Raw genomic sequence first — 114,598 nt, 5'->3', positions numbered from 1 at the left:
GTCCGTCCGGTAAGAAGGTTCTTTACACCCCTCATCCGGGGCTCAGGGCGCGTGTGCGGCGCGCCCGTCGCGTATGGCCTCGCACGTATCAGCAATCAGGCCGTACGCGGTGCCCGCCCACCCCTCACCAGGAGTGGTCGACCCTCAAACCATGCATACCTAAGGGGTAAGACAAAGTGGCAGCGGAGATCGTCAATCCTCGCAGCGACAGCAAAACGGACCAGGACGGCGGGGCCGAGCCCCTCGATTCCTTCGATCCGGTGTTCGCGCTGCACCGCGGCGGCAAGATGGCCGTGCAGGCCACCGTGCCGGTCCGCGACAAGGACGACCTTTCCCTCGCGTACACGCCCGGTGTGGCGCGCGTGTGCACCGCGATCGCGGAACAGCCGGAACTGGTCAACGACTACACGTGGAAGTCGTCCGTGGTCGCCGTCGTGACCGACGGTACGGCCGTGCTCGGGCTCGGGGACATCGGTCCCCAGGCCTCCCTCCCCGTGATGGAGGGCAAGGCGATCCTGTTCAAGCAGTTCGGCGGCGTCGACGCGGTGCCGATCGCGCTCGACTGCACGGACGTCGACGACATCGTCGAGACCGTGGTCCGGCTCGCTCCCTCGTTCGGCGGAGTGAACCTGGAGGACATCTCGGCGCCCCGGTGCTTCGAGATCGAGCGCCGGCTCCAGGAGCGCCTGGACATCCCGGTCTTCCACGACGACCAGCACGGTACGGCCGTCGTGACGCTCGCCGCGCTGCGCAATGCGGCCCGGCTGAGCGGACGCGAGATCGGGCAGCTGCGGGCCGTCATCTCGGGTGCCGGCGCGGCCGGTGTCGCCATCGCCAAGATGCTGGTCGAGGCCGGCATCGGGGACGTCGCGGTGGCCGACCGCAAGGGCGTCGTGTCGGCCGACCGGGACGACCTCACCCCGGTCAAGCGCGAGCTGGCCGGATTCACCAACAAGGCCGGCCTCACCGGCTCGCTGGAGGACGCCCTCGCGGGCGCGGACGTCTTCATCGGCGTCTCCGGCGGTACGGTCGCGGAGGAGGCCGTGGCCACCATGGCCGAGGGCGCCTTCGTGTTCGCCATGGCCAACCCGAACCCCGAGGTGCACCCGGACGTCGCGCACAAGTACGCGGCGGTCGTCGCCACCGGGCGCTCGGACTTCCCGAACCAGATCAACAACGTGCTGGCCTTCCCCGGGATCTTCGCGGGCGCGCTCCAGGTGCGGGCCTCGCGGATCACGGAGGGGATGAAGATCGCGGCGGCGGAGGCGCTGGCCGCGGTGGTCGGGGACGACCTCGCCGCCGACTACGTCATTCCCTCGCCCTTCGACGAGCGGGTCGCCCCGGCCGTGACCGCGGCGGTGGCCGCCGCCGCTCGTGCCGAGGGTGTCGCTCGTCGCTGACGCTGCACCGAATGGCCCCGCCCCTCCGGGCGGGGCCATTTTCTCTACCCGGCCACGCGGTCACGCGGTCACGCGGTCACCCCGGCTCCCCGGTCACCCCCGGCTCGTTCGGGCGGGTGCCGCGGAGGTGCCGGCCGGGTTCGTCGGTGCCGGGCTGCGCTGCACGGGTGCCGTCACGCAAGAGGGCATGTGTCACAGCCCCGTGTAGTTCCGCCGGCTGCACGGCGCACCTATCGTCGGCAGCATGTTCGCTGTCTACGCCGCCCGAATCGACCGCGACCAGCCGCTCACCGGCCTCGAGTTGGGGGAGCGTCCGGCTCCCGAGGCCCGTCCCGGCTGGAGCACCGTCACGGTACGGGCCGCTTCCCTCAACCACCACGACCTCTGGTCCCTGCGGGGCGTCGGCCTGCCGGAGGACCGGCTGCCGATGATCCTCGGCTGCGACGCCGCCGGCATCGACGTGGACGGCAACGAGGTCGTCCTGCATTCCGTCATCGGGCAGACCGGCCACGGCGTCGGCCCCGGCGAGCCGCGCTCGATCCTCACCGAGCGCTATCAGGGCACCTTCGCCGAGCAGGTCGCCGTGCCGACCTGGAACGTCCTGCCCAAGCCGAAGGAACTGTCCTTCGCCGAGGCGGCCTGTCTGCCGACGGCCTGGCTGACGGCGTACCGGATGCTGTTCACCAACGCGGGGGTACGACCCGGCGACTCGGTCCTCGTGCAGGGCGCGGGCGGCGGTGTCGCCACGGCCGCGATCATCCTCGGCAAGGCGGCCGGGCTGCGTGTATTCGCCACCAGCCGGGACGAGGCGAAGCGGAAGCGGGCCCTGGAGCTGGGGGCGGTGGAGGCCGTGGAGCCCGGCGCGCGGCTGCCGCAGCGGGTGGACGCCGTCATCGAGACCGTGGGGGCCGCCACCTGGTCGCACTCGGTGAAGTCCCTGCGGCCCGGCGGCACGCTCGTCATCTCCGGCGCCACCAGCGGGGACCGGCCCTCGCACGCCGAGCTGACGAGGATCTTCTTCCTCGAGCTGAAGGTGGTCGGCTCCACGATGGGCACCAAGGACGAGCTGGAGGACCTGCTGTCCTTCTGCGCCGCGACCGGCGTGCGGCCCGTCATCGACGAGGAGCTGCCGCTGGACCGGGCCCGTGAGGGCTTCGAACGGCTGGCGTCCGGCGAACAGTTCGGGAAGATCGTACTGACCAACTCCTGACGGCTGCGCGCGAGCTGAGTTGTCTACAGGCGGGTCCGGGGTGCCGGACCCGCCTTTCGCGCATCCCGCGCGTCAACCTCGGTTGACAACGGAGGGGCTGTCAACCTAGATTGACAGTATGAGTGAGGCAACCGATCTCGCCGAGCGTGCCGGTGACCGCGATCCGCGCATCGGGCTGCGGGCCGTGGCCGCGCTGCGCCGGCTGCTGGAACAGCTGGAGGCTGTGCAGGTGCGCAGTGCGCGCAATCAGGGCTGGTCGTGGCAGGAGATCGCCGCGGAGCTGGGCGTCAGCAGGCAGGCCGTGCACAAGAAGTACGGGAGGCATTGATGTTCGAGCGGTTCACGAAGGACGCCCGGGCGGTGGTCGAAGGGGCGTGGGGGTACGCGGAGCAGGGCGGGGCGGGGACCGTCGACGCCGAGCATCTGCTGCTCGCGCTCCTCGACCGTGAGGGGAGCCGGGGGTCCTTCGCACTGGCCGTGTTGGGGCTCGCGGAGCGCCGGGAGGTGGTGCGGGACGCCCTGCGGGAGGCGAGGCGGCGCGCCGGCATCACCCGGGCCGAGGCGGACGCGCTGGCGGGGCTGGGTATCGATGTCGCGCAGATCGTGGCACGGGTGGAGGAGGTGCACGGCGTCGGGGCGATGTCCGGCGACCGTGGGGACAGGCGTTGGTGGGGCGGGCGGCGGCCCAACTTCGGCCGGGCTGCGAAGGATGTGCTGGAGCGGGCCCTGCGGGTCGCTCTCGCTCGGCGTGACCGGCACATCGGGGATGAGCACCTGTTGCTGGCGTTTACGGTGCTGCCGGGGGTGGCGGGGGAGGTGCTGGCCGACCATGGGGTGACGTTCGAGGCGGTGACGAGGGTTTGCCCGCCCGTCCGCCCGGCTCGGGGGTGAGTTACCCGGGGCTGCCCCCGGGCCCTGGGAGTTTCCTCCGGGCCCCGGGGGTCTGCCCGCCCACCCGGATCGATTGTCTGGAGGGCTGGAGGGCTGGTCTGGGGGGTTTCGGGCCGGGGCGCGTGGTCGCTTTGGTTTCCTTCAGTCGGGTTGGTTCCTTCAGTCCGGTCAGTCCGGTCAGTCCGTCAGTCCGGTCACTCCGGCCAGTCCAGTCAGTCCGGCCGGTCCGTCAGCCCGGTCAGCCCGGGGGCGGTCGAGTGGGGGTCAGCGGGGCGGGGTGTGGAGCAGGGCCGCGATGCGGGACGCTGCTGTGGACAGGTGGTGGCGGGCCTCGCTGAGCTGGGTGGGGGTGACGCCGTGGTCGCGGGCCGCGTCGCGGATGTCGTCGCGGAAGCGGTCCAGGAGGCGGTCGAGGTCACGGGCCGGGTCGCCGGTGGAGTCCTCGTGCGCCCAGGAGGGCTCGTACTCGGCGGGGAAGTCCTCCTTGGCGGAGGTGTAGTGCGGTTCCGCGGCGGGCGCGGACTTCGCCGCTCCTTCGGCGGGGCGGCCGAAGCCCCAGTCCCAGCCGAATTCCTTGCCGTGGTCCTTCCCGAACTCGCCGAACTCCTTGGCCAGCTCGGTCAGGCCCTCGCGGACGCCGGTCGGCCAGTCGCCGCGGCTGAAGTGGTCCTGGACCCGGTCCTGGACCCGGCGGGCGATGCGCTGCACCTCTTCCTGGGCCTGGGCCCGCGCCCGCGCCTGCGCCTCCTGCGCCTGGCGCCTGGCCCGCTGGGCCTCCTCGCGGGCCCGGCGGCTCTCGTCCTTGGCGCGCCGCGCCTGCTCCTTCCACTCCTGCTTGACGCGGCGCATCTCCTCCTTGGCGGCCTTCCACGCCTCCTTGTCGTTCATCTCGCCGTACTCCCCGTAGGGCGTCTCGCCCCCGGGTGCCTTGGTGCCACGGCGGGCCTCGGAGGCGGCGGCGCGCATCTCGCGGCGCAGGTCGCCGGCCGCGCCGCGCACGTCGGCCCTTATCTCGGCGGCCAGTTCCGCGACCGACTCGCGGATCTCCAGCTCCAGGTCGGCCAGCTCGCCGCTGCGGTCGGCCAGTTCGGCTCGGCCCGCGTCCGTGATGGCGTACACCTTGCGGCCGCCCTCGGTGGTGTGCCGGACCAGGCCCTCCGCCTCCAGCTTGGCCAGGCGGGGGTAGACCGTGCCCGCCGAGGGGGCGTACAGCCCCTGGAAGCGTTCCTCCAGGAGCCTGATCACCTCGTAGCCGTGGCGCGGGGCCTCGTCGAGCAGCTTGAGCAGGTAGAGGCGGAGGCGGCCGTGGGCGAAGACGGGGGCCATGTCAGAGCACCTTCTTGTCGGTCGTGCCGTCGGCCGGGGCGCCGGTGGCGCCGGCGTCCTGGCCGGAGACGGAATTGTCTCCCGGGGCGGCCGGGGAACGGTCGGCCGGGTGGGGTGCGGTGCGTGTGCCGGTCGTGTCGGTGCCGGCTGTGCCAGTGCCGCTCGTGTCGGTGCCGCTCGTGCCGCTCGTGTCGGTGTCGTCGGGGGTTCGTGGGGGCTCGGTGACCCAGGGGGTCCTGTCCTCGTCGTCTCGGGGCGGGCGGCGCAGCAGGGCGATCGAGCCGGAGACCGTGGTGGCCCGGAGTCGGCCCGTGCCCGCGCCCAGGCGGCCGGTGATCTTGTGAGCGCCCCACTGGCCGTGCACCCGCAGTCCGTCGAAGGCGTTGGAGATCGTGCCGCTCGCGGTGTTCGCCTCCACCTCGGCGTCCGCCGGGTGCGGCAGACGGATGGCGATCTCGCCGGAGACGCTGGTGAGGCCGATGTCCGTGGGACCGTCCGGGTCCAGGTCGACGATCATGGAGCCGCTGACGGTGTCGGCGCGCACGGAGGGCCCGGAGCCCTCGACGACCGTCAGGTCCCCCGAGACCGAGTGGAACCTCAGGTCACCGGTGACCGCCTGCGCCTCCAGGTTCCCGGAGACGGTGTCCGCGCGGACCGGGCCCGAGAGGCCGACCAGCGTGGTGTCGCCGGTCACGCCCTTGATCACCGCGGGGCCGCGGATGCCCGAGACGACCGCGCCCGCGCCGACCACGCCCACCTCCACGCGGGTGCCGGCCGGGACCGCAAGGGAGACGACCGCGCTGCGCCGCCAGCCCTTGCGGTCGAGCCACTTGAGGAAGCCCTTCCAGGGCAGGTCGTCGTAGGCCACGGTGAGGGTGGTGCCGCTACGGGTCACCACCAGGGGCGGGCCGTCCAGCTCCGAGACCTCCAGCCGTGCGGGACCCTCGTCCGTGCCCACGACGTTCACCGTGCCGTTGACGATGCGGACCTGGAGGTCGCGCACGGGGGTGTCGAACGTCAGTTTCCGGGGTTCGGTGACGGACCACTCGGACATGGGACCTCCTCGGCCGGGGCACGGTCTCGCGACACGCCATATCGCGTCCTCTGGGTAAACACGATATATCGCGGTCACGGGAAGTCAAGGCGGTCGTGTCCGCGGACCTCCAGCGCGCGGAGCGCCGGGGGTGGTGTGAGGGGGGAAGCGCCGGCGCGGGGGAGGCGTGCGCGGGAGCGGTGGCCCGAACCGCGCGGGGTCTCCCGGGCCGGCGACCCGGCCGGGGCGCATAGGCTGGTGGGAGACATTTCCAGGCTGGACGTGAACGCAGGAGACGTAACCCCTATGTACTTCACCGACCGCGGTATCGAGGAGTTGGAGAAGCGGCGCGGCGAGGAGGAGGTCACCTTCGAGTGGCTTGCCGAGCAGTTGCGCACGTTCGTGGATCTGAACCCCGACTTCGAGGTACCCGTGGAGCGGCTCGCCACCTGGCTCGCGCGGCTCGACGACGAGGACGACGAGTAGGGGCGGGACGGCGAGAGCCGCGCGCGTCGCGGGACGCGCGAAAGCGATGGGACGCGCCCGAACGCCACGAGATGCACGCACACCGCGGGGCGCACGACCGCCACGAGAGTCGCGAGTGCCGCGTACGCCGTGAGCGCAGAAGTGCCGCGAGTGCCGCGTAGGCCATGAGCGCAGGAGTGCCGCGAGGGCCACGAGCGCCACGGGTGGGTGGGTGGGTGCGGGAGTGCGGAAGTGCGGGAGGACCGTGGTGACACGGCCACGTCCGCGGCTTCGGGGGCGATCATCGGCCGTATCGTTCACCGGCTCTCGACTTCCCCTCCCCCTCTTCCTTCCCGGGGGTTAGCCTTCTCCTCCCATCGACGAACGGGGGCGTCATGGCCGGAGGAGTCGAACGTGTGCGCCTGGACGACGGAACCGTCGTCTGGGCCAGGATCGGCGCGGCCGACGAGGAGGCGCTGGACGACGGCGGCTACTGGGACACCGGACTCGGCGGCCGCGTCATCGACATGGCGGAGGGACTGGCCGGCACCGTCGGCGGTGTCGTGCGCTCCCTGCGCGCCGGTCTGGACACACCGGCCCCCGTCGAGGTCTCCGTCAGCTTCGGCATCGAACTGACGGCGCAGTCGGGCAAGATCGTGAGCGCCATCGCGGAGGGCGGCGGCAGGTCCTCCCTCACCGTGTCCCTGACCTGGACCGAGCCGGCCACCGTGGCGGACGGCGCGGATCCCGCGGCGTCGGGTGGCGGAGTCGTGGCGCCGCGGTCCCCGGCACCCGGCGCCGCATGAGCGCCTTCGACGAGATGGTGCGCCCCTCCCTCGCACGCATCGGCGCACCGGGTGACGGGTATGCAACGGACCGTGACGCGTACTGGGGGTCGGGGTTCTTCATAGCCCCGGGCTGGCTGTTGACCTGCGCCCACGTCGTGGGGAAGGGGGGAGCCGCGGTGTGCCGAGGGGAGAACGCCCTGAGCGTGACCTGGCAGGAGCGCACCGCCGTCGGCGCCTGGGAGCCGCGCAGCGGCACCGGGACGGCCGCCGTCGTCGTGCCCCGGCCCGAGGGTGCGGGCCCGGCGCGCGATCCCTGGCCGTTCCCCGACCTCGCGCTCGTCCGGGTGGCCGGCGCCGACGAGGTCCGCTGCCTGTGGCTCGGCGACCGGGAAGCGGGCCCGCGGGCCTCCCTCGGGCTGTACGGCTGGTCGGTGCAGACCGGCGAGCTGGGTATAAGGCACGGAACCGGTGAACTCGCCGGTTCCGACGCGCGAGCCCTGCTGCTCGCCGGGAGCCTGCCGATCGGCGGACTGTCCGGCGGGCCGGTGCTCGACCTGCGGCACGGCTCCGTCATCGGCGTGATCAAGGGGCGCCGGCGGGAGGAGGGCGTCGCCGTTCCGGTCACCGCGCTGTACGAACTGCTGGACTCGCGCGAGTCGGGGCGCGTGGTGCGTGAGGTGCTGCGCGCGCACGACCTGCATCACGCGAGCCTCCTCGACACCCCGTCGCCGTACCCGCACTGGACCGCGGTCCAGGCCGCGCTGTCCGGTCACGCGCCCACCGTCTCCGGGATCACCGCCGAGTTGCGCACCCGTCTGTACGGCCATCTCGCACAGCTGCCGCCCCCGGCCGGGGCCGGCGAGGTCGTCCACCTCGTGGAGGACGTCAAGGAGCAGGTCCGCGGCGAACGTCTGCCCTCGCTGGTGCTGCGGAACGTGCGGACCTGGCGCGAGGGCGCCGGACTGCTCCACGGCCTGCGCACGCTGGAGCCGGGCGGCGGCGGAACGCTGGTCGACCTCGACGCCGTACTGCTGTACGCGGCCCGGGTCGCCCGCAGGGCCCTCCGGGAACACGCCGGAGCGGTGGACCCGGCGCGGGTGCGGGCGTTCACCGACTGGATCGCCGGGCAGGCCGCAGGCCACCGGCACTGGGCGGTCGGCGAAGCCATCCGCGCACTGCTGGAGGGGACCGGCGGGGCGGAGGGTGCCGACGGCCCGCCCACCCCGCCCGGCGCCCCTTCCGCCGCACCGTCCGGCGTCCCTTCCGCCGCACCGTCCGGCGCCCCTTCCGCTGTACCGTCCGGCAGCCCCTCCGCTGCACCGCCTGGCGGCCCTTCCGCTGCACCGTCCGGCGGCCGGTCCGACGCGGCACCGGCGCCGAACGGGGCGGTCGACGTCCTGTCGCCGGCAGGGCCGGCCGGAGCACCGCCGCCGACGGGGTCCCCCGACGTGCTGTCCGCGGTCGGAGCCGCCGAGGCGCCGTCGCCGACGGATACCCCCGACGCGCCGGCCGAGATGGACCGCCTGGACAGCGTCTTCGCGGTCGGCTCCGTCGAAGCGCATCCCCCGGCCCAGCACACCGGTACACCCTTGCCCGCCGCTCCCGCCGCTCCCGCCGCTCCCGCCGCTTCGGCCGTTCCCGCCGCAGTGCCGCTCCCGGCAGGGTCCCCGCCGGCCCCCCTTGCGCCCGCGGTCGCCGACGCCCCCGACGCCCCCGGCGTCGCCGCCCCGCAAGCGTCGCCCGCGCCAGCCCCGCATGCGTCGCCCGCGCCGACCCCGGAACCGGCGCCCGCGTCCGCCCCGGAAGGGAGCCGCGCGGCATGGCCCGTCCCCGCCCCCTCCTCCGGCACCCGTACCGACGTCCTCGTGAGGGTCGGCCCCGCCACCTACGGCCGGCATCCATGGAGCGTCCAGCTGATCTACGACGGTCAGGACGTCACCCCGGTCGACGCGGACGACCGGGGTGCGCGGGCCGAGGAGCTGGCGGAAGTGCTGCGGGAGCCGCTGGCCCGGGCGCTGAGCCAGGCCGACCACGGGGAGCACCTCGCCGCGGTCGAGGTCTTCCTGCCCCGCAAGCTGTTCGATCTCCCGGTGGACGACTGGCAGTTGCTGCCCGACGTGCCGGACGACGCCTGGGCCGGTGCGGACGACGAGGACGACGACTTCGTGGACGAGCGGGCCATGCCGCTCGGGATGCGGCGCACCGTCGTCCTCCGGGAGATCCGGCGCAACGGCCTGCCGCCCTCCCCGGAGTGGCGCCGGCGCTGGAAGGGCGTCCTGCGCGGTCCGCTGACGCACGCGCCCCTCCACGGGCGGCCCCCCGGCGAGGGGCATCCGCCGGGGGCCCCGGCCGGGGGCAAGTACCCCTACTACGGCCCCCTGACGGCGCTGAGCGACGCGTCCGTGCCCGTCTACTGCGGCCCCGTCGGCAGCGGCGAGGGCTACGCGGCGATGCGCGACGCGCTGCGCTCCGGGCACTCGGTGGTGGTGTGGCGCCGCGACCGGCATGATCACGACGAGTGCGGGGACTTCCACCGGCAGGCCGCCGTGCTGCTCGGGCTCGGCGGACACGCCGAGGGGCTGCACGGCCCGGTGCGTGACCTGCGCATCCGGCTGGCCGACCCGGACACCGCCCGGGCGCACGGCCTGCGCGGGAAGATCGCCGTGCTGTTCGACCCGCCGGACCGGCCGCCGTACGGGACGGAGAGCATGCGGCCGCCGCCCCTGGCCGCGCCCGGCGGCTGACCCGCCGGTGCGCCGCCGCTTCCGGTGGACGCTCCGTCAACTTCGCGGAGTCGTACGGATGTTCACGGGAAGACGGGCGGGGCACCGGGCGCCGCGAACGTCGGCGGGCACGGGCGGCGGGCGGTAGCCTCGTACGTCGGACGGCCGTGGCCCGCTGAATGATCACCAGAGCCGGGAGGAGCCCAAGGTGAACGACTGGCGGATCTACCGCGGAGTGGGTCAGCCGCACGACGGCATGCGGCGGTTGCCGGCGCCACCGCCCTGGCGCGACTTCGCCGCCTCCCGGGACGGCGCGGACAGCGGCCCCGAGGACCCCAGCAGCGCCCGCCGGCTCGGCGTGCGCCGCCGCATGGTCGAGAACTACGCCCCTCGCCCCGCGGAGGTGGACGCGGTCAACGCCGCCCTCTATCTGCGCCGGCCCCTGCTGGTGACCGGCAATCCGGGGACGGGCAAGTCGACCCTGGCGTACGCCATCGCCCACGAACTCGGTCTGGGCAAGGTGCTGCGCTGGCCCATCGTCAGCCGCACCACCCTCCAGGACGGGCTGTACCGGTACGACGCCATAGCCCGGCTCCAGGACGTCCAGCTGGAACGCGCCCGCGGGGACGACGGCGCCGCCGCTGCCTCCGGCATCGGCTCCTACATCCGGCTCGGGCCGCTCGGCACCGCGCTCCTGCCCGCCGGGCAGCCCCGCGTGCTGCTTATCGACGAGCTGGACAAGAGCGACCTCGACCTGCCCAACGACCTGCTGAACACCCTGGAGGAGGGCGAGTTCTCGATCCCCGAGCTGGAACGGCTGGCGGACCGGGAGCCCGTCGTCGAGGTGCTCACGCACGACGGCGACCGGGTGGCCGTGCAGGGCGGCCGTATCGCGTGCACCGCGTTCCCGGTGATCGTGCTGACCTCCAACGGCGAACGCGACTTCCCCGCCCCGCTGTTGCGCCGCTGCGTCCAGCTGGAACTGGACCCGCCCGGCGAGGAGCAGCTCACGGCCATGGTCGAGGCGCACCTCGGCACGGACGGCGCCGGTGCCGGCGCGGACCTGATCCGCAGGTTCCTGGAGCGCGACCCCGGCGAGGTGCTCGCCGCCGACCAGCTCCTCAACGCCCTGTTCCTCACCCAGCACGATCCGCACGCCCAGGGCCTCACCCGGGAGCGGATCGCCGAGATGCTGATGCAACCGCTCGACCGTACGAGGTGAGAGGCGGATGCCGGGGATGCGTCTGGACGAGCTGATCGGCAAGCTGCGCCAGGGCGGGCTCCAGCCGACCGCCGAGGACGTGGCGGACGCGCTGTGGCTGGCCCGGCGGCTCGGCACGGCACCGCCCCGCGACGACCCCGGCCCACCCGGCACCGGCACGCCCGCGGCGGCACCGGACGGCGCGCCCGGCACGCCCGCGGCGGCATCGGACGGTGCGCCCGGCCCCCAGCCGGAGTCCGCACCGCCCGGCGCCTCCCCGGCAGCCGGCCCCGGCGCCCCGCCCACGGCCCCCACGGACGCCCTCGCCCCCGCCGTCCCGCTGCACACCCCGGGCCGTGTCCCGGGCGGGCGGGCCGAGGGCGACGCCCCCGCGGCCTTCCCGGTCCGTGCTCCCGCCGCCGGCGCCCTGCCCGGACTGCTCGGCCTGCAAAAGGCACTGCGCGCCCTCGGCCGCTACCGCACCGCCTCCCCGCGCGGCCGGGACGAGCGGATCGACGAGGCGGCCACCGCCGACCGGGCCGCCGCCAGCGGCATCCTGCTCCCCGTCACCCGGCCCGGCCGCCGCCGGCGCTGCGACGTCCAGCTGCTCATGGACACCGGCCCCGCCATGGCCGTCTGGGGCGAGATGGTCGAGGAACTGCGCCAGGCCTGCCAGCAGTCCGGCGCGTTCGCCTCCGTCCGCGTCCACCACCTGTACGCCGACGACTCCGGCACCCCCCTGGTCGGCACGACCGCCGGCCCCGGCCGGCGCACCCGGCTGCGCCCCGTCGACGAACTGCACGACCCCAGCGGGCGCCGGCTCACCTTCGTCATCAGCGACTGCGTCGGTCCGCTGTGGCAGAACGGCATCGCGCAGCGCCTGCTGCACCGCTGGCCGCGCACCGCCCCGCTGGCCGTGGTCCAGCCGCTGCCGCCCCGCCTGTGGGGCCGTACCGCGCTGCCCGCCGAGCCCGGGCTGCTGGTCCGGGCCGGAGAGACCGGCGGGCACCTGGACTTCCTGCCCGAGGACGAGCCGTGGGAGGAGGTGCCGTCCGATGCCCGGCCCGTGCCCGTGCTCCAGCCCACCCCGGAGGCGTTCGAGGCGTTCGCCCGGCTGCTCGGCGGCACCGGACCGACCCGTGAGCACGCCTGGGCCGGCATCGCCCACGCCGGTACGGCAGCCGCGGAACCGGCCGCCGCCCCGCCGCCGCGCAGCGACGACGACCTGCTGCGCGCCTTCCGGGCCGGCGCCTCGCCCGGCGCCCTCCGGCTGGCCGTCTACCTCGCCGCCGCGCCCCTCACCCTGCCCGTGATGCAGCTGGTCCAGCGGGCCATGCTGCCCGACACCGGCCCCATGGAACTGGCCGAGGTACTGCTCGGCGGACTGCTGCGGCAACTGCCCGGCACCGAGGACCAGCCCTGCTTCGCCTACTCGCCCCGGATGCAGGACCTGCTGCTGTCCTCCCTCGACCAGGACACCGCCGGCCTCGTCCTCAAGCACTGCTCGGCCTATGTGGAACGGCACTTCGGCAAGGGGACCCGCAACTTCGCCGCCTTGGCCGCGGTCCGGCTCGCCGACCACGACCCGGCCGCCGGCACCGGGCGGCTCGCCGAGGACGGCGGGCCGCGGGACGGCGGCAGCGTGGAGGCCGAGCTGTTCGCCCGCATCCCCGCGCGCGTGCTCCGCTTCTATCTGCCGGACCTGGTCACGCCCGACCCGCTGACCGAGGCCGAGCGGCTGCTCGACCGGTGGCGGCAGCTGGCCGACCCGGAGATGCTGCGCCGGGCCCGGGAGCAGGCCCGCGTCGCCACGGCCGGCACCGGCGGCGTCCACGATCCCGGGCCCGCGGCCCGGGCCCGCCTGGTCCTCGGCCGTGTGCTGCGCGCGGAGGCCGGCACGGCGGGCCCGCGTACGCAGGGGCGGCGGGCCGGGCTGCTGCGGGAGGCCGCGACCGAACTCGCCGCCGCGTACGCCACGGCCCCCGCCGACAGCCGGGAGCGGGCCGACGCTGCCCTGGAGCTGGCCGCCTGTCGACGCGAGTTGTGGCGCCTGACGGCGGAGCCGGACCAGCTGACGGAGGCGCTGCGCCCCCTGGACGCCGGCACACCGCCGTGGCCCCGGATCACCGCCGCGGCCCGCGCCCGGCCGAACGACGCGGCGCGGGACGGGGACGGCGACGGGGAAGGAGCCGGGGAGGAAGCCGGGGACGAGAACGAGCCGACCGCCACCGCACCGGCCGGCGGGACGCCCGTGGACGGCGTGTCGGGGCGCACGCTCCCTGCCGTGCCGGGTGGCGATCCGTACCCGGACCACGCGTCCGTGCCGTCCGCGGGTCCCGGCGGGGCGGCCGTGGGCGGGGTGCCAGGGGGCACGGTCCCTGCCGTGCCGGGTGGCGATCCGTACCCGGACCACGCGTCCGTGCCGTCCGCGGGTCCCGGCGGGGCGGCCGGCCGGGGAGCCGGGGCGGCGCCGGGTGTGCCGTGGGAGGTGGCCGCCCATCGGGACCGGCTCCTGCTGCGTGGGCGGATCCTGCTCGATCTGCGGCACCCCGGTGCCGCAGTACCCGAACTGCGCGAAGCATGCACGCTGTTGGCACGGCAGCGGGCCTCCGACGCCGTGCGCGGGCCCGCGCTGCTCGATCTCGCGCGAGCGCTGCGCGGGGCCGGCGCCGAGGACGCCGAGACACGGCAGGCGCTGCACGAGGCCCGGCGGGCCGCGGGCGACGACCCGGCCCTGCTGCTGCCGTCCCTGGCCGCGCTCGCCGCGTTCCACGACGCCGCCGGGGAGCCCGCGGAGGCCGACGCGGCCTACGAGCGGGCCGCGCTGCTCGCCCCCGCCGACGGCCCCCTGCGCGTCCAGCTCCTCACCGCCTGGGGCGAGTCGCTGCTCCGGAGGGCCTCCACGGGCGCCGGCGCCGGCGTGGTGGACCGGGCCGAGTACGTGCTGCGCGAGGCACTGAAGTCGCTGCCCGCCCGGTCCGCCCACCGCGGCCGGCTCCAGGGCCTGGTCGGCAGCGCCCTCGCCCAGCGCTTCCGCCACCTCGGCTTCCTGCCCGACCTGTTCGAGAGCCGGCACCTGCTCGGCCAGGCGGTGCGCGCGGCGACCGACGCCGCCGTACGGGCCGAGGTGTGGCTCCAGCTGGGCCGGGTGCGGCTGGAGGGCTGGTACCACGCGGGCGCGCCGGTGCTGATGGAGGCGCTTCAGGCGTACGAGAACGCCGAACGGGAGGCGGAGTCGGCCCACGGCGGCGACCCCGGCTCCGTGACGGCCGCCCGCGCCCGGCACGGCTGCGGGGCGGTGCTGGCGCTGATGGGGCGGCCCGGTGCGGCGGGCGGCGCGTTCCGGGCGGCCCTGGACCAGTGGCAGCGGCTCGTCGGGGCGCTGCGCCAGGTCGACTGGACCGACGTCGAGCTGACCCGGCGGGCCGAGCGGGAACCGCCGCCCGCGGACGCCCGGTCGCTGCCCGAGCAGGCCTGGCGGGACACGGCCCCGCCCTGGTGGCCGTGGTCCCAGGACTGGGCCGACGCCGGCGAACTTGACCGGAGTTGAACCACCCGGGGTTTCTGCTTCCGGCCTGTCGGGAAGAAGTGGGCAGCCACTGCGGCTGCGCGGGGCGGGCGTAGGGCAGGGAGGAGCCGAGGGTGGGGGAGCCAATGACACGGGGGGCCGGCTTCGGCGAGAACGCCGCAGAGGCCGTGTTCCCGCCCGGCCTCACCGACGTCGACCTGCGGACACTGCGTGCCATGGACGATCCGGAGGTGCTCGCCGCGGTCGCCGGCGTGCTCGCCGACCCGGACGGGCTGCGCCGGGTCTGGTACACCACCGGCGGCGACGACGGGATCGCGCCCGGCCGGTCCGGGCATGCGTTTTCGGCCGGTCCCGTGCGCCGGTCCTTACCCGGCGAGGACACCGTGGCATGACCCCGCCAGCCGTCGGACCCGCGGGAGACATACGGCCGCCCGCCCCGGCCGCCCCCGCTTCCGGCCCGGTCCCGCCCGCGATCCTCACCGCCCTGGCCCGCACCCGGCCGCTGCCCGCGGCCACCACGGCCCTCGGCGCCGCCCTGCACGCCCGGCGGATGCTGCTGCTGAAGTCCCTGCTGGTCCGGGTCGACACCGCGCGCGGCACCCTGCCCGCGGCGACCCGGCGACGCTTCGAGGACGACTGGGCGCTGCTGGAGCGGGCCGAGCTGACCGACGCCCCGGCCGTACGCGCCGTACTCGACTACCCGACGACCGGCGCCTGGCTGGCCACGGCGCTCGCCGCGCCCGACGGCCCGGACTTCCGGGAGGCCCTCGCCGGCCTGGGCGCGGTGGCCGTGGCCGCCGCACTGCGCGCCGGCTGCCGGTTCACCACCACCCGCCCGCTGCCGGCCGGCAGCCTGCCGCTGCCCGGCATCGGGCTGCTGCGCTCCGCCCGCGGCCGGGTCCGGCTGTCCGTCCGGGCCGGAGCCGTACGCGTCACCGACGGCGCGGGCCAGACCCTGCTGTTGCCCGGCTCCGCCCCGGCCGGGCCCGGCACCCGCTGGACCGCCGACGGCGCCCTCGCCTGGTCGGCGCTGCACACGCTGCCCGGCGGCACCGCCGTACTCGACGACGTGGACCCCCACCGGGTGCCCGCGGGCGGCATCGGACCGGCGGCGCTGCCCGCGGCCGAGCGCCCCTACTCCGACCATGCCGCGTGGGCCGCCCGGTGGCGGGACGCGCACGCCCTGCTGGCCGCGACCCACCCCGCCCGCGCCGCCGAGACCGGCGCGCTCGTCCGCGCCGTCGTCCCGCTCGCACCGCCCGCGGCCACCGGACCGCCGCTCAGCGCCACCGTACGCACCGCGCCCGGCGCCGTCCTGGCCCAGCTGCCGGCGGACCGGCGGGAGCTGGCCGAGCTGCTGGTGCACGAGACGCACCACACCAAGCTGGCCGTCCTGGACGAAATGGTCCCGCTGTGGCGGCCCGGCGGCAGCCTGCACCGGGTGGGCTGGCGGCGGGACCCGCGCCCGGTCCCCGGCGTACTCCAGGGCGCCTATGCGCACCTGGCGCTGCTGGACCTGTGGTGGCGGGCCCGCACCGGACCCGCCTGGGTGTGGCGGCGGCGCGCCGCCGAACGGTTCGAGACGTGCCGGGAGCAGGTCGCCGAGGCCTTGTCCCTCCTGACCGATTCGGATGAACTGACCCCGTACGGGCGGGAGTTCGTCCGGCAGATGGGGTACCACCACGCGTACCTCGGGGTGGCCGTCCGGCCGCCCGGATGACGCTCCGTAGAGGCATTATTGCGTTACGTTGTGCATGCGACTGCCCAGGAGGCCGGCAGCCGCGGCGGGAGCAGGGAGCGGCGATGGCGGAACAGCGGCGGCCGGGCGCGAACGGCGCGGTGGCACCCGAGCATGTCCTCGTGGTCTTCCCGGGGTACCACCGCTCGTGGGCGGCGTGGATCGCGCAGTGCCTGGAGCGGCACGGACACCGGGCCACACTCCAGCGCTGGGACCCGCCGCGCGAGGTGGCGCTGGAGGACTCGCTCGGCGATCTGCTGCTGGCCAGCGGCAAGGTGCTGCTGGTCCTCAACGACTGGTTCTTCGAGCTGGGCCCGCGCCCGCCGGGCGAGTGGAACGACGCGCTGCGCGGCTTCGTCGCCGCGCACGCCGACCGGTTCGCCGCGGTCAACCTCACCAACCGGCCGCTGCTGCCCGCGACGGCCGTACTGGAACCGGCCAGCCTGTGGGCGCTGAGCGAGGAGGCCGCCGAGGAGCGCCTGCTGCGCCGGCTCGGCCTGGAGCCGCTCACCCGCCCGCGCGCGACCCCGGGCCGGATCCGCTTCCCGGACGAGCGGTGCGAGATCTGGGGCGAGGTGCCGCGCCGCAACCCGCGCTTCACCGGCCGCGACGACCTGCTGGGCGAACTCCACCAGCGGCTCGCCGACGCCGAGCGCGGTGCCGCCGCCTGCACGCTGGTCGGCATGTCCGGCATCGGCAAGACACAGCTGGCCGCCGAGTACGCGCACCGCTTCAGCACCGACTACGACCTGGTGTGGTGGGTCAACAGCGACGACCGCACCATCCAGCGCGACCGCCTCGGCGAACTCGCCGTCGAACTCGGCCTGCGCATCGGCAGCGAGCCCGGCGAACGCATCCGCGCGGTCCGCAACGCCCTGCGCCGCGGCGAGCCGTACGCGAACTGGCTGCTCGTCTTCGACGGCTGGGACGACATCGAGGCCGTGACGGCGCTGCTCCCGCAGGGCACCGGGCACGTCCTGATCACCTCCCGCAACCGCGGCTGGAGCGAGCACACCGACGTGCTGGAGATCCCCGCGTTCCTGCGGCCCGAGTCCACCGGCTACCTCATGCGCCGCGCCCCGCACATCAGCGCGCAGGAGGCCGACGAGGTGGCCGCCGAGTTCGGCGACGTGCCGCTGCCGCTGGTGCAGGCCGCCTCCTGGCTCGGCGAGTCCGGCATGGAGGTGGACGAGTACCTGCGGATGGTCCGCGAACGGCGGCTGTCCACCGTCGACGAGCCCGTCACCGGCGAGGGCTTCCCGCAGTCCTCCCTCACCTCCTGGGCCATACTGCTCAACCGGCTGCGCCGCTCCCAGCCCCAGGCCATCGACGTGCTCGGCCTGTGCACCTCCTTCGCCCCCGGCCGCATCCCGCTCGGCCTCATCCGCGCCTACCCGCGCGCCGAGCTGCCCGAGGAACTGCGCTGGATGTCCGCCGACCTGCCTGCCTGGACCCGGGCCCTGGACACCCTGGTCAACTACTCGGTGCTCACCCGGGAGACCCGCGGGCCGCTCGCCGCCGAGGCCGGCCCCCACCAGGAGTCGGTGCACATGCACCGCCTGGTCCACGACATCGTCTCCAAGCTGACCGGCGACACGGGCGGCGACCTGCACCGGCGGGCGGTGCGCACCCTGCTCGCCGAGGCCGACCCGGGCAACCCCGCCGACAGCCGCAACTGGCCGCGCTACGCCGAACTGCTGCCCCACCTCCAGCCCTCCGGCGCCCTGGAGAGCCGCCAGCCACGCGTGCAGGAGCTGGTCCTGAACTGCCTGCGGTACTGCACCCGCAGCGGCGAGTACAGCGGCGGTCTGGAACTGGCCCAGCAGGTGCGCGAGCAGTGGACCCGCTTCATGGACCCGATCGACCAGCCGATGCTCGACCTGGCCACCCAGGAGGGCAACATGCTGCGCAACAGCGGCCGGTTCCGCGAGCTGTACGAGCTGCACCGTGGCGTGCTGAAACAGCTGCGGGCCGCCCCCCGGCGCAACGAGATCGGCGAACTGCTCAGCAAGAGCGCCATCGCGTCCGGCCTGCGCTCCCTGGGCCGCTACCAGGAGGCGTACGACCTCCAGCGCGAGGTCCTCGACGGCAACGAGCGGCTTCTCGGCCAGGACGAGCCCCCCACCCTGGTCGCCCGGCACAACCTCGCCGTCACCCTGCGCATGCTGGGCCGGTACGCCGAGGCGCTGGACCTCGACCTGGAGACCCTGGCGCGCGGCGAGAGCGTGCTGCGGGCCCGGCACATCAACACCCTGCACTCCGGCAACGCGGTCACCCACAGCCTCCGGCTGCTCGGCCGCTACCGGGAGGCGCTGGCCCGGCAGGAACCGGTCGTGCGGCTCCATGTGCAGGTGCTCGGCCCGCAGCACCCGCAGACCCTGGAAGCCCGCTCCCAGCTGGCCATGTGCCGGCGCCGCGAGGGCGGGCACGCGCCGGACGTCGGACCGTCCATGGCCAGCCTGCTGGACCAGCTGATCCAGCTGCACGGCCGCGAGCACTACCGCACCCTCGCGTTCCTCACCAACTACGGCAACTTCCTGCGCGAACACGGCGACCTCAGCCAGGCCCGCGACCTCATCGACGAGGCGGAGTCGGGCTACCGGACACTGCTCGGCCCCGCACACCCCGTGGCCACCGGCATGCTCTCCAACACGGGGCTGGTGATGCAGTCCGCGGGCGAGCGGGCCGAGGCGCTGTCGATGTTCGAGTCGGCGCTCGCCGGTCTCACCGCGACGCTCGGCGCGGACCACCCCTGGGTCCTGGGCTGCGCCCTCAACGCGGCCGGCGCGCGCAACTTCAACGGCCGGATCGACGACGCGGTGGAGCTGAGCCGGGAGACCCTGCGCCGGTCCCGGCACATGCTGGGGCACGAGCATCCGCTCACGCTGTCCGGTCAGGTGGCGCTCGCCGCGGATCTGCGGGCGGCCCACGAGCAGGAGGAGGCCGGCAAGCTGGAGGAGGACGCCCTGCTGGCCCTCACCCGCACGCTGGGCGCCCAGCACCCGCACACCCTCTCGGCCCGCCAACGGGTCCGCCCGTACTGGGACTTCGAGGCATACCTGGGCTGAAGCGCCCCGCAAGGGACTGCCCTCAGGGGCGCGGGGAACCGCGCGACCAGCCGCCACGCACCCGCACTCGCGCACGGCACCGGGCCGCTCCCGGGTAGGCGAAGGGCCCGGCACCGAGTCGGAACTCGGCACCGGGCCCTGGTGTTCGGCCAAACCGCCGGAGGCCTACGCCTCGAAGACCTCACGCACCAGCTGCTCCTGCTCGGCCTGGTGACGCTTCGCGGAGCCCACCGCCGGGGACGAGCCGTGCGGACGCGAGATGCGCCGCAGCCGCTCGCCGGCCGGGATGTCCGCGCCGACCGCCAGGTCCAGGTGGTCGATCAGGTTGAGCGCGATGAACGGCCAGGCACCCTGGTTCGCCGGCTCCTCCTGCGTCCACAGGTACTTCTCGGCGTTCGGGTACTTGTTGACCTCCGCCTGGAGCTCGTCACCCGGCAGCGGGTACAGGCGCTCGATGCGGATGATCGCCGTGTCCGTGGCGCCGCGCTTCTGCCGCTCGGCCTCCAGGTCGTAGTAGACCTTGCCGGCGCAGAAGACGACCTTGCGGACCGCGGCCGGGTCGACCGTGCTGTCACCGATGACCGGGCGGAACTCGCCGCTCGTGAACTCCTCCGCCTTCGAAGCGGCGGCCTTCAGGCGCAGCATCGACTTCGGCGTGAAGACGACCAGCGGCTTGTGGTGCGGGTTGTGCACCTGCCACCGCAGGAGGTGGAAGTAGTTCGACGGCGAGGTCGGCATCGCGACCGTCATGTTGTTCTGCGCGCACAGCTGGAGGAACCGCTCCGGGCGGGCCGAGGAGTGGTCCGGGCCCTGGCCCTCGTAGCCGTGCGGCAGCAGCAGGGTGACGCCGGAGGTCTGGCCCCACTTCTGCTCGGCCGAGGAGATGAACTCGTCCACGACCGTCTGGGCACCGTTGACGAAGTCGCCGAACTGCGCCTCCCACATCACGAGCGCGTCGGGGCGGGCCAGCGAGTAGCCGTACTCGAAGCCCATCGCCGCGTACTCGGACAGCAGGGAGTTGTAGACGGTCAGCCGCGCCTGGTCCTCGGAGAGGTACTGGAGCGGGGTGTACTCCTCGCCGGTCTCCCGGTCGATCAGCACCGCATGGCGCTGGCCGAAGGTGCCGCGCTGGGAGTCCTGGCCCGCCAGGCGGACCGGGGTGCCCTCGAGCAGCAGGGAGCCGACGGCGAGGGTCTCGCCCATGCCCCAGTCGATCGTGCCGTCCTCGACCATCGCCGCACGGCGCTGGAGCTGCGGCTGGAGACGCGGGTGGACGGTGATGTGGTCGGGCACGGTGACCTGGGACTCGGCGATCCGCTTGACGACCTCCGCGGAGATCGCGGTCGGGACCGCGACCGGGAAGCCGTCCTGCGGGGCCTGGGCGTCACCGGCGGCCGGCTGCGAGGTGGCCTCGCGGACCTCGGTAAAGACCTTCTCCAGCTGGCCCTGGTAGTCCTGGAGGGCCTGCTCGGCCTCTTCCAGGGTGATGTCGCCGCGACCGATCAGGGACTCGGTGTAGAGCTTGCGCACCGAGCGCTTCTTGTCGATCAGGTCGTACATCAGCGGCTGGGTGAAGGCCGGGTTGTCCGACTCGTTGTGACCGCGGCGGCGGTAGCAGATGAGGTCGATCACCACGTCCTTGTTGAACGCCTGGCGGAACTCGAAGGCCAGACGGGCGACGCGCACGACGGCCTCGGGGTCGTCGCCGTTCACGTGGAAGATCGGGGCCTCGATCATGCGGGCCACGTCCGTCGCGTACATGGAGGAACGCGAGGACTCGGGGGCCGCGGTGAAGCCGACCTGGTTGTTGATGACGATGTGGACCGTGCCGCCGGTGCGGTAGCCGCGCAGCTGCGACATGTTCAGGGTCTCGGCCACCACGCCCTGGCCCGCGAAGGCCGCGTCGCCGTGGATCGCCACCGGCAGGACCGTGAAGTCCGTGCCGCCCTTGTTGATGATGTCCTGCTTGGCGCGGGCGACGCCCTCCAGGACCGGGTCGACCGCCTCCAGGTGCGACGGGTTGGCGACCAGCGAGACCTTGATCTGCTCGCCGTCCAGGCCGGTGAAGGTGCCCTCGGCGCCCAGGTGGTACTTCACGTCGCCGGAGCCGTGCATCGACTTCGGGTCGAGGTTGCCCTCGAACTCGCGGAAGATCTGCGCGTACGACTTGCCGACGATGTTCGCCAGCACGTTCAGGCGGCCGCGGTGGGCCATGCCGATGACGACCTCGTCCAGGCGGGACTCGGCCGCGGAGTCGATCACCGCGTCGAGCAGCGGGATGACGGACTCGCCGCCCTCCAGCGAGAAGCGCTTCTGGCCGACGTACTTGGTCTGGAGGAAGGTCTCGAAGGCCTCCGCCGCGTTCAGCCGGCGCAGGATGCGCAGCTGCTCCTCACGCTCCGGCTTGGAGTGCGGGCGCTCCACGCGGTCCTGGATCCACTTGCGCTGCTTGGGATCCTGGATGTGCATGAACTCGATGCCGGTGGTGCGGCAGTACGAGTCGCGGAGCACGCCGAGGATGTCGCGCAGCTTCATCATCGACTTGCCGGCGAAGCCGCCGACGGCGAACTCGCGCTCCAGGTCCCACAGGGTGAGGCCGTGCTCGACGATGTCCAGGTCGGGGTGCTTGCGCTGGCGGTACTCCAGCGGGTCGGTGTCGGCCATGACGTGGCCGCGGACCCGGTAGGAGTGGATCAGCTCGAAGACGCGGGCGGCCTTGGTGACGTCGTCGTCGTGGGAGGCGTCGATGTCCTTGAGCCAGCGGACCGGCTCGTAGGGGATGCGCAGCGCCTCGAAGATCTCGTCGTAGAAGCCGTTCTCGCCGAGCAGCAGGTTCGCGACCTGGCGCAGGAACTCGCCGGAGGCGGCGCCCTGGATCACCCGGTGGTCGTAGGTCGACGTGAGCGTCATGACCTTCGAGATGCCGAGCTTGTTCAGGGTGTCCTGGCTGGTGCCCTGGAACTCCGCCGGGTAGTCCATGGAGCCGACGCCCATGATCACGGACTGGCCGGGCATCAGGCGCGGCACGGAGTGCACGGTGCCGAGGCCGCCGGGGTTGGTCAGGGAGACCGTGACACCGGTGAAGTCGTCCATCGTCAGCTTGCCCTCGCGGGCGCGGCGGACGATGTCCTCGTAGGCCTGCCAGAACTCGAAGAAGTTCAGCGTCTCGGCCTTCTTGATGGCGGCCACGACGAGCTGGCGGTCACCGTTCGGCTTGACCAGGTCGATGGCCAGGCCGAGGTTGACGTGCGGCGGCTTGACGAGGGTCGGCTTGCCGTCCTTCTCGCCGAACGCGTAATTCATCGCCGGCATGGCCTTGATGGCCTGCACCATCGCGAAGCCGATCAGGTGCGTGAAGGAGATCTTCCCGCCCCGGGCGCGCTTCAGGTGGTTGTTGATGACGATCCGGTTGTCGAACAGCAGCTTCACCGGGACCGCGCGGACCGAGGTGGCGGTCGGCAGCTCCAGCGAGGCGTTCATGTTCTTCGCGACGGCCGCGGACGGACCACGCAGCGTCACGTACTCGGGACCGTCGGGGGCCTCCGTGGCGGGAGCGGCCTTCGCCTTGGGCTGAGCGGGCGCCTGTGCGGGCTGCGCCGGCTTGGCCGGGGCGGGGGCGGCCTTCGCCGCGGGAGCGGGAGCCGGAGCCGGAGCCGGTGCCTGAGCGGCGGCGGGCTTCGGGGCCGCGGGAGCCGGGGCGGCGGCCTGGGGGGCCGGGGCCGCGGGCTTGGCCTGCGGGGCCGTGGGAGTGGTCTCTGCGGCCCCCGCGGCCGCAGTACCCGCCGGAGCCGGGGTGGCAGGAGCACCCGGCTTGTAATCGGCGAAGAAGTCCCACCAGGCACGGTCTACCGAATTCGGGTCCTGGAGGTACTGCTGATAGATCTCGTCGACGAGCCACTCGTTCGGACCGAACGCGGCAGCGGGGTTCTTCCCGGCTTGGTCGTCGGTGGAGATGCTCGAGTTACTGGGGGACTGTGGCGACACGGCGGCAACCGCCCTCTTCCGCTTCACAAGGTGATGGACAGCGGGAATAAAGGCTACGCCTCCAAGACCGCGAAGGTCAGGTCGGGCCCGTTCATCGTCGCGTAAGTCACATCAAAAATCTTGTTTCAGGGCTTGATATGGCGGGAAACAAGCGTGGTTCCGCATGTGGGAGGGTGCACCGGCCCGGACCCGGCGCGTCCTCGTCCGACGCATGGCGCGGGCCTTCCCCTGATCACACGTGTCCAGCTGCACGGAACGGCAGCGACCCTCGTGGATCTTGTGCTTCCGGTTCGGACCCTACGTCAACTCGGGACGGAAGTCAGTCCCGGAAGAGTGACGATGATCCGGCAGCCCCGCTCGGATTCGGCCACACCGATCCGGCCGCCGTGCAGATCCACCGCCCACCGGGCGATGGCCAGCCCCAGCCCCGTGCCGCCGTCGCTGCCCGGCCCGTGCGGCCGGGTCGCCGCCCCGCGGTTGAACCGCTCGAACACCCGGTGCCACTCCGACCGGGGAATGCCGGGCCCCTCGTCCAGGACCTCCAGCGCCAGCGACTCCGGCTGCGGGCCGCGCCGCGCCTTCACCGTCACCCGGCCGTGCGGCGGGCTGTGCTTGACCGCGTTGTCGATCAGGTTGGCGACGACCTGGTGGATGCGCTCGGGGTCCGCGTGCGCGGTCAGCTCCGGCGGCGAGACGTCGAGGTGCAGATGGACGTCCGTACGGGTGTGGCTGCCGGAGCCGGAGGCGATGCCGGCGCGCGCGGAGGCGACCATGTTGGCCTCCTTCAGCACGCCCGACAGGTACGGCCACACCTCGAACCGGCGCATCTTCAGGGGTACGACGCCGTTGTCCAGCCGGGACAGGTCCAGCAGGGTCTCGACCAGGCGGCCCAGCCGCTCGGTCTGCTTCAGGGCCGTCCGCATGGTCTCCGGGTCGGCCTCGGTGACCCCGTCGACGATGTTCTCCAGCACCGCGCGCAGGCCCGCGATCGGGGTGCGCAGCTCGTGCGAGACGTTCGCCACCAGCTCCTTGCGCTGGTTGTCCTGGGCCTCCAGCTCGTCGGCCATGACGTTGATCGTCTGGGCCAGGTCGCCGAGTTCGTCCCGGCGGTTCTCCTTCACCCGGCGCGTGTAGTCGCCCTGGGAGATGGAGCGGGCCACCGTGTTCATCTCGTCCAGCGGCATGGTGAGCGAATGGGCCACGAACTGCGTGATCAGCAGTGTGGCGATCATCGAGAAGACCGTGATGAAGCGCAGCTCCGTCTTGGTGTGCACCGCGACGATGGACAGTCCGGTCGTGATCAGCACCGCGATGACGACCAGAGCGCCCAGCTTGGTCTTGATCGAGAACGGGCGTACGCCGCCCCAGGGTTCCTCGCCGAGGGTCCCGGGGCTCCTCCGTGCGGCCTGGCGCCCGCCGCCGCTCACGGTGTCGGTGTCTCCAGCGCGTAACCCACACCGTGCACGGTGCGGATCCGCTCGGCGCCGATCTTCCGGCGCAGCGCCTTGATGTGGCTGTCGACCGTGCGGGTGCCGGAGGCGTCCGCCCAGTCCCACACCTCGGCCAGCAGCTGCTCCCGGGAGAGCACCGCGCGCGGGGTGTTCGCCAGGCACACCAGCAGGTCGAACTCGGTGGGCGTCAGGTGGACGTCCTCGGCCTTCACCCGCACCCGGCGCTGAGCGTGGTCGATCTCCAGCTCACCGAGGCGCAGGATCCCGGAGCGGGGCGTGGAGGCGGCGATGGCCGCCCGCTCCACGCGGCGCAGCAGCACGTGCACCCGTGCCGCCAGCTCCCGCATCGAGAACGGCTTGGTCATGTAGTCGTCGGCGCCGACCCCGAGCCCGACCAGCATGTCGGTCTCGTCGTCGCGCGCGGTGAGCATCAGCACCGGCACCGGGCGCTGGGCCTGCACGCGGCGGCAGACCTCCAGGCCGTCGAAGCCGGGCAGCATGATGTCGAGGATCAGCAGGTCGGGCTGCCATGCCTCGGCCGTGTCGACCGCGGCCGGACCGTCGCCCGCGGTTTGCACGAGAAATCCCTCGGCGCGGAGCCGGGCCGCGATGGCGTCGACGATCGTCGGGTCGTCCTCGACGACCAGCACCCGGCGCTGCGCGCCCGGGGTGGTCGTCGCCGCGCCGCTCTGGGAGGTGTGTGTCTGCTCCATCGCCCGCCCCTGTTGTTGCTTTCCGGAATCCGTGGGGTGATCCCATGTCTGCGTTTGACGCTTGAATGATCCGCGTCAGGGCAGCACATTACGGGGACTCACCGCGCTGTCGCTATCCAGGTCGGACGGCGAGGTGGACGACGTCGGGAACGCCCCGGGCAACGGGGACCTCTTCGGTACGCACCTGCTGGAATCCGGCATTCCGCAAGGTTCCTTCGAAATCCGCAGAGGGTTGCGCCGACCACACCGCGAGCACCCCGCCGGGTCTCAACACCCGCGCGCACGCGGCGAGTCCGGCCGGTGCGTAGAGGCCGTCGTTGTCCGCCGTGACGGTCCAGCCGGGCCCGTTGTCGATGTCGAGGCACAGGGCGTCGAACGTGTCCGATGTCTCATTGACGTACGTCACGAGATCCGCTTCCACGATCGTGGTGCGCGGGTCGGCGAGCGCGTCGGCGGACACCCCGGCCAGCGGTCCGTCCCGGTGCCAGCCGATGACGGCAGGCTCCCGTTCCACCACGGTGATCCGCCCCCACCGGGGGTCGGCCGCGGCGTGCGCCAGCGAGAACCCCACGCCCAGCCCGCCGATCAGCACCTCTGGCGCCGGGCGCCCGTCCAGCGCGTTCCGGGCGGCGTCGACCAGCAGTCTTTCCGAGCGGCCGTCGGAGGTGTCCATCAGGAAACAGCCGTTGGCGATGATCTGCAACAGCGCGCCGTGCCTGCGCAGCACCACCTCGCCGTAGGGGCCGTCGTGCCGGTCCAGGACCACGGGGGTGTCGTGCGCGGCAGTCATGAACCCATCCTGCTCGAACGCGGCTTGGCATTCACGGGAATTGTGCATGACACCCACGGACGAGTGGCTCCGGACCCGGAAGCCGGACGCGGGTGAGGAGCAAGAGGTTGCTGTGAATCCGCTCTCGGGTGGCGTCGGTCATAGACACGGGCACGCCGAACACGAAGGGTGGGGCGCGACGGAAGGAGCGCCTCACCGTGGAACGGATCACGCCGGGCCCTGCGACGGACGCGTCCACGCCCCCGCCGGGCACGCCTCTTCCGGACGGCACGGCAGCCGTTCCGCCTCCGGCGATCGCCGGTCTGCTGGACGGCGTGCCCCGCCAGCGCGGCGCCGCCGCACCCGCCCCCGCGCCGGCCGGGGCGAGTCCGTCAGCGCCGGCCGGGGCGAGTCCGCCCGTGCCGGTCGAGGTGCGTCCGTCCGTACCGGCCGGGGTGAGTCCGTCCGCGGCGGAGGTGGCGGCGGAGGCAGACCCTTCCGTGGCGGCGGAGGCAGGCCTTTCGGTGCCGACGGTGGCAGGCCCTTCCGTGCCGGCGGTGGTCGGCCCTTGCGTGCCGGCGATGGCAGGTCCTTCCACGCCGGCCGCGGCGCGTCCGCTCGCGCGGGGCCTGCGGCCGTGGCGTCTGCTGCCCACTCCGGCCGGCACCCCGTTCACCTTCGCCTATGCGGCCGTCCTCGCCCTCACCTCCCTGTTCGCGTCCCTGGCCGACCCCGGCCTGGTGCACGACCTCTACCAGGGCTCCAGCACGGACGTGGCCCACCTGGTGCGCACCCCCGTGGTGGTGCTGCCGGCGAGCGCGCTGTGGATCGCGGGCGGGGTCGTATCGCCGTACGCCGTGACGTTCCTGCTGGTGCTCACGGCGCTGGAACGGCGGATGGGCGGGGCGCGGGCCGCCTGCGTCTTCCTGGCCGGCCATGTCCTCGCGACCCTCGCCACCGAGGTACCGGTCGGCCTCGCCGTCCTGTTCGGCCATCTGCCCCAGACCTCCCTGCACCGCCTCGACTACGGCATCAGCTTCGGCGTCGCCACCAGCGTCGGCGCACTGGCGGGCCTGCTCCGCCCCTGGCTGGGCCTGTCCGTGCTGGCGCTGATGGGCGGGGTGCTGCTGAACGACCTGTTCGCCTTCCAGGACCCGATGACCAACTGGGGCCACATCATCGCCCTCGGTCTGGGCGTCGCCGGCTGGCCGCTGGCACGCCGCTGGCAGCGCACGTACGCGTCGGCCTCCCCGGCCGCCCGGTGAACGCGCACCCCACGTCGTAGGGGCGACGCGCTCCGGAACCCGCCCCCCGTCCTGCGCTGCCCCTCCCTTCACCTGCGCGGATCTGATGATCGCTCACAGCGAACACGCCCCTGGGAACAATCGGCCCGGCAGACACATTGAGTCGGCATAGCTCAAGTTGACTGCCTAAGGGGAGATCATGGCTGCTGAGTCCACGGCGTTCACGCTCGTCCTGCCCGTGCTGCCGCTCGACGACGAGGTCGTGCTGCCCGGCATGGTGGTTCCGCTGGACCTGAGCGATGCCGAGGTACGGGCCGCGGTGGAGGCCGCACAGGCCGCCGCCCGGTCGGCGCCCGGCAAGCCCAAGGTGCTGCTGGTGCCGCGCATCGACGGCACGTACGCCAAGACCGGCGTCCTCGGCACGGTCGAGCAGGTCGGCCGGCTGGCCGACGGTGACCCCGGGGCTCTGGTCCGCGGCCGCAGCCGGGTGCGCATCGGCGCCGGCACCACCGGACCGGGCGCCGCGCTCTGGGTCGAGGGTGCCCGTGTCGGGGAGGACGTGCCGGAGCCGCTGCCGGGCCAGGTGGCGGAGCTGGTCAAGGAGTACAAGGCGCTTGCCACCGCCTGGCTGAAGAAGCGCGGCGCCTGGCAGGTCGTGGACCGGGTCCAGGCCATCGACGACGTCTCGGCGCTGGCCGACAACTCCGGCTACTCACCCTTCCTGACCACCGAGCAGAAGGTCGAACTGCTGGAGACCGCCGACCCGGTGGCCCGCCTCCGGCTCGCCACCCAGCAGCTGCGCGACCACCTCGCCGAGCAGGACGTGGCCGAGACCATCGCCAAGGACGTCCAGGAGGGCGTCGACAAGCAGCAGCGCGAGTTCCTGCTGCGCCGTCAGCTGGAGGCGGTCCGCAAGGAGCTGCGCGAGCTGAACGGCGAGCAGGACGGTGAGGAGTCCGACGACTACCGCGCCCGCGTCGAGGCCGCCGACCTGCCGGAGAAGGTCCGCGAGGCCGCCCTGAAGGAGGTCGACAAGCTGGAGCGCGCCTCCGACCAGTCGCCCGAGGGCTCCTGGATCCGCACCTGGCTGGACACGGTCCTGGAGATGCCGTGGAACGAGCGCACCGATGACAGCGCTTCCGCGTACGACATCCAGGGCGCCAGGGCGGTCCTCGACGCCGAGCACGCGGGCCTGGAGGACGTCAAGGAGCGCATCACCGAGTACCTGGCCGTGCGCAAGCGGCGCTCCGAGCGGGGCCTGGGCGTCATCGGCGGACGGCGCGGCGGTGCCGTGCTCGCGCTCGTCGGTCCGCCCGGCGTCGGAAAGACCAGCCTCGGCGAGTCCGTGGCCCACGCCATGGGCCGGAAGTTCGTCCGGGTCGCCCTCGGCGGCGTCCGCGACGAGGCGGAGATCCGCGGTCACCGCCGCACGTACGTCGGTGCGCTGCCCGGCCGGATCGTACGGGCCGTCAAGGAGGCCGGGTCGATGAACCCGGTGGTCCTGCTGGACGAGATCGACAAGGTGGGCTCCGACTTCCGCGGCGACCCGGCCGCCGCCCTGCTCGAAGTCCTGGACCCGGCGCAGAACCACACCTTCCGGGACCACTACCTGGAGGTCGAGCTGGACCTGTCCGACGTGGTCTTCCTCGCCACCGCCAACGTCCTGGAGGCCATCCCGGAGGCACTCGCCGACCGGATGGAGATCGTCCGCCTGGACGGCTACACCGAGGACGAGAAGGTCGTCATCGCCCGGGACCACCTGCTCCCGCGCCAGCTGGAGCGGGCCGGCCTGGACGGGGACGAGGTCACTATCGACGAGGGCGCGCTGCGCAAGCTCGCCGGCGAGTACACCCGCGAAGCGGGCGTACGGACCCTGGAGCGGTCCATCGCACGGCTGCTGCGCAAGGTCGCCGCGCAGCACGAACTCGGCCGCAGGGAGCTGCCGTTCACCGTCCGGGAAGCGGACCTGCGCGGGCTGATCGGCCGCCCGCACCACGTGCCCGAGTCCGCCCAGGACCCGGCCGAGCGCCGTACGGCCGTGCCCGGTGTGGCGACCGGACTCGCGGTCACCGGGGCCGGCGGCGACGTGCTCTTCGTGGAGGCGTCCCTGGCCGACCCGGAGACGGGCGCGGCGGGGCTGACCCTCACCGGCCAGCTCGGCGACGTGATGAAGGAGTCGGCGCAGATCGCGCTGAGCTTCCTGCGCAGCCACGGCGCCGAACTGGAGCTGCCGGTGGCCGACCTGAAGGACCGGGGCGTGCACATCCACTTCCCCGCGGGCGCGGTCCCGAAGGACGGCCCGAGCGCCGGCATCACGATGACCACGGCCCTCGCCTCGCTGCTCTCCGGCCGCCTGGTCCGCACGGACGTCGCCATGACCGGCGAGGTCTCGCTGACCGGACGGGTGCTGCCCATCGGCGGCGTGAAGCAGAAGCTGCTCGCCGCGCACCGCGCCGGGGTGACCACCGTGATCATCCCCAAGCGCAACGAGGCCGACCTGGACGACGTCCCGGCCGAGGTGCTGGACAAGCTCGACGTCCACGCCGTGACCGACGTCCGCCAGGTCCTGGAGCTGGCGCTCGCGCCCGCCACGAACGGCGCGGCGCCGGAGGTCCCCGTGGCGGCGTGACGGACGTCGCGGGATGAGTGAAGGCCCGGGTCCCGTGAGGGAGGCCCGGGTCTTCGCCATGCCGGGTCCCGCTGCCCGGCCGGGCGCGCCCGGGGGGCAACTCGGTAGAATTCGGACGTGAGTGGGCAGGACGGCCGGCCCTCCGGTCTGATCGGGACGGAGATCGCGGGCTACCGGGTCGAGCGCGAACTCGGCCGCGGTGGCATGGCCGTCGTCTACTGCGCCAAGGACCTGCGCCTCGGCCGGACGGTCGCCCTCAAGCTGCTCGCCCCCGAGTACACGCGCAACGACGCCTTCCGCCGCCGGTTCGCCCAGGAGTCCCGGGTGGCCGCCGCCATCGACCACCCCAACATCGTGCCCGTCTTCGAGGCCGGCGAGGCCGACGGGATCCTGTACATCGCCATGTGCTTCGTCGCCGGGTTCGACCTGCGCGCCCTGCTCGACCGCGAGGGCCCCCTCCCGGTGCCGGCCGCGCTGCGCATCGCCTCCCAGCTCGCCTCCGCGCTCGACGCCGCCCACGCGCGCGACCTGGTGCACCGGGACGTCAAACCCGGCAACGTGCTGGTCGGCAAGGGCGTCGACAGCGATCACCCCGAGCACGTCTACCTCACCGACTTCGGGCTGGCGAAGAAGTCCCTGTCGCTCACCGGGTTCACCTCGGCGGGCGAGTTCGTCGGCACGCTGGACTACGTGGCGCCCGAGCGGATCGCGGGACGCCCGGTGGACGGCAGGTCCGACCAGTACAGCCTCGCCTGTGTGGTCCACGAGACCCTCGCGGGCGCCCCGCCCTTCCGGCGGGCGGACCACCTGGAGCTGCTCTGGGCCCACCAGTACGATCCGCCGCCCGCGCTGAGCAAGGACCGGCCGGACATCCCGGGTGAGGTCGACGAGGTCCTGCGCCGGGCGCTGGCGAAGATTCCCGACGACCGCTACGACACCTGTCTGGAGTTCGTGGCGGCGTTGCGCGGTGCCGTCGGCGAGGCCGGGCCGCGCGGGCGTACGCCGACGCTGGTGGATCCCCGGGTGCGCGCCGCCTGCGCGGAGCCGGACGGGGACCGCGTCGAGGTCCCGGATCCGCCGCCCTGGGCCGACCCCGTCCTCCGGACGGACCGTTAGCCCGGCAGGGGCAGGGGCAGGGGCAGGGGCAGGGGCAGGGGCAGGGGCAGGGGCAGGGGCAGGGGCAGGGGTAGCGGCCGGGGGCGGGCAGGGCACTCTCCCCCCTGCGCGGCGCTTTTAACCCGTCCTTACGGAACCGTCAAGTCCCGATTTCTCGGAACGTGCCCCTTGGGGTGCCGATTGGGCTTACTGGATGTGCGGCCCCCACCGAACAGGAAATGAGGTCGCGAGGTACGGCGGAAACAATTCCGCCACCCAGTGCCCCGTATTCCGGGAGCACATTCAATGGGATCCGATCCAGGAAACAGGAGAAATGTCATGTTCCGTAGCTCCAAGACGTCCGAGTCCCGCCCCAAGCGCCGGGGTCTGCTCCTCGCCACGGCGGTTGCGTCCGCCGCGATCGCCGGGGGAGTCATCGTTCCGGCAGCCTCCGCGGTAGCGGCCCCCGCCTCGGTCGCCAGTGCCCCGGCACACCACCACAAGCACAAGTGCCATCACCACTGCAACCACGGCGGCAATACCCAGGGTGGTACTCAGGGTGGCGGTAACGGCAACACTCAGGGTGGTACTCAGGGTGGCGGTAACGGCAATACCCAGGGTGGTACTCAGGGTGGCGGTAACGGCAACACTCAGGGTGGTACTCAGGGTGGTGGCAATGGCAACACCCAGGGTGGTACTCAGGGTGGTGGCAATGGCAATACCCAGGGTGGTACTCAGGGTGGCGGTAACGGCAATACCCAGGGTGGTACTCAGGGTGGCGGTAACGGCAACACTCAGGGTGGTACTCAGGGTGGCGGTAACGGCAATACCCAGGGTGGTACTCAGGGTGGTGGCAATGGCAACACTCAGGGTGGTACTCAGGGTGGCGGTAACGGCAACACCCAGGGTGGGACCCAGGGTGGCGGCAATGGCAACACCCAGGGTGGTACTCAGGGTTGATCAGTGAGTTCAGCACCCCGCGGAGTGAATCTCCGCGGGGTGCTGAACCGTTCTGGCCCCGCGCTTCCACGACGTGGACCGTGCGGCTCCATGTCGAACTCCGAGGAGTGCGGCTGACCCGGGACGGTGGGACTCGGACGAGTCCCGCACGTCGACAGGGAAGCCGCACTCCTCCGTGGCGTCGGCCGAAATTGACGGGCGCCGGTCCGGCGCGTTTCCGGTCGCCTTGTCAAGCCCCGAATCCCCGTCACTTTCTCCCCGGCGTCCGAAAAATGCACCATTGATGGCAGATAAGGAGTTCGGCCGTCAAGCGGAACCGAGACGGCGGGCAAGTCGAGACCCCGACTCGCAGCCGATTTCGGAATCCTGGCCGATTGTTCAAGGGAGATTTTCATGGCACGGAAGAGCATTGCGCACATCACCGGTCTGTCCTGCGCCGCCGCGATACTCGCCGGAACGGCGGGGGTGGCGGCTGCCCAGACCTCCCAGGCCGCTCCGGCCGCGGCCCAGGCTGCGACATGCAGCCTGAAGGACGGGACGATTCGCGGCAAGGGCTTCGCTCACCACCGGGCATATGACGTCAAACGTGCCGGTAAAACCATTTCCCGTGTCTCCGCCGGGCCGAAGGGTGACGTCAGGACCGTCGTCAAGGGCGGCGGTCCGGTCTCAGTGGGCAAGGTCCTGTGCAAGTCGTCCGGACAGGGCTCGGGCTCCACGGCATCCGACGCTGCGGCGGCAACAGCGAAGGGAGCCGAAGCGGCACGGCGGGCGGTCAGCAAGGGCGCTTCCCAGAAGCAGGCGGCCGCGGTGGGGCGGCGGGAGGCGAAAGCGGAAGCGCGAAAGCTCGGATTGCCGCCCGCCGCTGTCACCCACGTGACGAACAACGTGACGAACATCGTCAACAACACCATCAACGGGGGCGAGGGCAACACCATCGGCGGCACGCAGATCGGCGGCCAGGGCAACACCCAGGGTGGGACGCAGGGCAGCGGCAACGACAACACCCAGGGCGGGACGCAGGGCGGCGACAGCGGTAAGACGCAGGGTGGCACCCAGGGCGGCGACAGCGGCAAGCCGCAGGGCGGGACGCAGGACGGGGACAATGGCAAGCCGCAGGGTGGCGACCAGGGCGGCGACAGCGGCAAGCCGCAAGGCGGCGGCACCCAGGATGGCGACAATGGCAAGCCGCAGGGTGGCGGCGCCCAGGATGGCGACAATGGCAAGCCGCAGGGTGGCGACAGCGGCAAGCCGCAGGGCGGCCCCCAGGGCGGCGACAGTGGCAAGCCGCAGGGTGGCACCCAGGGCACCGGCGCCCCCGCCGGGAGCACGCGGGGCGGTACCGAAGCCTGACCGAAGGTGACCGACCGGCACTGCCCCGCCCCTCCCGGCGGGCCAGTGCCGCGTCAGCCCGCGGGGAGGGTCTGATCCGCCCACACGGTCTTGCCGATCCGGTCGTGCCGGGTGCCCCAGCGCTCGGCGAGCTGTGCGACCAGCAGCAGTCCGCGGCCGCCCTCGTCGAAGATCCGGGCCCGGCGCATGTGCGGGGTCGTGCCGCTGGAGTCGTAGACCTCGCAGGTCAGGGTGGAGCCCTGATGGATCAGCCGGAGCCGGATGGGCGGGCGGCCGTAGCGGATGGCGTTGGTGACCAGCTCGCTGACCATCAGCTCGGTGGTGAACGCCGCCTCGTCCAGGCCCCAGGCGGCCAGCTGCTCGTCGGCGTACCGGCGGGCCAGGGCGACGACGGTGGGTTCGTTGTCCAGCTCCCAGGAGGCGACCCGGTCCTCGTGCAGGACCCGCGTACGCGCCACCAGCAGGGCGATGTCGTCGTCGGGCCGGTGGCTGAGCAGCTCGGTGAGAACCCGGTCGCACACCGAGTCCAGCGTCTTCGCGGGACGGCCGAGCGCGGCGAACATCTTGTCCAGCGCCTCGTCGATGTCGTGTTCGCGGGCCTCGAACAACCCGTCCGTGTAGAGCGCGAGCAAAGTGCCCTCGGGCAGTTCCGCCTCGACGGCCTCGAAGGGCAGCCCGCCGAGCCCCAGCGGCGGCCCCGCGGGCACGTCCAGGAAGCGGACGAGGCCGTCCGGGGTCACCACGGCGGGCGGCGGATGCCCGGCCCGGGCCACCGTGCACCGGCGCGAGACCGGGTCGTAGACGGCGTAGAGGCAGGTGGTGCCGATGCCGCCGGCGGTCTCGGCGGCCGGGTCCGCGCTGCCCTCGTCGGCGGCCAGCCGCAGCACCAGGTCGTCCAGGTGGGTGAGGAGCTCGTCGGCGGGCAGGTCGACGTCGGCCAGGGTGCGCACCGCCGTGCGCAGCCGGCCCATGGTGGCGGAGGCGCGGATGCCGTGCCCCACCACGTCGCCCACGACGAGCGCCACCCGCGCCCCCGACAGCGGGATCACGTCGAACCAGTCGCCGCCCACTCCGGCCCGGCTCGCGGCCGGCAGATAGCGGGTCGCGATCTCCAGGGCCGCCTGGTCGGGCAGCGTGTGCGGGAGCAGGCTGCGCTGAAGGGCCATGGTGGTGGTGCGGGCCAGGGCGTGCGCGCGGGCCTGCTCGATACCGGCGGCCGCCTTGGCGGTGAACTCCTCGGCCAGCCGCAGGTCCTCCGGCCCGAAGGGCTCCCGCTCCGGTCGCCGGCCGAACAGGGCGACGCCGAGTGTGCTGCCCTCGGCGAGCAGCGGCACCGTCAGCAGCGAACGCACCCCGGACGCGCGCAGCCACGCGGCGCCCGGGTCCAGCGCCGCCCACTCGGCGACGGCCGGGTCCGCCGTGTCGAACAGCAGGGGGCGCCCCACCGCCAGGCACCGGGCGGGCGGCGAGTCGGCCGGACACACGACCGCCTCGCCGACGCCGGTGCCGGGTCCGGTACGGTCCGGGACCGCGCGCAGGGTGGCCCGGCGCAGCACGGTCTGGCCCGCCGGCGGGCCGGCGGCCTCGGCGCCCGTGCGCGGGGAGTCCACCAGGTCGACCGCCATGACGTCGGCCAGCCGGGGCACCGTGACCTGGCCGAGTTCCTGCGCGGCGCGGGCCTGGTCCGCCGCCGTCCCGACGCGCGAACCGCTCTCCGGGGAGGAACGCTGCCGGCCGGCGGAGTCCTGGCCCGGCTGCTGCACGGACAGGCAGACGGCCCGCACCCGGCCGTCGGCGTCCTTCAGCGGGGTGAGGACGGTGGGCCGGCCGAACGCCGGGCTCAGTTGGCCTGCCTCCTGGGCCCGGCCGGACTCCAGCGCCAGCCGCATCGAACGGGTGACGTCCTCGCTCACGGGCCCCGGCACGATGTGGGCGAGGCGCAGTCCGCGCATCGCCGCCTCGGGCAGGGCGAGGGCGTGTTCCAGCCTGCGGTTGGCCCGCACCAGGCGCAGGTCCGCGTCGAAGATGGCCAGCGGAAAGGGGGACTGGAGAAAGGTCCACTCCTCCAGGGGTTCGCCCCGCGGCGGCTGTGTCCGGGCCGTCACGGCGCTCACCACGAGCCAGTCGGCGGCCCCGGTGTCCGAGGTCCGGCGGTGGGCCAGCACGCCCAGCTCCACGCACCGGCCGTCCCGGTGGCGCAGGGGGACGGCGCCGTTCCAGCGGTTCCGGCCGGTCAGCGCCCGCCGGACCGCGGTGGCGTCGGCGGCGAGCAGCGCGGACGCGGGCCGGCCGACGACGGCCGGGGAGTCGTAGCCGAGAAGTCGCCGCGCGCCGTCGCTCCAGCCGGTCAGGATGCCCCGCTCATCGATGGTGGCCGTGGCCGTGTACGTCGACTGTCGCTCCATCGCCGCTCATCTCGCCCTTGCTCGGCAGGCTCTCCTGACCAGCATGATCCCGGGCGGCGCGGAGCACCAACGCAGGGACGGCCCGGCGAAACCGGGCCGTCGCGGCCGTCGGCCCGGCAACCGGCCGCCCCCGGCTGTCGGCCCCGGCCTGCGCCTCATCCGTGGGCCGCGACCGGCGTCTCGGCCCGTGGGCAGGAGCCGGCACCCCGGTCGTCGGCCCCGGCCCGGACCTCAGCCGTTGGCCAGGGCCTGCACCCGGTCCAGGGCTCCGTTGAACTTGTCGTGGTCCCCGACGGTCGGGCCGGAGGAGGTGTACTGCCACATCGTGTAGTACGACCACCCGGCCGGCAGCGTCCCCGGATCGGAGGCGTAGCGGGCGATCCACAGCGGGTTGTTCACCGCGAAGCCGCCGTAGTTCCCGGTGCACTGGGTCCACCAGCTGGTGGCCGTGTAGATCACGGGGTACCGGCTGGTGCGCGCCTTGTAGGTGTTGACGAAGTCGGCGATCCAGCCGACCATCTGGCTCGCGCTCTTGCCGTAGCAGGCGGCGCCGTACGGGTTCCACTCGATGTCGAGGGCGCCCGGCAGGGTCTTGCCGTCCCGGGACCAGCCGCCGCCGTGGTCGACGAAGTAGTTGGCCTGGGTGGCGCCGCTGGTGGTGTCCGGGGTGGCGAAGTGGTACGACCCGCGGATCATGCCCACGTTGTAGGAGCCGTTGTACTGCTGGGCGAAGTACGGGTTGGTGTAGTACGTGCCCTCCGTGGCCTTCGTGTACGCCCAGCGCACCCCGCTGCCCCACAGGGTCGACCAGGCGACGTTGCCCTGGTGGCCGGAGACGTCCACCCCCTCGGTCTGGGTGACGTCGCCCGTGGTCGGGGTGCCGTTCCGGCCGTCGTGGGCGACGACGCCCATGCCCATGTAGGCGGAGCCGCGGCCGGGAGTGGTCGCGGCCCGGGCGGAGGTGAGGGGGAGCGTGAGGGAGAGCGCCGCGAGCAGGGCCGTGACGAGGACGGCGCGGTGACGCGGGCGCGCGGAGCGGGGGGAACCGGGTCTGAGCACGGTCATGGCGTGCCTCCGGGGAGTGGGGTGGGGGAGTGGTGTGGGGGGATCGTGGCGCTGACCGCCGGCCCACTGGCGTGGGCATGCCACGAGTGGCGTGGTAAAGAAGCTACGCACGTAGATGACGGCGTGGAAGGGGGTCCGGGCGACGCCGTTGGTCTACGCCTGCGAAATACTTACGGAGCTGCGGCAATGACGTTGTTTGACAGAAACTTTCAGTACAGCGAAACCGATCAGGGGTGCTGACGTGCACGAGGACGGAATCCGGGGCGCACACCACGCTGCCGGCCAGGTGACGCCCAGTGGTGCAGACCAGGAGTTCCTGGCACTGGAGCGGGAGTTGACCGTGCTGCTCCGGCGTGCCCGGGCCAACCAGGGCGAGATGGCCCGGGAGGTCCACCCCGACCTGGAGTCCTCCGCCTACGGTCTGCTCATCCGGCTGGACGAGCAGGGCGGCCAGCGGGCCACGGAACTCGCCGGCTACATCGGCGTCGGCAAGGCCACCATGTCCCGCCAGCTGCGCGCCCTGGAGGAGCTGGGCCTGATCGCCCGCGAGCCCGACCCGGCCGACGGCCGCGCCTGGCTCGTCACCCTCACCGAGGAGGGCAGCCGCCGCGTCGGCACCGTCCGCGAGGCCCGCCGCGCCCGCTACGTCCGCCAGCTGGCCCACTGGGACCGCCGCGAGGTCTCCGAACTGGCCCGGCTGCTCCACGAGCTGAACGGCGTCATGGCGAAGTAGGCGGAAGGGCGGTCACAGCTCCGCGTAGACCACCGTCGCGTCGTCGTGGGTCTTGCTCCGCCCCAGGAACGCCCGCTGCTCCCGGTCCGCCGTCTCCAGCTCCCGTACCCGCTCGACCAGTGACCGGGCGCCCTCCTTGGCGACCACGTCGAACAGGGCGGTCCAGTCGCCCTCGCGGAACTTCTCCGTCCACCGGGTCGCCCCGTCGGTCAGCGCGGCCAGCGCCCGCACCTCGTGCCGGGGCAGGGAGCCGGTGACCGCCCGGACGGCCACGCCGGGGTCGGCGGCGGCCGTGAAGAAGCCGCCCTCCTTGTTGCGCAGGTTCGCGTCGACGAGGGTGTCGGTGGCGAGCGCGGAGCGGGGGAGCCGGGCGAGCCGGTCGTCCAGCACGGGGGTGACGGTCCCGTCGGGCCCCCGCACCAGCAGCGCGGAGTCGGACAGCACCAGGTAGTCGAGCGTGGACGCGTCCCAGCGGGTCAGGACCACGGTGGCCTGCGGAGTTCGCGGGTGAGAAAGGTCACAGGTGTCCGCGTGGGCGTCCGCGGTGCGCCGGATCGCCCGCGAGAGAATCTCCGGGAGCGTCAGATCTCCGCCGGAAAGGGTCAGTTCGGTCAGTGCGCCGCCGAGCCGGGCGGTGAACCAGGGGACGGAATGCAGACAGCCCGTCCCGCCGTCGGGCGGCGTCACCCCGTCCAGGACGATCACGCAACCTCCCTGTCCGGAGGCGGGTAGTCCGACACCGGCGAAGTCCTCGTTGGGACGGGTCGCGTTGCCGGGTTCCGAGACGAGATCAGTGCGCATCCGGCCAGTCTGCACGAGGCCTCCACACCCTGCGCCAAAGGCTGGCAAGCGCACGGTGAATTCTCACGACCCCGCAGGTCAGGCGCCTGATTTGGGGGAGAATGGGGCACTCCGGGAAGGCGTGGTGGCGAATACTGTCAAAGCCTGCCGCGTGCGTCCAACCGGCCCGCCGCGCAAGGGCCGCGCACACGCCGGAGGAACTTGCCCGTCAACTCTCCGACGATGTTCACTCCTTCGGGTGGCGGGTCAGGTGATGCGCGACCACTGCCCACCGGCGCTGGGAGGGTCGGGAACCATACGAACCGGGTGCACGCACCACTTGGCACCGAGATGACGGGGTGCCACCCGGGCCCCTGAGTAGACGAGTTCAGGATTGCGAGCACCGGTGCAGAAGAAGCGGCCTCGGCGCACAGGCAGGCAGACGGCCCCCGAGGGGACCGTCCCCCAGACCCCCGTGGGCACCGGCCGTCCCACCCATGTGCGCACCCGGCTGATCGTCGCCGTCGCCGTGGTGGCCGCCGCCGTCGCCGGAGCCGGCGCGCCCGCGCTGCTCACCGCCTCCCAGGACGTCGGTGACTCCCAGGACCTGGTGACGCTCGCCGCCCTCACCCAGGACGCGCTCACGCTCGCCCACTCCCTGGCCGACGAACGCGACGAGGTCACCTCCTACATCGCGGCCGGCCGCCCCAAGTCCAAGGCACCCTCGGAGGACCGCAGCGCCCGCGTGGACCGGCAGGTCGAGGAACTGCGCGCCGACACCGACACCCCGGCGGGTCTGCGGGCCGACCTCGACGGCGTCGACACCGTCCGCAGGGCCGCCCTCACCGGCAAGACCACGGCCCTCCAGGCCCACCAGGCGTACTCCGAGACGATCACCGAACTGCACCGGCTCGCCGAGCGGCTGGCCGAGCAGATGCCCCCGCGGGCCGGCTCCGGCGCCTACGCCCTCGCCGAACTGGATTCCGCCGTCCAGCAGTCCGCCGCCGCCCGCGGCCTGCTGCTGGCCGCGCTGAACGTGCCGACCCGCACCCAGACGGTGATCGACCCCACCACCGGCCTGCCCACCACGGCCGCCGTCACCAGCGACGCGGACCGCAAACAGCGCGACGCGCTCGCCGCCGCCGCCCAGCAGGCCCGCCTGCGCGCCGACGCGGCCCTCGCCGACTTCCGCGAGACCGCGCCCGAGAAGGCGGCGGACTCCTACGACTCCACGGTCACCGGCTCCGAGGTCAACGACGCGGAGAAGTACCTGGCCACGCTCACCGACCAGCCGACGCTCGCCGACAGCGAGCTGACCACCAGCACCAAGAAGCTGGACGCGGCCCTGTCCGCCCGCGTCGACCTGATGCGCGGCGCCGAGTCCGCGCTCTACGACCACCGCACCAAGGACCTCGGAAAGCTCCGGGACGACGACGTCACCGCCCTGGAGATCCGGATCGCCGTCCTGGGCGCGCTGCTGCTGGTCGCGATCGGCATCGCCACGGCCATGGCCCGCACCCTCACCCGGCCGCTGTCGGTCCTGCGCCGCGGCTCGGGCCGCCTCGCGGAGGGCGAGGACCCGGCGGCCCAGGAACCGATCGCGTTCACCGGCCGCAACGACGAGTTCGCCCAGGTGGTCCGCTCCGTCAACGCCCTCCACGCGCACGCGGTCGCCCTGCACGAGCGTGTGGGCACGCTGGAGACCGACCGCAAGCACCTGGTCGGCCAGCGCCAGAAGATGGCCGACGCCCGCGAGGAACTCCGCGCCGAACTCACCGAGTCCGCCGCCCAGCTGGAGCGGCTGCGCGCCAGCATCGGCTCCACCTTCGTCAACCTGGCCCTGCGCACCCTGGGCCTGGTCGAGCGCCAGCTGGCGGTCATCGAGGGCCTGGAGGAGCGCGAGCAGGACCCCGAGCGCCTCGCCACGCTCTTCAAGCTGGACCACTTCGCCACGGTGATGCGCCGGCACAGCGAGAACCTCCTGGTGCTCGCCGGCACCGAGCACGTCCAGCAGCACCCCGGCCCCGTGCCGCTGGTCGACGTGGTCCGGGCGGCGGTCAGCGAGATCGAACGCTACGAGCGCGTCCGGATCGCGGCCCTGCCCCCGCACGCCCACATCGCTGGCTTCGCCGCCGACGACCTCTCCCACCTGCTGGCCGAACTCATGGAGAACGCCACCTCGTTCTCCCCGCCGGACCTGCCGGTGGAGGTCTCCGGCTGGCTCCTGGAGTCGGGCGAGGTCATGCTGTCGGTCCAGGACGAGGGCATCGGCGTCGCGGAGGACCGCCTGGCCCGCCTCAACGCCCGCCTCACCGACTTCGACCCCGGCTCGCTCTACGACCAGGAGGGCGAGGAGGGCCTCGGCCTCGGCCTGTACGTCGTCGCGCGCCTCGCCCACCGCCACGGTGTCCGTGTCCGGCTGCGCGAGCAGAAGCAGGGCGGCACCGCGGCGGTGGTGGTCCTGCCGGCGTCACTCCTCACCGAGGCCCCCGCGACGGTACTCCCGCCGCGGACGGCACCCGGCACCACGGGCACCTTCACCCTCCCCGGCGCCGACGCGGAGGCCAACTCCAACGTCCTCCACGCCCGCAAGAAGTCGCCGGACCCCCTGATCACCCTGGCAGAACAGGCCACCCACACCGCCACGAAGACCCCGGCGGCGGAGGCCCCGGCTATGGAGGCCCCGGCTACGGAGGTTCCGGCGGCGGAGGCCCCGGAGGCGAAGGCCCGGGCTACGAAGGCTCCGGCGGCGGAGGCTCCGGCTGCGGAAGGCCTGGTGGCGGAGGCTCCGGCTGCGGAAGCCTCGGCGACGGCGGCCTCGCCCGCGGGGACGCGGGTTGCGGATGCCCCGGCGGCTGATGCCCCGACGGCGGAAGGCCCGACGGCGGAAGGCCTGGCGGCGGAAGGCTTGGCGGCGGATGTCCCGGTCGCCCCCGGTGCCTCCTCCCAGCAGACCCCGCCCACCGCCTCGTCCGAGCAGACGGCACAGGCCCCCTTCGCCGACGGCCCGGCCGACTCGTCCGCCGACACGACCGAGCCGGCTGCGCAGGACGTCTTCGGTGGCCGTCAGGCCGATCCGTCCGCCGACACGACCGAGCCACCCGCGCAGGATGTCTTCGGTGACCGTCCGGCTCATGAGCAGGCCGACACCACCGAGCCGGCCGCGCAGGATGACTTCGGTGGCCGTCCGGCCCATGAGCAGGCCGACGGCCCCGGCGAGCACGCGGAGACGCGTCCGAAGGCCCCGCTGGAGACCTACGCCGAGACGACGATGGAGCTGCTGCTGCCGGAGGTGGCGGCGGAGCCGGCACGGCCGACCGAGCCGACGGATCCCGCCCGCCCGGCGGCCGCCGACGGCGAGGACACCCCACAGGGGCCACCCGCAGCCGACCACGAAACCCGCACGGGTGGTGCGGGTGGGCGCCCGGACGCCGAAGGCGCAGCCGAGGTGGAGGTGCCGGTGGGTGCGCCGCAGGCACTTGGTGGGCACCCGGACGCCGATGGCGCAGCCGAGGCGAAGGCGTCGGCCGGCACCCCACAGGCACCGGCCGAACCCGAGGAACGGCTCACCAGCAAGGGCCTCCCCAAACGCACGCCCAAGATCACCGCACCCACCGCCCCGCCCCGCCAGCGCGCCGGCGGCGTCGACGCCGAAGCCCTGCGCCGCAGACTCGGCGGCTTCCGCAGCGGCGCCCAGGCCGGCTACCGCGACGTGGAGGCGGAGATCGCCGAACAGACGGCCGGCCACCAGCGGCCGGCCCGCTACGCACACGCCGAAGAAACCACGGGGGGCACAGCCGAGGAGGCAAGCAGTTGACCGCGCCCACTACCTACGGACTGAGCAGTGAAGCCCGCAACCTGCACTGGCTGCTGACCAACCTGGTCGAGGAAGTACCCGGCATCCAGTCCGTCGCCGTGGTGTCCTCGGACGGTCTGCTCCTGCTCTCGTCTGACCCCGGGCACACCGAACAGTCCCGCCGGGCCCGCCCGGCGAAGGGCCCGCGCGGGTCCTCCGCCGACCTCGCCACCATCGTCTCCGGCATCGGCAGCCTCACCGTGGGCGCCGCCCGGCTGATGGAGTTCGGCGGGGTCAAACACACGATGGTCGCGATGGACGAGGGCAGCCTGTTCGTCATGTCGATCAGCGACGGCTCGCTGCTCGGCGTGCACGGCTCCGCCGAGTGCGACATGAGCGTCGTGGCGTACCACATGGCGCTGTTCGTGGGCCGCGCCGGCCACGTCCTGACGCCCGAACTCCGCAGTGAGCTGAGGAAATCCCTGGAGGCCGAGTCCACCGGGAGCGCCCGATGAGCGGCGCCGCCGGGAAACGGCACCTCCCCGTCCGCGGCGGCGACCGCAAGCCCGCCCGCGTGCGCCCCTACTCGCTCACCGGCGGCCGTACCCGCTTCGGCCACGTCCTCCTCGTGGAGACGTTCGTGGCGGCGCTGGAGGCCCCGCAGGAGCGCAAGGAACTGACCGGGAGCACCGCCCACGCCATCGGCGGTGGGGGAGGCCCGCTCACCACCCGGGTGATGCCGGAGATACGGGCCATCGTCGAACTGTGCCGCCGTATGCGCACGGTGGCCGAGATCGCCGCGCTGCTGAAGATGCCGCTCGGCGTGGTCCGCGTTCTCCTGAGCGACCTCGCGGACCAGGGAAAGATCCGTGTGTACGGCACCGGAACCGGTCACGGCACCGGCCGACCGGACCGCGCTCTGCTGGAAAGGGTGCTGAGTGGACTCCGCCGTCTCTGACGCCACCGGCGTCGCCCCCCTCGTCGCCGGCTTCGCCGAGCCCGACGAGGACCTGAAATCCTGGCAGACGGACCGGACGCGCGCCCCCATCGCGACGAAGATCGTGGTGGCCGGCGGCTTCGGCGTTGGCAAGACCACCCTGGTCACCTCCGTCTCGGAGATCACGCCCCTGCAGACCGAGGCGCTGATGACCGAGGCCAGCGAGGGCACCGACGACCTGTCCGCCACGCCGGGCAAGCTCACCACCACCGTGGCCATGGACTTCGGCCGCATCACGCTCGACGACGACCTGGTGCTCTACCTGTTCGGCACGCCGGGCCAGCAGCGGTTCTGGTTCATGTGGGACGACCTGGTGCGCGGCGCGATAGGCGCCGTCGTCATGGCCGACACCCGCCGCCTGAAGGACTGTTTCCCGGCCCTGGACTACTTCGAGAGCTGCGGACTGCCGTACGTCGTCGCGGTCAACCACTTCGACGGCAGCGAGCGGTTCGATTCCGAGGACGTACGGGAGGCGCTGACGATACCCGCGCACATCCCTGTCATGATCATGGACGCGCGGCGGCGGATCTCGGCCATCGAGACCCTCCTCGCCCTGGTGGCGCACGCGCTGGACGAAACCCCCGAGTAGTCCTGCCTCCCCCGCAGTCCTCACCTCGTAGGAGACACCACCCGCATGCGGAAGATACTCGTCGTCGGAGCCGGCCAGTCCGGCCTCCAGCTCGCCCTCGGCCTCCAGTCGCACGGCTACGAGGTCACCCTGATGTCGAACCGGACCGCGGACGAGATCCGCTCCGGCCGGGTCATGTCGACGCAGTGCATGTTCGACACGGCACTCCAGCACGAGCGCGATCTCCAGCTGAACTTCTGGGAGTCCCAGGCCCCGAAGATCGAGGGGCTCGGCGTCTCGGTCGCCGCCCCCGGCTCGCACGACCCGGGCCCCACCCAGCGGGCGATCGACTGGGTGGGCAGGCTCGACGGGTACGCGCAGTCGGTCGACCAGCGGGTGAAGATGGCCGGCTGGATGGAGACCTTCGCGCAGCGCGGCGGCCAGCTGGTCATCCACGGTGTGGCGGTCGGCGACCTGGACTACTTCTCCCGCACCTACGACCTCGTCCTGGTCGCGGCCGGCAAGGGCGAGCTGGTGTCGATGTTCACCCGCGACCCGGAGCGCTCCCCGTACGGCGAGCCGCAGCGGGCGCTCGCGGTGTCGTACGTCCACGGCCTCGGCCCGCGCCCCGAGCACCCGGAGTTCGACGCGGTCCGCTGCAACGTGGTCCCCGGAGTCGGCGAGCTGTTCGTGATGCCGACCCTGACCACCTCCGGCCGCGCCGACATCCTGTTCTGGGAGGGCATACCCGGCGGCCCGCTCGACGCCTTCAAGGGCGTCAAGGACCCGGCGGAGCACCTCTCCCTGACCCTGGAACTCATGGAGCGGTTCACGCCCTGGGAGTACGCGCGGGCCACGAAGGTGGAACTCACCGACGCCGGCGGCACCCTGGCCGGCCGTTACGCCCCGACCGTCCGCAACCCCGTCGGCCGGCTGCCCGGCGGCGGGCTGGTGCTGGGCGTGGCCGACGTGGTCGTCGCCAACGACCCGATCACCGGGCAGGGCTCCAACTCGGCGTCCAAGTGCGCGGCGGCGTACCTCGCGTCCATCCTGGAGCGGGGGGACGAGCCGTTCGACGAGGAGTGGATGCGGCAGGCGTTCGACCGCTACTGGGCCACCGCCCGGCACGTCACCAAGTGGACGAACGCCATGCTGGCGCCCCCGCCGGAGCACGTGCTGAACCTCCTCGGCGCGGCGGGCCAGCTGCCGCCCGTGGCGGATCGTTTCGCCAACGCGTTCGACGACCCGGCCGACTTCGAGAACTTCTTCTACGAGCCCGAGAAGACGGCCGCCTACCTGGCCTCGGTGGCGGGGGCCTGACGAGCCTCTGCCCTGGAGCGCGGCCGACGTCGGCCACCCTCGCACGGCCCACTGACGGCCCCGGCTGCAACCGGGGCCGTCTTTGCTGATGCCGGCAGGTATGCTGAGGCCGCCTTACTCCTTACCGATCGCAGCGCCTCGACGCGATGGCGATCGAGGCCCCCGGTTCGCCGGGGTGAACTCCACAGGTAAGGAGTAGGGATGAAAGAGCGAGAGCCCGATGAGCAGGAAGAGAAGCGCGATCCAGGTCCGGTCCCGCGGTGGTACAGGATCCTGATTGCTGCTCTGCCCGCCGTGGCGGCTCGCGGCCTGTGTGGAACAGCGCGCTAGCGCAGTGATGCCGAAGTGGTGCCCGGCGATGGCGGACCGCAATGACGCGGGTCCGACCGTCTTGTACTCGGCCGGACCCGCTTCAGTACTCCACGCACGAGCCCGGTCCTGGTCTGGCCACCGGGGCCGGGCCTCCGTGCTGGAGGCGTGAGCGCAATCCGAGTTCTCGGGCAATCCCGTGTAGCTACACGGTCAAGTTACACGCGTCCCCGGATGCGCTGTCACTATAGCCGTCTCAATACTGGTTGCTCCATTAAGCCTTGGCGGTATCCGGTGGCAGCCGGCGGTTGTGAGGGAACCGTCACCGCTCGGCGGATCGGCGCCCGAGGGGAACTGCCGCACGGTCGGGCAGACGGAGCGGAAGAACACGGGGCGGCAGTACCGCGAGGGGTACCGGGACGGCTTCGCCCACCCGCGGAAGGGCTGCGAGGAGAACGCGCCGCGGCAGTTCACCGCCCCGACCGTGGACGCGGACCGCAAGTCGGGGTACGACGACGGCGCGGCCGATGCCGCGAAGCGGTTCCGCGAGGACTAGACCCGCCCGTCCGCGTCCGGACGTACGGCGCCCAGGATCGGGTAACTGGCGATCGGGGAGATCGTGACCTTTCGGCCCGGCCGCGGGGCCTGGACGACCTTCCCGTCACCCACGTACATCGCCACGTGGGTCGCCTCGGGGAAGTACACCACCAGGTCGCCGGGGCGCAGTTTGCCCAGCGGCACCTTCTTCAGCCGCCGCCACTGCTCCTGGCTGGTGCGCGGGATGGGGGTGCCCGCCTGGGACCAGGCGCGTGACGTCAGGCCCGAGCAGTCGTAGGCGTCGGGTCCCTGCGTGCCCCACTGGTACGGCTTGCCGAGCTGGTCCATGGCGTAGCCGACGGCGCGGGCGCCCCGCGGGGTGGCCGCGCGGTCGGCGGGGAGGGCGCCCGCGGTGGCCAGGCGCTGCTGGGCCGCGCCGACCCCCTGCTGTTCCAGCCGGGCCACGGCCGCGATCTGCTCCGGGGTGAGGCCGGCCAGCAGGCGTTCGACACCGGCGAGTCCGGTCCGGACGTCGTCGCGCTGCCGCTTCTGCCGGCCGGCGAGGGCGAGCTGGGTGTCGAGGGCCTTGCGGGCCGCTCGGGCCAGGACGTCCGTGCGCTTCTCCGTGGCGGTCAGCCTGGCCACCGTACGGGCCCGCTGCCGGGCCAGTTCGCCGATCACATGGCCCTCGTCGAGCGCGTGCTGCGGGTCGGGCGCGAGGAGGAGGCGGACGTAGGGGCCGAGGCCGTCGCTGTTCTGGTACTGCTGCCGGGCCAGGCGCCCGGCGTCGAACCGGCTGCCCAGCAGGGCGAGCCGGGCGCGGGCCAGTTCGCCGTCCAGGCGGTCCACCTCGGCGCGCTGGCGCTCCAGCTTCTCCGTGGTCGCGTTGTAGCTCTCGGTGGCCTGCTCGGTCTGCCGGTACAGCCGCTGAAGATCCGTCAGCAGCCCGGCCACGGAACGCTGCGGTGCCGGCTCCGCCGCGGCGGGTACGGGCGTGAGGGCCGCCTGTGCCGCCACCGCGGCCGCACAGGTCAGGCGCAGAAATCTTCCTGACACGTCATCACCTTCGTTGCCGTAAAAGCGGAATATCCGCCTCCATCACAACGTGATAATCAGACGTGTCAGGTCGGCCGGGTGCCGGGCGTGCGCGGTTCGGCGCAGCGCTTTCACCCGTTCGCGTCACCCGGCTTGCCGGACGGCGCGGCATCCGGCTTCGACCAGGGCCAGCGGAGCTTTCCCGCGGACCTGTCGTCCGGGTCGTACTGGTACTTCCATCCCTGGAGCAGCCCGAGCCGCTTGCTGTGCCCGCGCGGCACGCGCCGGTAGACCAGCACGGTGGGCGGGCCGCCGTCGGGGTCCGGGACGGGGATGCGGTACGTCTTCGGGGGGTGCCCGGTGGGGCCGACCAGGACGGGCAGCACGCGCCCGTCCATGGGGCCGCCCTCGAAGGGGGTGTCCTGACTCTTCACGGTGTCAGTCTCGGCCATCCTCGCCGAGCGTGCCGACGAGCGCGGCGGTCTGCGGGTCGCGGCCCGCGGTGACCGCGAGCACGGCCACGAACTGCTCGACCAGCCAGTCGCGCAGCTCCTCCACCGGGGGCTGCTTGTCCTCGTCCAGCCAGATCAGCGAGGCCGCCTCCACGGCCGTGATCCACATCCGCACGGTCATGCGCAGCCGGGGGCCGGGGCCGGTGATGCCGAGGTGCTGGTAGATGTGCTCGGCGGCGGACCGGCGCACCCCGTCCACGATGGCGGTGGTGCGGGAGGTCTCCACCACGCTGCCGCCCTGGAGCAGCGCGCTGAAGCCGGTGCCGTGCTCGTCGACGAAGCTCAGATAGCGGTCCAGGGCACGGGCCAGCCGGGGAAGCAGCGGGCCCTCGCGCGGCTCGGCGAAGCACTGCCGGAGTTCCTCGGCGGCCGACCGCAGCGCGGCCTCGTACAGCTGCTGCTTGCCGCCCGGGAAGTACCGGTACACCAGCGGTCGTGACACTCCGGCCGCCTCCGCCACGTCGTCCAGCGACACGTCCTCGGGGGCGCGGTGTGCGAAGAGGGACAGGGCGGCCTCGAGGAGCTGGCTTCGTCTCTCCTCGACGCTGAGCCGACGGTAGGCGGGGGTGGCCGACGGGGTCATGGACCGCAGCCTAATCGCCGTGGCGGTGCGGGGCGTCGGCGGCCGCGGGCGCACCTGGGGCGCCCGCGCGCATCCCCGCGCCCCGGAGGCCGGCCGTGCGTACCCGCCGAAGGAGCGCGGGGATGCGCGCGACCGGCCACGACGGACCGCCGGCCCGCGTCAGGCCAGCAGCCCCGACGACCTCCACAGCCGCCTGCCGACACCCCGCAGCACCCCGATGTCGTCCAGGAAGTCCGTCAGCCGCTTGGCGCCGCTCTGCATGACCTCCCGGCGGTGCCCGCTCGCCTTCACCTGCGCCATCGCCTGCCGCTTGTCCAGGCCGACATTGGTGTAGACCTCGGGGTTGATGAAGGCGATCGAGAACACGCGGGCGAACTCGCCCGAGGTGACCCGGGTGAACTCCTGGGACCATTTCGGCGCGGTCACCATCTGCCGGCGCAGCTCCTCGCGGGCGTACCGGACATGCCGCGCCTCCTCCACCACGTGGATCCGCGTGACGCCCCGGACGAGCGGCTGGACCCGCTCGTCCGGGAACGTCAGCCGCTGCATCCAGTCCAGGACCTCCTCGCCGAGCAGCGTGGCGGTGAAGGAGCCGGGGGTCGTGGAGATCGTCTTGAACAGGCGGCCCAGGTTCTGGTGGGCGCGGCTCACCGGGTACCAGGGCGTGCCGCCCCGCGAGATGAGCCGGGCGAACATCTTCGAGTGCCGGCACTCGTCCTCGATCTCGGTGAGCGCGTACCGCACGTGCGCGCTCGTCGCCGCCTTGTCGTAGATGTGCCGGACGAGCAGCTGCATCAGGATGATCTCGAACCAGATGCCGAGCGAGGCCAGGGCCGCGGCCTCGTGCTGGGAGAGCAGGATGCGCTGTTCCTCGCTCATCCGCTTCCACATCGGCGTGCCGTACAGCGAGACCAGCTCCGGCGGCCAGAACCACTTGCCCTCCTCGAAGGGCGCGTCCCAGTCCAGCTCCTTGTCCGGGTCGAAGGAGTGCTTGGCGGAAGAGACGAGCAGCCGTTCGGCCACCTGTTCCCGGTCCTTGAGCAGGCCGAGCGCGTCGCGCAATCCGTCCAGCGCGTCCGCTTCCGTCAGGGTCGTCATGGCTCCCTCACCTCGTTACCCGGGGGTAGTCGTCCTGACTCTTATGAGACTGCTTGTCAGCAAGGCCGTCAATCCCTTGTGCGTGACTTGTTGACCGGGCGTCTACGTGTGAGCCTGCGAGGTATGCCGAGCCACGACCTCTACGCCAACGACCCCGCAGGCCCCCTCTGGCAGGTGCCCGCCGCCGGCGCGGCCCGCTTCAGCTGGGAGTACGACGACGGACGCGACCGCCTGCTCGCCCTGTACCAGAAGGGCAAGGACAAGCAGTGGGACGGGCGGACCCGCATCGACTGGGACCTGGAGGTCGACCCGTACGACGCGCTCGGCACCCCCGACGAGGTGATGTCCCTGTACGGCACCCCGTACTGGAACAAGCTCACCGACAAGGACAAGGGCGAGCTGCGCAGGCACTACGCCTCCTGGCAGTTCAGCCAGTTCCTGCACGGCGAGCAGGGCGCCATGATCTGCGCGGCGCGCATCGTGGAGTCGGTGCCCGACCTGGACGCCAAGTTCTACTCCGCGACCCAGACCATGGACGAGGCCCGGCACGCCGAGATCTACGGCCGGTTCCTGCACGAGAAGATCGGGATGCTCTACCCGATCAACGACAACCTCCAGTCGCTGCTCGGCGACACCCTGCGCGACAGCCGCTGGGACATGCCCTACCTCGGCATGCAGGTGCTGATCGAGGGCCTGGCCCTGGCCGCCTTCGGCATGATCCGGGACACCACGGACAAGCCCCTGCCCAAGCAGATCCTCACGTACGTCATGCAGGACGAGGCCCGGCACGTGGCCTTCGGCCGGATGGCGCTGCGCGACTACTACAAGCAGCTCACCGAGGCCGAACTGCGCGAGCGCGAGGAGTTCGTCATCGAGGGCTGCTACCTCATGCGCGACCGGCTGCGCGGGGTGGAGGTGCTGGAGAACTTCGGCATCCCGAAGGCCGAGGCGGAGGCGCTCAGCGAGCGGTCCGAGTTCCTCCAGCTGTTCCGGAAGCTGCTGTTCAGCCGCATCGTCCCGTGCGTCAAGGACATCGGCCTGTGGGGCAAGCGCCTCCAGCAGGCCTACGCGGACATGGGCGTCTTCGAGATGGGCGACTCCAACCTGGACCTGCTGATGGCGCAGGACGAGGAACTGGCCGAGCGGCTGGACGCCGAGCGCTTCGCCGCCGAGGAGCGGGAACGGGTGGCCGAGGTGGAGGCGGCGATCGAATCCGGGACGGCGGACACCTGACCGGCCCGGGACGCGGTGCCCGGTCCGTCCGTTCACCCGGGGACCGGCTCCGGAGGCGGTGCCGGTCCGTTTGCCGGAAGCCCGGCCCGGGACGCGGTGCGGGTCCGTTCACCCGGGTGCAGTAGCGTGCTGGCGTGTCCATGCCTCCGTCGCCGTACCCGAACCAGCCGCAGCCTCCCTACGGTCAGCAGCCGCCGCAGGCCCCGGGGCCGTACGGCTCGCCGTACCCCCAGCAGCCGCACCCCGCGCAGCCGTACCCCCCGCAGACCCCCTACCCGCCCCAGCCGTACCCCGGTTGGGGCGTGCCGCCCATGGCACCGCCGCCGAAGAAGCGGCGGGTCGGTCTGATCCTCGGCATCGTGGGCGGTGTCGTCGCGGCCGTCGTCGTGCTGCTCATCGTGCTCGGGCTGGTGGTGGAGAGCGGCTTCCCCGAGGCCGAGAACAAGCTCACCCTTCCGCAGAAGCTCGTCGACGGCCGCTTCGAACTCGCCCAGGACATGTCTTCGGCACAGGGCCGGAAGATCCAGGACGAGGCCGAGGGCGCCTGGGACGCCAAGGACGTCGTGGGTGTCGTCGGGCAGTACGCCGTCGGGGGTGACAACACCAAGGGCGTGCTGGTGCTCTCGGGCATGTACGGCCGGTTCAAGAACACCGACGAGGCCCGGCGCAACATGCTCAAGGGTGCCGCCGAGGCGGACGGCGTCACGGTGGCCGTCGCGCGGAAGGACTTCCCCGAGGACGGCGAGCCCACGGTCAGCTGCGAGGTGCTCACCCAGAAGAGCGCGGGCGCCACGATGACCTATCCCGTGTGCGCCTGGACCGACGGCAACACGGGTGCCGCGATCGCGTCGATGACGTCCGAGACGGCCAAGCAGGACCCGTCCGAGGTGGATCTGCGCTTCTACGCGAAGCTCACCCGCCAGATCCGCTCGGAAGCGGTCAAGCCGATCTCCTGAGCCCTGCCGGCCCGTTCTCACCCGCGGGAGCGGCCGAGCCGGTCGAGCGACCGCCGCAGTGGGCTCGTTCCCGCTTGCGGCGGTGTCACCGTGGGCTCGTTCCCGCTTGCTGTGGTGTCACCGTGGGTCCGTTCCGCTTGCGGTGGTGGTCGAGCCGGCCGGCCGCCGCCGTGGGCCCGGTCTCACCTGCCGAGCACCGCCCGCATCACCTGCCTGGCGATCGGTGCCGCGTCCCCGCCGCCGCTGATCTCGCCCCGGTCCGCCGAGGCGTCCTCCACCACGACGGCGACCGCCACCTGCGGCTCCGGCGCGTCCGCGGACTGCGCCCAGGAGACGAACCAGGCGTACGGCACACCGGAGTTGCCGAGGCCGTGCTGGGCCGTGCCGGTCTTGCCGCCGACCAGCGCGCCCGGGATGGCCGCGTTGGTGCCGGTGCCGTCCTCGACCACGCCGGCCATCAGCTCCATCAGCCGGGCCGCGGTGGCCGGCCGCATCACCTGCCGACCCGGCCGGGCCCCGCTGCCGGAGACCGTTTCGCCCCCGTGCCGGGTGCTCCGCTCCACCAGGTACGGCGGGCGCAGCCGGCCGCCGTCCGCGACCGCCGCCGCCACCATCGCCATCTGCAACGGGGTGGCCCGCGTGTTGTACTGCCCGATCGAGGACAGCGCCAGCTGCGCCTTGTCCACGTGCGTGTCGAAGGTGCTGGGCGACACCGAGAAGGGGATGCGCACACCCGTGTCGTTGAACCCGAACGCCTGGGCCGTGCCGGCCATGTCCCGCACCCCCACGTCCACGCCCAGCTTGGCGAAGACCGTGTTGCAGGACCACTCGAAGGCGTCCCGCACCGAGGCGTCCGTGCAGCCGTCGCCCTCGTTGGTCAGCCGGGTGGTGGTACCGGGCAGCCGGTAGGGATCCGGCGAGTCGGTCCGCGCGTCCAGATCGGTGACCACGCCCGCGTCCAGCGCCGCCGCCGCGGTGACCACCTTGAACGTCGACCCCGGCGGATAGGTCTGCCGTACCGCCCGGTTGAGCATCGGCTTCTCCGGGTCGTGGTTGAGCCGGGCCCACGCCGACGCCACCGCCTCGTTGTTGCCGGACAGCTCCGCCGGGTCGTACGACGGGCTGGTCACCAGCGCCAGGATCCGGCCCGTGGCCGGCTCGATCGCGGCCACCCCGCCCTTGCGTCCGGCGAGCCCCCGGTACGCGGCCTCCTGCGCCCGCCCGTTCAAGGTCGTCACGATGTCACCGCCCCGGCTCCGCCCGCGCGTCACGTCGTTCCACAGCGGCAGCGGAGCGAGCACCGGATCGGTGCCGGAGAGCACCCCGTCCTCGGCGTGCTCCAGGAACGCGGTGCCGTACGTCTGCGAGGAGAAACCGGTGACCGGCGCGTACAACGGGCCGTTCAGGTAGGAGCGTTCGTAGCGCAGCTGCTCCCCGGTGTCCACGGACCCGGTGACCGGCCTGCCGTCCACCAGGATGTTCCCGCGCGGCTGCTGGTAACGCGCGATGGTGGCCCGGCGGTTGGCCGGGTTGCCGTCGTACTCGTGGGACTGCACGACCTGCACACGGGCGGCGTTCGCGAGCAGCGCCGCCAGCAGCAGGGCGCAGAAGCCGCAGGCGTGCCGGATGTACTTCCCCATCGGCCGCCCGCCGTCGGGGAGCCCGCCGTACTCGGTCATGGTGCCTCCCGGCCGTCGTACTGGCTGCGCGCGGAGTCGCTCACCCGGACCAGCAGCGCCACGATCGCCCAGTTGGTGACGACCGAGGAACCGCCCTGGGCGAGGAACGGCATCGCCATGCCGGTCAGCGGGATCAGCCCGGTGACCCCGCCCGCGATCACGAACACCTGCAGCGCCACGATCGAGGCGAGCCCGACCGCGAGGAGCCGGCCGAACGGCTCGCGCAGCGCGAGCCCCGCCCGGTAGCCGCGCTCCACCAGCAGCGCGTACAGCAGCACGATCGCCGCCAGACCCGCGAGGCCCAGCTCCTCCCCGGCCGTCGCCAGGATGAAGTCCGACTTGGTGGCGAAACCGATCAGGATGGAGTGGCCGAGCCCGAGCCCGGTGCCGAGCACCCCGCCGGCCGCGAACGCGAACAGGGACTGCGAGAGCTGGTTGGGGCCCTGCCCGGCCTCGATGGTGGCGAACGGGTGCAGCCAGTCCTCGATCCGCGCGCCCACGTGCGGCTCGAGACGCCCGACGGCGACGGCGCCGAGCACGGCGAGCAGCAGCCCGACCGCGATCCAGCCGGTGCGCCCGGTGGCCACGTACAGCAGCACCACGAACAGCCCGAAAAACAGCAGCGAGGTCCCGAGGTCCCGCTCCAGCACGAGCACGCCCACGCTCACCAGCCAGATCGTCAGGATCGGCCCGAGCACCCGCCCGGTCGGGAACTGGAGCCGCCACAGCCGGCGGCCGGTGTACGCGAGCGCGCTGCGGTTGGCGGCCAGATAGGCGGCGAAGAACACCGCGAGCAGCACCTTCGCGAACTCGCCGGGCTGGATGGAGAACCCGGCGATCCGGATCCAGATCCGGGCACCGTTGACCGCCGGGAACAGGATCGGCAGCACCAGCAGGACGAGGGCCGCCACCACGCAGACGTACGAGTACCGCTGGAGCACCCGGTGGTCGCGCAGCACCAGTACGACGCCGATGAACAGGCCCACCCCGAGCGTGGACCACACCAGTTGGGTGGGGGCCGCCCGGTCGCCCGGTGTCTCCAGGTCCAGCCGGTAGATCAGGACCAGCCCGAGCCCGTTGAGCAGCACACCGATGGGCAGCGGCAGCGGATCGGCGTACGGCGCCCGGATGCGCACCGCCACATGGGCGAACAGGGCGAGCGCGGCCAGGCCGGCACCGTAACCGGCGGCGCCGGGCGGCACGGACCCGGTCCGCGCCAGCCCCACCGCGCAGTAGCCGTACACGGACAGCAGGACGGCCAGTACGAGCAGGGCCAGCTCGACGCCCCGGCGCCGGGGGAGGCGCGCGGGGCGTGCGGGAGCGGGGGCCGCCGCCACGGTGGTTCCGGCCTTCGTCATGCCCGGAACCTACCCAAACAGGGAGACTTGTGGCCGTTTTAACTCGGTTGCGCCAGTGCCAGCGTGGCGCGGGGCGGGCGCGTGAGCGTCGCCGCCGTGCCTCCCGTGGCCCCCGGCACCCGCGCGGCCCTACTCGGCAACCGGCAGTGTCAGCGTCGCCACCGCGCCCCCGTCCGCCGCGTTGGCGAACGACAGCCGCGCCCCCAGCACCTCCGCCTGGCCCAGCGCGATGGTCAGCCCGAGCCCGTGCCCCTTGGCGCCGCCCTCGGTACGGAACCGCTGCGGCCCGTGCGCGACGAGGTACTCCGGATATCCGCCGCCGTGATCCCGCACCGTCACCACGGCGCCGTCCACCGTCAGCACCACCGGAGGCGCACCGTGCTTGTGCGCGTTGGCCACCAGGTTCCCCAGCACCCGCTCCAGCCGCCGCCGGTCGGTCTCCACCCGCGCGTCCCGCAGGATCCGCACCTCCGTCTCCGTGCCCGACGCCCGTACCACCCGCCCGGCCAGAGCGCCCAGCTCCTCCGTGTCGACCTCCAGCCGCTCCCGCCCGGTGTCCAGCCGGGAGATCTCCAGCAGGTCCTCGGTGAGCGTGCGCAGCGCCGCCACCCGGTCCCGCACCAGCTCCGTCGGCCGGCCCGGCGGCAGCAGCTCGGCCGCCGCGTGCAGTCCGGTGAGCGGGGTGCGCAGCTCGTGCGCCACGTCCGCGGTGAACCGCTGCTCGCTCAGCAGCTTGCCCTGGAGCGAGGAGGCCATCGAGTCCAGCGCGGCGGCCACCGCGGCGACCTCGTCCTGCGGGCGGGTCGGATCCTTCGTCCGGGGGTCGTTCACCCGGGCGTCCAGGTCACCGGCGCTGATCCTGCGCGCCACACGCGCCGTGCCGTGCAGCCGCCGGGTCACCCGAGTGACCGCGAACACGCCGACCAGCACGGTCGCCCCGATCGCCAGCCCCGACGACCACAGGATCGACTGGTCGAGTCCGGCGATGGTGCGGGACTGCTGCGAGTAGTCGACCTCCACGGCGAGCGCCCGGCGCCCGGCCACCGGTCCCGCAGCCCACATGGTCGGACGCCCGCGGTAGGTGGCGACCATCGTGCCGCGCCGGCCGTTCGCCGCCAGGGCCCGCAGCGGCGCGGGCAGCCCTCCGGGGTCCACTCCGGCACCCGGCAGCAGCGTGTCCCCGGCCTCGTACGCCTGCGTGGCGTCCGCGAGCCGGGACAGCGCCTGGTCGCGGGCCTGGCCAACGGTCTGGTTGGTCACCGAGACGTGCACCAGGACACCGAGCAGCGCGGCCAGCGCACAGCACATCACCGTGATGAACGCGGCGGCCTTGACGGCGAGGGCCCCGGCCCAGGGGGGCAGCGCGAGCCTCATCGCGCGCTCGGCGACGGGGATGCGGAGGCGGACGGGGAGGCCGAGGCCGACGGGGTGGCGGGGGAGGAGGCGGGCGGGGCGGCGGAGGGGGAGGCCGACGGGGACGGTGTCCTGCTCGGGCGGCCGTCGCCGACGTGCAGGTACTCGTCGCGGGAGAACACCATCGCGCGCTGCTGCGGGTCCCACAGCCAGGTGGTGCGGTACTCGTACCCGGAGATGTCGGCGGGCGAGCGTTCGATCAGTGCCCGGCCGGCCAGCTCCACCCCGATGATCGCGTCGTTGTCGGCCAGCACCTGCACCAGCCGGTGCCGCTCGACGGTGTAGACCCGTACCGCCAGCTGGTTGGTCGGGTACAGCCGGAAGCCGAGCGTCAGATCCGCCCGCCCGTCCCCGGTGAGATCACGGTAGTACGGCTTCAGCAGCGGACACCGGGCCCGGTCCCCGCCCGGCCGGCACTCCCTCATCCGCGCCTCGGTCGCGTGGTACGCCCCCTTGGACGAGTAGTCGTCGGGGTGGGCCTTCAGCTCCGCCTCGACGACGTCCACCGGATCCACCTTCCGGATGTCGTCACCGGGGACCGTGATGCCCTTGACGGTCTCCCGGGTCGACACGTCGTACGGGAAGGCCGGGCTGGACGCCGGCCGGAGGTCCGGCCAGAGCTTCGCCGGGCTGACGGCGGTCGGGGTCGTCCCGGCACCGCGCAGCCCGCCCGTGTCCCCGCAGGCCGTCGCCGTCGCCGACAGCAGGGCGACGGCGGCCATGGCGAGGGCGGTGCGCGCGGGACGACGGGCTGGCACGGTGCTCCTGGGCGTCGGTGTCGGTGGGGCCCCGTACACCTTAATTCGTGGGTTCGTACGGAAGTGTTCTTGGATTCGGGAAAAGTCCGTTATGCAGGCCTCACGCACCGCTTATACGTTAAGTGCACAGGGTGCGGTGCTGGGAGAGAGGCTACTCGGCCAGCTCCTCCAGCAGCCGCACGGTCGTCAGACCCGCCCGCAGATACTCCACGAACAGCTTGTTGTGCAGCGCCCACGCCGAGCGCCGGGCCCGGATCAGCTGGATCGCCTGGTCGGCCGTGTCACCCCGCTGGACCAGGGCGTGCGCGATGACCAGCCCCGAACGGTTGTACCCGTGGAAACAGCGCACGAGCACCCGGCGGCCGGCGTCCAGCGCCTCGTTCACCGCGCGCGCCAACCGGATCACCCCGGCCAGCTGCGTCCCGTCCAGCGGTCCGTCCGGGATCGGCCACACATGGTGCTCCACCCCCGGACCGGGCCCGTACCCCGGCAGCCGCAGCAGGGACTGCACCACATCGAATTCGTCACGTACGACGGCGAGCTCCAGCCGTCCGGAACGGCCCCGGAACTCGTGTCCGCCCATCCACAGACCGGGCAGGATCTCGTTCCACGGGCTCTCCGGAGCCGGCACGTCGGGCTGCTTTCCGCGGGTCCGCAACGCCGCCTCCCCAACTCCCCCTCACCGGGCCGCCATCCACGGTAACCGGTCTTGCCCCGGGAGCACCCTGCCTGTTCCCATGGTCGAGGGGTGATGGCTCATGAGCGGACTGCGCGTGGTGCCGGCCTTCCGGCTCGGCCGGGAGCGGCTGTACGTCTGCCGCGAGGACGGCAGCAACGTCGCCTGGTACGACCGTGAGACAGGCCGGGTCAACCTGCTCGGCGAGGACCGCAGGGACGATGTGCTGCACGCCCTGAAACCCTTCCTCACCGGCCCGGTGACCGTGGGCCCGCCCCCCGTCCCGACCCCGGCGGAACTGGCCCGGCTGACCCTGCACCCGGACGACGACCTGGCCCCCAACCGTCCCGGCGAGGCCCTGCTGATCGCCCTCGACCGCGACCCCGGCCCCGCCCGCCGGCTGCGCCCCGACCCGCGCCGGCGCGCCCTGAGCGCCGAGCAGGCGGCAGGCCAGGCCCTGGACCGGCTGGAGGGCGCCGGCTGGCACACCCTGCACTCCGTCCCGCTGCCCGGTGGCGACCGCATCCACCACCTGGTGATCGGCCCCGGCGGCCTGTTCGCCGTCCACGCGCTGTACGCCCGCAGGGCCCGGGTCCTGGTCGCCGACCCGATGGTCGCCCTGGGCCGCCGCGAGGCCGAGCCGCTGCTGCGCCGGCTGCGCGCCGACGCCGACCGCGCCTCCTACGCCCTGACCGCCGAGGTCCGCCCGCTGCTGGCGCTGGTGGAGCCGGCCGAGGTGACGATCACGGCGCCGCCGCGAGGAGTGCGTGTCCTGAGGGACGCCGAGCTGCCGGGCCTGGCCCGGCTGGGCGGGGTGCTCAAGCCGGCGGACGTGGAGGCCCTGCACGGGATGGCACGGGACCGGAGGACGTGGGGGAGGGTGTGACGAGGGGGGCGAAGAGGGGGTGACGGGGGGCGAAGAGGGGGTGACGGGGGGCGACGGGGTGCGAAGGGGGGGCGACGGGAGGGCGTGACGGCGTCCGGCGCGCCCGGCGAGGTCCGGTCATGAGGGCCGGCGCGCCCGTCGGCTCTGACGCTACGGCAGCGGAGCGGCCGATCCCGGGTCCAGCAACGGGGCCAGCAGATCCCCGCGGTCCTGCAAGCGCGGCGCGATGTCGTCGGCCCGGAACTCCAGCTGCGCCGGGCTCCGGCACTCGGCGACCTCTTCCCACGTCACCGGCGCGGACACCAGCGGGGCGCGGCGGGCACGCAGCGTGTACGGGGTGGCCGTGGTCTTGCGGGCCGCGTTCTGGCTCCAGTCGACGAACACCTTCCCCGGCCTGAGACTCCTGGTCATCCGGTGCACCACCAGCCGGGGCATCGCCCGCTCGGCCTCCACCGCCAGCGCCTTCGCGTACTCGGACGTCCGTTCGGAGGAACTCCCGCGCACCGCCGCCAGCAGATGCAGCCCCTTCGACCCTGCGGTCTTCGGATACGCCTCGATGCCGTCCGCCGCGAGCCGTTCACGCAGCCACAGGGCGACCTCGCAGCAGTGCACGACGTTCGCGGGCGGCCCTGGATCCAGGTCGAAGACCAGCCGGTCCGCCTCCTCGGGGCTCCGCACCAGCCACTGGTGGGTGTGGAACTCGGTGACCAGGTTCGCCGCCCAGACCAGGCTCGGCAGGTCCTGCACCACCACCATCCGGGCCGGACTGTCCGCCGACGACCGCGGCACCTCGGCGGTCGTGACCCAGTCGGGCGTACCCGGCGGGACGTTCTTGGTGAAGAACTGCTGCCCGTCCGGGCCGTCCGGATAGCGCAGGAGGGACACCGCCCGGTCGCGCAGATGCGGCAGCAGGACCGTGGCGGTGGTCGCGTAGTAGTGCAGCAGCTCCCCTTTGGTGAAGCCGGTCTCCGGATACAGCACCTTCTCCAGGTTGCTGAGCGCGACCCGGCGCCCCTCCACCTCTGTGATAGGCGTCATAGGATGACAATCCCAGACGAACCGGACAAATCGGGAAAGGAAGGGTGCGGCACGTGCGATCGATATGGAACGGCGCCATCTCCTTCGGCCTCGTCAGCATCCCGATCAAGCTGGTGAACGCCACCGAGAGCCACGCGATCTCCTTCCGCCAGATCCACACCGAGGACAACGGCCGCATCCGCTACCGCAAGGTGTGCGAACTGGAGGAGCGCGAGGTCAGCCAGGGCGAGATCGGCAAGGGGTACGAGGACGCCGACGGCACGATCATCCCGATCACCGACGAGGACCTCTCCCACCTGCCCATCCCGACCGCCCGCACCATCGAGATCGTGGCCTTCGTGCCGGCCGACCGGATCGACCCCCTTCAGATGGGCGCGGCGTACTACCTCGGGGCCGGCGGAGCGCCCGCCGCCAAGCCGTACACCCTGCTGCGCGAGGCCCTCAAGCGCAGCAACAAGGTCGCCATCGCCAAGTACGCGCTGCGCGGCCGCGAGCGCCTCGGCATGCTGCGCGTGGTCGGCGAGGCCATCGCCATGCACGGCCTGCTGTGGCCGGACGAGGTGCGGGCCCCCGAGGGCATGGCCCCCGACACCCACGTCACCATCCGCGACAAGGAACTCGACCTCGCCGACGCCCTGATGGACACGCTCGGCGAGGTCGACCTGGAGGACCTGCACGACGAGTACCGGGAGGCACTGGAGGAGGTCATCGCGGCGAAGGCGTCCGGCGAGGCCCCGCCCGAGACCCCGGCCCCCGCCGCCGGCGGCAAGGTGCTCGACCTGATGGCCGCGCTGGAGAGCAGCGTGCGGGCGGCCCGGGAGTCGCGCGCGGCCTCCGGTGAAGAGGCCGAGGTCAGACAGTTGCCCCAGGGGCGTTCCGCGCCGAAGGAGACGGGCGGCAAGAAGTCCACGTCCGCGTCCGCCAAGAAGGCGGCCGCGGAGAAGAGGGCCGCGCCCGCACGCAAGTCGACGTCCAGGACGGGGGAGGGGGCCAAGAAGTCGACGGCCACGAAGTCGACGGCGACGGCGAAGTCCGGGGCGGCGAAGAGCACGGGGGCGAAGAGTACGGCGGCGAAGAGTACGGCGGCGAGGAGTACGGGGGCGAAGGCCGCGGAGACGAAGAAGGCGGCGGCGAAGAAGACGGCGGCGCGCAAGCGGTCGGCGTGAGAACGCGGTTCGAGCACGGGGCGCCGTGGGTGATGGGTCGGCCCTGGGGTGATGTGGCGGGCTGTGGGGTGGTGTGTCGGGCCGTGGGATGGTGTGTCAGGTAGTGGGGTGGTGTGTCAGGCCCTGGGGTGATGTGTCGGGCCGTGGGGGTGTGTGGGGAGGTGGGGCGCTGTGGGGCGGGGCCGCCGCGGCGGCGCCGGATGAGCGACATCAGCTTCGACCCCGCCTCCGGACTGCCCGCCGCTGCCCGGCGCCGCGGACCCGGCCAGTCACCCGAGAGGGTCCGCCGGCTCCCGCCAGTCACCCGAGAGGCTCCGCCGGCTCCCGCCACCCCCGCAGCACCAGCCCACCCCCGGCCGCAGCCAGCGCAGCCAACGCCGTGCCGAAGACCGTCGCCCCCGCCGTCAGCCCCACCGCGTCACTCAGATAGCCCGCCGTGACCGGAAGGACCCCGGCGGGAAGGTAACCCCCCACGTTCAACGCGGCGTTGGCCTCGGCCAGCCGCCCCGCCGGCACCGTCGAGTTCAGCAGCGACAGGCCGCCCAGCTGACCCATGCCCTGCCCGGCCCCGGCCAGCAGCGCGGCACCGGCCAGGGCGGAGACCGACCCGGTGTGCACGGCGGTGACGAGCGCGAGCATGCCGAGGACGGTGGCGGCGGCGCCGGCGAGCAGGATCGTGCGGCGGCCCAGTCCCCGTACCGCGAACTGCACACCCGTCGCACTGAGGAACATCACGAACGCCAGCGCCCCGGAGACGATCCGGCTGCCCGTTCCCAGCAGGCCGGAGAGCAGGGAGGGCCCGAGCGACAGCACGAAGGACGTGGCGGTGATGCCGGGGGCGAACACGGCGATGCCCAGGGCGAGCTGCCGTCCGGCACCGCGCGGCACGCCCGGCACCCGTACCCAGGCGCCGCCCCCGGCACCGGCCCCGGCCCTGTTCCCGACACCGCTCCCGGTCCCACCGTTCCTGGTCTCACCGTTTCGGGTCTCACCGTTTCCGGTTCCACCGTTCCCGGTCCCGGCACCGCTCCCGGGCCCGCCGCTCCCGCTCCCGGCACCGCTCCTGGTATCGGCCCGGGTGGGACGCCGAACCGGCATCCGGAGCACCACCGCGACCGCCGTGACCAGCAGAACCGCCTCCACGGCGAACACGGTGACCGTGGGCCCGGGCAGCGTCTCGGACAGCACGCCCGCGAGGAGGGGCCCCGAGCCCGCGCCGAACACCATCGCGCAGGAGGCGAGCAGCGCCGCGAGCGGGCGTCGGGCGGGTCCCGCCACGTCCGTCACCGCGGCCATGCCCGCCGAGACCACGGCCCCGACCGCGATACCGGTGCAGAGCCGGGCGACGATCAGCGCGGCCACACCGCCTGCGGTCGCGAAGACCAGGCAGGACACGAGGGCGAGCCCCAGCGCGGGCAGCAGTACAGGCTTGCGGCCGAGCCGGTCCGAGACGACGCCGGACACCAGCAGGGAGCCGAGCAGCCCCGCGATGTAGCAGGCGAAGACCACGGTCAGCGTGCCCCTGCTGAACCCCATCTCGCGCTGCCACAGGACGTAGAGCGGGGTCGCGGCGTTGGACAGCACGAACACCGCCGTCACGGGCCAGGCGGCGAGCCAGACCCAGCGGAGGGGAACGTCACCGCCGGGCACGCCGGGCACGCCGGGTGCGCCGTGCGCCGCCCCTGGGGCGCGCACATCAGTCGTCGTCTCCGTCATGGGCACAGTCCTCCCCGAATCGTTAGTACGACTTAAGCCGTACTTGTACGAGCGGAGTCGAACCTAGCACGTAGTACGATCGGAGTCGTACAAGAAGTCGGGGAGAGGGAGCCGCAGTTGTCAGGCCGGAAGACCGAAAAGACACAGCGGACCGCAGGAACGGCCACGGAAGCCACGGCGGAAGCAACCGCGAGAACCGGCACGGAAGCCACGGCGGAAGCCACTGAAGGAACCGTCACGGGAACCACCACTGAAGCCAGGGTGGAAGCCACCGAAGGAACCGCCACGGGAGCCACCGCGGGAGTCACCGCGCAAGGCACCGCGGGCCTCAGCGCGCAGGCCGCGGGACTCGGCGCGCAGGCCGGCGGGGGACTCGGCGCGCAGGCCGGCGGTGGACTCACCGCGGAGGCCATCGCGGGAACGACGACCGGACTCGTGACCGGATTCGTGACCGGACCCGCGACGGGACCCGCAGTCGGGCTTGCCGCCGGACTCGTCGCCGGATTCAAGGTGCTCCCGGAACCACCCGACCTGCCCGCCCCGCTGCCCGAGCCGCCCCTCGCCGAGCTGCGTCTGGAGACGGTGCTGGGCGCGCTCAGCGACCCGCTGAGGCTGCGGATCGTCCGCAAACTGCTGCTGGAGGCGGAGGAGTTCGACCACACCTGCGGCTGGTTCGGCCTGGACCGCCCCAAGTCCTCACTGACCCATCACTTCCGGGCGCTGCGCGAGGCGGGCATCACCCGGCAGCGCCAGTACGGCCTGGAGCGCCGCAGCCACGTCCGGGTGGCCGACCTGAACGCCCGCTTCCCCGGCCTGCTGGCCTTGGTGGCCGCATGGACACCACCGGAAGGCGACTGACCCGGCAGCCCCGACACATGAGCCGGCAGCCCCGGCACACGACCCGGCAGCCCTGACGCACGACCCGGCAACCCCGACACATGACCCGGCAGCCCCGACACACGACGCGCCCCAGGCGCCATGGAACGCGCCGAAACCGACACACGACCCGCTTCGGAGCCCACCAGCCGATATGCCGGTCGACCGCGCTCGTCCGCACATATTCCACGCGCCCCGCCCTTGCCTCGATGGCCAGCGAGCCTTGGCGTCGCTACAAGAGGTCGCCGCAACCGGACGCTGCCAGCGAGCCGACGGGAATCAGGTTTCGCGGTACGGCAGGTCTCTGACCTCGGCGACGAAGGTCAGCCTGACAGGCACTCGATAGGGGACCAGGGCGTCCTGGCCGCGCCGGCCGGTGCCCAGACGGATATCGCCCCGCGCGCACACCGTTTTCCACTCGACGACGAGTTCGACGGCAGTCCGGGGGGCCACTTCCACGCTGACGGATTCGCGGACGGTGAGGCTGCTACGGGAGGTGAGCGCGTACCGCTGGCTGATCTCCTGCTGCAGCTGCCCCATGACAGAACCGAGGCCCAGCACCGACAGAGTGGCACCGCCGCCGTGCCTGCTGACGCTGCTCGAGTCGATCTGGGCCGTCCGCTCGATGGAGTTCGAGATCTCGAGCTGCCTCGTCGCGGGTGCGGTACGGCTGCTGTTGGTGAACGGGTGTCGCTCGATCTCGATGACCTGCTCTTCCAGTTCCCCACTCTCCTCGATGCCGAGAATCCTGGAACCGGACACATCGACGCTCCCCGTACGCCTCTCGCGCCTTCGGCGTGCCATCCCGTTGCCGAGGAAGGGCTGCCGGACGGGCCAGTGCTCTCCACAGATCTGGCAGGTCATCCGTGCCCGGAACCGGCTCAGCGAGACCGGTGCCCCGTACGGCGCCAGTGAATCGGGGAGGAACTGGTCATAGCGGAGAGCGTCGATCACCGTACCGGGAAGGGGCGAGTCCAGAACCTTTCGGCCGCAATGCGGGCAGAGTCCCGTGGCCGCGTAGGCCTTCATGTCGATGGAAGCCCCGGGGTACCTGGGCCGCGGCATGTACCTCACTCCCCTGAGGAAGTGGACGTTTCCCTTCTGACGATACGCCTGGCTTCCTGCGGCTTCACGACGAACTCGGGCAGGTCGGTGAACGGCGAGAGGTGGTACCTGTGAAAACCACCCGTGCATTAATGGCGGTGGACGGGGGCGGCGGATGGAGCCGACCAGCAGGTCCCTTGTCGGTGTGTACCGGAAGCGTAGGGCCCACGCACACCACGGCCGACGGTGCCCACTCCGACATCGGGTGACGAAAGCGAAGGGGCCGACAGCGCCGACCCCGACATCTCCGAGCACGCGGCCGCTGTGAGCCTCGACATACAGGGCTGTCCGCTTTATGCAGCGGCAGCCGACGTCGCCCAGATCGCCGGGGCCGGACGGAAGGAAAAGTCCCAGTTCGCCCACAACCGGCGTCCCGAGGGGCATGGTGCGGAGGTAGACCAAGTCGTCGCGAAGCTCGACGAACTGAGCCAGACGGACGGCGAGTTCTCAACGCTCCTGCTGCAGCTCACCAATGGTGAGGAGGTGTTCGCGGCAGAACAGGCGTGGCTGAAGAAACGCGAAAAGGTGGCGGCCCCCATCAGAGAGTTGGATACACGGCTCGGCGCCACGCAGTGCTTCCGAAAAGGCGAGTGACTTCGAGCCGTAGCCGGCCACGATGCCGCGACCGCCCTCTGAACCGTCCCCGGTCGAACGGAAACTCCGGAGCACCCCGTTACGCTGCACGGCGGCGCCCCCACCGCCGCGGCCCGCCACCGGAGCTCGTAGCAGCAAGCAGTACGCAGTGCCTTGCAGAAGGCCCCTGAACGGCGCCCAGGCAGCGCACAACTGCCCGACCTCCTACGGGGCCACCTCACTGCGCCTACACGCAGCGCCAGCGCCAGCCCTCCCACCGGCCCGACGGCACGGCCGCGACGGACGCTCCTGTTCACGGGAATTCCGTCTGCGGCGGAAGCTCAGTGAGCGGGGAAGGCGAGCCGCAGCACGATCTCCCCGTCGTCGATGTCCCCGGTGGGCTCGAACCCGAACTTCTGGTAGAAGGGCCACGGTTCGCCGTCGCCGGGATCGTAGCTGGTCAGCAGCTCGGTGGCGCCGTCCGCGCGGACCAGGGCGGCGACCTGGGTGAGCGTCTCCCGGCCGATACCTCGCCTCTGGTGCCGCTTGTCGACGAGGAGGCGCCAGATGAAGTGACGCCCTTGGTAGGGACCAGCCGGCGGCTTCCACGACAGCATCACGAAGCCGACCGGCTCGTCGCCCAGGTACACGGCGCGATACCAGGGATTGGCCTCCGGCTTCCTTGCCGCCTCCTTGAGCGACTTGGACACGGAGGCGACGAACCGCTTCTGGTCACGTCGGACACGGAGGGCACGAACGGCATCCCGGTTGCCGTCGGTGATCTCCCGCAGCTGCACGCCTGGGGACCGCATGCCACACCCCTTCCTGCATCCGCCGGCTGCCCCCTACGGACCGACGGAAGAGCCGCCGCCCTGCGCCGGTATCAGGGACGTCAGGCTGGCCGTGTCGGCAGCGTATTCGACGCAGCCGATCCGGAGCGGAACTGGCACGCCGGGCGGTGTCCGCTGACAAAACAGCCACTTCGACCAGGGCAGACAACCCAAGACCCCGCCCGCGAATAACCCGCGGCCCCCGCCCTGGGACCGCCCAGCACCACACATGCCCGCACAAAAGCAAAGCCCCCGACCTCAGCGTCTCCGCGGGACGGGGTCCAAGCCTTCTGATCCGCAGCTCTGTGTGGATCGGTCGGTGAGGGTCAGACCGATCGCCCGACGGCCATACGAGGTCGCCGTCGGACGGGGCGAAGAGGGTCGTGGTTTCGGCGTGGCGAGTGGCCAGGACACGCCACTACTTGAGCTTGGAGCCGACTCCCGACTTCCGGCGGGCCGCTGCTACCGAACTGACAGCTCCCCGTATGCCGCCGCGCCGCGGTCGCGGGGCGCGTCCGCCGAACAGCGCAACTTCCTCCCCGCGCGCGAGCGGATTCCATGGCCTGGAGCGGGACGAACATTAGCGTGTGGGACGGCGGGCGGTCGTGTCCCGTTCATGGGTGGCACGCGGCCGGCCCCTGGTCCAGCTACGTATGTCGAGCGGGTTTCCCGAGGAGGAAAGATGCCGAGCTTGCCGCCAATCTGCGAGCACGCCAAGGCCGGCCTTGCAAAGGCCAAACGGGAGACAGCCTTCAGGCTGAACGAGCTGAACGACGCCCAGAACAAGCTCCACGAGTTGGAAGCCGCACAGCCCCCGGACGAGACGGCGATCGAGGCCCAGAAGGCCGAGGTCGACCAGGCCCGGGATAACTGGCTGGAGGCAAGGAAGAAGCAGAAGGAATGGCAGGAAGCGGTGGACGAACTCTGCAATCCCTAGCACGGACGGGTGGGGCCGTTCGCGGTCAGGGCAGCCCTGGGGTCACGCGGAGCGTGTCGCACCTATCACAGATCGTGCGCGAACACCGAGAAACAACGAGAGAGGGCGGGAGTCAGTGAGGGCGCATGGTGGTGTGGCGGTCAGCCAGTACGCCGCCGGCACCGTGCCGGACTGCTGAGTGCCGCCGGCATCCGCCATCGTTGCCGTCAGTATTGCCGTCACTGCCGTCTGCGGCGACGGTCTCTGACCACCGCATTCGGAGTTCGATCCGGTCTCCGATCTTGGGCTCCCGCGCCACCTGGTGTTAGGTGCTGGTGGACAGTGCTGCCCGTGGGTGTCTGCTGCCGTTGATGTCAAGCGCGGATGTCAGCGAGTCCGACTCGGAGCGGGCGGTCGAGCAGACCTTCCGTGAATCACCCCACCTGGCAGTGCTCTGCAGGCACAATCACCGCCATGGACACGGGGGTTGTCGCGGTCATCGGCTCTGCTGCCGGTCTGCTAGGAGCGACAATTGGCGCCGGCGGGGCGATCGTTGCAGCGATGGTGACTGGTCGCAGTCAAGATCGTTCGCAGTACGCTCACCGGCGCCGTCAGGTTCGGCGGGAGGCGTACGGCAATCCCATCAACGCGGCATACGAGCTGTACCAGGAGCTAGAACCGCTCTCTGTGGCGATAGTTCACCACAGCACCATGTATGCCACACAAGTGCCGGACGAACTGATGGCCGCGTTAGTCAAGGCCTGTCACACGGTGCAGTTGGAAGGACCGGCCGACGTTGCAGCTCAGGCTGAGGTAGTCCGTGATCTCTTCGCCGACTGGAGTGGTGCAGTCCATCTCTGGGAGGTTCAGAACGGGGACCGGCCATTCAGACTCCCCGAGCTCGAAAGGTTGGCGGGTGCGGATCTCCTGCAGATGAAGACCAGCATGGACGCCGGCCGGGACAGGTTCCTCACACTGGCTCGGAATGCCCTCGATGCAACGGCGGACGGCCCAGGTACGGTCTAGTGACCCGCAACGCCCGTTCCTCATCACCAACGTGCTGGTAGGACGCCTGTGGAGGCCGGATAAATACGAGCCATCCGGGTTTAGGCATGGCATCACCAGTGTTCGCAGATCAATCGCGTGACTGTCACTCACCTAGGATCGCGCGTCCGCACGTTGAATCTGTTCTGAAACGGCACCGATCCGACCCTCCACCGCATTCCACCAGCTTTGCGAATTTTAGTCACCCTGCCGCCGTTTCGCCACTCCTCCTTGCGTTGCGCTGGAGTTGACAAGTCGGAGACATCAGCCTGGAATTGATATGTGCAGACGCGGGAGGGGCGAGGGCTTCTGGACTTGGCTGTATTTCCTTCGCAGATGCGGGAGACACTGTCGTGGCAGCCGACGATAGAACACTAGACCAAGATCTGGATGTAGCGGGATACTCAAGGTCATCTTTTTGGCAGCGCACTTCCGCGCACATCGCTGAACTTCAATCACAGCTCAATAGAATACGAGCACTAAACCTTGATGCGCCGGCAAGGCAGATCGCCGACAAGGCGGACACCCACCTGCGCACCGCAAGGCAGGCCGCAGACCGCACGAAGACGCTTTGGTCTGTCTTGACCGGCTCCGACATTGATCGAGCATTCGCCAACATCCACAGAGCAGAAGCGAAGATACTCCGATTGACCCCAAAGGAAGAGCTGGCTGAGTGGGGTCCGTTTGTGCTTGCTACGGCCCGGCAGCATCTAGGGAGAGAAGATGCGCGTCTGAAGAAGCTGGAGGAGCGCCTCAAAGCAAACGGACACAGGCTCAATGAGGACATGAGGGAGCTGGCAGTCACCACATTGCTGGCAGCACATGCAGCTGAGGAGCTTGAACGCGCCAGGGCTCGGAGCTTTAGGAATATCCTAGTCGCTTCCATCGTAGCAACGGGCGCCATTGCATCCCTTTTTGTCTTTTGGGGATTCCAGGATCCGGCGGCAATTGTAAGGAATATATGCTTCGAGCCAAATCCGGGTCAAATGGTTTGCCCCATAGGAGGCGCGCCGTCAGGGCGCGACCTTCTATTGGTGGAATGCTTTGGGGCAGGCGCCGCCGCATTCGCCGCCGCAATCTCTCTGAGGAACATTCAGGGAACGTCAACCCCGTATTCCGTTCCGCTAGGTCTTGTGGTTCTCCGGCTTCCTGTCGGGGCCTTGGCTGCTCTCATGGGCCTCGTGCTTATACATGGTGGCTTCATCCCGGGATTGTCGAACTTGGACAGTGGTCCTCAGATTATCGCATGGGCCATTATCTTCGGCATCTTGCAAGAGACGGTCACTCGGCTGGTCGACCGCCAAGGATCAGCCGTTCTAGAAAACGTACGCGGCCCTGAGCGTGGCTTTGCACGATAATTCGCTGAGCCGTGGAGCCGGCGGCCCCAGCCACGACGGTGTTCTGACCTCGGTGGGCCGTCTCACCCTTACCCCGGCCTGGTCTTCGCCCCTTGTGGGCGCGGACGGGCGACGGCGCGCGAGCAGGGGAGCGGCTAGTAGGAGCCGAGCTGAACCGCTTAGGGCGGCCACGGCTGGCGCGTTCTGCACTCCATCCCCTTGGCCAACGAAGTGGACATCGATCACTTACTGATCGGGCCCGGGGGAGTTTTCAGCATCAATACAAAGCACCACCATAAGAGGGTCGTGTGGGTGGGCGATGACTCTGTGAAAGTCGATCACGGGAAACCGGCGCCCTACGCACGCAAGAGCCGGGCAGAGGCCAAGTACGAGTGCCTGAGCACTATTGCGACTTTCCTGTACCGGTGGAGCCAGTGCTCGTCTTTGTCGGCGTCACCGATTTAAAGGTGGTCGCCACGCAGCTCAAGTGCGGGTATATCAGGAGCGCCAAGTAGCAGCCCTGGCGCCAGTCTCAGGTGTGCTGACGACCGAGCAAGTCGAGCAGGTGTACAGCATCGCCCGCCATCGCCAGGCTTGGAGGCGGGCCTGAGTCGCTGGGCCTCACCGAGGTGCCGGCCAGCCTAGTGGACGTCCGTCGGTGCCCCCGCGGAGTCGCCATCGTCCTAGGCGGAGGCGCCCGGCGTCGTTGGCCCTCGCCTTTCCTGGGCCTCACCTGCGGCGATGCTCCAAGATCCCGTCCACGCCTCGTCCACAGACGCCGACACACGGCCGCTCCGGACGACACACGCCCGCACATACGCGAAGACCCCGGCCTCAGCGTTTCCGCTGGTGACGGGGTCTTTGGGCACCTCATGATGGGTGCCCCCGGCAGGATTCGAACCTGCGCACACGGCTCCGGAGGCCGTTGCTCTATCCCCTGAGCTACGGGGGCGTGTCGGGCGCTGAGCTCTCGCTTGCGGCGACGGGTAGAACATTAGCAGGTCCGGCGGGGTGATCAGGAACCCGTTTCCTCGCGCGGGGCGGGCGGGTCCCCTGTACGGGGTGGAAGTGGGGAAAACCCGGACGCGGTGGCCGGTCCGGACCTACTCTCGAGTTGTGCCAGGCGCTTCGGGTCGGGTGCTTGTTGTGGACGACAACAAGGTCATCCGTCAGCTGATCAGGGTCAACCTCGAGCTGGAAGGGCTAGAGGTCGTGACCGCGGCCGATGGTGCCGAGTGTCTGGACGTGGTGCATCAGGTGCGCCCCGATGTCGTGACGCTCGACGTCGTCATGCCTCGGCTGGACGGGCTGCGCACCGCCGCCCGGCTCCGGGCCGATCCCCGTACGCACCATCTGCCCCTCGCCATCATCAGCGCGTGTACGCAGTACGAGGTCGAGACCGGCCTCGATGTCGGCGTGGACGCCTTTCTCGCCAAGCCCTTCGAACCAGCCGAGCTGGTACGGCTCGTGAAGCACCTCATCGAGCGGAAGAGCGGGGACGAAGGGGCGTGGGGGGACGGGCCCGGGGGAGAGGGCCGTGGCGGGGAAGGGGCCGGGGGAGAAAGGGGAGCGGGAGAAGAGGGCGGAGGCGACCGCGGTGGCCGTGCTGGCGATCGTGGTGGTCGTGGTGAGCACGGTGGCCATGGTGGAGCCGGTTGCCATGGTGGAGGCGGAGACCATGGTGCAGGCGGAGGCCCTGGTGGAGGCGGTGGCACTGGTGGCCGTGGTGGGCCTGGTGAGGGGGGTGACCAGGGCGGCGATGGCGATATCGACGGGGATGAGTGTTCTCCCCGTCGGAGCGGGTTTCCCGCGCAGGGATCCGCCGGCCACGAAGGCGGCTCCCTCGGCCAGGGGCACGATCATGGGCACAGCCATGGGCACGGCCATGAACATGGGCCGGGGCATGAGTTTGAGAGTTTCCCCGGCCGTGGTCGTGAAAGCTTTTCCGGGCATGGTCGTGAGGGATTTTCTGCGCACGAAAGCGGCTTTCCCGGACGTGACGGCCTCGTCGAGCGTGAGGGGGCCGGGCGCGGCGGGGCGTCCGGGCGCGGGGTGGGCGATGGGCGCGGCGGATCCGGGGACGGTGGCGTCGCATCCGGCTGTCATGGGGTCTCCCGTGACGGCGGTGTGTCCGACGGCGTGCCAGGTGGCATGACCTTCTGAGGGCAGGGCGGCACGTACAGCAGGTGAACAGGCATAACCGGCTCGCGTACCCACCCCCCTCCTCCCCTACGCTTGTCCCGTGACCCCCGTCGAGCTCTCCCGCACCGTGCTGCACGCGGTGCGCCGTGCCGTCGACGCCGGGGAGCTGGATGTGGCCGTGCCCGAGCGTGCCGTCGTGACGGAACCGGGGCCCGGCGGATGCGGGGACTTCGCCACCACCATCGCGTTGCAGCTCGCCCGGCCGGCCGGGCAGCCGCCCCGGAGGGTCGCCGAGATCCTGCTGCCGCGTCTCGCCGAAACCGCCGGCATCCGGGACGTCGTCGTCACCGGGCCCGGGTTCCTCAACATCAGCCTCGACGCGCAGGCCGATCCCGTCACCGGGTTGGTGCGGGAGATCCGGCGGAAGGGTGCCCGGTACGGGTACGGGGACGCCCTCGCCGGGCAGGTCGTCGCGCTGCGCGTGCCGTACGAAGTGCGGGCCGAGGTCGTCGCCGACGCCGTCGTACGGATCGTGGCCACGCAGGGCGGACGCACCACCGTCGAGCACGGCGAGCCCGTCAATCTGCGGCCCGTGCCCGCACCGGAGGACCCCGCCCCGCTCGGACCCGACGCCGCCCAGTGGGCCCTGCTCCACCCCGCCCCGCACGACCGGCCCCGGATCACCGCCGATCACCTGGTCCAGCGGGAGAGCAATCCGCTGTTCCGGGTGCGGTACGCCCACGCCCGCATCCGTTCCCTCAGCCGCAACGCCGCCCGCCTCGGCTTCACCGCCGAGCCCGGCCCCCTCACCGTCCCCACCGGCACCGAGCCCGCGGACACCGCCAGCGGCACCGCCCCCACCCCGAACGGCGCCCGTCCCACCGCGAGCGGCACCGAGCCCGCGGACACCGCGAGCGGCACCGCCCCCACCCCGAACGGCGCCCGTCCCACCGCGAGCGGTACCGAGCCCGCGACCGCCCCCCACCCCTCCGCGATCGCCACCGCCTCCACCGCGAGCGGCACCGCCCCCACCCCAACCGGCGCCCGCCCTCCCGCGAGCGGTACCGAATCCGAGACCGCCCCCAAGGCCCCAATCGCCCCCCACGCCAAGGCCCCAACCGCCCCCCACCCCCCGGCAAACACCCCCCATGTCACCCCGACCACCGCCCCCCACCCCACCCCCACCCCAAGCCCCCACCCCGCCCCCACCCCAAGCCCCCACCTCACCCTCACTCCCACCCCCACCCCCCAAGACCCCACCCCCGTGGTCCGACCCCTTCTCACGTCCCTCGCCGACCACCCCCGGATTCTTGCCGTGGCCGCCACCCACCGTGCCCCGGATCGGCTTGCCCGGCATCTCGTCACCGTCGCGGATGCCGTGCTGCCCCTGCTGCCCTTCGTGCTTCCCGTCGGCGAGGAGAAACCCTCGGCCGCCCACCGGGCCCGGCTGGCCCTCGCCGAAGCCGCCGGGACGGTGCTGGCCGGCGGCCTGTCCCTGCTCGGCATCGACGCACCCGAACATCTCTGAGGCGCCCGAGAGCAGATGCGTCCCGGAGAGAGACAGAGAGTCTGAGAGTCACGTCATGAGCCGTTCCGCCCACCCCGCAGGACCCCGTCACGCCGACGTCCTGCCCGAGGGGCACTACTCCGCACCGCCCGCCGACCTCAACGCCCTCGACGCCAAGGTGTGGGCCCAGACCGTCGGCCGGAACGACGACGGCGTGGTCACCGTCGGAGGGATCCCCGTCACCCGGCTCGCCGAGGAGTTCGGCACGCCCGCCTACGTCCTCGACGAGGCCGACTTCCGTGCCCGGGCGCGTGCCTGGCGTACCGCCTTCGGGCCGGACGCCGACGTCTTCTACGCAGGCAAGGCGTTCCTGTCCCGGGCCGTCGTGCGGTGGCTGAACGAGGAGGGACTCAACCTCGACGTGTGCTCCGGCGGGGAGCTGGCCACCGCCCTGAGCGCCGGCATGCCCGCCGAGCGCATCGCCTTCCACGGCAACAACAAGTCCGTCGCGGAGATCCACCGGGCCATAGAGGCGGGCGTCGGGCGGATCGTGCTCGACTCCTTCCAGGAGATCGTGCGGGTCGCCCACACGGCGCAGTCGCTGGGGAAGCGGCAGAAGGTCCAGATCCGGATCACCGTGGGTGTCGAGGCGCACACGCACGAGTTCATCGCCACCGCCCACGAGGACCAGAAGTTCGGGATTCCGCTCGCCGGCGGGCAGGCCGCCGAGGCCGTACGGCGGGCGTTGCAGCTCGACGGGCTGGAGCTGATCGGGATCCACTCCCACATCGGGTCGCAGATCTTCGACATGTCCGGGTTCGAGGTCGCCGCCCATCGAGTCGTCGGGCTGCTCAAGGACATCCGGGACGAGCACGGGGTCGAGCTGCCCGAGATCGACCTCGGGGGCGGGCTCGGCATCGCCTACACCAGCGACGACGACCCCCGTGAACCGCACGAGATCGCCAAGGCGCTCACCGAGATCGTCACGCGGGAGTGCGAGAGCGCCCGGCTGCGGACCCCGCGGATCTCCGTCGAGCCGGGCCGCGCCATCGTCGGCCCCACCGCTTTCACCCTGTACGAGGTCGGCACCGTCAAGCAGCTCGACGGGCTGCGGACGTACGTCTCCGTCGACGGCGGCATGTCGGACAACATCCGCACCGCGCTGTACGACGCCGAGTACAGCGTCGTGCTCGTCTCCCGCGCCTCCGACGCCCAGCCGATGCTCGCCCGGGTCGTCGGCAAGCACTGCGAGAGCGGGGACATCGTGGTGAAGGACGCGTTCCTGCCGGCCGACCTGGCACCGGGTGACCTGATCGCCGTGCCGGCCACCGGTGCGTACTGCAGGTCCATGGCCAGCAACTACAACCACGTGCTCCGGCCGCCCGTCGTCGCCGTGCGGGACGGGGCGGCCCGGGTGATCGTCCGGCGTGAGACGGAGGAGGACCTCCTGCGTCTCGACGTCGGGTAACTCCCTTGCGCGGGGCCGGAAGATCTGCGGTCTGCCGGTCTCGTACAAATGAAATAGATGTCTCACGATCCGGACGAAGGGTAGAAACTCCCGTCCGGTGAGTGAGACTGGTCCAACCGTAGACGGTATGAGGAAACGAGGTCGGATGATGCGTACGCGTCCGCTGAAAGTGGCGCTGCTGGGCTGTGGAGTGGTCGGCTCAGAGGTGGCGCGCATCATGACGACGCACGCCGACGACCTCGCTGCCCGGATCGGGGCCCCGGTCGAGCTCGCCGGCGTGGCCGTACGGCGTACCGGCAAGGTGCGCGAGGGCATCGACCCCGCGCTCGTCACCACGGATGCCACCGCCCTCGTCAAACGCGGGGACATCGACGTCGTCGTGGAGGTCATCGGCGGGATCGAGCCGGCCCGGACGCTGATCACCGCCGCCTTCGAGCACGGCGCCTCCGTCGTCTCCGCCAACAAGGCCCTGCTCGCCCAGGACGGGGCCGCCCTGCACGCCGCCGCCGGGGAGCACGGCCGGGACCTCTACTACGAGGCCGCCGTCGCCGGCGCCATCCCGCTGATCCGGCCGCTGCGCGAGTCGCTCGCCGGTGACAAGGTCAACCGGGTCCTCGGCATCGTCAACGGCACCACCAACTTCATCCTCGACAAGATGGACTCCACGGGCGCCGGCTACCAGGAGGCCCTGGACGAGGCCACCGCCCTCGGATACGCGGAGGCCGACCCGACCGCCGACGTCGAGGGCTTCGACGCCGCCGCCAAGGCCGCCATCCTCGCCGGGATCGCCTTCCACACCCGCGTGCGGCTGGACGACGTCTACCGCGAGGGCATGACGGAGGTCACGGCCGCCGACTTCCGCTCCGCCAAGGAGATGGGCTGCACCATCAAGCTGCTCGCCATCTGCGAGCGGTCCAAGGACGGCACGTCCGTCACCGCGCGCGTGCATCCCGCCATGATTCCGCTGAGCCATCCGCTCGCCTCCGTGCGCGGCGCCTACAACGCGGTGTTCGTGGAGTCCGACGCGGCCGGCCAGCTGATGTTCTACGGCCCCGGCGCCGGCGGCTCGCCCACCGCCTCCGCCGTTCTCGGCGACCTCGTCGCGGTCTGCCGCAACCGGCTGAACGGCACCACCGGCCCCGGCGAGTCGGCGTACGCCGACCTCACCGTCTCCCCGATGGGCGAGGTCGTCACGCGCTACCACATCAGCCTGGACGTCGCGGACAAACCGGGTGTACTCGCTCAGGTCGCGACCGTCTTCGCCGAGCACGGGGTGTCGATCGACACCGTTCGGCAGCAGGGCAAGGACGGCGAGGCCTCTCTCGTCGTCGTCACCCACCGGGCCTCCGACGCCTCCCTGTCCGGGACCGTCGAGGCACTGCGCAAGCTCGACACCGTGCGGGGTGTCGCCAGCATCATGCGGGTCGAAGGAGAGTAACCAGCAATGACACACCAGTGGCGCGGAATCATCGAGGAGTACCGGGACCGTCTGCCGGTATCCGACACCACGCCGGTCGTGACGCTCCGCGAGGGCGGCACGCCGCTCGTGCCCGCGCAGGTGCTCTCCGAGCGCACGGGCTGTGAGGTCCACCTGAAGGTGGAGGGTGCCAACCCCACCGGCTCCTTCAAGGACCGCGGCATGACCATGGCCATCAGCAAGGCCAAGGAGGAGGGGGCGAAGGCCGTCATCTGCGCCTCCACCGGCAACACCTCCGCCTCCGCCGCCGCGTACGCGGTGCGGGCGGGCATGGTGTCCGCCGTGCTGGTCCCGCAGGGCAAGATCGCCCTCGGCAAGATGGGCCAGGCCCTCGTGCACGGCGCGAAGATCCTCCAGGTCGACGGCAACTTCGACGACTGCCTCACCCTGGCGCGGGAGCTGAGCGACAACTACCCCGTGGCGCTGGTGAATTCGGTCAATCCGGTGCGTATCGAGGGCCAGAAGACGGCCGCCTTCGAGATCGTGGACATGCTCGGCGACGCGCCCGACATCCACGTCCTCCCGGTCGGCAACGCGGGCAACATCACCGCCTACTGGAAGGGCTACAAGGAGTACGCCGCCGACGGCATCGCCGCCCGGACCCCCCGGATGTGGGGCTTCCAGGCGTCCGGCAGCGCTCCGATCGTGCGCGGCGAGGTCGTCAAGGACCCGTCGACCATCGCCACCGCCATCCGCATCGGCAACCCCGCCTCCTGGACGTACGCGCTGGCCGCGCGGGACGAGTCCGGCGGTGCCATCGACGAGGTGACGGACCGTGAGATCCTGCGCGCCTACCGCCTGTTGGCCGCGCAGGAGGGTGTCTTCGTGGAGCCCGCCTCCGCCGCCTCCGTGGCCGGCCTGCTGAAGGCCGCCGAGCAGGGCAAGGTCGACCCGGGCCAGCGCATCGTGTGCACGGTCACCGGAAACGGCCTGAAGGACCCCGACTGGGCCGTCGCCGGCGCCCCGCAGCCGGTCACCGTCCCGGTCGACGCGGCCACCGCGGCCGAGCGCCTCGGCCTCGCCTGAGCGGTCCGGGTCCGGGCAGTCCCCGACACGGTGCACAGGAGGCATACGACACGCATCGTGCGCCTCCTGTGCGCCCTATGTCGCCACAGAACCTTCCTTCGATAGGCTGTACCGAACCCGCCTACCGCATATGCCCCCGCGTATGGCACGGCGCCGCGCCGTCTCCGCGGCCCGACGGGTCTTCGCACGTCAGTCATCGGCAGTCCACCGAATGACCATCGAATCCCTCGAGCGTCATTCGACCGTCACGCAGCTCAAGGAGAGTCTTCGAGCGATGGCCGGTCCAGCCTTCCGCGCCGCCGCCGTCCGGGTGCGCGTTCCCGCCACCAGCGCCAATCTCGGCCCGGGTTTCGACGCCCTGGGCCTCGCGCTGGGGCTCTACGACGACGTGGTCGTCCGGGTCGCCGACTCCGGGCTGCACGTCGACATCGCGGGCGAGGGCAGCGAGACCCTCCCGCGCGACGAGAGCCACCTCCTCGTCCGCTCCCTGCGCACCGCCTTCGACCTGCTGGGCGGGCAGCCCCGGGGCCTGGAGATCGTCTGCGCCAACCGCATCCCGCACGGCCGTGGCCTGGGCTCCTCCTCCGCCGCCATCTGCGCCGGCATCGTCGCCGCCCGCGCCGTGACCATAGGCGGCGAGGCCCGTCTGGACGACGCCGCGCTGCTGGAACTGGCCACCGAGATCGAGGGCCACCCGGACAACGTGGCCGCCTGTCTGCTCGGCGGTTTCACCCTGTCCTGGATGGAGGCCGGCTCCGCCCGGGCCATCAGGATGGAGCCGCACGATTCCATCGTTCCGGTGGTTTTCGTGCCCGGAAAGCCGGTCCTGACCGAGACCGCGCGCGGCCTGCTCCCGCGCACCGTGCCGCACGTCGACGCCGCCGCCAACGCGGGCCGCGCCGCCCTGCTGGTCGAGGCCCTGACCAGGCGCCCCGAGCTGCTGCTGCCCGCCACCGAGGACCGCCTCCACCAGGACTACCGCGCCCCGGCCATGCCGGAGAGCGCCGCGCTGGTGGAGCGGCTGCGCGCCGACGGCATCCCGGCCGTCATCTCCGGCGCCGGACCCACGGTCATGGCGCTCGCCGACGCCGAGAGCGCCGACAAGGTGTCCCACCTCGCGGGCGAGGGCTGGGCCGCCAACCGGCTGGACCTGGATGTACAGGGAGCGAGCGTGCTGCCGCTTGCGACCTGACACACGGTTGCCGGATATGGAGAGGGGGAATGTTTGTTGGATCCGGTAGTGTTAATCTCAAGTCTGCACCCGACCCCACCATGGCGAGGTGCTTCGTGTCCCCGTCCGGGACAGACATTCTTCCGGGAGTCTCCCGCGCCACTCCGTGTTCCTTGCGCCGTACCTGGGCAGTACGTCGTATGCGAGCACTGAGCGGGCCGCCGGTGGGGGTACCCCCTCTGGGGGAGCTCCGGAAAAGGTGCTACCACGCCACGTGACACCGGGTGCCACGACTCGCGGAAGCGCCGTCACCGCACATTTCTTCCGCCGCTTTGGCGGACCACCGCCCCGGCACGGTTCGCAGAAGACAGGACCGTAGCCGGACAGCACAACCGGTCGCCGAGCCAGACAGGCCGACGTCCGCTCCAGGGAAGGACCCTTCGTGAGCGACACCACCGATCTGATGGGCGCACGTGTCGAGGAGACCGCTGCCGCGCCCTCCACGGACGCCTCCGCGCCTGCCACCGGTGCCGGCTCCCGGCGGCGCCGTGGTACCGGCCTCGAGGGCATGGTGCTGGCCGAGCTGCAGCAGGTCGCCTCGGGCCTCGGGATCAGGGGCACCGCGCGGATGCGCAAGAGCCAGCTGATCGAGGTCATCAAGGAGGCGCAGGCCGCCGGGGGTGCCGCCCCCAAGGCCGCGTCCGCCCCCGCCGGGGACGCCGCCGAGACCAAGCCGAAGCGCCGCGCCACCTCCAAGGCCCGCACCGGCGAGGAGGCCGAGAAGAAGGCGGAGGCCAAGTCCCCCAAGGCCGCGTCCTCGCTCGAGCAGGGAGGTGCCTCCTCCGCCCCGGCCGAGAAGGCCGTGGCCCAGCAGCAGATCGAGATCCCGGGCCAGCCGGCCTCCGACGACGCCCCGTCCGAGCGCCGTCGCCGCCGTGCCACCGCCGAGGCGGGCAGCCCGGCGTCCGGCGGCACCGAGACCGTCGCCGCCGAGGCCAAGAGCGAGACCAAGGCCGAGGCGCCCGCGCAGCAGCAGGGCGAGGCCAAGGGCGACGCCGGTGACGGCGAGGGCCGTGGCCGTCGCGACCGCCGCGAGCGCGGCCGTGACCGCGACCGCCGCGGCAAGGGCGACGAGCAGCAGGGCGGTGGCCGTCAGGACCGCCAGCAGCAGGGCCAGCAGCAGGGCGGCCGGCAGGACCGCAACACCGGCCCGCAGGACGACGACGACTTCGAGGGCGGCCGCCGTGGCCGTCGTGGCCGCTACCGCGACCGCCGTGGCCGCCGTGGCCGCGACGACATCGCCGAGCCGCAGGTCGCCGAGGACGACGTCCTGATCCCCGTCGCGGGCATCCTGGACATCCTCGACAACTACGCCTTCATCCGGACCTCCGGTTACCTGCCGGGCCCGAACGACGTGTACGTCTCCCTCGCCCAGGTCCGCAAGAACGGCCTGCGCAAGGGTGACCACGTCACCGGTGCGGTCCGCCAGCCGAAGGAGGGCGAGCGCCGCGAGAAGTTCAACGCGCTGGTCCGCCTCGACTCCGTCAACGGCATGGCGCCCGAACACGGCCGCGGCCGACCGGAGTTCAACAAGCTGACCCCGCTCTACCCGCAGGACCGCCTCCGCCTGGAGACGGACCCGGGCGTGCTCACCACCCGCATCATCGACCTCGTGTCGCCGATCGGTAAGGGCCAGCGCGGTCTGATCGTGGCCCCGCCGAAGACCGGCAAGACCATGATCATGCAGGCGATCGCCAACGCGATCACGCACAACAACCCCGAGTGCCACCTGATGGTCGTCCTCGTCGACGAGCGTCCGGAAGAGGTCACCGACATGCAGCGGTCGGTCAAGGGCGAGGTCATCTCCTCGACCTTCGACCGCCCGGCCGAGGACCACACCACGGTCGCCGAGCTCGCCATCGAGCGCGCCAAGCGTCTGGTGGAGCTGGGCCACGACGTCGTCGTGCTGCTCGACTCCATCACCCGTCTGGGCCGCGCCTACAACCTGGCGGCGCCGGCCTCCGGCCGCATCCTGTCCGGTGGTGTCGACTCGACCGCGCTGTACCCGCCGAAGCGGTTCTTCGGTGCGGCGCGGAACATCGAGGACGGCGGCTCGCTGACCATCCTCGCCACCGCCCTGGTGGACACCGGCTCCCGCATGGACGAGGTGATCTTCGAGGAGTTCAAGGGCACCGGCAACATGGAGCTGAAGCTCGACCGCAAGCTCGCCGACAAGCGCATCTTCCCGGCGGTGGACGTGGACGCGTCCGGTACCCGTAAGGAAGAGATCCTGCTCGGCAACGAGGAGCTGGCGGTCGTCTGGAAGCTCCGCCGGGTGCTGCACGCGCTGGACCAGCAGCAGGCGATCGAGCTGCTTCTCGACAAGATGAAGCAGACGAAATCGAACGTCGAGTTCCTGATGCAGATCCAGAAGACGACGCCGACGCCGGGCAACGGCGACTGACCCCCGTCGAGGCGACATGCCGGGCCGGCCACGGTTTGACCGTGGCCGGCCCGGCCGCTTTCCGCCCCGCCCGCGTCCTGCCCGTATCCCGCACGGGAAGGGCCGGCCCGGCCGCTTTCCGCCCCGCCCGTCCTGTCCGTATCCGCACGGGAAGGGCGGCCCGGCGAGATCTGTGCCACATCCGAGGCCGTCGGGGCGGGTTCCCGGCGGTGCCGCGGCTTCGGCCGAAGGCGCAGGTGAGCCGGTTACGCCCGACTCGTCCGGCTGCGCACCCCGCCCCGTCGCCGCCCGCGAGGGGCATTTCGCACTGTGCAACCCTTTCCCGAGTTTCCCCGTCTGACCAGGCGGAGCGACGATGGAGCGGTGACAACCGAGCCAGTCCCTGACCGCAGGGGGTAATCGACCGCCGAGACCTAGGAGCGCAGTGGCCGCCGAGAGCACGCCCGAGCCCGCCATATCCGAGCCGGGCACGGCCGATCCCCGCCGCAGCGGCAAGGGACGCCGCCGCAAGGCCCCCAGCACGGGCCGCAAGGCCATGCGCGCGACGGCCTGGACCGCCGCGGGCGTCGTCGTGCTGGGTGGCGTCGGCGCCGGGTACGTGTACTTCAAGCTCAACGGCAACATCCACAGCGTCGACATCAACCAGGCCCTCGGCACCGACCGGCCCACGAAGATCGACAACGGCTCCGAGAACATCCTGGTCCTGGGCTCGGACACCCGCTCCGGCCAGAACAAGAAGCTCGGCGGCGGCACCGACGACGGCAGCGCCCGCTCCGACACGGCGATGATCGTCCACGTGTACGAGGGTCACAAGCGGGCCAGCGTGGTCTCGATCCCGCGCGACACCCTCGTCGACCGCCCCCAGTGCACCGACACCCAGGGCACCACGCACTCCGCCGCCTCCGGCGTGATGTTCAACGAGGCGTACTCCACCGGGGGCGCGGCCTGCGCGGTGAAGACCGTGGAGTCCATCACCGGCATCCGCATGGACCACTACCTGGAGGTCGACTTCGAGGGCTTCCAGAAGCTCATCGACGACCTCGGCGGCGTCCAGGTCACCACGACGAAGGACATCCGCGACCCGCAGAGCCACCTCGACCTCAAGGCCGGCCCGCACACCCTGAACGGCGAGCAGGCCCTCGGCCTGGTCCGCACCCGGCACGGTGTGGGAGACGGCTCCGACCTGGGCCGCATCCAGCTCCAGCAGGCGTTCATCAAGGCCCTGATCGACCAGGTCAAGCACGTCGGCGTCTTCACGAACCCGAAGAAGCTGTACGACCTCGCCGACACCGCCACCAAGGCCGTCACCACCGACTCCGACCTCGGCTCGGTCAACGACCTGATGGACTTCGCGGGCGGCCTCAAGGGCATCGGCTCGTCCCACATGAAGATGGTCACGATGCCGGTCCAGTACGACCCGGCCAACCCCAACCGGGTCCTCCTGGCGAAGGAGAAGGCCCGGCTGGTGTGGGACGCCCTGAAGAACGACAGGCCGATCCCGGCAGCGGCCACCGAGGGGACGGCCACCGGCGAGGCCAAGGGCGTCGTGAGCTGACCGCCCACCCCCGGGAATAGAACAACCGCACCCCCGGTTTGGGTGGATGGCCCCAGTCCTGGCAGACTGGTACGTCGGCTCCGGTTCACGCTCCCGCATCCCGCGGCGGCGACCCGGCGCCCTCCCGAAACCTAGGAGACACCTTGAAGCGCGACATCCACCCCGCGTACGTCGAGACGCAGGTCAGCTGCACCTGTGGCGCGTCGTTCACCACCCGCAGCACCATCGAGTCCGGCACCATCCGGGCCGAGGTCTGCTCCGAGTGCCACCCGTTCTACACGGGCAAGCAGAAGATCCTCGACACCGGTGGCCGTGTGGCCCGCTTCGAGGCCCGCTTCGGCAAGGCTGCCGGCTCCAAGAAGTAGCGAGCCCCATATCGCCGGTCCACGGCCGCACCCTTACCGGGGGTGTGCCCGGGACCGGCGTTTTTGGTCGCCCGCCCTTCCCTTCACCGCAGTACAGGAGCCCAAGATGTTCGAGGCCGTCGAGGAACTCGTCGCCGAGCACGCCGACCTGGAGAAGCAGCTCGCCGACCCGTCGGTCCACGCCGACCAGGCCAACGCGCGCAAGCTGAACAAGCGCTACGCCGAGCTGACCCCGATCGTCGCCACGTACCGCTCCTGGAAGCAGACCGGCGACGACATCGAGACCGCGCGCGAGTTCGCCGCCGACGACCCCGACTTCGCCGCCGAGGTCAAGGACCTGGAGAAGCAGCGCGAGGAGCTGACCGAGAAGCTGCGCCTGCTGCTCGTCCCGCGCGACCCCAGCGACGACAAGGACGTCATCCTGGAGATCAAGGCGGGCGCGGGCGGCGACGAGTCGGCGCTGTTCGCCGGTGACCTGCTGCGGATGTACCTGCGCTACGCCGAGCGCGTCGGCTGGAAGACCGAGATCATCGACGCCACCGAGTCCGAACTGGGCGGCTACAAGGACGTCCAGGTCGCCGTGAAGACCAAGGGCGGCCAGGGCGCCACCGAGCCCGGGCAGGGCGTCTGGGCCCGCCTGAAGTACGAGGGCGGTGTGCACCGCGTGCAGCGCGTCCCGGCGACCGAGTCCCAGGGCCGTATCCACACGTCCGCGGCCGGCGTCCTCGTCACGCCCGAGGCCGAGGAGGTCGACGTCGAGATCAACCCGAACGACCTCCGCATCGACGTCTACCGGTCCTCCGGCCCCGGTGGTCAGTCCGTGAACACCACCGACTCCGCCGTGCGCATCACGCACCTGCCGACCGGCGTCGTGGCCTCCTGCCAGAACGAGAAGAGCCAGCTGCAGAACAAGGAGCAGGCCCTGCGTATCCTGCGCTCCAGGCTGCTCGCCGCGGCACAGGAGGAAGCGGAGAGGGAGGCCGCCGACGCCCGCCGCAGCCAGGTCCGCACCGTCGACCGCTCCGAGAAGATCCGCACCTACAACTTCCCGGAGAACCGCATCTCGGACCACCGCGTCGGCTTCAAGGCGTACAACCTGGACCAGGTCCTCGACGGCGACCTCGCCGCGGTGATCCAGGCCTGTGTCGACGCCGACTCGGCGGCGAAGCTCGCCGCCGCGTAACACACGTACGCACCAGTACGACACGGAGGACTCGCGTGAACCTGCTGCTCGCCGAGGTGGCCCAGGCCACCCAGCGGCTGGCCGACGCCGGCGTGCCCTCGCCGCGCACCGACGCGGAGGAGCTGGCCGCGTTCGTGCACGGCGTGAAGCGCAGCCAACTGCACTCCGTGAAGGACGCCGACTTCGACGCCCGGTACTGGGAGGTCATCGCCCGGCGCGAGCAGCGCGAGCCGCTTCAGCACATCACCGGCCGGGCCTACTTCCGGTACCTGGAACTCCAGGTCGGGCCGGGGGTGTTCGTGCCCAGGCCGGAGACCGAGTCCGTGGTCGGCTGGGCCATAGACGCGGTCCGCGCCATGGACGTCGTCGAGCCGTGCATCGTCGACCTGTGCACCGGCTCCGGCGCCATCGCGCTCGCCCTCGCCCAGGAGGTGCCGCGTTCCCGCGTGCACGCCGTGGAGCTGTCCGAGGACGCCCTCGTGTGGACGCGGAAGAACGTGGCCGGATCGCGGGTCGACCTGCGCCAGGGCGACGCCCTCACCGCCTTCCCGGACCTGGACGGCCAGGTCGACCTGGTCATCTCCAACCCGCCGTACATCCCGCTCACCGAGTGGGAGTACGTCGCCCCGGAGGCCCGCGACTACGACCCCGAGCTGGCGCTGTTCTCCGGCGAGGACGGACTCGACCTCATCCGGGGCATCGAGCGCACCGCGCACCGGCTGCTGCGCCCCGGCGGAGTCGTCGTGATCGAGCACGCCGACACCCAGGGCGGCCAGGTGCCGTGGATCTTCACCGAGGAGCGGGGCTGGGCCGACGCGGCCGACCACCCGGACCTCAACAACAGGCCACGCTTCGCCACCGCCCGCAAGGCGCTGCCGTGACCGCCCCGCAGTCTTCAACCCCGCAGTCCGTGTACGAGGAGGCCCGCTAGACATGGCACGGCGATACGACACCAATGACGCGACCGACCGCGTGACGGGTCTGCGCGAGGCCGCGTCCGCCGTCCGCCGGGGCGAACTGGTGGTGCTGCCGACCGACACGGTGTACGGCATCGGCGCCGACGCGTTCTCCTCGGAGGCCGTCGCCGACCTGCTCGGGGCCAAGGGCCGGGGCCGCAACATGCCCACCCCCGTCCTCATCGGCTCGCCGAACACCCTGCACGGCCTCGTCACGGACTTCTCCGAGCTGGCCTGGGAGCTGGTCGACGCGTTCTGGCCGGGTGCCCTGACGCTCGTCGCCAAGCACCAGCCGTCCCTCCAGTGGGACCTCGGCGACACCCGGGGCACGGTCGCCGTGCGCATGCCGCTGCACCCCGTCGCCATCGAGCTGCTCACCGAGGTCGGCCCCATGGCCGTGTCCTCGGCCAACCTCACCGGCCACCCGGCGCCGGAGGACTGCGACGCCGCGCAGGAGATGCTCGGCGACTCCGTCTCCGTCTACCTCGACGGCGGCCCCACCCCGGGCAACGTTCCGTCGTCCATCGTGGACGTCTCCCGCCGGGTGCCGCTGCTGCTGCGCGAGGGCGCGCTCTCCGCGGAGGAGCTGCGCAAGGTCGTACCCGACCTTGAGGTGGCGAATTGACGGCCCCTGAAGCGGGGCGTGGCATAGGCGGCGGGGGCTTCAGCGCGGAGGAGACGACGACGTTCGGGTTCCCCCGCGACACCTTCCGCATCCTCCACGTCAGCACCGGCAATGTGTGCCGCTCGCCCATCACCGAGCGGCTGACCCGCCATTTCGTCGCGGAGCGGCTCGGCGTACTCGGCGGCGGGCTGGTCGTGGAGAGCGCCGGCACGTGGGGACACGAGGGCGCGCCCATGGAGGCCAACGCGGAGGCCGTGCTGGGCGAGTTCGGCGCGGACGCCACCGGCTTCGTCGGCCGGGAGCTGCTGGACGAGCACGTGATCATGGCCGACCTGGTGCTGACCGCCACCCGCGACCACCGCGCCCAGGTCATCTCCATGGGCCATTCGGCGGGGCTGCGCACCTTCACCCTGAAGGAGTTCACCCGCCTGGTCCGTGCGATAGATCCGGCCACGCTGCCGCCGCTCGAGGACGGCGTGGTACTGCGGGCCCGGGCGCTGGTGCGGGCGGCCGCGGCCCTGCGCGGCTGGCTGCTCGCCCCGACCGCCGAGGCGGACGAGGTGTACGACCCCTACGGCGCCCCGCTGCCCTTCTTCCGGTCCATCGGCGACGAGATACGAGACGCGCTGGACCCGGTCGTCACCGCGCTGACGGGCGTGACCGCACACACCTAGGACGGACCCCCGCCCACCCGGGACGGACCGCGCCTGCCCGGCGAGCCCACGCACCCACCCGGGACGGACCCGCACCCACCCGGGACGCATCCGGGAAGACCCGCACCCGGGACGCATCCGGGAAGACCCGCACCGGGACGGACGCACACGCACCCGCGCATCCGGGAGGATCCGCACCCGGGACGGACCCACCCGCACCCGCGCATCCGGGACGGACCCGCGCGCGTACGGGTGGGGAAACGGACATCAACGGCGGTAACGGTCGCGCGTCGGCCGTACCCCGGGCCTACATTGGGGATACGTCACCGTCGACCGCCCGGAGCCCGCCATGTCGGTCACCACCGCTCACGAGACCGATGTCCTGCGGCGGCAGGACCCGGCGATGGCCGAGATCCTGCTCGGGGAGCTGACCCGGCAGTCCACGACGCTCCAGCTGATCGCCGCCGAGAACTTCTGCTCGCCGGCCGTGCTCGCCGCCCTCGGCTCACCGCTCGCCAACAAGTACGCCGAGGGCTATCCGGGTGCCCGCCACCACGGCGGCTGCGAGATCGTCGACGTCGCCGAACGCGCCGCCGTCGACCGGGCCAGGGCCCTGTTCGGCGCCGAGCACGCCAACGTCCAGCCGCACTCCGGCTCCTCGGCCGTCCTGGCCGCCTACGCCGCCCTGCTGCGCCCCGGCGACACCGTCCTCGCCCTCGGCCTGCCCCACGGCGGCCATCTCACCCACGGCTCGCCGGCGAACTTCTCCGGCCGCTGGTTCGACTTCGTCGGCTACGGCGTCGACGCCGAGACCGGGCTGATCGACCACGACCAGGTGCGCCACCTGGCCCGGAACCACCGGCCCAAGGCCATCGTGTGCGGCTCCATCGCCTACCCCCGCCACATCGACTACGCCTACTTCCGCGAGGTCGCGGACGAGGTCGGGGCGTATCTGATCGCGGACGCGGCCCATCCGATCGGGCTGGTCGCCGGGGGAGCGGCGCCCAACCCGGTGCCGTACGCGGACGTCGTGTGCGCCACCACCCACAAGGTGCTGCGCGGTCCGCGCGGCGGGATGCTCCTGTGCGGGGCCGAGCTGGCCGAGCGCGTCGACCGGGCCGTCTTCCCCTTCACCCAGGGCGGCGCCCAGATGCACACCATCGCCGCCAAGGCCGTCGCGTTCGGCGAGGCGGCGGCGCCGGCCTTCACCGTGTACGCCCATCAGGTGGTCGCCAACGCCCGGGTCCTCGCCGGTCACCTGGCCGCGGAGGGGCTGGTCGTCACCACCGGCGGCACGGACACCCATCTGATCACCGCGGACCCGGCCCCGCTCGGCGTGGACGGCCGTACCGCGCGCGGCCGGCTGCTGGCGGCCGGCCTGGTGCTGGACTGCTGCGTGCTGCCGCACGGCGACGGCCGCGGGCTGCGCCTGGGCACGGCCGCGGTGACAACGCAGGGCATGGGGGAGCCGGAGATGGTGCGGATCGCGGCGCTGCTGGCGGCCGTGCTGCGGGGCGCGACGGAGCCGGCCGCGGCGCGTGAGGAGGTGCGCGCACTCGCCGGCCAGTTTCCGCCGTATCCCGGCTGAGCGCGGGTAGGCGCAGTTCCGTACACCCTGATGTGTCCCGTTGTGGACCTTCGCGGACCGCCGCGGAGCGGGGCACACAGCCTTGCGTGCAACCATCGTCGCTACCCGGCAGTCCTCATTCATATGCATCCGTCGCTAGGGTGTGGGGCTGTGATGGCCAGCGAGACCTGTGGGGAAGCCCGTGCGTGAATACCTGCTGACGCTCTGCATCACGGCCGCGGTGACGTACCTGCTGACAGGGCCGGTACGGAAGTTCGCGATCGTGGCCGGGGCGATGCCGGAGATCCGGGCCCGGGACGTGCACCGGGAACCCACTCCGCGCCTCGGTGGTATCGCCATGTTCTTCGGCCTGTGCTCGGGACTGCTGGTCGCGGACCACCTGGCCAACCTCAACGAGGTCTTCGCCAAGTCCAACGAGCCCCGGGCGCTGCTCTCCGGCGCCGCCCTGATCTGGCTGATCGGCGTCCTGGACGACAAGTTCGAGATCGACGCGCTGATCAAGCTGGGCGGTCAGATGATCGCCGCGGGTGTGATGGTCATGCAGGGTCTGACGATCCTGTGGCTGCCCGTCCCGGGCGTCGGCAACGTCGCCCTCACCCAGTGGCAGGGCACGCTGCTGACCGTGGCCCTGGTCGTCATCACGATCAACGCGGTGAACTTCGTGGACGGCCTGGACGGCCTCGCCGCCGGCATGGTGTGCATCGCGGCGGCCGCGTTCTTCCTGTACGCCTACCGCGTCTGGGTGTCGTACGGCATCGAGGCCGCCGCCCCGGCCACGCTGTTCGCGGCGATCCTGATGGGCATGTGCCTGGGCTTCCTGCCGCACAACATGCATCCCGCGCGGATCTTCATGGGCGACTCGGGCTCGATGCTGATCGGCCTGGTGCTGGCGGCCGGCGCGATCTCCATCACCGGCCAGGTGGACCCGGACGCGCTGAACCTGTACGCGGGTTCGGAGAAGGCGGCCGTGCACCAGACGGTGCCGGTCTACATCCCCCTGCTGCTCCCGCTGACGATCATCGCGGTGCCGACGGCGGACCTGGTCCTGGCGATCGTCCGGCGCACCTGGCGCGGCCAGTCCCCGTTCGCCGCGGACCGCGGGCACCTGCACCACCGGCTGCTGGAGATCGGCCACTCGCACAGCCGGGCCGTGCTGATCATGTACTTCTGGTCGGCCCTGATCGCCTTCGGGGCGCTCGCCTACTCGGTCAACTCGGCGTCGATGTGGATCGTGCTGGGCATCGTCTTCCTCAGCGCGATCGGGCTGGTCCTGCTGCTGCTCCCGCGCTTCAGGCCGCGGGTGCCGGTGTGGGCGCAGCGGTTCGTGCCGCCGCGGTACCGGAGGCGGCGCCGGGCTCCCGAGGCCGCGGCAGCGCAGACCGCGCAGACCGCGGAGCAGGATGCCTCCGGAAGCGAGGAGCGGGCCCCGGTCAGCGCCGGTGTCTCGGGCGTCAACGGAGCGACCGCGATCGGCGCTCGTTCGCGTTTCGTTGATCGCCGTTGATACGGCCAGGTAAGAATCTGACTAGAGCATTGCCAAGTCGTGGGGGAGCGAAGCACCCCAATACCAGACAAGTCGGCTCGGTTTTTGCACAGACGGGCACTGTCACTCTCATGTGTGACAGCAAGCACACCAAGCAGGTAAAGACCTCATCAAATAGTTTGTGATACGGTTCACGAGAACCCCGGATAGAGCCGAAGGACCTGAGTGCGACGGTCCATTGGCGTGAGGTCTCGATCACTCAGCCCGGGACTACGCTCGTCCATGACGACACCCTGCCCCCTGTGAAAGCGGAGTTGCCGCCATGCCGTCCAATGACGTCCGGATCCTGGCCCAGGCCGCCGTACCCACGGCTGTCGCCGGCGCGATTGCCGCCGTCGTCGGCGGTGTGGTCGCGGGCGGCAAGGGAGCCATCGGAGCCGTCGTCGGAACGCTGGTCGTGATCCTGTTCATGGGACTCGGGCTCTACGTGCTCCAGCGCACCGCCAGGTCTTTCCCGCAGCTGTTCCAGATGATGGGCCTGATGCTCTACGCGGCCCAACTGCTGCTGCTCGTCGTCTTCGTCGCTCTTTTCAAGAACACGACGCTGTTCAATCCCCGCGCCTTCGCCATCACGCTCGTGGTCGCCACCCTGACGTGGATCGCGGCGCAGACGCGTGCGCACATGAAGGCGAAGATCCTCTACGTCGATCCCGATGCCTCGTCGAAGGGCGACAAGCCCGAGAAGACAGGGCACTCGTCGTGAGAGGTAGGGCCGGGATAAAGGCGCACGAGAGATGCTGCTATCGTCCGGTGCCAACTGCGGCATCGCGGGCGCGGGCATCTGAGCTGACGCCTGCTCGATCGCGAGGCTCGATGCCCCCCGGCCGCCCCCACATCCGTAACACCAGTCCCGTGCCGACCCGCGGCCGCACGCCGCGCCGACACAACGAGGTTGCCGTACCTATGCGCCACGATGAAGGAGCCCGCGGTGAGTGCTGACCCGACGCAGACGCTCGCTTTCGACACGAGCTGCCACCTGTTCGACGGGTGCGGCTTCCCGGCTCCGGGCCTGCACTCGTTCCTGTTCAAGCCGCTCTGGGGCGACGCGGACAGCAACTTGTACTTCAACAAGACGATGCTGCTGGCGCTCCTCGGTTCCATCATCATCGTGGGCTTCTTCTGGGCCGCCTTCGCCAGGCCGAAGGTCATCCCGGGCAAGCTCCAGCTGGTGGCCGAAGCCGGTTACGACTTCGTCCGTCGGGGTGTCGTCTACGAGACCATCGGCAAGAAGGAAGGCGAGAAGTACGTCCCGCTCGTCGTCTCGCTCTTCTTCTTCGTCTGGATGATGAACCTCTGGTCGATCATCCCGGTCGCGGCCTTCCCGGTCACGGCGATCATCTCGTACCCTGCGGTCCTCGCCGGCATCGTCTACGTCCTCTGGGTCTCGCTGACGTTCAAGCGGCACGGTTTCGTCGGTGCCTTCAAGAACTTCACCGGCTACGACAAGACGCTCGGCCCCGTGCTGCCGCTGTCGATGACGATCGAGTTCTTCTCGAACCTGCTGGTGCGGCCCTTCACCCACGCCGTGCGACTCTTCGCGAACATGTTCGCCGGCCACACGCTGCTGCTGCTGTTCACGATCGCCAGCTGGTACATGCTGAACGGCATCGGTATCGCCTACTCCGGTGTCTCGTTCGTGATGGTCATCGTGATGACCGCCTTCGAGCTCTTCATCCAGGCTGTCCAGGCGTACGTCTTCGTACTGCTGACCTGCAGCTACATCCAGGGCGCGCTCGCCGAGCACCACTGAGCACCCCGACCACCCACCCAGACATCCGGTGGCCAACCCCCACCGGTCATTGAAAGAGAAGGAAGAACCGGCATGTCCGCTCTCCAGACCCTTGCCGCCGGCGTCGAGATCAAGGGCAACCTCGGCTCGATCGGTTACGGCCTCGCCGCGATCGGCCCGGGCGTCGGCGTCGGCATCATCTTCGGTAACGGCACGCAGGCCCTGGCCCGCCAGCCCGAGGCGGCCGGCCTCATCCGCGCCAACCAGATCCTGGGCTTCGCCTTCTGTGAGGCGCTCGCCCTGATCGGTCTGGTCATGCCGTTCGTTTACCCGAGCTCCTGACCCGACCGTCGCCCTTTAGACGAAAGGCACTGATATGAGCCCCCTGGTTCAGCTGGCGGCTGAGGAGGCCGAAAACCCCCTCATCCCGCCGATCCCAGAGCTCGTCATCGGCCTGATCGCCTTCGTCATCGTCTTCGGCTTCCTCGCCAAGAAGCTTCTCCCGAACATCAACAAGGTTCTGGAAGAGCGCCGCGAAGCCATCGAGGGCGGTATCGAAAAGGCCGAGGCCGCGCAGACCGAGGCCCAGAGCGTCCTCGAGCAGTACAAGGCCCAGCTCGCTGAGGCCCGGCACGAGGCCGCGCGCCTGCGCCAGGAGGCTCAGGAGCAGGGTGCCGCGCTCATCGCCGAGATGCGGGCCGAGGGCCAGCGGCAGCGCGAGGAGATCGTCGCCGCCGGTCACGCCCAGATCGACGCCGACCGCAAGGCCGCCGCGTCCGCGCTGCGCCAGGACGTCGGCAAGCTCGCCACCGACCTGGCCGGCAAGCTCGTCGGTGAGTCCCTCGAGGACCACGCCCGGCAGAGCCGTGTGATCGACCGCTTCCTCGACGAGCTCGAGGAGAAGGCCGAGGCCACGCGATGAACGGAGCGAGCCGCGAGGCACTGGCAGCCGCACGGGAGCGTCTCGACGCGCTGACGGACGCGACGTCCGTGGACGCCGCGAAGCTCGCCGACGAGCTGGCGGCCGTCACCGCGCTGCTCGACCGCGAGGCCGGCCTGCGTCGGGTCCTCACCGACCCGGCGCAGCCTGGAGAGGCGAAGGCCCAGCTGGTCCAGCGCCTGATCGGTGGCCAGGTCAGCGGTACCACCGCCGACCTGGTGTCCGGGCTGGCCCGGTCCCGCTGGTCGCAGCCCCGCGACCTGGTCGACGCGCTGGAGGAGCTGGCGACCATCGCCGACCTCACGGCCGCGGAGAAGACGGGCACCCTCGACGACGTCGAGGACGAGCTGTTCCGGTTCGGCCGGATCGTCTCCTCCAACACGGAGCTGCGTGCCGCGCTCACCGACCGTGCCGCCGGCGCCTCGGCCAAGACCGAGCTGCTGAACCGGCTCCTGGGCGGGCGGGCCAAGCCGGCCACCGAGCGTCTGGTGACGCGCCTCGCGACCGCACCGCGTGGACGTAGCCTGGAAGCGGGACTGGAGTCCCTGTCCAAGCTCGCCGCCGACCGCCGGAACCGCATGGTCGCCGTCGTCACCTCGGCGGTGCCGATGAGCGACGGGCAGAAGGAGCGCCTCGGCGCTGCTCTGACCAAGCTCTACGGGCGTCGGATGCACCTGAACCTCGACGTCGACCCCGAGGTCGTCGGCGGCATCCGGGTGCAGGTCGGTGACGAGGTCATCAACGGCTCGATCGCGGACCGGCTGGACGAGGCCGCCCGCCGCATGGCGAGCTAGCAGCAACTCGATATTTCGAGAAAAGCAGTACGTACTTACGGCCCTGGTTGGGCCGTGCAGAGGATTCACCTCTTTCAGGGGGGAGTCCCCATCCCCCCAAAGTGAAACTTCGGGCCCAACAAGGAGAGCAGGGAACCCAGATGGCGGAGCTCACGATCCGGCCGGAGGAGATCCGGGACGCGCTGGAGAACTTTGTCCAGTCGTACAAGCCGGACGCGGCCTCGCGCGAGGAGGTCGGTACGGTCACCCTTGCCGGCGACGGCATCGCGAAGGTCGAGGGCCTGCCCTCGGCCATGGCCAACGAACTGCTGAAGTTCGAGGACGGCACCCTCGGCCTCGCGCTGAACCTGGAAGAGCGCGAGATCGGCGCCATCGTCCTCGGTGAGTTCAGCGGCATCGAGGAGGGTCAGCCGGTGCAGCGCACCGGTGAGGTCCTCTCCGTCGCAGTCGGTGAGGGCTACCTCGGCCGCGTTGTCGACCCGCTCGGCAACCCGATCGACGGCCTCGGCGAGATCGAGACGTCCGGCCGCCGTGCCCTCGAACTGCAGGCCCCCACGGTCATGCAGCGCAAGTCGGTGCACGAGCCGATGGAGACCGGCTACAAGGCCGTCGACGCCATGACCCCGGTCGGCCGTGGTCAGCGTCAGCTGATCATCGGTGACCGCCAGACCGGCAAGACCGCCCTGGCCGTCGACACGATCATCAACCAGCGCGACAACTGGCGCTCGGGCGACCCGAAGAAGCAGGTCCGCTGCATCTACGTCGCCATCGGCCAGAAGGGCTCCACCATCGCCGGCGTGCGCCGCGCGCTGGAGGAGAACGGCGCCCTGGAGTACACGACCATCGTCGCCGCCCCGGCGTCCGACCCGGCCGGCTTCAAGTACCTGGCGCCGTACACCGGTTCGGCCATCGGCCAGCACTGGATGTACGAGGGCAAGCACGTCCTCATCATCTTCGACGACCTCTCGAAGCAGGCCGACGCCTACCGCGCCGTGTCCCTGCTGCTGCGCCGTCCGCCGGGCCGTGAGGCCTACCCGGGTGACGTCTTCTACCTGCACTCCCGCCTGCTGGAGCGCTGCGCCAAGCTCTCCGACGACATGGGTGCCGGTTCGATGACCGGTCTGCCGATCGTCGAGACCAAGGCCAACGACGTCTCGGCGTTCATCCCGACCAACGTCATCTCCATCACCGACGGCCAGTGCTTCCTGGAGTCGGACCTGTTCAACGCCGGTCAGCGCCCCGCGCTGAACGTCGGTATCTCCGTCTCCCGAGTCGGTGGTTCCGCGCAGCACAAGGCGATGAAGCAGGTCTCCGGCCGCCTTCGTGTCGACCTCGCCCAGTTCCGTGAGCTGGAGGCGTTCGCCGCCTTCGGTTCCGACCTGGACGCCGCCTCGAAGTCCCAGCTGGAGCGCGGCCAGCGCATGGTCGAGCTGCTGAAGCAGGCGCAGTACCAGCCGATGTCCACCGAGGACCAGGTCGTCTCCGTCTGGGCCGGCACCACCGGCAAGATGGACGACGTGCCGGTCGCCGACATCCGCCGCTTCGAGAAGGAGCTGCTGGAGTACCTGCACCGCAAGGAGCAGGGCCTCATGACCTCCATCCGCGAGGGCGGCAAGATGTCCGACGACACCCTGACGGCCGTCGCCGACGCGATCGCGGACTTCAAGAAGCAGTTCGAGACCTCGGACGGCAAGCTGCTCGGCGAGGACACTCCTGCCGCTGCCGCCAAGTGACGTAAGGAAGGACCTGACTCATGGGAGCCCAGCTCCGGGTCTACAAGCGTCGCATCCGATCCGTCACCGCGACCAAGAAGATCACCAAGGCGATGGAGATGATCGCCGCCTCGCGCGTCGTCAAGGCGCAGCGCAAGGTGGCGGCCTCCACGCCGTACGCGCAGGAACTGACCCGCGCGGTCACGGCGGTCGGTACGGGTTCGAACACCAAGCACCCGCTCACCACGGAGACGGAGAACCCGACCCGTGCCGCGGTCCTGCTCCTCACGAGCGACCGCGGTCTGGCCGGTGCCTTCAACTCCAACGCCATCAAGGCGGCGGAGCAGCTGACCGAGCGCCTGGAGCGCGAGGGCAAGCAGGTCGACACGTACATCGTCGGCCGGCGCGGTGTCGCCCACTACAACTTCCGTGAGCGCAAGGTCGCGGAGTCGTGGAGCGGCTTCACCGACGAGCCGTCGTACGCGGACGCCAAGAAGGTCGCGGCGCCCCTGATCGAGGCCATCGAGAAGGACACGGCCGAGGGCGGCGTGGACGAGCTCCACATCGTCTTCACCGAGTTCGTCTCGATGATGACGCAGACGGCGCTCGACGCCCGGCTGCTGCCGCTGCGCCTCGACGAGGTCGCGCAGGAGGCCAAGCCGCAGGGCGAGATCCTCCCGCTCTACGACTTCGAGCCCTCGGCGGAGGACGTCCTCGACGCCCTGCTGCCGCGCTACGTGGAGAGCCGCATCTACAACGCGCTGCTCCAGTCGGCCGCTTCGAAGCACGCCGCCACGCGGCGCGCGATGAAGTCGGCCACCGACAACGCGGGCGAGCTGATCAACACGCTCTCCCGTCTTGCCAACGCGGCCCGCCAGGCCGAAATCACCCAGGAAATCAGCGAGATCGTCGGTGGCGCGAGCGCCCTGGCCGACGCGACCGCGGGGAGTGACCGATAAATGACCACCACTGTTGAGACCGCGACGGCTACGGGCCGCGTCGCCCGGGTCATCGGCCCGGTCGTCGACGTGGAGTTCCCCGTCGACGCGATGCCGGACATCTACAACGCCCTGCACGTCGAGGTCGCCGACCCGGCGAACGCGGGCGAGAAGAAGACGCTGACCCTGGAGGTCGCCCAGCACCTGGGTGACGGCCTGGTCCGCACCATCTCCATGCAGCCCACCGACGGTCTGGTCCGCCAGGCCCCGGTGACCGACACCGGTGACGGCATCACCGTCCCGGTCGGCGACTTCACCAAGGGCAAGGTGTTCAACACCCTCGGTGAGGTGCTGAACGTCGACGAGCAGTACGAGGGCGAGCGCTGGTCCATCCACCGCAAGGCCCCGAACTTCGACGAGCTCGAGTCGAAGACCGAGATGTTCGAGACCGGCGTCAAGGTCATCGACCTGCTGACCCCGTACGTCAAGGGCGGCAAGATCGGTCTGTTCGGTGGTGCCGGCGTCGGCAAGACGGTGCTCATCCAGGAGATGATCTACCGCGTCGCCAACAACCACGACGGTGTCTCCGTGTTCGCCGGTGTCGGTGAGCGCACCCGTGAGGGCAACGACCTCATCGAGGAGATGTCGGACTCGGGCGTCATCGACAAGACCGCTCTGGTCTTCGGTCAGATGGACGAGCCCCCGGGCACCCGTCTGCGCGTCGCGCTGGCCGGCCTCACCATGGCCGAGTACTTCCGTGACGTCCAGAAGCAGGACGTGCTGTTCTTCATCGACAACATCTTCCGCTTCACGCAGGCCGGTTCCGAGGTCTCCACGCTGCTCGGCCGCATGCCGTCCGCCGTGGGTTACCAGCCGAACCTGGCCGACGAGATGGGCCTCCTCCAGGAGCGCATCACCTCGACCCGTGGTCACTCGATCACCTCGATGCAGGCGATCTACGTCCCCGCGGACGACCTGACCGACCCGGCCCCGGCCACCACCTTCGCCCACCTCGACGCGACGACGGTTCTGTCCCGTCCGATCTCCGAGAAGGGCATCTACCCGGCCGTGGACCCGCTGGACTCCACGTCCCGGATCCTGGACCCGCGTTACATCGCGCAGGACCACTACAACGCGGCCATGCGCGTGAAGACGATCCTGCAGAAGTACAAGGACCTCCAGGACATCATCGCGATCCTCGGTATCGACGAGCTGGGCGAGGAGGACAAGCTCGTCGTCCACCGTGCCCGTCGTGTGGAGCGCTTCCTGTCCCAGAACACCCACGTCGCCAAGCAGTTCACCGGCGTGGACGGCTCGGACGTGCCGCTCGACGAGTCGATCGCCGCGTTCAACGCGATCTGCGACGGCGAGTACGACCACTTCCCCGAGCAGGCGTTCTTCATGTGCGGTGGCCTCGAGGACCTCAAGGCCAACGCCAAGGAGCTGGGCGTCTCCTGAGCCCCGTGCTCGGGTGAGGGGGCGGGTGCGTCCCGCCCCCTCACCCACGCCCTCTAGAATTGACCCCAACACCCGGCACCCCTTGCCGGGTGGTGACCCGAGGAGCCACTCTTGGCTGCTGAGCTGCACGTCGAGCTGGTCGCCGCCGACCGCCAGGTCTGGTCCGGCGAGGCCACCCTGGTCGTCGCGCGCACCACGTCCGGCGACATCGGCGTCATGCCCGGTCACCAGCCGCTGCTCGGTGTGCTGGAGTCGGGCCCGGTGACCATCCGTACGAGTGAAGGTGGAACGGTCGTCGCCGCGGTGCACGGCGGTTTCATCTCGTTCGCGGACAACAAGCTGTCCCTGCTGGCCGAGATCGCCGAACTGTCGGACGAGATCGATGTCCAGCGCACGGAACGGGAACTGGAACGCGCGAAGGCGGAGGGCGACGCCGCCGCCGAGCGCCGCGCGGATGTCCGACTGCGCGCTGCGACGGCGCGCTGAACCAGCCGCGCTGTACGTTGACGTCACTCAGCCGCGGCCGGCCCGGAGCAATCCGGTGCCGGTCGCGGCTGAGGCAGATGTGGGTGTTTTTTAGGTTTCATTACTCAGTGACGAGAGCAGCGCAGCTGCCGGGGAGACGAGGAGGTCGGTGCCGATGGTCCTCGCTCTGACTGTGTGCGGGATCGTGGTCGCGCTCGTGGTGATCGGACTCTTCCTGTTCGGACTGCGCCGCAGACTCATCCAGCGCTCCGGTGGCACCTTCGACTGCTCGCTGCGCTGGGACGTGCCCGAGAAGCCGGACGCGGGCGGCAAGGGCTGGAGCTACGGTGTGGCCCGCTACAACGGCGACCGCATCGAGTGGTACCGCGTCTTCTCCTACGGCTTCCGCCCCCGCCGCGTCCTGGAGCGCGCGCAGATCGAGGTGGCCGGCCGCCGGCTGCCGGAGGGCGAGGAGGAGCTGGCGCTGCTCTCCGACGCCGTGGTCCTCGCCTGTACGCATCGGGGCACGCGCCTCGAACTGGCCATGAGCGAGGACGCGCTGACCGGTTTTCTCGCGTGGCTGGAGGCGGCCCCGCCCGGACAGCGGGTCAACGTGGCGTAGCCACATTCACCCTCCCCCGGAACGGACCGAGGGGGAGCGAATGTGGCTCGGGGTGGGACTGCTCGCCTACAGGTTGTCGCTGATGGCGCTCACCAGTTCACCGTTGCCGGTGTCACCGCTGAACTCCCAGAAGAACGCGCCGCCGAGGCCCTGACCGTTGGCCCAGGCCATCTTCGACTTGATGGTGGCGGGGGTGTCGTACGACCACCAGTTGCTGCCGCAGTGCGCGTACGCCGTGCCGGCGACGGTGCCGGTGGCCGGGCAGGACGACTTCAGGACCTTGTAGTCCTCGATGCCCTGCTCGTAGGTGCCGGCGGCCGGGCCCGTGGCGGTGCCGCCCGGGGCGTCCTGGGTGACGCCGGTCCAGCCGCGGCCGTAGAAGCCGATGCCGATGAGCAGCTTCTTGGCGGGGACGCCGATCGCCTTGAACTTGGCCATCGCGTCCGCGGTGGTGAAGCCCGCCTTCGGGATGCCGCTGTACGAGGTGAGCGGGGAGTGCGGGGCGGTCGGGCCCTTTGCGTCCCAGGCGCCGAAGAAGTCGTACGTCATCACGTTGTACCAGTCGACGTACTGGGCGGCGCCCGCGTAGTCGGCGGCCTCGATCTTGCCGCCGGCGGAACCGTCGGCCGTGACGGCCGAGGTGACCAGGTTGGTGGAGCCGAACTTGGCGCGCAGCGCGGCCATCAGGTTCTTGTAGGCCGCCGCGCCGCTGGTGTCACAGGTCAGACCGCAGGCGTTCGGGTACTCCCAGTCGATGTCGATGCCGTCGAAGACGTCGGCCCAGCGCGGGTCCTCGACCAGGTCGTAGCAGGACTGGGCGAAGGCCGCCGGGTTCTTGGCCGCGTCCCCGAAGCCGCCGGACCAGGTCCAGCCGCCGAAGGACCACAGCACCTTGATGTTCGGGTACTTGGCCTTCAGCTGGCGCAGCTGGTTGAAGTTGCCGCGCAGCGGCTGGTCCCAGGTGTCGGCGGCGCCGCTGACCGACTGGTCGGCGGTGAACGCCTTGTCGTAGTCGGCGTAGGAGTCGCCGATCGCGCACTTGCCGCCGGTGACGTTGCCGAAGGCGTAGTTGATGTGCGTGATCTTGGCCGCGGAGCCGGACGTCACCAGGTTCTTGACGTTGTAGTTCCGGCCGTAGATGCCCCACTCGGTGAAGTAGCCGAGCTTGACCTTGTCGCCGGTGGGCGGGGGAGTGGTGCCGCCGCCGGTGGTGTGCACCTTGACCGCGCCGCTGACCGGTCCGGTCTGGTCGGCGGTGTCACGGGCCTGCACGGTGTAGGAGTAGTCGGTGCCGGCGGTCAGGCCGGTGTCGGTGTACGACGTGCTGGTGACCGTGGCGACCTTGGTGCCGTCCCGCAGGACGTCGTAGTTCTTGACGCCCTTGTCGTCGGTGGCCGCGCTCCAGCCGAGCTTCACCGAGGTGTCGGTGACCGAGGAGGCGGTCGGGGTGCCGGGCGCGGACGGGGCCGCGTCACCCGGGACGGTCGTGCCGTCGCAGCTGTCGCCGTTCAGCTTGCAGTTGGACGGGGAGCCGGAGCCCGCGCCGTTGAAGCCGAAGGAGACCGAGGCGCCGGGGGCGAGGGTGCCGTTCCAGCCGACGTTCTTGGCGGTCCAGTGGTCACCGGAGTTGGTGACCGTGGCGTCCCAGGCCGAGGTGACCTTGGTACCGGAGGGGAAGTCCCACTCGACGGTCCAGGAACTGATGGTGCTGGACCCGGTGTTCTTGACGGTCCACTGGCCGCCGAAACCGCTGCCCCAGTCGCTGGTCTTGGTGAAGGTGGCCGTGGCGTTGGCCGCGGCCTGGGCGGGGCTCGCGAGACCGACCGCGCCGGCCATGGGGAGCAACAGGGTCGCGAATGCCGCCGCGGCTCTGTGTCTGAAGCGCATGCTGCGCCTCCCTCGTCATCGGGGATGTCAGGGGCATGACTGAGCCTTCATGCCCCACGGTGCTGCGAGGGTAGAAAGGTCTGGACCACAGGTCAATAGGTCTGGACCACTTCGGGCGGAGCCCCGTCAGAGCCCCAACTCGCGCGCGAGGACCGCCGCTTGCACCCGGCTGCGCAGCTCCAGCTTGGCCAGCAACCGGCTGACGTGCGTCTTCACCGTGCCCTCCGCCATGTCCAGCCGGGCCGCGATCTCCGCGTTCGACAGCCCCTCACCGATCCGGCCGAGCACCTCCCGCTCCCGCCGGGTCAGGACCTCCAGCACGGCCGGATCCGCCTCCGCCTCCCGGGCCGGCGCCGCGGCGAACTCGGCGATCAGCCGCCGGGTCACGGCCGGCGCGACGATCCCTTCCCCGCGCGCCACCGTCCGCACCGCCTCCAGCAGATCCTTCGCCTCCGTGTTCTTCAGCAGGAACCCGGCCGCGCCCGCCCGCAGTGCCCCGAACACGTACTCGTCGAGGTCGAAGGTGGTCAGCACGAGGACGTCCGCGAGCCGCTCGTCGACGATCCGGCGGGTCGCGGTCACCCCGTCCAGGCGCGGCATCTGCACATCCATCAGGATCAGGTCGGGCCGCAGGCTCCGGGCCAGTTCGACCGCCCGCTCGCCGTCCTCGGCCTCGCCGACCACATCGATGTCCGGCGCGCTGCGCAGGATCAGGACGAGCCCGGCGCGGACGGCGGACTGGTCCTCGGCGACCAGGACACGGATCATGCGGAGTCCCCTTCGGTGAGCGGAAGCGTGGCGCGTACGGTCCACCGGGCGTCCCGGGGCCCGGCCTCGAACGTGCCGCCGAGCAGCGCGGACCGCTCCCGCATCCCGGTCAGACCGTGGCCCGCACCGGGTGCGCGGGGGGTGTCGCCGGGCCGGTAGGGGCTGGTCACGCTGATGTCCAGCATCCCGTCCGTCTGCCGGAGCGCGACCTCGACGCACCCGCGGGAGGCGTGCTTCAGCGCGTTGGTCAGCGCCTCCTGCACGATCCGGTAGGCCGCGAGTTCCACGGGCGCCGGGACCTTGCCGTGGCCCGCGTCGAGCGTGACCTCCAGGCCGTTGGCGCGGGCGCCGTCGATCAGGGCGCCCAGACCGTCCAGGGTGGGGGACGCGGCCGGTTCCCGGTCCCCGGAGCCGTCGCGCAGGATGCCGATCAGCCGGCGCATCTCGGCCAGCCCCTGCACGCTGTTCTCCCGGATGACGGTCAGCGCCTCCCTGGAGGTCGGCGGATCGTCGATGGACAGCGCGGCGGTGGAGTGGATGGCGATCGCCGACAGGTGGTTCGCGACCATGTCGTGCAACTCGCGCGCCACCCGGGCCCGTTCGCTGGTGACCGCCTGGGTGCGGTCCATCTCGGCCAGCAGGGCGGTCTGTTCGGCGCGCAGCCGGGCGGCCTCGGCGGCGTCCCGGTGGTCGCGCACGAGCACCCCGGTGGCGGCCGGGCCGAACGCGACCACCCCGACGCCCACGCCGATCAGCAGGCCCTGCGGATCCCGCCAGAGCGCCGCGGGGACGACTCCGGCGACGACCGTCAGCATCCCCGTCACCCAGGGGATGCGCCGGGCGTCGGCCGGGGTGCCGTACAGCACGGCCGCGTACATCAGGTCGGTGTACAGCACGATCGTGACGATGCTGCCGAGGGTCACCGTGTCCAGGACCAGCGCCGCCGTGCCGATCAGCAGGCCGGTGCGGGGCAGGATGCGGCGCACCGGCTCACAGGCGGCCGTCATCGCCAGCGGCACCAGCGGGGCCCAGGGCGCGTGCCACAGCACGAGGCCGTCCCCGTCGAGGCGCGGGTGGATCCCGAGCGCCCACAGCAGCACCCCGCCGGCCAGCCCGCCCACGGCGATGCGCCAGTCGTCGCGGTGCGGGCGGGGGAGTGCGAGGGGCATGCCCCCTATCCAACACGGCCGCCGGCCGCTGTGCCTGCGCCCCGGGAAGGGTCCCCGACTGCGACTTTCGCTTACGGCGGTCTCGTCAGCGGCGACGATGATCCGCGTCCCGGTCCACGGGAGCCTGGAAGGGTGAACGAGGGGAGCGAACCGTGATCGTGGGACTGATCGTCGCCTGTGAAGTGGCGTTCTGGGTGCTGCTGGCGGCCGGACTGGGCTTCCGGTACGCGCTGCGGATGCCGCGCACCGGCCTGGCCCTGCTGCTGTGCGAACCGCTCCTGGAGGTCGTGCTCTTCGCCGTCACCGCGATCGACCTCAAGAACGGCGCCGAACCGGACTGGCGGCACGGACTCGCCGCGGTCTACATCGGCTTCACCGTCGGCCTCGGCCACTCCACCGTCAAGTGGGCGGACGCCCGGGTGGCCCACCGCTTCGCCGACGGCCCGCCGCCGGTGAAGCCCCCGAGGTACGGCACGGCCCGCGCCGTCCAAGAGTGGAAGGTCGCCGGCCGCTGGATCCTGGCGTCGGTGGTCGCCATGGCCCTGCTCCAGGGCGCCGTCTGGTACGTCGGCGACGACGGCGACACCGGCTCCCTGCGGGCCTGGCAGCTGCGCATGCTCTGGGTGATCGGCATCAACGTGGTCATCGCCGCCAGCTACACGCTGTTCCCGAAACGGGAACCGGCCGACCAGCGCTGACGGCGGGTGTGCCCGGCCGGCCCGCACCGGACCGCTCGCCCGGCCGGCCGCGGCACCACGCCGTCGTGGGGGCCGCCCGCCGCCTGGGGCGCCACCGGTGCCGGTGTCCGGATCAGCGCTCCCCGCCCGGCACCCACAGCACGTCGCCGGTCTCCCGGTTGGCGTCGCGGGCCAGGATGAACAGCAGGTCCGAGAGGCGGTTGAGGTAGGTCGCGGTGAGCGGGTTCATCGCCTCGCCGTGCACCTCCAGGGCCGCCCAGGTGGAGCGCTCGGCCCGGCGCACGACCGTGCACGCCTGGTGGAGGAGGGCCGCACCCGGGGTGCCGCCCGGGAGGATGAAGGAGCGCAGCTTCTCCAGCCGCTCGTTGAAGCGGTCGCAGTCCGCCTCCAGCCGGTCGATGTAGAACTGCTCCACCCGCAGCGGCGGGAACTCGGGGTTCTCCACCACCGGCGTCGACAGATCGGCGCCCACGTCGAACAGGTCGTTCTGGACGCGGGTGAGGACCGCGGCGACGTCCTCCTCCAGGCCGCCCAGGGCCAGCGCGGCACCGATCACCGCGTTGGCCTCGTTGGCGTCCGCGTAGGCGGAGATCCGCAGATCGGTCTTGGGCACCCGGCTCATGTCGCCGAGGCTGGTGGTGCCCTGGTCGCCGGTCCTGGTGTAGATGCGCGTCAGATTGACCATGCACCCAGCGTAGTTACGCCCCGGCCGTCCGGAACACCCGTGTGCCCACCGTCACGGCCAGTGCCGCGAAGCCGACGGCGACCAGGACCCCGTAGAGCATGTGCGCGCTCGTGTACTCGCCGACGTACGCGTCACGGACGGCGTCCACCAGATAGCGGAACGGGACGAAGTGCGAGAGCACGTCCAGCCAGCCCGGCGCGAGGCTCATCGGGAGCATCAGGCCGGACAGCAGCATCGACGGCATCGACACCATGTTGATCAGCGGACCGAACTCCTGCGGGGTGCGGACCCTCATCCCGAGCGCGTACGACACCGAGGCCAGCGAGAGCGTGAGCAGCGCGACGAAGCCGAAGCCGATCAGGACGCCGGCCAGCGGCGCGCGCAGCCCCATCACCAGCGCGGCCAGCACCAGCAGCACCGCCTGGAAGACGAACACCGTGGCGTCCCGCAGCACCCGGCCGAGCAGCAGGGCGAGCCGGCTGACCGGGGTCACCCGCATCCGCTCCAGCACCCCCTGCCCCTTCTCGAGGATGACCGTGAAGCCGGCGAACAGGGCTCCGAACAGGCCGAGTTGCAGCAGCAGCCCGGGGACCAGCACCTGCCAGGAACTGCCCTGCCCGCCCAAGGGCAGACCGGTGAGCAGCGGACCGAAGAAGAGCAGGTGGAGCAGGGGCGTCAGCACGCCGAAGAGCAGGGCGAAGCGGGAGCGCAGGGACTGGCGGAGGTAACGGCCGTAGACGAGGGCCGTGTCGTGGAGAAGCATGGCGCGGTCCTAAACGGCGACGGGGGCGGAGTCGGCGGGGGCGGGGCGGCGGCCGGTGACCGCGAGGAAGGTGTCCTGGAGGGTGGCGTCGAGCGAGCCGCCGTAGCGCAGCTTGAGCGCGCCCGGGGTGCCCTCGGCGGCGACCGCGCCCCGGTCGACGATCACCAGCCGGTCCGCGAGGGCGTCGGCCTCGTCCAGGTAGTGGGTGGTCAGGAACACCGTCGTGCCGTGCTCGTCGCGCAGCCGGCGGACCAGGTCCCACAGGTCGGCGCGGCTGCCGGGGTCCAGGCCGGTCGTCGGCTCGTCCAGGAACAGCACCTTCGGACGGTGGGTGAGGGCCATCGCGATGTCCAGGCGGCGCCGCTGGCCCCCGGAGAGCGCGCCGGTCCTGCGGTCGAGGAGGTCGGTGAGGTCCAGTTCCCGGGCGAGTTCCCCGGCGCGCGCGACCGCATCGGCCTTCGCCAGACGGTACAGCCGGCCCTGGGTGACCAGCTCCTCCCGCACGGTGATCTGCGGATCGACCCCGCCGGACTGGGCGACGTAACCGCTGGCCCGCCGCACCCCGGCCGGATCGGCCGTCAGGTCGCAGCCGGCGACCGTGGCCGCGCCGCCGGTCGGCCTCAGCAGGGTGGTGAGCATCCGCAGGGTGGTCGTCTTGCCGGCGCCGTTGGGACCGAGGAAGCCGAGGATCTCGCCCTCCTGGACGGTGAGGTCGATGCCGCGGACGGCCTCGACGGGGCCGGCTTTCGTCCGGAAGGTGCGGGCGAGGCCCGCCGTACTGATGACTGCTGCCATGCCCCCAGAAAAACAGAGTCCCTGAAATTTTGCAATGACACCAAGTTTTCAGCAGGCCCAGCGAAGCTAGGATGCGGGCATGGCAGAGGGGCTCAGGGAGCGGAAGAAGCGGCAGACCCGGCAGTACATCTCGGACGTCGCCACGGGTCTGTTCCTGGAGCGCGGCTTCGAGGCGGTCACCGTCGCGGAGATCGCCGAGGCGGCGAACGTCTCCGTCAACACGGTCTACAACTACTTCCCCGCCAAGGAAGACCTCTTCTTCGACCGCTCGGCCGGCATGGTCGACCGGCTCGCCCGCTGGGTCCGCGGCCGGGACGCCGGGGAGTCCGCCGCGCGCGCCGTCCTGCGGGAACTGCGCGGCGAGGTCGAGGCCGTCTCACCCCGGGTCGGCCTGATGGAGGGCTACGACCGGTTCATGCGCGTCATCCACGAGGCGCCGACGCTGCGCTCCCGGCTGTGGAGCCTTCAGCAGGAGATCCACGACGCCCTGGAGACGGCCCTGCGCGAGGAGACCGGTGCCGCCGCCGGCGATCCGCTGCCGGACCTGATGGCCGGTCAGGTCTGCTGGATCCATCAGGCGGTCTTCGTCACCATCGGCCGCGAGATGCTCGCCGGGCGCAAACCGGCCGAAGTGTCACGAGAGGTACTCGTCCTCCTGGACGACATCGAGGACTTGTTGAGCGAAAAGGTACTCAACTACGCCGTCCGGCCGGGTGACTGAGCGCGCTCCACCCGTGCACCCGTTCCGCCGTCGCACCCGTGACCCGGGGGATGACGCCGAGGGGTGGGGCCGGCGCCGAACGCGCACCGGGCCGCGGGCCACCGGGTGTCCGGGGTCCGGCCGCCGGCGGGCCCGGGAAGCGCCAACCGGCGCGCAACCGCAAGGGATTCGCGCCCCGGCCGTCCCGGCGGGAAGCCCGCCGGACCACCGGCCGGATGAGCGCCAAGTCCGTCAAAAGAGACGTGACCGGAGTCTCACCCCCTGAGACCGTGACACGCATTACTTACCGCACTCAAGTCGTCGCCCGAGCGCTAGGGTCCGCCGAAGAAGCAGATCTCCATAGTGTTCAGGGAGTCGGAGTGGCACGGAAGCTCGCCGTCATCGGGGCCGGTCTCATGGGTTCCGGCATCGCTCAGGTCGCCGCACAAGCGGGCTGGGAGGTCGTCCTGCGGGACGTCACCGACGAGGCACTGAAGCGCGGCACCGACGGCATCAGGGCCAGCTACGACAAGTTCGTCTCCAAGGGCAGGCTGACGGCCGAGGACGCCGCGGCCGCCCTCGCGCGCATCACTGCGACCACCGAGCTGGACGCCGCCGCCGACGCGGACGTCGTCGTGGAGGCCGTCTTCGAGAAGCTGGAGGTCAAGCACGAGATCTTCCGCGCGCTCGACAAGATCGTGCGTGCGGACGCGGTGCTCGCCTCCAACACCTCCGCCATCCCGATCACCAAGATCGCGGCGGCCACCGAGCACCCCGAGCGGGTCGTCGGTGTGCACTTCTTCTCGCCGGTGCCGATGATGCAGCTCGTCGAGCTGGTCCGCGGCTACAAGACCAGCGACGAAACCCTCGCCACCGCACGGGAGTTCGCCGAGTCCGTCGGCAAGACCTGCATCGTCGTCAACCGCGACGTGGCCGGCTTCGTCACCACCCGGCTGATCACCGCCCTCGTGGTCGAGGCCGCCAAGCTCTACGAGTCCGGCGTCGCGACCGCCGAGGACATCGACCTCGCCTGCAAGCTGGGCTTCGGCCACGCCATGGGCCCGCTCGCCACCACCGACCTCACCGGCGTGGACATCCTGCTGCACGCCGCAGGCAACATCTACACCGAGACCCAGGACGAGAAGTTCGCCCCGCCGGAGCTGATGCGCCGGATGGTGGACGCCGGTGACATCGGCCGCAAGAGCGGGCAGGGCTTCTACAAGTACTGAGTCAACCCGTCCACGCACCACCACCCCGGGAATATCACCCCCCGGGGTGAATTCGGTATCGGTTCGCTTACAAGCAGCAACCGTACCGCCACTCACACAGTCAGACGTTGCACAGCACCGTCACCGAGTACGCCAACCGCACTCAACGGGGAGCGCATATGCACATCAGGGGCGACCACGCCGAGCTGGTCGTCGGGGGCCGCCTCGACGTACGCAGCGCGGCGGACGCCCGTACGGCCCTGCACTCGGCCGTCGACACCGGAGTCGGCGACCTGGTGCTCGACCTGTCCGAACTGGACTCCTGGGACGCCACCGGGCTCGGGGTGATCATGGGTGCCCACCGGCGGGCCGGCCGCTGCGGGCGCCGTCTGGTGCTGCGCGGCGTGCCACCGCAGATGCAGCGCCTGCTGGTGGCCACCCGGCTGCACCGCATCCTCGCCATCGAGGGCGGCATCGGGGTGGAGTCGCTGCCCCGGGTGTGACGGGCCTTCGGCGGTGAACGGAGCGACCGGAGAGATGCGGGCGCACCCGTCGAAGCGCGCGGCGGGGGCAATCCTCACGAGACCGTGACGTCTCGGACCGCACGGCACCCCGCCCTGTCGGAGATACTGAGCGAAGGTTTAGGGTGCGGTCGCCCGCCACCTCGCAACCCTCGACCGAGCGGGCCCGGACCAGAAGCGACAGCGCGGTGTGCGAAAAGGCCGGGAGGGCCGGAACACGGGCACACGACGCTTTTGAGGGGCTGGAACCCATGGACCCGATCGACCCGATCGACCCGACCGAGCCGGGGCCCGAGGAGCACGGCCAGGCGCACAGCCGCCGCCCGCCCCGGGACGCCCTCGCGGCCGACCTCGCCCCGGGCGCACCCGTGCCCGCCCGCATGGCGCAACTCGTCGCCGGCGACCTCCAGCTGACCGTCAACCCGGTCGACGGCAGTGAGATAGAGCCCTGCCCGCCGGCCGCGCGCCCCGGCAGGCCCGGCAAGCGCACCGCCGACGAGCGCGCCGAGACCGAACGCGCCGCCCGCCCTCCCGTACCGCCCGGCCCCGCACAGCCCGCGCTGTCCCTGCTGGAACGCCAGGACGAACGCGAACGCCTGATCCGCCTCCTCGCCCGCGGCCGCTCGGTGCGGCTCACCGGCCCGGCCGGCTCCGGCCGCACAGCCCTGCTCGACCTGGTCGCCGAGGACTGCCTCGACCTCGCCCCCGACGGCGTGGTCCGCCTCAGCGGCTTCCACCGCACGTCCGGCGAGCTGCTGCACGACCTGTTCCACGCCGTCTACGACGCCCCCCGGTACCGCCCGGACCGGGACGAACTGGTCGCCTGCACCCGGGAGATCGGCGCGGTCGTCGTCCTGGACGACCTAGAGTTCGGCGGCGCCGCCCTGGACGAACTGCTCGACGCCACCCCCGAGTGCGCGTTCCTGTTCGGCACCACCCCCGACGTGCCCGCCCCCTCCGCCGAGTCGGACGTCGAGGAGGTCTTCCTCGCCGGCCTCGACCGCGCCGCCGGCGTGGAGATCCTGGAGCGGACCGTCGGCCGGGTGCTCACCGAGGACGAGGCCAACTGGGCCGGCGACCTGTGGTTCGAGTCCGAGGGACTGCCCCTGCGCTTCGTCCAGGCCGGCGCCCTGCTCCGGCAGCGTGACCGGCTGCGGGCCGGCGCCGGCGCGGTGGACGAGTACGGCGTCTTCGAGGACGTACGCCCGCCGGTGGACGTGCCCGAGGCCCTGGAGGACGACGTTCCGCTGCCCTCGCTCGGTGAGGCCGCGGCCCCCGCCCCGCTGCTCGCCTCCCGGCTCACGCCCTCCGCCCGCGCCGCCCTGCGCTTCGCGGTCGCGCTCGGCGGCGAGATACCCCACCAGGCGCACCTGCCCGCCCTGGTCGGCGACACCCACGCCGACGCCGCCCTCGGCGAACTGGCGGGCTGCGGCCTGCTCTCCCCGGCCGGCTCCCGCTACCGCCTCGCGGCCGGCGTGCAGGCGCAGTTGGAGGCCGCGGGATACGCCGACGGCGCCGCCGAGCGCGCCCTCACCGCCGCCCGGCACTACGCCTGGTGGGCCGGGCATCCCTCGGTCACCCCGGAACGGGTGTGCGTCGAGGCCGACGCGGTCCTGGCCGCACTGGCGGCCGCCGTACCGCAGACCTCCCCGGCCGCCGAGGGCGAGGAGGACGGCGCCGTACGGCTGGCCCGCACGGCAGCGCCCGCCTTCGCCGCCGGACTTCACTGGAGCGCCTGGGAACGAGCCCTGCGATCCGGCGCGGAAGCCTCCCGGCTGGCCGGCGAGGTGCCTGAACAAGCCTATTTCCACCACGAGTTGGGCATCCACGCGCTCTGCTCCGGACAGCTGGACCGGGCCCGTGCCGAACTGGAGGCGTCGAGCGGTCTGCGCGGCGCCCTCGCCGACAAGCGGGGCACGGTCGCCGGCCGGCGCGCCCTGGCCCTGCTCGCCGACCGCGCCGGCCAGGTGCCCGCGCCGCCCGCGCCGGCCGCGGAACCGGCGGAGGCACGGCAGGGGGAGCCGGCGGCGTACGTCCCCGTGGGCGACGCCCTGGCCACCCAGCGGCTCCCGCGGGCCGGGGCGCAGGGCGGCGGCATCCGGAGCATGGTCCGGCGCAACCTGGTGGCGGTCGGCTCCGGCGCGCTGCTCGCGGCCGTGCTCGGCACCGTCGTCACGCTCGGCATGACGTCCGACCCGGACGGCGACCGGAACCCGGCGGGCAAGGTGGAGGACAACCCGTCGGTGAGCCAGGACCTGGGCGACGGAGGCCTGGACGTGGACCCGGCCGACACCGGCGGGGACGGCGGCACCGGCGCGGCCGCGGGCCGGTCCGGCCCGCCCCGGCCGGCCGGCGACCACGGCGCGGCCGGTGACCCGGCGCCGCCGGCGGACACGGCCCGTCCGTCGGAGAACGCCGACCCGTCCGGCTCCGGCTCGCCCTCCGGCACGCCCTCCAGGTCGCCCGATCCGTCGGGGCCGAGCGGCTCGTCGAGCGGCGGTACGACGGGCGGCTCGACCGGCGGCACCACGGGCGGCACGAGCGGCGGCACGTCCGGTGGCGGCACCACGGGCGGCACGTCCGGCGGGGGCACCACGACCGGGGGCACGGACGGTACGACGACGGGTGGGACCACCGGCGGCACCGGCACCGGTGGCACGACGGGCGGCACCACGGGCGGTGACGCCGGCGGAACGACGACGGGCGGCACGACCGGCGGCACGACCGACGGCGGGTCCACGAACGGCACGACGGGCGGCGCCACCGGCGGAGCGGCGTCGGGCGGCACGGAGGGCGCCGCCGGGGGCACCTCGAGCAGCGCGTCGGCCCCGGAGCACACACCGGGGACGGCGGACGGCTTGATCTGACCGCGGGCGTTTCCCGGCGCGGCCGAGGTCAGAACAGGCGGAGCTTGTCGTCCTCGATGCCGCGCAGGGCGTCGTAGTCCAGGATCTGGCAGTTGATGCCGCGGTCGGTGGCGAGGACGCGGGCCTGGGGCTTGATCTCCTGCGCGGCGAAGACGCCGCGGACCGGAGCCAGGTGCGGGTCGCGGTTCAACAGCTCCAGGTAGCGGGTGAGTTGCTCCACCCCGTCGATCTCGCCCCGGCGCTTGATCTCGACCGCGACGGTCCCGCCGTCGGCGTCCCGGCACAGGATGTCCACCGGGCCGATCGCGGTCATGTACTCGCGCCGGATGAGGGTGTAGCCGTCGCCCAGCGTCTCGATGCGGTCCGCGAGCAGTTCCTGGAGGTGCGCTTCCACGCCGTCCTTGATCAGGCCGGGGTCCACACCCAGTTCGTGCGAGGAATCGTGGAGGATCTCCTCCATCGTGATGATCAGTTTCTCGCCCGCCTTGTTGACGACGGTCCACACGCCCTCGTCCTCGCCCGTGCCCTCCTTCAGCGTGCAGGGCGGCGACATCCAGTTGAGCGGCTTGTACGCCCGGTCGTCGGCGTGGATGGAGACGCTGCCGTCCGCCTTGACCAGGATCAGGCGGGGCGCCGAGGGCAGGTGGGCGGTGAGCCGGCCGGCGTAGTCGACCGAGCACCGGGCAATGACGAGACGCATGGTCGGCAACGCTACTCGACGCCCGCCGGTGCTCGCGATCCGCCCGTCCCGCTCCCTGTGGATCGCCCCAATTGTCCCTTGAAACTCTTGTTCATCCCTGGCCGATTGTGGGCGTAACGGGACCGTTCCATATACGCAATCTGCTGGTGTGGTCACCGACCGTTGCCTACCGTAGAGAACGGGAGGTTGCGGCCCATGTACCGAGCGTGTTCGAAATCGCGAACTCCCTTACCTGTCCGGCAACCCCTGTGCCTCGGGGGTGCGAGAGGAGAACCCATGTCGCTCGACGTCTCACCGGCCCTACTCGAACAGGCCGAGCGAGGCGAGGTCGACGAAGCAGCATTCGTCGACTGCGTCCGGACCTCCCTGCCCTACGCATGGGAGATGATCAGCTCCCTGGTGGCCCAGCTGAAGGTGGACGGCGGTCCCTTCGCCGACAACCAGACGCCCCCGCCGGACGAGCAGGCCCGCGGTCAGCTGCTGCGTGCGCTCGCGAGTGACGCCATCCGCGGGGCACTGCAGCGGCACTTCGGTGTGCGGCTGGCCTTCCAGAACTGCCACCGAGTGGCGGTGTTCCCGCTGGACGCCTCGGTGGACGAGACGTTGGCCCGCTTCACGTCGGTGCGCAACCAGTTGCTGAACCAGTCGCCGGAGCTTCGGGACTGCTGACGCTCGGCCGCGGTACGGGCCGGGACCGAGACGAGAGCCGTCGGCTTGCCGCTCCGCCCGGGGGAGGTGCATGCGTCACCGGGGCGGCAAGCCCCCCAGGTGGCTCGCGCGTCGAGGGCGGTCAGCGCAACTGGGGCAGCACCTCGGCGCCGAGCCGCCGTAGGTTCTCCTCGGTGGCCGCGAGATCGCCCGAGCCCTCCGCCAGGAGAGCGAAGCGGGAGATGCCGGTGCGCTCCGAGGTGGCCGCGAGCCGGTCGGCGGCGAGCCGCGGCGTGCCCACCGGATGCAGGCCGCAGAGCAGTTCGGTGTAGGCGTGCGGGTCGCGCATCGCGCGCGCCCGTCCGTCCACCGTCACATGGGCCGCGAGTCCCTGCCGCAGCCAGCCCGGCATCGCCTTCAGCAACGTCTCCGTCGCGTCCGTGCGGCGGTCGGCGAGCTGGCAGACGCCGGCCGAGACATGGGCGGCGCCCGTGATCTCCTCGGCCGGCCGGCCCGCCGCTCGGGCGCAGCGCCGCCACAGGGCGATCATCTCGGCCTTCTCCTCGTCCCCGACGTGCATGCCGAGCAGCATCGGCAGCCCGCGCTCGGCGGCCAGCCGGACGCTCGCCGGCGAGGTGCAGGCGACGACCACCTCCGGGCCGGGGGCGTCCGTCAGAGCCTCCGAGGGGCGGGGTACGACCGGCACCTCGCGGAAGGAGAACCGCTCGCCGGAGGCCGCCACGGCCGGCTCGCTCAGCCAGCGCAGCAGCAGATCGAGCGACTCCGGGAACCCGTGTTCGTACGCCTCCAGGCCTGTGCCGAACACCTCCAGGTCCACCCAGGGGCCGCCGCGCCCGATGCCCAGCGTGAACCGTCCGCCGCTGGTCACGTGCAGCAGCGCGGCCTGCTCGCCGAGGGCCACGGGGTGGACGGTGGGCAGGACGCTCACCGCCGTGCCGACCCGGATGCGGCGGGTGCGGCCGAGCAGCAGCGCGGCCAGGGTGACCGCGGACGGGCACGTGCCGTAGGGCACGAAGTGGTGTTCGGCCAGCCATACTGCATCCAGTCCGGCCTGCTCGGAGACCTCCGCCGAGCGGACCGCCCGGTGCAGCGCCTCTCCCGGTCCCTGGCCCGGGAACTGGGCGGCCAGCACAAAACTTCCTACGCGCATCGCTTTTCCTGCTTCCTTGGCTCCGACCCGGAGCTCCCCCACCCGGCATAACCGTCTGACACGTGCCCAGGACACGGCCTGGCGGAGAGATTTGCGGATTGTCTGCAGAATGGGTCGCCCCTGAGGGGCACTTGTACCGGTTGGTTCCGTACGCGTACCCCGCTCGGCGGCGCGTAGGCTGGATGCAGCCCGTGCTCCCTGTATAGCCCCGAGAGGTGTCCCGTGTCCCCGCGTCGCAACCGACCGAAGGCAGCCGGATCGTCGGGCCGGAGCGCCGAGGACGACCACGCCGGCCGGTACGGCGGCTGGCAGTCCACGGAGAGCTGGCAGGGCGAGGACTGGAGCGTACGGCATGTCGCCGGGGCCGGCGCGCAGGGCAAGACCTACCGCTGCCCGGGCTGCGACCAGCTGATCCCCTCCGGTGTGCCGCACGTGGTGGCCTGGCCGGAGCACGCGGGTGTCGACGACCGCCGGCACTGGCACAAGGCGTGCTGGAACGCGAAGGACCGCCGCACCACGCGGGTGCAGCGGTCCCGTAACGCGCCCAGGTTCTAGGGCGCCGGCGTCCCGGAGGCGGCGGGCGTCACACGTCCCGGCTGTGGAGCAGCGCGTACGCGCCCGCGTACACGGCCGCCGTCAGCCCGAGGATGATCCACAGCGGGTCCCAGCCGGACGGCCCGGACTCGCTCAGGGAGTTGGCGTAGAAGACGCTCAGCTGGTTCGGGATCGAGTACTCGAACAGCCAGTCGCGCACGTTGCTCAGCGACTCCGTCGCCATGAACAGCGCGAGCACCAGCGGCGCGAGCAGCACGCCGATCATGATGGTGATGGCACCCGCGGAGTGCCGGATGACCGAGCCGATGAGCAGCGAGAGCAGCCCGAGCAGCGCGATGTAGAGGCTGATGCCGACGGTGGCCTTGAACCAGTCCGAGCCGGACGGGGTGCGGGCGCCGGTGTTCTCCAGCATCGACACCTGGACCATGGCCACGAAGCCGGACGTGAGCAGGGTGACGACGAAGGCGACGGTGAAGAACACGATCGACTTCGCGGCGAGCACCCGGGCCCGGCTGGGGCACGCGGTCATCGTCGTGCGGATCATGCCCGTGCCGTACTCGGAGGCCGTGGTCAGCACGCCGAGCGTGATGATGCAGATGCTGCCGAGGAGCAGGCCGAAGAAGCCGAACGACAGGGGGTTCTCGCCGGACAGGCTCTCGGAGTCGGAGTGGGACTCGACCAGCGCGCCGGCCATCAGGCCGATGCCGACCACGAGCACCGTGAACACGCCGAGCGTCCACATCGTGGAGCGCACCGACTTGATCTTCGTCCACTCGGAGGCCAGCGCGTGCCCGAGGTGGGTGCGCACGATCGGGATGGGCGAGGTGTAGCCGGGGTACGGCCCGCCGGGCGCCGCCTGCCAATGGGGCGCGGCGGCCGGGGCCTGCGGCATCGGGGGCTGGTGGGTGCTCATCGGGCGTCCTCGGGCTGGGTTGAGTCGGCGGGGGCGGGAGCGGCGGCCGTACCGGCGGCGGGGGCCGGGGGAGCCGCGGCGGGCGCCGGCTGCGGCGCGGGCGCGGCCGCGGGGGCCTGCGGGGCGTCCTGGGCCGGCGTGGCGGGCGCCTGCTTGGTCAGGGCCTGCGGCTGGTCCTGCGGCGCGGGGGCGGCCGCCGGGGGCTGCTGGGCCGGGGCGCCCGGCTGGGCGTACGGGTTGGCCGTCTGCGGGCCCGTCCCGGGGGCGCCGCCGTACGGGCCCGCGGACGGGGCCGGCATCGCGAAGGGCTGGCCGCCCTGCTGGGGCGGCGGCGGGGCGTACCAGCCGGGCTGGCCCTGGCCGGGCACCGGCGCGGGCGGCTGGGCGCCCGGCTGCGGCTGCTGCTGGAGGCCCGCCTTCTGGTCGACGGTCGAGCGGTAGTCGACGGCGCCCTGCGTCATCCGCATGTACGCCTCCTCCAGCGAGGCCTGGTGCGGCGAGAGCTCCCACAGGCGGACGTCCGCCTCGTGCGCCAGGTCGCTGATGCGGGGGAGCGGCAGCCCGGTCACCCGGAGCGCGCCGTCCTGCTCCGGCAGGACATGGCCACCGGCCTCGGTGAGCGCCGAGGCCAGCTTCTCGCGCAGCTGAGGCTCGGTGTCCGGGGTGCGTACCCGCGCGAAGTCCGCGGAGTTGGCCGAGATGAAGTCCTTGACGCTCATGTCGGCGAGCAGCTGCCCGCGCCCGATGACGATGAGGTGGTCGGCGGTCAGCGCCATCTCGCTCATCAGGTGGGAGGAGACGAAGACCGTACGGCCCTCGGCCGCCAGGGCCCTCATCAGGTTGCGGACCCAGAGGATGCCCTCGGGGTCGAGGCCGTTGACCGGCTCGTCGAACAGCAGCACCTGCGGGTCGCCGAGCAGCGCGGCGGCGATGCCGAGGCGCTGGCCCATGCCGAGCGAGAAGCCCTTGGAGCGCTTTTTGGCCACATCCTGGAGACCGACGACACCGAGCACCTCGTCCACGCGCCGGGCCGGGATGCCCGACAGCTGGGCGAGGCTCAGCAGGTGGTTGCGGGCGGACCGGCCGCCGTGCACGGCCTTGGCGTCGAGCAGCGCGCCGACCTGCCGAGGGGCGTTGGGCAGCTTGCGGTAGGGGTAGCCGCCGATGGTGACCGACCCGGACGTGGGGTTGTCCAGCCCGAGGATCATCCGCATCGTCGTGGACTTGCCCGAGCCGTTGGGCCCGAGGAAGCCGGTCACGGCCCCTGGCCGCACCTGGAAGGAAAGGTTGTACACGGCGGTCTTG

At 71.8% G+C, this 114,598-nt stretch carries 97 protein-coding genes, 1 tRNA gene and 1 pseudogene (1 of these 99 cut by a window edge); 66 read left to right on the top strand and 33 right to left on the bottom strand.

Annotated features, from left to right (window positions below):
* Window positions 1–176: 176 nt before the first annotated feature.
* The 4 genes from JK361_RS27970 (at window position 177) to JK361_RS27955 (ending at window position 3,501) form a co-directional block, all read left to right on the top strand.
* Window positions 177–1,400: an NAD(P)-dependent malic enzyme gene (locus JK361_RS27970; RefSeq protein WP_201822960.1), complete on the top strand. Its 1,224-nt coding sequence runs from the start codon at window positions 177–179 to the stop codon at window positions 1,398–1,400.
* 244 nt (window positions 1,401–1,644) lie between these two features.
* Complete coding sequence (locus JK361_RS27965) at window positions 1,645–2,610, top strand: zinc-binding dehydrogenase (protein WP_201822957.1); 966 nt, start codon at window positions 1,645–1,647, stop codon at window positions 2,608–2,610.
* 118 nt (window positions 2,611–2,728) lie between these two features.
* Complete coding sequence (locus JK361_RS27960) at window positions 2,729–2,938, top strand: helix-turn-helix domain-containing protein (RefSeq protein ID WP_095748016.1); 210 nt, start codon at window positions 2,729–2,731, stop codon at window positions 2,936–2,938.
* Window positions 2,938–3,501, top strand: coding sequence for a Clp protease N-terminal domain-containing protein (locus JK361_RS27955; protein WP_201822954.1), 564 nt, complete (start codon window positions 2,938–2,940; stop codon window positions 3,499–3,501). Before JK361_RS27960 ends, JK361_RS27955 begins: the two co-directional genes overlap by 1 nt.
* Window positions 3,502–3,765: 264 nt before the next feature.
* Here the strand turns inward: JK361_RS27955 and JK361_RS27950 are convergent, their stop codons facing one another.
* A complete protein-coding gene (locus JK361_RS27950) occupies window positions 3,766–4,827 on the bottom strand; it encodes a PadR family transcriptional regulator (protein WP_201822952.1) in 1,062 nt (353 codons plus the stop codon).
* Window position 4,828: 1 nt separating this feature from the next.
* Entirely contained in the window at window positions 4,829–5,881 is a 1,053-nt protein-coding gene (locus tag JK361_RS27945; RefSeq protein WP_201822950.1) for a DUF4097 family beta strand repeat-containing protein, read from the bottom strand.
* Between the two features lie 285 nt (window positions 5,882–6,166).
* Here JK361_RS27945 and JK361_RS27940 point away from each other — a divergent pair, with 285 nt between their 5' ends.
* From JK361_RS27940 to fxsT, 8 genes are all read left to right on the top strand, one after another.
* Window positions 6,167–6,346: a DUF6104 family protein gene (locus tag JK361_RS27940; RefSeq protein WP_003992906.1), complete on the top strand. Its 180-nt coding sequence runs from the start codon at window positions 6,167–6,169 to the stop codon at window positions 6,344–6,346.
* 395 nt (window positions 6,347–6,741) lie between these two features.
* Window positions 6,742–7,131, top strand: coding sequence for a CU044_2847 family protein (locus JK361_RS27935; protein ID WP_201822948.1), 390 nt, complete (start codon window positions 6,742–6,744; stop codon window positions 7,129–7,131).
* The gene (locus JK361_RS42160; protein WP_268983170.1) at window positions 7,128–9,857 is read left to right on the top strand and encodes a VMAP-C domain-containing protein; all 2,730 of its coding nucleotides are present in this window, start codon (window positions 7,128–7,130) and stop codon (window positions 9,855–9,857) included. The genes JK361_RS27935 and JK361_RS42160 overlap by 4 nt, the downstream gene beginning before the upstream one ends.
* 187 nt (window positions 9,858–10,044) lie before the next feature.
* A complete protein-coding gene (locus JK361_RS27925; RefSeq protein ID WP_201822946.1) occupies window positions 10,045–11,058 on the top strand; it encodes an AAA family ATPase in 1,014 nt (337 codons plus the stop codon).
* A 7-nt stretch (window positions 11,059–11,065) separates the two neighbouring features.
* Complete coding sequence (locus JK361_RS27920; RefSeq protein WP_201822944.1) at window positions 11,066–14,587, top strand: SAV_2336 N-terminal domain-related protein; 3,522 nt, start codon at window positions 11,066–11,068, stop codon at window positions 14,585–14,587.
* 104 nt (window positions 14,588–14,691) lie between these two features.
* Window positions 14,692–14,958, top strand: coding sequence for a hypothetical protein (locus JK361_RS27915; protein WP_236053669.1), 267 nt, complete (start codon window positions 14,692–14,694; stop codon window positions 14,956–14,958).
* Window positions 14,955–16,286 carry an aKG-HExxH-type peptide beta-hydroxylase gene (locus JK361_RS27910; RefSeq protein ID WP_201822941.1) on the top strand — a complete coding sequence of 444 codons (1,332 nt, stop codon included), beginning with the start codon at window positions 14,955–14,957 and terminating at the stop codon, window positions 16,284–16,286. The genes JK361_RS27915 and JK361_RS27910 overlap by 4 nt, the downstream gene beginning before the upstream one ends.
* A gap of 83 nt (window positions 16,287–16,369) precedes the next feature.
* Window positions 16,370–19,372 carry an FxSxx-COOH system tetratricopeptide repeat protein gene (fxsT, locus tag JK361_RS27905; RefSeq protein ID WP_201822938.1) on the top strand — a complete coding sequence of 1,001 codons (3,003 nt, stop codon included), beginning with the start codon at window positions 16,370–16,372 and terminating at the stop codon, window positions 19,370–19,372.
* 165 nt (window positions 19,373–19,537) lie between these two features.
* On the opposite strand, the gene JK361_RS27900 is transcribed toward fxsT, so the two are convergent.
* The 4 genes from JK361_RS27900 to JK361_RS27885 form a co-directional block, all read right to left on the bottom strand.
* On the bottom strand, window positions 19,538–23,356 hold the full coding sequence (locus JK361_RS27900; RefSeq protein WP_201822935.1) for a multifunctional oxoglutarate decarboxylase/oxoglutarate dehydrogenase thiamine pyrophosphate-binding subunit/dihydrolipoyllysine-residue succinyltransferase subunit: 3,819 nt from the start codon (window positions 23,354–23,356) through the stop codon (window positions 19,538–19,540).
* A gap of 302 nt (window positions 23,357–23,658) precedes the next feature.
* On the bottom strand, window positions 23,659–24,783 hold the full coding sequence (locus JK361_RS27895) for a HAMP domain-containing sensor histidine kinase (protein WP_201822932.1): 1,125 nt from the start codon (window positions 24,781–24,783) through the stop codon (window positions 23,659–23,661).
* Window positions 24,780–25,520, bottom strand: coding sequence for a response regulator transcription factor (locus tag JK361_RS27890; protein WP_201822929.1), 741 nt, complete (start codon window positions 25,518–25,520; stop codon window positions 24,780–24,782). The genes JK361_RS27895 and JK361_RS27890 overlap by 4 nt, the downstream gene beginning before the upstream one ends.
* A gap of 112 nt (window positions 25,521–25,632) precedes the next feature.
* Window positions 25,633–26,310 carry a spermidine synthase family protein gene (locus JK361_RS27885; protein WP_201822926.1) on the bottom strand — a complete coding sequence of 226 codons (678 nt, stop codon included), beginning with the start codon at window positions 26,308–26,310 and terminating at the stop codon, window positions 25,633–25,635.
* 410 nt (window positions 26,311–26,720) lie between these two features.
* Between JK361_RS27885 and JK361_RS27880 the strand changes: the two genes are divergently transcribed.
* The 5 genes from JK361_RS27880 to JK361_RS27860 all read left to right on the top strand — a co-directional run bounded on the left by JK361_RS27880 (window position 26,721) and on the right by JK361_RS27860 (window position 33,567).
* Window positions 26,721–27,554: a rhomboid-like protein gene (locus tag JK361_RS27880; RefSeq protein WP_443732167.1), complete on the top strand. Its 834-nt coding sequence runs from the start codon at window positions 26,721–26,723 to the stop codon at window positions 27,552–27,554.
* Between the two features lie 178 nt (window positions 27,555–27,732).
* On the top strand, window positions 27,733–30,162 hold the full coding sequence (gene lon, locus JK361_RS27875) for an endopeptidase La (RefSeq protein WP_201822922.1): 2,430 nt from the start codon (window positions 27,733–27,735) through the stop codon (window positions 30,160–30,162).
* Window positions 30,163–30,279: 117 nt separating this feature from the next.
* Complete coding sequence (locus tag JK361_RS27870; protein ID WP_307787329.1) at window positions 30,280–31,278, top strand: serine/threonine-protein kinase; 999 nt, start codon at window positions 30,280–30,282, stop codon at window positions 31,276–31,278.
* Window positions 31,279–31,816: 538 nt separating this feature from the next.
* On the top strand, window positions 31,817–32,224 hold the full coding sequence (locus JK361_RS27865) for a hypothetical protein (RefSeq protein WP_201822920.1): 408 nt from the start codon (window positions 31,817–31,819) through the stop codon (window positions 32,222–32,224).
* A 386-nt stretch (window positions 32,225–32,610) separates the two neighbouring features.
* Entirely contained in the window at window positions 32,611–33,567 is a 957-nt protein-coding gene (locus JK361_RS27860; RefSeq protein ID WP_201822918.1) for a hypothetical protein, read from the top strand.
* Between the two features lie 53 nt (window positions 33,568–33,620).
* On the opposite strand, the gene JK361_RS27855 is transcribed toward JK361_RS27860, so the two are convergent.
* Window positions 33,621–35,972 (bottom strand): SpoIIE family protein phosphatase, encoded by a 2,352-nt coding sequence (locus JK361_RS27855; protein ID WP_201822916.1) that lies wholly within the window; start codon window positions 35,970–35,972, stop codon window positions 33,621–33,623.
* A 231-nt stretch (window positions 35,973–36,203) separates the two neighbouring features.
* A complete protein-coding gene (locus JK361_RS27850; RefSeq protein WP_201822914.1) occupies window positions 36,204–37,037 on the bottom strand; it encodes a lysozyme in 834 nt (277 codons plus the stop codon).
* A 241-nt stretch (window positions 37,038–37,278) separates the two neighbouring features.
* Between JK361_RS27850 and JK361_RS27845 the strand changes: the two genes are divergently transcribed.
* A complete protein-coding gene (locus JK361_RS27845; RefSeq protein ID WP_201822912.1) occupies window positions 37,279–37,770 on the top strand; it encodes a MarR family winged helix-turn-helix transcriptional regulator in 492 nt (163 codons plus the stop codon).
* A gap of 12 nt (window positions 37,771–37,782) precedes the next feature.
* On the opposite strand, the gene JK361_RS27840 is transcribed toward JK361_RS27845, so the two are convergent.
* Complete coding sequence (locus JK361_RS27840; RefSeq protein WP_201822911.1) at window positions 37,783–38,571, bottom strand: protein phosphatase 2C domain-containing protein; 789 nt, start codon at window positions 38,569–38,571, stop codon at window positions 37,783–37,785.
* A gap of 385 nt (window positions 38,572–38,956) precedes the next feature.
* On the opposite strand from JK361_RS27840, the gene JK361_RS27835 reads away from it, so the two are divergent.
* The 6 genes from JK361_RS27835 (at window position 38,957) to JK361_RS27810 (ending at window position 46,096) form a co-directional block, all read left to right on the top strand.
* Window positions 38,957–42,367 carry a sensor histidine kinase gene (locus tag JK361_RS27835; RefSeq protein WP_201822908.1) on the top strand — a complete coding sequence of 1,137 codons (3,411 nt, stop codon included), beginning with the start codon at window positions 38,957–38,959 and terminating at the stop codon, window positions 42,365–42,367.
* Complete coding sequence (locus JK361_RS27830; protein ID WP_201822905.1) at window positions 42,364–42,861, top strand: roadblock/LC7 domain-containing protein; 498 nt, start codon at window positions 42,364–42,366, stop codon at window positions 42,859–42,861. Before JK361_RS27835 ends, JK361_RS27830 begins: the two co-directional genes overlap by 4 nt.
* Entirely contained in the window at window positions 42,858–43,304 is a 447-nt protein-coding gene (locus JK361_RS27825) for a DUF742 domain-containing protein (RefSeq protein ID WP_201822896.1), read from the top strand. The genes JK361_RS27830 and JK361_RS27825 overlap by 4 nt, the downstream gene beginning before the upstream one ends.
* Window positions 43,285–43,932 carry a GTP-binding protein gene (locus tag JK361_RS27820; RefSeq protein ID WP_201822894.1) on the top strand — a complete coding sequence of 216 codons (648 nt, stop codon included), beginning with the start codon at window positions 43,285–43,287 and terminating at the stop codon, window positions 43,930–43,932. The genes JK361_RS27825 and JK361_RS27820 overlap by 20 nt, the downstream gene beginning before the upstream one ends.
* Window positions 43,933–43,977: 45 nt before the next feature.
* On the top strand, window positions 43,978–45,231 hold the full coding sequence (locus JK361_RS27815) for a styrene monooxygenase/indole monooxygenase family protein (protein WP_201822892.1): 1,254 nt from the start codon (window positions 43,978–43,980) through the stop codon (window positions 45,229–45,231).
* A gap of 619 nt (window positions 45,232–45,850) precedes the next feature.
* Entirely contained in the window at window positions 45,851–46,096 is a 246-nt protein-coding gene (locus JK361_RS27810) for a hypothetical protein (RefSeq protein ID WP_201822889.1), read from the top strand.
* Here the strand turns inward: JK361_RS27810 and JK361_RS27805 are convergent.
* From JK361_RS27805 to JK361_RS27790, 4 genes are all read right to left on the bottom strand, one after another.
* A complete protein-coding gene (locus JK361_RS27805; RefSeq protein WP_201822886.1) occupies window positions 46,093–47,133 on the bottom strand; it encodes a C40 family peptidase in 1,041 nt (346 codons plus the stop codon). The genes JK361_RS27810 and JK361_RS27805 overlap by 4 nt on opposite strands.
* 110 nt (window positions 47,134–47,243) lie before the next feature.
* Complete coding sequence (locus tag JK361_RS27800) at window positions 47,244–47,546, bottom strand: DUF8847 domain-containing protein (RefSeq protein ID WP_502961508.1); 303 nt, start codon at window positions 47,544–47,546, stop codon at window positions 47,244–47,246.
* A gap of 4 nt (window positions 47,547–47,550) precedes the next feature.
* Window positions 47,551–48,207, bottom strand: coding sequence for a TetR/AcrR family transcriptional regulator (locus tag JK361_RS27795; RefSeq protein WP_201822880.1), 657 nt, complete (start codon window positions 48,205–48,207; stop codon window positions 47,551–47,553).
* 159 nt (window positions 48,208–48,366) lie between these two features.
* Window positions 48,367–49,305, bottom strand: coding sequence for an AurF N-oxygenase family protein (locus JK361_RS27790; protein WP_201822877.1), 939 nt, complete (start codon window positions 49,303–49,305; stop codon window positions 48,367–48,369).
* A 123-nt stretch (window positions 49,306–49,428) separates the two neighbouring features.
* Here JK361_RS27790 and JK361_RS27785 point away from each other — a divergent pair, with 123 nt between their 5' ends.
* Complete coding sequence (locus tag JK361_RS27785) at window positions 49,429–50,538, top strand: ferritin-like domain-containing protein (protein ID WP_201822874.1); 1,110 nt, start codon at window positions 49,429–49,431, stop codon at window positions 50,536–50,538.
* Window positions 50,539–50,678: 140 nt separating this feature from the next.
* Window positions 50,679–51,494, top strand: coding sequence for a hypothetical protein (locus JK361_RS27780; RefSeq protein ID WP_201823130.1), 816 nt, complete (start codon window positions 50,679–50,681; stop codon window positions 51,492–51,494).
* A 182-nt stretch (window positions 51,495–51,676) separates the two neighbouring features.
* Here the strand turns inward: JK361_RS27780 and JK361_RS27775 are convergent, their stop codons facing one another.
* From JK361_RS27775 to JK361_RS27755, 5 genes are all read right to left on the bottom strand, one after another.
* A complete protein-coding gene (locus JK361_RS27775) occupies window positions 51,677–53,173 on the bottom strand; it encodes a penicillin-binding transpeptidase domain-containing protein (RefSeq protein ID WP_236053667.1) in 1,497 nt (498 codons plus the stop codon).
* Complete coding sequence (locus JK361_RS27770; RefSeq protein ID WP_201822872.1) at window positions 53,170–54,531, bottom strand: FtsW/RodA/SpoVE family cell cycle protein; 1,362 nt, start codon at window positions 54,529–54,531, stop codon at window positions 53,170–53,172. The genes JK361_RS27775 and JK361_RS27770 overlap by 4 nt, the downstream gene beginning before the upstream one ends.
* Before the next feature lie 129 nt (window positions 54,532–54,660).
* A complete protein-coding gene (locus JK361_RS27765) occupies window positions 54,661–55,905 on the bottom strand; it encodes an ATP-binding protein (protein WP_201822870.1) in 1,245 nt (414 codons plus the stop codon).
* Entirely contained in the window at window positions 55,902–56,666 is a 765-nt protein-coding gene (locus JK361_RS27760) for a hypothetical protein (RefSeq protein WP_236053698.1), read from the bottom strand. Before JK361_RS27760 ends, JK361_RS27765 begins: the two co-directional genes overlap by 4 nt.
* A gap of 187 nt (window positions 56,667–56,853) precedes the next feature.
* Window positions 56,854–57,360, bottom strand: coding sequence for a protein-tyrosine phosphatase family protein (locus tag JK361_RS27755; protein WP_201822866.1), 507 nt, complete (start codon window positions 57,358–57,360; stop codon window positions 56,854–56,856).
* A gap of 100 nt (window positions 57,361–57,460) precedes the next feature.
* Here JK361_RS27755 and JK361_RS27750 point away from each other — a divergent pair, with 100 nt between their 5' ends.
* Window positions 57,461–58,264: a nuclease-related domain-containing protein gene (locus tag JK361_RS27750; protein ID WP_201822865.1), complete on the top strand. Its 804-nt coding sequence runs from the start codon at window positions 57,461–57,463 to the stop codon at window positions 58,262–58,264.
* Between the two features lie 150 nt (window positions 58,265–58,414).
* On the opposite strand, the gene ligD is transcribed toward JK361_RS27750, so the two are convergent.
* The gene (gene ligD, locus JK361_RS27745) at window positions 58,415–59,302 is read right to left on the bottom strand and encodes a non-homologous end-joining DNA ligase (protein WP_201822863.1); all 888 of its coding nucleotides are present in this window, start codon (window positions 59,300–59,302) and stop codon (window positions 58,415–58,417) included.
* 53 nt (window positions 59,303–59,355) lie between these two features.
* On the opposite strand from ligD, the gene ku reads away from it, so the two are divergent.
* Window positions 59,356–60,468 carry a non-homologous end joining protein Ku gene (gene ku / locus JK361_RS27740; RefSeq protein ID WP_201822861.1) on the top strand — a complete coding sequence of 371 codons (1,113 nt, stop codon included), beginning with the start codon at window positions 59,356–59,358 and terminating at the stop codon, window positions 60,466–60,468.
* Between the two features lie 300 nt (window positions 60,469–60,768).
* Here the strand turns inward: ku and JK361_RS27735 are convergent, their stop codons facing one another.
* Window positions 60,769–62,184: an MFS transporter gene (locus tag JK361_RS27735; RefSeq protein ID WP_201822853.1), complete on the bottom strand. Its 1,416-nt coding sequence runs from the start codon at window positions 62,182–62,184 to the stop codon at window positions 60,769–60,771.
* 510 nt (window positions 62,185–62,694) lie between these two features.
* Between JK361_RS27735 and JK361_RS27730 the strand changes: the two genes are divergently transcribed.
* Window positions 62,695–63,042 carry an ArsR/SmtB family transcription factor gene (locus JK361_RS27730; RefSeq protein WP_307787333.1) on the top strand — a complete coding sequence of 116 codons (348 nt, stop codon included), beginning with the start codon at window positions 62,695–62,697 and terminating at the stop codon, window positions 63,040–63,042.
* A gap of 297 nt (window positions 63,043–63,339) precedes the next feature.
* On the opposite strand, the gene JK361_RS27725 is transcribed toward JK361_RS27730, so the two are convergent.
* The gene (locus tag JK361_RS27725) at window positions 63,340–64,089 is read right to left on the bottom strand and encodes a hypothetical protein (protein WP_201822851.1); all 750 of its coding nucleotides are present in this window, start codon (window positions 64,087–64,089) and stop codon (window positions 63,340–63,342) included.
* Between the two features lie 261 nt (window positions 64,090–64,350).
* Between JK361_RS27725 and JK361_RS27720 the strand changes: the two genes are divergently transcribed.
* Entirely contained in the window at window positions 64,351–64,758 is a 408-nt protein-coding gene (locus JK361_RS27720) for a hypothetical protein (protein WP_201822847.1), read from the top strand.
* 320 nt (window positions 64,759–65,078) lie between these two features.
* Here the strand turns inward: JK361_RS27720 and JK361_RS27715 are convergent, their stop codons facing one another.
* Window positions 65,079–65,549, bottom strand: coding sequence for a GNAT family N-acetyltransferase (locus tag JK361_RS27715; RefSeq protein WP_236053666.1), 471 nt, complete (start codon window positions 65,547–65,549; stop codon window positions 65,079–65,081).
* A 709-nt stretch (window positions 65,550–66,258) separates the two neighbouring features.
* Between JK361_RS27715 and JK361_RS27710 the strand changes: the two genes are divergently transcribed.
* From JK361_RS27710 to JK361_RS41420, 4 genes are all read left to right on the top strand, one after another.
* Entirely contained in the window at window positions 66,259–66,504 is a 246-nt protein-coding gene (locus JK361_RS27710; RefSeq protein ID WP_201822845.1) for a hypothetical protein, read from the top strand.
* A 453-nt stretch (window positions 66,505–66,957) separates the two neighbouring features.
* Window positions 66,958–67,509, top strand: coding sequence for a hypothetical protein (locus JK361_RS27705; RefSeq protein ID WP_201822843.1), 552 nt, complete (start codon window positions 66,958–66,960; stop codon window positions 67,507–67,509).
* A 371-nt stretch (window positions 67,510–67,880) separates the two neighbouring features.
* A complete protein-coding gene (locus tag JK361_RS27700) occupies window positions 67,881–68,885 on the top strand; it encodes a hypothetical protein (RefSeq protein WP_201822841.1) in 1,005 nt (334 codons plus the stop codon).
* A gap of 210 nt (window positions 68,886–69,095) precedes the next feature.
* Window positions 69,096–69,329: a nuclease-related domain-containing protein gene (locus tag JK361_RS41420; RefSeq protein ID WP_307787332.1), complete on the top strand. Its 234-nt coding sequence runs from the start codon at window positions 69,096–69,098 to the stop codon at window positions 69,327–69,329.
* A gap of 415 nt (window positions 69,330–69,744) precedes the next feature.
* Here the strand turns inward: JK361_RS41420 and JK361_RS27690 are convergent.
* Window positions 69,745–69,816: transfer RNA gene (locus tag JK361_RS27690), tRNA-Arg, on the bottom strand.
* Window positions 69,817–69,926: 110 nt separating this feature from the next.
* Between JK361_RS27690 and JK361_RS27685 the strand changes: the two are divergent.
* From JK361_RS27685 to JK361_RS27565, 25 genes and pseudogenes are all read left to right on the top strand, one after another.
* A pseudogene (locus tag JK361_RS27685) lies at window positions 69,927–70,439 on the top strand (response regulator); the annotation flags it as partial.
* Window positions 70,440–71,106: 667 nt separating this feature from the next.
* The gene (gene nrtL, locus JK361_RS27680) at window positions 71,107–72,534 is read left to right on the top strand and encodes an ArgS-related anticodon-binding protein NrtL (RefSeq protein WP_201822839.1); all 1,428 of its coding nucleotides are present in this window, start codon (window positions 71,107–71,109) and stop codon (window positions 72,532–72,534) included.
* 55 nt (window positions 72,535–72,589) lie between these two features.
* A complete protein-coding gene (gene lysA / locus JK361_RS27675) occupies window positions 72,590–73,981 on the top strand; it encodes a diaminopimelate decarboxylase (RefSeq protein ID WP_201822837.1) in 1,392 nt (463 codons plus the stop codon).
* Between the two features lie 145 nt (window positions 73,982–74,126).
* On the top strand, window positions 74,127–75,419 hold the full coding sequence (locus JK361_RS27670) for a homoserine dehydrogenase (RefSeq protein ID WP_201823123.1): 1,293 nt from the start codon (window positions 74,127–74,129) through the stop codon (window positions 75,417–75,419).
* A gap of 6 nt (window positions 75,420–75,425) precedes the next feature.
* Window positions 75,426–76,484 carry a threonine synthase gene (gene thrC, locus JK361_RS27665; protein WP_201822835.1) on the top strand — a complete coding sequence of 353 codons (1,059 nt, stop codon included), beginning with the start codon at window positions 75,426–75,428 and terminating at the stop codon, window positions 76,482–76,484.
* 274 nt (window positions 76,485–76,758) lie between these two features.
* Window positions 76,759–77,676 (top strand): homoserine kinase, encoded by a 918-nt coding sequence (thrB, locus tag JK361_RS27660; RefSeq protein ID WP_201822831.1) that lies wholly within the window; start codon window positions 76,759–76,761, stop codon window positions 77,674–77,676.
* A gap of 421 nt (window positions 77,677–78,097) precedes the next feature.
* Window positions 78,098–80,119: a transcription termination factor Rho gene (gene rho / locus JK361_RS27655; protein WP_201822828.1), complete on the top strand. Its 2,022-nt coding sequence runs from the start codon at window positions 78,098–78,100 to the stop codon at window positions 80,117–80,119.
* 424 nt (window positions 80,120–80,543) lie between these two features.
* On the top strand, window positions 80,544–81,674 hold the full coding sequence (locus JK361_RS27650) for an LCP family protein (RefSeq protein WP_201822825.1): 1,131 nt from the start codon (window positions 80,544–80,546) through the stop codon (window positions 81,672–81,674).
* 143 nt (window positions 81,675–81,817) lie between these two features.
* Complete coding sequence (rpmE, locus tag JK361_RS27645) at window positions 81,818–82,039, top strand: 50S ribosomal protein L31 (protein ID WP_030740744.1); 222 nt, start codon at window positions 81,818–81,820, stop codon at window positions 82,037–82,039.
* Window positions 82,040–82,145: 106 nt separating this feature from the next.
* Window positions 82,146–83,222: a peptide chain release factor 1 gene (gene prfA / locus JK361_RS27640; protein WP_201822822.1), complete on the top strand. Its 1,077-nt coding sequence runs from the start codon at window positions 82,146–82,148 to the stop codon at window positions 83,220–83,222.
* Window positions 83,223–83,257: 35 nt separating this feature from the next.
* Window positions 83,258–84,103, top strand: a complete 846-nt coding sequence (gene prmC, locus JK361_RS27635) for a peptide chain release factor N(5)-glutamine methyltransferase (RefSeq protein WP_184968716.1) — start codon at window positions 83,258–83,260, stop codon at window positions 84,101–84,103.
* Between the two features lie 52 nt (window positions 84,104–84,155).
* Window positions 84,156–84,803, top strand: coding sequence for an L-threonylcarbamoyladenylate synthase (locus tag JK361_RS27630; protein WP_201822819.1), 648 nt, complete (start codon window positions 84,156–84,158; stop codon window positions 84,801–84,803).
* The gene (locus JK361_RS27625) at window positions 84,800–85,477 is read left to right on the top strand and encodes an arsenate reductase/protein-tyrosine-phosphatase family protein (RefSeq protein WP_201822812.1); all 678 of its coding nucleotides are present in this window, start codon (window positions 84,800–84,802) and stop codon (window positions 85,475–85,477) included. The genes JK361_RS27630 and JK361_RS27625 overlap by 4 nt, the downstream gene beginning before the upstream one ends.
* Window positions 85,478–85,805: 328 nt before the next feature.
* Window positions 85,806–87,044, top strand: coding sequence for a serine hydroxymethyltransferase (gene glyA / locus JK361_RS27620; protein WP_201822809.1), 1,239 nt, complete (start codon window positions 85,806–85,808; stop codon window positions 87,042–87,044).
* A 181-nt stretch (window positions 87,045–87,225) separates the two neighbouring features.
* Window positions 87,226–88,548 (top strand): MraY family glycosyltransferase, encoded by a 1,323-nt coding sequence (locus tag JK361_RS27615; RefSeq protein WP_201822807.1) that lies wholly within the window; start codon window positions 87,226–87,228, stop codon window positions 88,546–88,548.
* A gap of 301 nt (window positions 88,549–88,849) precedes the next feature.
* Entirely contained in the window at window positions 88,850–89,290 is a 441-nt protein-coding gene (locus tag JK361_RS27610; protein ID WP_201822804.1) for a Cg1360 family ATP-synthase-associated protein, read from the top strand.
* Window positions 89,291–89,500: 210 nt separating this feature from the next.
* On the top strand, window positions 89,501–90,337 hold the full coding sequence (atpB, locus tag JK361_RS27605) for a F0F1 ATP synthase subunit A (RefSeq protein WP_201822783.1): 837 nt from the start codon (window positions 89,501–89,503) through the stop codon (window positions 90,335–90,337).
* Window positions 90,338–90,409: 72 nt separating this feature from the next.
* Complete coding sequence (locus JK361_RS27600; RefSeq protein ID WP_030610088.1) at window positions 90,410–90,658, top strand: ATP synthase subunit C-like protein; 249 nt, start codon at window positions 90,410–90,412, stop codon at window positions 90,656–90,658.
* Window positions 90,659–90,692: 34 nt separating this feature from the next.
* A complete protein-coding gene (locus tag JK361_RS27595; protein ID WP_201822781.1) occupies window positions 90,693–91,238 on the top strand; it encodes a F0F1 ATP synthase subunit B in 546 nt (181 codons plus the stop codon).
* Window positions 91,235–92,050, top strand: coding sequence for a F0F1 ATP synthase subunit delta (locus JK361_RS27590; protein ID WP_201822779.1), 816 nt, complete (start codon window positions 91,235–91,237; stop codon window positions 92,048–92,050). The genes JK361_RS27595 and JK361_RS27590 overlap by 4 nt, the downstream gene beginning before the upstream one ends.
* Before the next feature lie 140 nt (window positions 92,051–92,190).
* Window positions 92,191–93,783: a F0F1 ATP synthase subunit alpha gene (atpA, locus tag JK361_RS27585; protein ID WP_201822777.1), complete on the top strand. Its 1,593-nt coding sequence runs from the start codon at window positions 92,191–92,193 to the stop codon at window positions 93,781–93,783.
* 20 nt (window positions 93,784–93,803) lie between these two features.
* Window positions 93,804–94,721, top strand: a complete 918-nt coding sequence (locus tag JK361_RS27580; RefSeq protein WP_201822775.1) for a F0F1 ATP synthase subunit gamma — start codon at window positions 93,804–93,806, stop codon at window positions 94,719–94,721.
* Complete coding sequence (atpD, locus tag JK361_RS27575; protein ID WP_201822773.1) at window positions 94,722–96,158, top strand: F0F1 ATP synthase subunit beta; 1,437 nt, start codon at window positions 94,722–94,724, stop codon at window positions 96,156–96,158.
* A 111-nt stretch (window positions 96,159–96,269) separates the two neighbouring features.
* Window positions 96,270–96,644, top strand: a complete 375-nt coding sequence (locus tag JK361_RS27570; RefSeq protein WP_030610105.1) for a F0F1 ATP synthase subunit epsilon — start codon at window positions 96,270–96,272, stop codon at window positions 96,642–96,644.
* A gap of 154 nt (window positions 96,645–96,798) precedes the next feature.
* Window positions 96,799–97,245: a DUF2550 domain-containing protein gene (locus JK361_RS27565; protein ID WP_201822770.1), complete on the top strand. Its 447-nt coding sequence runs from the start codon at window positions 96,799–96,801 to the stop codon at window positions 97,243–97,245.
* A 66-nt stretch (window positions 97,246–97,311) separates the two neighbouring features.
* Here the strand turns inward: JK361_RS27565 and JK361_RS27560 are convergent, their stop codons facing one another.
* From JK361_RS27560 to JK361_RS27550, 3 genes are all read right to left on the bottom strand, one after another.
* The gene (locus JK361_RS27560; RefSeq protein ID WP_201822766.1) at window positions 97,312–99,132 is read right to left on the bottom strand and encodes a glycoside hydrolase family 18 chitinase; all 1,821 of its coding nucleotides are present in this window, start codon (window positions 99,130–99,132) and stop codon (window positions 97,312–97,314) included.
* A 126-nt stretch (window positions 99,133–99,258) separates the two neighbouring features.
* Entirely contained in the window at window positions 99,259–99,900 is a 642-nt protein-coding gene (locus tag JK361_RS27555) for a response regulator (protein WP_201822764.1), read from the bottom strand.
* Window positions 99,897–101,069: a sensor histidine kinase gene (locus tag JK361_RS27550; RefSeq protein ID WP_201822761.1), complete on the bottom strand. Its 1,173-nt coding sequence runs from the start codon at window positions 101,067–101,069 to the stop codon at window positions 99,897–99,899. The genes JK361_RS27555 and JK361_RS27550 overlap by 4 nt, the downstream gene beginning before the upstream one ends.
* A gap of 152 nt (window positions 101,070–101,221) precedes the next feature.
* On the opposite strand from JK361_RS27550, the gene JK361_RS27545 reads away from it, so the two are divergent.
* Window positions 101,222–101,767 (top strand): hypothetical protein, encoded by a 546-nt coding sequence (locus tag JK361_RS27545; RefSeq protein ID WP_201822758.1) that lies wholly within the window; start codon window positions 101,222–101,224, stop codon window positions 101,765–101,767.
* A 112-nt stretch (window positions 101,768–101,879) separates the two neighbouring features.
* On the opposite strand, the gene JK361_RS27540 is transcribed toward JK361_RS27545, so the two are convergent.
* Genes JK361_RS27540 through JK361_RS27530 form a run of 3 tightly spaced genes read right to left on the bottom strand, consistent with a single transcriptional unit; the run spans window position 101,880 to window position 104,010 of the window.
* Window positions 101,880–102,452 carry a cob(I)yrinic acid a,c-diamide adenosyltransferase gene (locus tag JK361_RS27540; protein ID WP_201822756.1) on the bottom strand — a complete coding sequence of 191 codons (573 nt, stop codon included), beginning with the start codon at window positions 102,450–102,452 and terminating at the stop codon, window positions 101,880–101,882.
* 13 nt (window positions 102,453–102,465) lie between these two features.
* On the bottom strand, window positions 102,466–103,215 hold the full coding sequence (locus JK361_RS27535) for an ABC transporter permease (RefSeq protein WP_201822753.1): 750 nt from the start codon (window positions 103,213–103,215) through the stop codon (window positions 102,466–102,468).
* A gap of 9 nt (window positions 103,216–103,224) precedes the next feature.
* Window positions 103,225–104,010, bottom strand: a complete 786-nt coding sequence (locus tag JK361_RS27530) for an ABC transporter ATP-binding protein (RefSeq protein WP_201822750.1) — start codon at window positions 104,008–104,010, stop codon at window positions 103,225–103,227.
* A 79-nt stretch (window positions 104,011–104,089) separates the two neighbouring features.
* Between JK361_RS27530 and JK361_RS27525 the strand changes: the two genes are divergently transcribed.
* From JK361_RS27525 to JK361_RS27510, 4 genes are all read left to right on the top strand, one after another.
* On the top strand, window positions 104,090–104,731 hold the full coding sequence (locus JK361_RS27525; protein ID WP_201822747.1) for a TetR/AcrR family transcriptional regulator: 642 nt from the start codon (window positions 104,090–104,092) through the stop codon (window positions 104,729–104,731).
* 359 nt (window positions 104,732–105,090) lie between these two features.
* Window positions 105,091–105,939 (top strand): 3-hydroxyacyl-CoA dehydrogenase family protein, encoded by an 849-nt coding sequence (locus JK361_RS27520; protein ID WP_201822745.1) that lies wholly within the window; start codon window positions 105,091–105,093, stop codon window positions 105,937–105,939.
* 158 nt (window positions 105,940–106,097) lie between these two features.
* A complete protein-coding gene (locus JK361_RS27515) occupies window positions 106,098–106,421 on the top strand; it encodes an STAS domain-containing protein (RefSeq protein WP_014675024.1) in 324 nt (107 codons plus the stop codon).
* Window positions 106,422–106,690: 269 nt separating this feature from the next.
* Entirely contained in the window at window positions 106,691–109,306 is a 2,616-nt protein-coding gene (locus JK361_RS27510) for an ATP-binding protein (protein WP_201822742.1), read from the top strand.
* A gap of 28 nt (window positions 109,307–109,334) precedes the next feature.
* On the opposite strand, the gene nucS is transcribed toward JK361_RS27510, so the two are convergent.
* Complete coding sequence (gene nucS, locus JK361_RS27505; protein WP_201822740.1) at window positions 109,335–110,006, bottom strand: endonuclease NucS; 672 nt, start codon at window positions 110,004–110,006, stop codon at window positions 109,335–109,337.
* A gap of 276 nt (window positions 110,007–110,282) precedes the next feature.
* Between nucS and JK361_RS27500 the strand changes: the two genes are divergently transcribed.
* Window positions 110,283–110,675 carry an SCO5389 family protein gene (locus JK361_RS27500; protein WP_014675028.1) on the top strand — a complete coding sequence of 131 codons (393 nt, stop codon included), beginning with the start codon at window positions 110,283–110,285 and terminating at the stop codon, window positions 110,673–110,675.
* A gap of 121 nt (window positions 110,676–110,796) precedes the next feature.
* Here the strand turns inward: JK361_RS27500 and JK361_RS27495 are convergent, their stop codons facing one another.
* Complete coding sequence (locus tag JK361_RS27495) at window positions 110,797–111,825, bottom strand: LLM class flavin-dependent oxidoreductase (protein ID WP_201822738.1); 1,029 nt, start codon at window positions 111,823–111,825, stop codon at window positions 110,797–110,799.
* Between the two features lie 222 nt (window positions 111,826–112,047).
* On the opposite strand from JK361_RS27495, the gene JK361_RS27490 reads away from it, so the two are divergent.
* Entirely contained in the window at window positions 112,048–112,380 is a 333-nt protein-coding gene (locus tag JK361_RS27490; RefSeq protein ID WP_201822737.1) for an Rv1322 family protein, read from the top strand.
* A gap of 28 nt (window positions 112,381–112,408) precedes the next feature.
* Here JK361_RS27490 and JK361_RS27485 read toward each other — a convergent pair whose 3' ends face one another.
* Together JK361_RS27485 and JK361_RS27480 are read right to left on the bottom strand one after the other, a co-directional pair.
* Entirely contained in the window at window positions 112,409–113,293 is an 885-nt protein-coding gene (locus JK361_RS27485) for an ABC transporter permease (protein ID WP_201822736.1), read from the bottom strand.
* Window positions 113,290–114,598, bottom strand: partial view of an ABC transporter ATP-binding protein gene (locus JK361_RS27480; protein ID WP_201822734.1) — the 3' portion only. 38 nt of this gene lie beyond the right edge of the window; 1,309 of the gene's 1,347 nt are visible here — the last part of the coding sequence; its start codon lies off the right edge, out of view; the stop codon is at window positions 113,290–113,292. Before JK361_RS27480 ends, JK361_RS27485 begins: the two co-directional genes overlap by 4 nt.

This window comes from Streptomyces musisoli, from assembly GCF_016741855.1.
Classification (GTDB): Bacteria; Actinomycetota; Actinomycetes; order Streptomycetales; family Streptomycetaceae; genus Streptomyces; species Streptomyces musisoli.
Note: the sequence above shows the minus strand (reverse complement) of the source record. Positions and strands in the feature narration are given on the sequence as shown.

What these genes read in the sequence shown, in the direction of transcription:
- JK361_RS27595 (WP_201822781.1), top strand. Translation starts at nt 90,693, where the DNA reads ATGAGCCCCCTGGTTCAGCTGGCGGCTGAGGAGGCCGAAAACCCCCTC.
- JK361_RS27555 (WP_201822764.1), bottom strand. Translation starts at nt 99,900, where the DNA reads ATGATCCGTGTCCTGGTCGCCGAGGACCAGTCCGCCGTCCGCGCCGGG.
- JK361_RS27535 (WP_201822753.1), bottom strand. Translation starts at nt 103,215, where the DNA reads ATGCTTCTCCACGACACGGCCCTCGTCTACGGCCGTTACCTCCGCCAG.
- JK361_RS27960 (WP_095748016.1), top strand. Translation starts at nt 2,729, where the DNA reads ATGAGTGAGGCAACCGATCTCGCCGAGCGTGCCGGTGACCGCGATCCG.
- nucS (WP_201822740.1), bottom strand. Translation starts at nt 110,006, where the DNA reads ATGCGTCTCGTCATTGCCCGGTGCTCGGTCGACTACGCCGGCCGGCTC.
- glyA (WP_201822809.1), top strand. Translation starts at nt 85,806, where the DNA reads ATGTCGGTCACCACCGCTCACGAGACCGATGTCCTGCGGCGGCAGGAC.
- JK361_RS27950 (WP_201822952.1), bottom strand. Translation starts at nt 4,827, where the DNA reads ATGGCCCCCGTCTTCGCCCACGGCCGCCTCCGCCTCTACCTGCTCAAG.
- JK361_RS27735 (WP_201822853.1), bottom strand. Translation starts at nt 62,184, where the DNA reads ATGACGGAGACGACGACTGATGTGCGCGCCCCAGGGGCGGCGCACGGC.
- JK361_RS27510 (WP_201822742.1), top strand. Translation starts at nt 106,691, where the DNA reads ATGGACCCGATCGACCCGATCGACCCGACCGAGCCGGGGCCCGAGGAG.
- JK361_RS27780 (WP_201823130.1), top strand. Translation starts at nt 50,679, where the DNA reads ATGCCTCCGTCGCCGTACCCGAACCAGCCGCAGCCTCCCTACGGTCAG.
- JK361_RS27910 (WP_201822941.1), top strand. Translation starts at nt 14,955, where the DNA reads ATGACCCCGCCAGCCGTCGGACCCGCGGGAGACATACGGCCGCCCGCC.
- JK361_RS27525 (WP_201822747.1), top strand. Translation starts at nt 104,090, where the DNA reads ATGGCAGAGGGGCTCAGGGAGCGGAAGAAGCGGCAGACCCGGCAGTAC.
- JK361_RS27940 (WP_003992906.1), top strand. Translation starts at nt 6,167, where the DNA reads ATGTACTTCACCGACCGCGGTATCGAGGAGTTGGAGAAGCGGCGCGGC.
- JK361_RS27530 (WP_201822750.1), bottom strand. Translation starts at nt 104,010, where the DNA reads ATGGCAGCAGTCATCAGTACGGCGGGCCTCGCCCGCACCTTCCGGACG.
- ligD (WP_201822863.1), bottom strand. Translation starts at nt 59,302, where the DNA reads ATGACGCCTATCACAGAGGTGGAGGGGCGCCGGGTCGCGCTCAGCAAC.
- thrC (WP_201822835.1), top strand. Translation starts at nt 75,426, where the DNA reads ATGACACACCAGTGGCGCGGAATCATCGAGGAGTACCGGGACCGTCTG.
- JK361_RS27945 (WP_201822950.1), bottom strand. Translation starts at nt 5,881, where the DNA reads ATGTCCGAGTGGTCCGTCACCGAACCCCGGAAACTGACGTTCGACACC.
- JK361_RS27920 (WP_201822944.1), top strand. Translation starts at nt 11,066, where the DNA reads ATGCCGGGGATGCGTCTGGACGAGCTGATCGGCAAGCTGCGCCAGGGC.
- JK361_RS27580 (WP_201822775.1), top strand. Translation starts at nt 93,804, where the DNA reads ATGGGAGCCCAGCTCCGGGTCTACAAGCGTCGCATCCGATCCGTCACC.
- JK361_RS27885 (WP_201822926.1), bottom strand. Translation starts at nt 26,310, where the DNA reads ATGACTGCCGCGCACGACACCCCCGTGGTCCTGGACCGGCACGACGGC.
- JK361_RS27540 (WP_201822756.1), bottom strand. Translation starts at nt 102,452, where the DNA reads ATGGTCAATCTGACGCGCATCTACACCAGGACCGGCGACCAGGGCACC.
- JK361_RS27915 (WP_236053669.1), top strand. Translation starts at nt 14,692, where the DNA reads ATGACACGGGGGGCCGGCTTCGGCGAGAACGCCGCAGAGGCCGTGTTC.
- JK361_RS27765 (WP_201822870.1), bottom strand. Translation starts at nt 55,905, where the DNA reads ATGAGGCTCGCGCTGCCCCCCTGGGCCGGGGCCCTCGCCGTCAAGGCC.
- JK361_RS27850 (WP_201822914.1), bottom strand. Translation starts at nt 37,037, where the DNA reads ATGACCGTGCTCAGACCCGGTTCCCCCCGCTCCGCGCGCCCGCGTCAC.
- atpB (WP_201822783.1), top strand. Translation starts at nt 89,501, where the DNA reads ATGAAGGAGCCCGCGGTGAGTGCTGACCCGACGCAGACGCTCGCTTTC.
- JK361_RS27485 (WP_201822736.1), bottom strand. Translation starts at nt 113,293, where the DNA reads ATGAGCACCCACCAGCCCCCGATGCCGCAGGCCCCGGCCGCCGCGCCC.
- JK361_RS27815 (WP_201822892.1), top strand. Translation starts at nt 43,978, where the DNA reads ATGCGGAAGATACTCGTCGTCGGAGCCGGCCAGTCCGGCCTCCAGCTC.
- JK361_RS27860 (WP_201822918.1), top strand. Translation starts at nt 32,611, where the DNA reads ATGGCACGGAAGAGCATTGCGCACATCACCGGTCTGTCCTGCGCCGCC.
- thrB (WP_201822831.1), top strand. Translation starts at nt 76,759, where the DNA reads ATGGCCGGTCCAGCCTTCCGCGCCGCCGCCGTCCGGGTGCGCGTTCCC.
- JK361_RS27750 (WP_201822865.1), top strand. Translation starts at nt 57,461, where the DNA reads ATGAGCGGACTGCGCGTGGTGCCGGCCTTCCGGCTCGGCCGGGAGCGG.
- JK361_RS27600 (WP_030610088.1), top strand. Translation starts at nt 90,410, where the DNA reads ATGTCCGCTCTCCAGACCCTTGCCGCCGGCGTCGAGATCAAGGGCAAC.
- JK361_RS27670 (WP_201823123.1), top strand. Translation starts at nt 74,127, where the DNA reads ATGATGCGTACGCGTCCGCTGAAAGTGGCGCTGCTGGGCTGTGGAGTG.
- JK361_RS27775 (WP_236053667.1), bottom strand. Translation starts at nt 53,173, where the DNA reads ATGACCGAGTACGGCGGGCTCCCCGACGGCGGGCGGCCGATGGGGAAG.
- JK361_RS27840 (WP_201822911.1), bottom strand. Translation starts at nt 38,571, where the DNA reads ATGCGCACTGATCTCGTCTCGGAACCCGGCAACGCGACCCGTCCCAAC.
- lon (WP_201822922.1), top strand. Translation starts at nt 27,733, where the DNA reads ATGGCTGCTGAGTCCACGGCGTTCACGCTCGTCCTGCCCGTGCTGCCG.
- JK361_RS27705 (WP_201822843.1), top strand. Translation starts at nt 66,958, where the DNA reads ATGGACACGGGGGTTGTCGCGGTCATCGGCTCTGCTGCCGGTCTGCTA.
- lysA (WP_201822837.1), top strand. Translation starts at nt 72,590, where the DNA reads ATGAGCCGTTCCGCCCACCCCGCAGGACCCCGTCACGCCGACGTCCTG.
- JK361_RS27610 (WP_201822804.1), top strand. Translation starts at nt 88,850, where the DNA reads ATGCCGTCCAATGACGTCCGGATCCTGGCCCAGGCCGCCGTACCCACG.
- atpA (WP_201822777.1), top strand. Translation starts at nt 92,191, where the DNA reads ATGGCGGAGCTCACGATCCGGCCGGAGGAGATCCGGGACGCGCTGGAG.
- JK361_RS27515 (WP_014675024.1), top strand. Translation starts at nt 106,098, where the DNA reads ATGCACATCAGGGGCGACCACGCCGAGCTGGTCGTCGGGGGCCGCCTC.
- JK361_RS27760 (WP_236053698.1), bottom strand. Translation starts at nt 56,666, where the DNA reads ATGGCCGCCGTCGCCCTGCTGTCGGCGACGGCGACGGCCTGCGGGGAC.
- JK361_RS27630 (WP_201822819.1), top strand. Translation starts at nt 84,156, where the DNA reads ATGGCACGGCGATACGACACCAATGACGCGACCGACCGCGTGACGGGT.
- JK361_RS27825 (WP_201822896.1), top strand. Translation starts at nt 42,858, where the DNA reads ATGAGCGGCGCCGCCGGGAAACGGCACCTCCCCGTCCGCGGCGGCGAC.
- JK361_RS27795 (WP_201822880.1), bottom strand. Translation starts at nt 48,207, where the DNA reads ATGACCCCGTCGGCCACCCCCGCCTACCGTCGGCTCAGCGTCGAGGAG.
- JK361_RS27590 (WP_201822779.1), top strand. Translation starts at nt 91,235, where the DNA reads ATGAACGGAGCGAGCCGCGAGGCACTGGCAGCCGCACGGGAGCGTCTC.
- JK361_RS27855 (WP_201822916.1), bottom strand. Translation starts at nt 35,972, where the DNA reads ATGGAGCGACAGTCGACGTACACGGCCACGGCCACCATCGATGAGCGG.
- atpD (WP_201822773.1), top strand. Translation starts at nt 94,722, where the DNA reads ATGACCACCACTGTTGAGACCGCGACGGCTACGGGCCGCGTCGCCCGG.
- JK361_RS27550 (WP_201822761.1), bottom strand. Translation starts at nt 101,069, where the DNA reads ATGCCCCTCGCACTCCCCCGCCCGCACCGCGACGACTGGCGCATCGCC.
- JK361_RS27790 (WP_201822877.1), bottom strand. Translation starts at nt 49,305, where the DNA reads ATGACGACCCTGACGGAAGCGGACGCGCTGGACGGATTGCGCGACGCG.
- prfA (WP_201822822.1), top strand. Translation starts at nt 82,146, where the DNA reads ATGTTCGAGGCCGTCGAGGAACTCGTCGCCGAGCACGCCGACCTGGAG.
- JK361_RS27500 (WP_014675028.1), top strand. Translation starts at nt 110,283, where the DNA reads ATGTCGCTCGACGTCTCACCGGCCCTACTCGAACAGGCCGAGCGAGGC.
- JK361_RS27785 (WP_201822874.1), top strand. Translation starts at nt 49,429, where the DNA reads ATGCCGAGCCACGACCTCTACGCCAACGACCCCGCAGGCCCCCTCTGG.
- JK361_RS27565 (WP_201822770.1), top strand. Translation starts at nt 96,799, where the DNA reads ATGGTCCTCGCTCTGACTGTGTGCGGGATCGTGGTCGCGCTCGTGGTG.
- fxsT (WP_201822938.1), top strand. Translation starts at nt 16,370, where the DNA reads ATGGCGGAACAGCGGCGGCCGGGCGCGAACGGCGCGGTGGCACCCGAG.
- JK361_RS27495 (WP_201822738.1), bottom strand. Translation starts at nt 111,825, where the DNA reads ATGCGCGTAGGAAGTTTTGTGCTGGCCGCCCAGTTCCCGGGCCAGGGA.
- JK361_RS27965 (WP_201822957.1), top strand. Translation starts at nt 1,645, where the DNA reads ATGTTCGCTGTCTACGCCGCCCGAATCGACCGCGACCAGCCGCTCACC.
- JK361_RS27890 (WP_201822929.1), bottom strand. Translation starts at nt 25,520, where the DNA reads ATGGAGCAGACACACACCTCCCAGAGCGGCGCGGCGACGACCACCCCG.
- JK361_RS42160 (WP_268983170.1), top strand. Translation starts at nt 7,128, where the DNA reads ATGAGCGCCTTCGACGAGATGGTGCGCCCCTCCCTCGCACGCATCGGC.
- JK361_RS27955 (WP_201822954.1), top strand. Translation starts at nt 2,938, where the DNA reads ATGTTCGAGCGGTTCACGAAGGACGCCCGGGCGGTGGTCGAAGGGGCG.
- JK361_RS27770 (WP_201822872.1), bottom strand. Translation starts at nt 54,531, where the DNA reads ATGACGAAGGCCGGAACCACCGTGGCGGCGGCCCCCGCTCCCGCACGC.
- JK361_RS27560 (WP_201822766.1), bottom strand. Translation starts at nt 99,132, where the DNA reads ATGCGCTTCAGACACAGAGCCGCGGCGGCATTCGCGACCCTGTTGCTC.
- JK361_RS27725 (WP_201822851.1), bottom strand. Translation starts at nt 64,089, where the DNA reads ATGAAGGCCTACGCGGCCACGGGACTCTGCCCGCATTGCGGCCGAAAG.
- JK361_RS27715 (WP_236053666.1), bottom strand. Translation starts at nt 65,549, where the DNA reads ATGCGGTCCCCAGGCGTGCAGCTGCGGGAGATCACCGACGGCAACCGG.